Raw genomic sequence first — 115,343 nt, 5'->3', positions numbered from 1 at the left:
ACTGGCCATTCGGGTGGAGGCAAACCGGCAAGAGAAAGGATACAATAGCGCCCCTTTCGTACACTGTGATCAACGCTGCGAACAACAACAGGGCTTGCATGCAGGAATTTGACGCAATCCGTCCCTATTCGGATGAAGAAACCGCGCCAACCATCCAGAGGTTGGTTAACGACCGGGAATTCCTGGATATGGTTGGGCGGTTCAAGTCGCCAACCGTTGCAAAATGGGCGCCGGGCGTTCTGAGGATGTTCATTCGCCGCTGGCTGGTCAGCCATTTCGGGCATTACACCCGGGTAGATGATATGCAGGCCGGGGTTTCGAAATACGTCGGAGAACTGGTGGAAAATACCACCACCCGCGTCACCCACAGTGGCCTGGAAAATCTCAGCAAGAACAGCGCCCATCTGTTTATTTCCAATCACCGGGACATTGTTTTTGACCCGATGGTGGTCAACTACCTGCTGTTCCAGAACGGCTTCCACACAACCCGGATTGCCATTGGCGACAACCTGCTCTCCAATCGGGTGTTTGCGGAAATGATGCGGCTGAACAAGAGTTTTGTGGTGCGCCGTAACATGACCAGCCCAAGGGAAATGCGTGATGCCTACCTCACGCTTTCCGGCTTTATCAATCACAGCATTGATACCAATCACAGCATCTGGATTGCTCAGCGCGAAGGCCGCGCGAAAGACGGCATTGACGCTACCGACCCGGCGATCATCAAGATGTTCTACATGAGCCGGAAAAAATCGGGGCTGGCGTTCGATGAAGCCATGAACCGCCTTCACATCGTGCCGGTATCCATTGCCTACGAATACGACCCCTGCGATGCCGACAAGGCCAAAGAACTGGAAGTGCGGGGCCGGACCGGCGCCTATCAGAAGACGGAAGGCGAAGACACAGACCAGATCGTTAAAGGGCTGACGGGCTTTAAAGGCCACGTTCATGTCCATTTCGGGGCCCCGATTGCCGATTCACCGGACAACCCGAAAGCACTGGCCGCACGCATTGACCATGAAATGCACGCCAATTACCACCTGCACGCCTCCAATCTGGTGGCGTACCAGATGCGGGGAGTTCACCCGGATGCCCATGAGACTCCGGGCAGCGTGAGTGAGAGCGTGGTAACCGCCGAGACCTGGTCTCCGGCCGATATGGACGCTGCCACGGCAGAAATGGAGCGCCGGCTGGAGGCCTGTGACCCGGCGATCCGCCCTTATTTGCTGGATATGTATGCCAACCCGGTGGTCAACGCACTGGCCGCGAATAACCACGAGCAACCGCTGAACCCGACTACCGACTAAGTGTCATGCCCAGAGCATGGCCCCCATCTCCAGCGGGTGGGATAACGCCGTGTGGTGCGGATAGATGCGCAATCGCAGCGTTTGTAACCCCGGGTAGGGAGGCTGGACCCGGGTTTTGAACAGGGTTTTACCGTCTTTCTCTCCGCTGGCTTCCAGCACAAATGCGTCTGGCCCGGGGCCAGTGTGAGTGCCGGTGCATTCAGGCTCAACCAGGCATTCCACCCGTACATCATCGGGCGCCAGACCATTCAGAGCCACCGACACTTTCAGCTCCACGGATTCATCCCAGTGACAGCGATCTGACACGCAGCCGTCCACATGGATGGACACGCCGCTCCAGGCCTCTTGCACCCGGGCTTTCCACTCTGCCAGCTCCTGCGCCAGTGCGGCATTGTTGTCTCTCAACCGCGCGCCCTGCCGGGTGGCTGGCTGATAATAGTTGCGAACATAGTCCATCACCATGCGCTGGGCGTTGAACCTGGGCGTAATGGTTTTCATGGACGCTTTCGAGCGCGTTACCCAGCCCTGCGAGTAGCCCTGAGAGGCTCGGTTGTAATAGAGCGGAATGACTTCCTGCTCCAACAGGTCCAACAGGTCCCGGGCTTCCTCGCGGTTGCGAAACTCCACATCCAGTTCGATGTCCCGCGGCGTAATCGCCCAGCCATTGGTTTCGTCATAGCCTTCACCCCACCAGCCGTCCAGCACGCTCAGATTCAGGGCACCATTAACGGCCGCTTTTTCGCCAGAGGTGCCGCTGGCTTCCTTGGGGTATTCCGGCGTGTTGAGCCAGACATCAACACCGCTCAACAACCGGCGCGCCATGGCCTGATCATAATCCTCCAACAGGATAATGTGCCCCATCAGGTTGGTCTGCATGGAGAGGTCGTGTATGACCTTGATCAGTTGTTGCCCGGGTTTGTCCTGGGGATGGGCCTTGCCGGCAAATACCAGCACAACCGGCTGCTCCGGATTGGTGAGCAGCCGTTCCAGGCGTGCCAGATCGGAGAAAATCAGCGTAGCTCGCTTATAGGTAGCAAAACGGCGGGCGAAGCCGACCACCAGCGCGTCATTTTCCGGTGATACCAGCTTGCGGGCCATCCGCTCAGTGACTGAATGGCCCGTGCCATTGCGCTTGTGCTGGCGTTTCAGGCGACGCACGATGAACTCGGCCATCTGCTGTTTCAGGGCCTTGTGAACGCTCCAGTAATGGTAGTCCGGGATCTTGTCGATGAACTGCCAGAACGTCGGGTTTCGCAGTTCACTTTTCCAGGTCGGCGCCTGGATATCGAACAGACTTGCCCATTCCGGCGCCAGGAACGTTGGCACGTGAACACCATTGGTGATATAGCCAAGGGGATTCTCGGCCGCCGGTATCTGTGGCCAGATATCGCCTTCCATCCGAGCGGCTACACCGCCGTGAATCCGGCTTACGCCGTTATGAAACCGGGAGCCCCGAAGGCCGAGACTCGTCATATTGAAGCTTTGATCACCATTCTTGCTGCCCAACCCGAAAACGGCATCGAATTCCAGCCCGGAGCGGTCCAGGAAAGGCGACAGGAAGTGCTCCACCAGGTCGCGGGGGAAGATATCGTGGCCCGCCGGCACTGGAGTATGGGTGGTAAACAAGGTGCATCCGGCTACCGACTCAAGGGCGGCACCAAAAGACAGCCCTTCGGCCATGGCCATACGGCAACGTTCCAGTATCTGGAAGGCTGCGTGGCCCTCGTTAATATGCCACACCGTAGGCTGAACACCCAGGGCGGCCAGAACCCGGGTGCCCCCAATGCCAAGCAACATTTCCTGGCTGATGCGGGTGGCGGAGTCGCCGCCATAGAGCTGGAGTGTCAGCTCCCGGTCCTCATCGTTGTTTTCACCGGTGTTAGTGTCCAGCAGGTACAGGGAAATATGCCCGACCCGGGCCAGCCAAACCCGTGCATGCACTTCGCGCCCCGGGAAGGGCACAGAGACGGTCAGTGCATTGCCATCTACCTCTACCGGCGTGATTGGCAGCTCATCGCTGGAATGGCACTGATAACGGGCAATCTGGTGCCCCTGGGCATCAATGGTCTGAATGAAATAGCCCTGCTGATACAGTAGCCCAACGGCGACAAAGGGCAGCCCCAGGTCACTGGCCGCCTTGCAATGGTCACCAGCCAGTATGCCAAGGCCTCCGGAGTAGATCGGGAAACTCTCGTGAAACCCGAACTCGGCGCAAAAGTAGGCCACAAGGCTATCTTCAGGGTTCAGTGCCTCCAGCACTTCGGTGCCGGGTTCGGATTCAAGATAAGCGTCGTAAGCGGATAATACTCGCCGGTATTCGGCGAGAAAGGCGCGGTCTTCCGATGCCTGATCGAGCCGGGCCTGGGCCACCCGTCGCAGGAACAGTTTCGGGTTGTGCTCCACTTTTTGCCAGAGACGGAGATCAATCCGCGCGAACAGGCTGCGCACGCCATGATCCCAGCTGTAGAACAGGTCATTGGCCAGCGTATCAAGTCGTTCCAGTGCTTCTGGTAGTCTGGGGCGGGCTTCCAGCCGGAATTCAGTTGCGGTGTGCATGGTGATGACCTCCTTGGGCCAGGGGCACCGTGTCAGTCTTCATGTATCCGGCCATTGCCGGTGATCAGGTTCCGGTACAGGGCCGCGTATTCGCCGGCCCGGTTCTTCCAGGAATAGTCGCCTTTCATTCCGTTTTCCTGCAGCTTACGCCAGGTTTTCCGGTTCTCCCGGGCCTTCAGCGCACGGGTAATGGCATTAAGAAGCGCATCGGGTGTCGCCTCACGAAACACAAAACCATTGGCTTTCTCCAGCGGATCCTCATTCGGGTCGAACACCGTATCGTTCAGGCCACCGACGCCGTGCACCACTGGCACGGTGCCGTATCTCAGGCTGTACATCTGGTTCAGGCCGCAAGGTTCAAACCGGGAAGGCATCAGGAAGATATCGGCGCCGGCGGTTATCCGGTGTGCCAGGCCCTCGTTGTAACCCAGGGTGAGTGAACATTGCCCGGGCCATTCACAAACCATGGCTTTCAGGCTTTCCTGGTAGTGGTGTTCGCCGGAGCCGAGCAGGGCAAACTGACATCCGCGTTCCAGTAATGGCTTGATGACCCCGAGCAGCCAGTCCAGCCCTTTCTGTTCCACCAGGCGCCCGACGAACCCCAGCAATGGAGCCCCGCAAACCTCCAGCCCGAGCTCCTGCTGCAGCCTTGCCTGGCATTGTGATTTGTTGGCGGGGTAGTCCGCGCCGTAGTGAAACTCCAGGTGCGGGTCGTCTTCCGGGTTCCATTGGCGGGTATCAATGCCATTGAGAATGCCCTTCAGCCTGGCGGATTTGTGGCGCAACAAGCCGTCCAGGCCATTACCGAACCAGGGTGTCTGGATTTCATCGGCGTAGCTGGGGCTCACGGTGGTGATGGCATCGCTGAACACCAGTCCACCTTTGATAAAGGAAAGTTGGCCGTGGAATTCCAGGAACTCGTAGCGCCACAGGGAATCGGGCAGGCCCAGGGCCCGAAAGGTCTCATGGGAAAACAGCCCCTGGTAAGCAAGATTGTGGATGGTGAACACGGTTTTCGGGGCATCCTGACTGTCCGCCAGGAACACCGGAATCAGTGCGGATTGCCAGTCGTTGCAGTGAACGATGTCCGGGCGCCACGCCAGACCCAGTTGCCCAAGTGCCAACATAGCTCCAATTCGCCCGAACAAGTGAAACCGGTGAGCATTGTCCCACCAGTCTTCGCCATTTTCATTCTGATAGGGGCTGTCGCCAGCACGATCGAAAAGAGCCGGGCAATCCACCAACCACAGAGTTACCGCAGTACCCGGCAGACGGGTTTGCCACAGGGAGACATCATACTGACCATACCGGAACCGGGTTTTCCTGCGGGCGCCACCCTCTCGCGCTGCCTTCAGTGCAGCAGGATAGCCGGGCAGCAGCACCTGACAGTCGTAGCCCAGACGGCAGAGTGCTTCAGGAAGGCTGGCAGAAACATCCGCCAGCCCCCCGGTTTTCACGAGAGGAAAAACTTCACTGGTAGCAAACAGTACCCGGGTCATGGCGCGGGCCTCAGCATAACCAGGCCCAGGGGCGGGAGTGTTAACTCCACGGAGCACGGCCGAGCCATCCAGGGTGTGGGTTCAGCTTGCAAGGGTAGGGGGTTACCGAGGTTGCTGCCGCCATACCAGGTGGAGTCTGAATTAAATACTTCCTGCCAGTTGCCTCCGGCAGGCAGGCCAATACGGTAGTGATGCCTGGGCACGGGTGTAAAGTTGGCAACAACCACCAGCGGCCCATGCTCCGGTGAGCCGGCACTCCGTAGAAAGCTGATTACGGATTGGGTGGAATCGTGGCAGTCAATCCACTCGAATCCTTCACCGGTAAAGCTTTTTCGATGCAGGGCCGGGTATAGCCGATAGAGGCCGTTAAGGTCCTGGATCAGTTTTCGCAGCCCCTGGTGCTCCGGGTATTGCAATAGATACCAGTCCAGCTCACGGCGTTCGCTCCACTCCTGGCGCTGGCCGAATTCACCCCCCATGAACAGCAGTTTCGCGCCGGGGTAGGCGAACATGTAGCTGAACAGCAGGCGCAGCGAGGCCCTCTGCTGCCAGTCGTCTCCCGGCATTTTCTGAATCAGGCTGGATTTGCCGTGTACGACTTCGTCGTGGGATAGCGGCAGCACGAAATTTTCCGAAAAAGCGTAGAGCAATCCAAAGGTGAGCTTGTCGTGGTGATACTGGCGATACACCGGGTCCTGCTGCAGGTAATGCAGGGTGTCGTGCATCCATCCCATGTTCCATTTCAGGTTGAAGCCGAGACCGCCAATTTCCGGAGGTCGGGTCACCCTGGGCCAGGACGTGGACTCTTCCGCCATCATCAGTACACCGGGAAACCGGCTCTGGCATACCCGGTTCAGATCCTGGAGGAAACGGATCGCCTCCAGATTCTCATGGCCGCCATGTTCGTTCGGCAGCCATTCACCCTCATTGCGAGAGTAGTTCAGGTACAGCATGGAGGCGACGGCATCCACCCGTAGCCCGTCCATGTGAAAGGTATCCAGCCAGAAAAGCGCACTGCCTATGAGAAAGTTCCGGACTTCGTGGCGACCGTAGTTGTAGATGAGTGTGCCCCAATCCTGGTGCCGCCCGCGGCGGGGATCTTCATGTTCATAGAGTGCCGTGCCATCAAATTCGGCGAGGGCGAAGTCGTCGTCGGGGAAATGCCCCGGCACCCAATCGAGAATCACGCCGATGTTGTTCTGATGACACAGGTCGACCAGATATCGAAGATCATCCGGGCTGCCATAACGACTGGTGGGGGCGTAATAGCCGGTGGCCTGATAGCCCCAGGATTCATCCAGCGGGTGTTCGGTAATCGGGAGTAGCTCGATATGTGTAAAGCCGGTTTCCAGCACATAGGGCACCAACTGATCGGCCAGTTCCCGATAGGTCAGCCAGCGCCCGGAACCGTGATGACGCCAGGAACCGGGGTGTACCTCATAGACAGAAATAGGGCTCTGCTGCCAGTCGAACCGGTTTCTGTGTTCGAACCAGTCGCCGTCGCCCCAGGCGTAGTGCCCCCGCTCGGTTACTACTGCGGCATTGGAAGGCCGATGCTCAAAGGCCTGGCCGTAGGGATCGGTTTTGGTGATGTGGTGGCCGTTTCGGGTTGTGATGGCAAACTTGTAAAGATGCCCGGGCTTAACTCCCCCAATGAATACCGACCACACACCATAATCCTTGTTAACCGCCATGGGATGACGGCCGCTGTCCCAGTCGTTGAAGTCGCCGATCACACTCACGGCCTGGGCATTGGGTGCCCAAACGGCAAAACGGGCGCCTTCGATACCTCGGCGATTCCCAAGGTGGGCACCCAGAACATTATAGATATGCCAGTGCCTGCCTTCGGCAAACAGGTGCAGGTCGAACTCACTCAGGGCGGGGCTTTCCATAGACCACAGATTCCTGAATAAAAGTGGAAACCAGAGGTTAGACCATCAATCGTTTTTGCGTTTGTACAAAATATGACCTAAGACAATTGTACGTCATAATTCAATGATAGTGTTTTTCTGCAAGAGCAAACGTCAAATTTATGTCGGCGCGTATCCGGTTTAAACAGGGAAGCTGCTATGCAAACCGCCAAGCGTTTCGTCAGTCGTCTTACTCGTCAAACCCTGGCCCTGGTGCTGGCTGGCGGCAGGGGCTCACGGCTTCACGACCTCACAAAATGGCGAGCCAAGCCCGCCGTTCCCTTCGGGGGTAAATTCAGGATTATCGATTTCCCGTTGTCCAACTGCATCAACTCCGGCATTGGCCAGGTAGGCGTCATCACCCAGTACAAATCCCACTCACTGATACGTCACATTCAGCGCGGCTGGGGATTCCTGAGGGGGGAGCTGGATGAATTTGTGGAACTGTTGCCGGCCCAGCAGCGCATTGAGACCTCCTGGTACGAGGGCACAGCAGACGCCGTGCTGCAGAACCTGGATATTATTCGCAGCCACCAGCCTGAGTACGTGCTGATTCTGGCGGGTGACCATGTCTACAAAATGGATTACGGCACCATGCTGGCTGCCCATGTGGAGCAGGAGGCGGACATTACCGTGGGCTGTATTGAGGTACCCGTTGAAGAAGCCTCGGCGTTCGGGGTGATGTCGGTAGATGAGAATTTCCGCATTACCGAATTCGAGGAAAAGCCGAACCATCCCAAGGCCATACCTGGTAAACCTGGTACAGCATTGGTATCGATGGGTATTTACGTGTTCAGCACGAAAGTTCTGTTTGATGAGCTGCTGCGGGATCACAAGATGGATGGTAAATCCTCCCATGATTTCGGCAAGGATATTATTCCTTCGGTGATCAAGCGCCTTCGGGTGGCGGCTTTCCCGTTCCGGGACCCGGTCAACAACAAGGTGGCATACTGGCGCGATGTCGGAACCATCGATTCTCTGTGGCAGGCCAACCTGGAACTGATCGGCATCAGCCCGGAACTGAATCTGTACGATTCGGACTGGCCGATCTGGACCTACCAGGAACAGTTACCGCCGGCCAAGTTCGTGTTCGATGATGACAACCGTCGGGGCACGGCCGTCGATTCCATGGTGGCCGGCGGCTGCATCGTTTCTGGCGCTCACGTTCGCCACTCGCTGTTATTCTCCCAGGTTCGGGTTCATTCCTTCAGTGAGGTGGAGGACTCTGTCATCTTCCCGGACGTGGACATTGGACGCGATTGCCACATTCGCAAAGCGGTGATTGACCGCGGCTGCCGGATTCCGGAAGGCACCCGGGTTGGTTTTGATCGGACAGCAGACGAAAAACGCTTCCACGTGTCGTCTAAAGGTGTTGTGCTGATCACTCCCGAGATGCTCGGGCAGGATTATCCCCATGGCCTCTGACAGCCGCACACCGGTGGTACTTTGCTGGCATATGCACCAGCCGGATTATCAGGATCACAGCAATGGGCAGCTCCTGTTCCCCTGGGTCTATCTGCACTGCATCAAGGATTATGTGGACATGGCTGCGCACCTGGAAGCCCACCCGGATGCCCGTGCGGTGGTGAACTTCGCGCCGGTGCTGCTGGAACAGATTGAGACCTATCTGTACCACATTGAGCGATGGCGCCATGGAGGGCAAACCATCGGCGATCCTCTGCTCGCGGCTCTGGTTGATCCGGCGCTGCCGGAACCTGGCTCACCGGCATTTCTGGATTTAATGGAAAAGTGCCTGAGGGCAAACGCCGAGCGGATTATCAAGCGTTTTCCCGCCTATGCCCGGTTGGCGGAAGTGGCCGAACTATACCGAACCCGGCCCGACATTCAGCGCTATCTTTCTACCCAGTTTCTTGCCGATCTGCTGGTGTGGTACCACTTGGGCTGGATGGCGGAAACCGTTCGCCGCAAACATGGCGTGGTACAAAGCCTTCAGGAAAAGGCCCATCAGTACACACTGGACGATCGCAAGGCATTGCTGGACGTGATCGCAGAATTGATGGCCAGCATAGGTCCGCGCTACCGCCACCTGGCGCATACCGGCCAGGTGGAACTGGCCATGAGCCCCTGGGCCCATCCCATCGTGCCCCTGTTGCTGGATTTCAGTGCCGCCCGAGAAGCGATGCCAGACATCGCGCTTCCGGAGCATGACCACTATCCAGGGGGGAAAGAGCGGGCCATCTGGCATCTGGCCGAGGGTAGGCGAGCCTTCAAGCGCTTCTTTGGCACCGAACCAGCGGGTTGTTGGGCCTCTGAAGGTGGGTTGAGCCAGGCCACGCTGCTGTTGCTTGGCGAGCAAGGCTTTCGATGGACCGCTTCCGGTGATTCAGTCATCAATAACAGCATCAACAAGGCCAGGACGAACAAATCCTTGCCTGAAGATGCCAGCATCCATCATCCATACCGGTTTAATGATGCCAATGTAACCGCTTTTTTTCGTGACGATGGATTATCGGATCTGATTGGTTTTACCTATGCCGACTGGCACGCCAGGGACGCGGTTGGCGACCTGGTGCATCACATGGAAAACATCGCCAGAGAAGACAAGAAACCGGTGATCTCAGTGATTCTGGACGGCGAGAATGCCTGGGAGTACTACCCGGAGAACGGCTTCCATTTTCTTGACGAGCTGTACCGGGTGCTTGAGAAACACCCGAAACTGCGACTGACCACTTATTCGACCCTTCAGGAAGAGCATTACTCAGAGCCTGTGCAACTCCCGGAACTGGTGGCTGGAAGCTGGATTTATGGAACCTTTTCCACCTGGATAGGCGATCCCGACAAAAACCGGGCCTGGGACCTGCTGTGCGAGGCCAAGCAGCATTTTGACCGGGCGCTGGATAATGACTCCCTCAACACAGATCAGAAGCAGGCGGCCACACATCAGCTCGGATTGTGTGAAGGCTCGGACTGGTTCTGGTGGTTTGGCGATTACAACCCGGCAGCGGTGGTTCGGGATTTCGAGCAGCTGTATCGCCGGCACCTGGCCAACCTGTATGAGCGTATTGGCTACCCGGCGCCGTCCAGCCTGTTCCAGCCCCTGAGCCAGGGTGGAGGGGAGCCCGCCAAGGGCGGTGCCATGCGGCCGGGGCATGAGGCCGATTCATGACTGTAGAAATGCCATCCAATCCGGTTTTGGCAAGGCGGCGTGCCGGTGTGCTGTTGCACCCGACCGCATTACCTGGCGTTTCCGGCAAGTTGGGCGCGGCTGCCCGGCAGTTTGTGGATGTTCTGGCCGAGGCGGGCATCACGGTGTGGCAGACCCTGCCATTGGGGCCCACTCATGCAGACCTTTCGCCGTATCAGTCGCTCTCGGCCCATGCCGGAAACCCCGTTCTGATCGACCTGGTGGAACTGGTGGCCCCCGGTCTTCTCGACAGCCAGGAACTTACCGCCTTTACCCGTACCGAAGCCCTGGAACATGCCAGCCAGCGATTCCATACCGGTCGCTATCGTGAGTCAGAAACCCTCAACGCACAGGCCTACCAGAATTTTCTGGAGCATCATCAGTGGCTGGATGATTTTGCGCTTTTCATGACAGCCAGAGAGGCGTTTCCAGGCGTGAACTGGCTGGACTGGCCTGAAGACTTGCGCGATCACAAGCCGACTGCCCTGAAAGCCCTCAGAGAATCCCACCAAAGTACACTGGAACGGGTATGCCTGGAGCAGTACCTGTTTTTCGTACAATGGACAGCGTTGCGTCATTATGCGGCCGAGCGGGGCATCTGGCTGTTTGGGGACATTCCCATTTTCGTCGCTCACGACAGCGCCGATGTCTGGGCCGCACCCCACCTGTACAAGCTTGATGGTGAAGGTAAGCCCAGAGTGGTTGCCGGGGTGCCCCCGGACTATTTCTCCCCCGAGGGTCAGCACTGGGGAAACCCGCTATTCGACTGGCAGCGAATGGCGGAGGACCGATATCACTGGTGGGTGGAGCGCCTGGCCAGCCAGCAGGAACGGTTCGATCTCCTTAGAATTGACCATTTCCGGGGGCTGCAGGCTTACTGGGAGATTCCGGCGGAGAATCCGCGCCCGGTCGATGGCTACTGGGTGCCGGGCCCGGCCGATGATTTTCTGGAAACCTGCTTCCGGGAGTTACCCCGTTTGCCGCTGGTTGCCGAGAACCTGGGCATCATCGGGGAAGATGTGGAAGCCCTTCGACACCGTTTCCGGTTACCGGGTATGACCGTCATACAATTCGGTTTTGATGGCAGCGCCGCCAACCCCCATCTATTGCATAACCACAAGGAATGGGATCTGGTGTATACCGGCACCCACGACAATGACACCACACTGGGCTGGTACCAGAGCCTGGATGAGCGAACCCGGGAGCATGTTAACCGGTATCTGAGGATTAACGGCCCGGATATGCCATGGCCCGTGATACAGGCTGCGATGGGCTCGGTATCACGACTGGTGATCGTCCCGATACAGGATCTTCTTGCTCTCGGATCCGAGGCACGCTTCAACACGCCCGGCACGATCCAGGGTAACTGGAAATGGACCTTACCCGAGGATTATCGAGCGAGGATCGACCTGCCAGGGCTGAGAAATATTGTGAACCTATACGGTCGATAGCCGAGTGGTCACCCTCTTGATCAGAATCAAGATGGTTAATATTTGATCAGGTGTAAAGTGGAGGAGTTGCGGTATCCACTCGGCAAGCTGACAGGAGGAAACGGCATGGAACACCGGCTAAGCCAACGCGTAGAAGGCGGGTTGCCCATTCTGGTCTACAAACGTGGCATGCCAGTAGCGACTGGTATGATCCGGGACGCATCCAGGCGTGGTCTGTTTATTGCGACCGATTATTCGGATGTGAGGCTGAACCAGACGATCGAACTGTCCTTCCGGTTTCCGGAACGTTCGGAGCGGGGGCACTGCACGCTGAGCGCCCATGTGGTTAGGACTGATGATGGCGGTCTGGGGGTTGATTTTGACGGCGTTGAGAACGATGCGCTGACAATTTCTGAACTGATTGCCTGCCTGCAGGAACAGGCTTCTACAGACCTTCTTGCCGGGCGAGTTCGCAAGCAAATGCACTGACTTCAATAATGACAACAACTGATTCTGTAAGGGACGACTGACATGGCACGACTTGAAGGAAAAGTAGCTGCGGTAACCGGCGGCGCACTGGGCATTGGCAAAGCAACGGTTGAACGGATGGCAGAAGAGGGCGCTGCCGTTGGCATTCTTGACTGCCTGGATAGCGAAGGCGAGACCCTCGCCAAATCACTCAGCGACAAAGGCTACAAGGTTGGTTACTGGCACTGTGATGTGACCAATGAACAGCAGGTGAAAGCCGCTCTGGACGGAGTGGCCGGGCACTTCGGAGCGCTAAACGTCGTGGTTAGCAATGCCGGCATTTCCGGCGCCAACAAGCCGACCCACGAAGTGACCGAGGAAGAATGGGACAAGGTACAGGCGGTTAACGTAAAAGGGGTGTTTTTCTGCACCAAACACGCCATTCCTCACATGAAGAAGGCCGGCGGCGGCAGCATCATCAATCTGTCTTCCATTTACGGCCTGATCGGCGCGCCGGACGCACCTCCATACCATGCGTCCAAGGGTGCTGTCCGGTTGATGACCAAAACCGATGCGATGCTCTACGCCCCGGACAACATAAGGGTGAATTCCGTGCATCCGGGCTTTATCTGGACCCCGATGGTCGAAAACCACCTGAAAACCACCGGCCAGGATCTGGAAGCTGCCAAGCAGGCCACCGCCGCCTTACATCCTCTTGGCCATATGGGCGAGCCGGACGACATTGCCTGGGGCATTGTTTTCCTCGCCTCTGATGAGTCCAAATTCATGACCGGGAGCGAACTGGTTATCGACGGCGGCTATACCGCGCATTAACGGCTGAAGCCCCATGACTCTGGCCGCGTATACTATGAGGGCCTTGCCAGCACAGCTGTCAGGGCTGATGGCGATTGCACTGGATTTGCAGTGGAGCTGGCACCACGGATGTGATGAGTTGTGGCGGCAGCTCGATGAAGAGATCTGGGAGGCAACCCATAACGCCTGGCTGGTGCTGAACAGCGCTTCGGCAGAACGGCTGCAACAGCTGGCCGAAGACCCCGAATTCCTGGCCCAGTACCAGCAACAACTGAATCGCCATGAAGCCTTCAACCAGTGCCCGACCTGGTATTCTGAAAACTGCGGCAACCAGCTGGCCGGCGGTGTCGCCTGGTTCTGCATGGAGTACGGGGTGTCGGAATCCCTGCCGTTATACAGCGGCGGCCTGGGCGTTCTGGCCGGCGATTTCCTGAAGGCTTCCAGCGATCTGGGTGTGCCGGTCACAGCCGTGGGCTTGCTCTACCAGCAGGGCTATTTCCGGCAGGCCCTGAACGCTGAGGGGGAGCAGCTGGAGTTTCACCCCTATAACGATCCGACCATGCTCCCGGTTACTCCGTTACGGGACAGCAACGGAGAATGGGCAAGGGTAAACGTACCTTTTCCCGGCCGTACAGTTCGCCTGAGGGCCTGGAAAGGACAGGTGGGGCGCTGTGAATTGTTGCTGCTCGACAGCAATGACCCCCGGAATGAGCCCGGCGACCGGGGTATTACCAGCGAACTCTACAGTGGCGATCCGGAAAAACGCCTGCAACAGGAAATGGTGCTTGGAATTGGCGGCTGGCGCTTGTTGGCACAGTTGGGGCGCCAACCCGCTCTGTGCCACATTAACGAAGGCCACAGCGCATTGGCGCTGGTTGAGCGCGCGGTGCACTGGCAACAGCAGAATGAGACCAGTTTTGAAGTGGCGCGGCTGGCAACCAGAGCCACCAACCTTTTTACCACCCACACTTCGGTAGCTGCAGGTTTTGACCGGTTCCCGACGAAACTTGCCCGATTGTACCTGGAGCCCTGGTTGCAGGAGATCGGCCAGTCGCTGGAGACCATACTGACCGTTGCCAATGGCGGTTCAAGCGATTTGAACATGTCGGGGCTTGCGCTGGGTATGAGCGGTCGTTTTAACGGTGTCAGCCAGATTCACAAACAGGTCACTCAATCCATTTTCCAGCCGTGGTTCGGGCGCTGGCCGGCGGCCGATGTGCCAGCAGAATACGTTACCAATGGTGTGCATACCCCGAGCTGGGATTCTCCGGAGGCGGACGAATTATGGACGTCGGCCTGTGGCCAGGACCGCTGGCGACAGCCTATGAAGGACCTTCGCCCGCTGAAAGGGACTAGTGACCATGATCTCTGGCAGATGCGCAGAAACCAGCGACACCGATTGGTGTATTACCTGCGCGCGCGATTGCAGAGCCAGCATTGTGAGCACAACTACGGCAACAGCGAGGAAGCGGCGTGTGGTCTGCTTCTGGATACTGAGTCTCTGACGTTAGGCTTTGCCCGCCGCTTTACCAATTACAAGCGCCCGGACTTACTGCTGACAGATCCGGAACGACTGATCCGACTCCTCAGCAATCGGGACCGGCCCCTGCAGATTGTATTGGCGGGGAAGGCCCACCCCCACGACAACGAAGGCAAGGACATCATCAAACGCTGGAAGCAGTTCACCCGCCTGCCGGAAGTAGAGGGGCGCGTGGTATTCATTGAAGACTACGACATGGCGGTGGCCAGCGAACTGATTCAGGGCGTGGACGTTTGGCTTAATTGCCCGCGCCACCCCTGGGAAGCCTGTGGTACCAGCGGCATGAAGGTGCTGGTAAATGGTGGTCTGAACCTGTCGCAGTATGATGGCTGGTGGGCGGAAGCCTGGCAGCCGGAGCTGGGCTGGGCCATTCGGCCGGGAGCCACCTTCGAGGAGTTGAGCCAGACGGATAAACACGATGAGGCTGATGCCGAAGAACTCTATCAGTTGCTGGAGAATCAGGTTGTACCGGAATTCTACCTGCGTAATGAACAGGGTTTACCGGCCAACTGGCTGGCGAGAGTTCGGGCCAGCATGAACGAATTAACTGCACGATACTCGGCCAACCGCATGGTTCGGGAATATGTCACGGATTTCTATCTGCCCATGGTGGCCCAGGGCGCGGAGCGCACCGCTGTAGGTGCTGACGAACTTGTTTCTGTGAAAGAAACCATAGCCCGACACTGGCCACGCCTGAGGTTTGGCGCAATGGACGCCCGGGAGGAAGGCCAAAAACTGCGTTTCGATCTGGATGTGTATCTGGATGGCCTGAGCCCGGAACTGGTCGCCGTAGAGTTGGTGGCAGAATCCTCAAACTCCGGCCCACGCCTGGTGCAGTCTATGGCGTTCAGCGGGCCACTACAGGAAGCCGAACAGACGTACCGATATTACTGCACGGTGCCACCACGCCCGCTAGAGCATTTCACTCCACGCATCCGCATTCATGAACCCAGGCTAAACCTGCCCCTGGAAGACGCTCACATTCTCTGGCTGCGCTGATCAGCCGCGCCAGAAGCCCGGTGAGAGCACGATCACCACGCTCAGGATTTCCAGACGCCCCATCAGCATGCCCACTGACAGAATCCACTTGGCGGCGTCGGGCAGAGGCGAGAAGTTCCCGGCGGGGCCAATGATATCGCCAAGGCCGGGACCAACGTTGGTCAGTGAGGTGAGGGCGCCGGAAAGGGCAGTGACAAAGTCGAGCTGAAGGGATGCCAGCAACACGGTGATCACCAGCAGACACAACAGGAAGATGAAGGTATAGGCAATCATCGAGGAGATGATTTCATCACTGACGGCACGGCCGTTGTAGTTACGGGTAAATACGGCCCGTGGGTGCAACAGCCGCATTAACTGCTCTCGCAGAATGATCAGCGATAGCTGGAACCGGAAGATTTTCATGCCACCGGCGGTTGAGCCGGAGCAGCCGCCCACAAACATGAGGAAGAAAAACACCACAAAGGCCAGAGGTCCCCAGGCGGAGTAATCTTCAGACGCATAGCCCGTGGTCGTAACAACGGACGTTACATTAAAAAGCGTGGCTGCGTAATTGTGAATCGGATCGAAGGGTACCGGGGAGACCCACCAGCGATAGAGCGTGAGCATGGCCGGCACCGCGAACAGAATCCCCAGGAACAGACGAACCTGCTGGTCACGGAACAGAACCCCGTGCTGGCCGTGCATTTCCCGCACAAACAGGAAGAACGGCAAGCTTCCGATGATCATGAAAAAGGTGGCTTCCAGCAGGATAAGGTCGCTGAACTTACCCATGGACAGGTCTGAGGTTGAAAAGCCGCCTGTGGCAATGCTGGTCAGGCCATGGTTGAACGCGTCAAACAGAGACATACCAGACAGCCAATAGGTGACAACCGCAACCACGGAAAACACCAGATACACCAACAGCAGGCCCCGGCTGAGAGTCTTCATGCGTGGCAGAGCCTTTTCCGTCCACTCAGACGATTCGGTAGCGAACAGGCGCATCCCGCCCACTCGCAGGAAAGGCAGTACGGCAACGAACATGCCGATAATCCCGATACCGCCCAGCCACTGAAGGATCGAGCGCCAGAGCAGCAGATCCTTGTCCATCGTGTCCAGGCCGGTGAACACAGTAGCCCCCGTGGTGGTGATACCGGAAGTGCCCTCAAAAAACGCATCCGCCGCCGAGATGTCGTTATCGCTCAGGTAAAAGGGAAGGGCAGAGAGAAGGGCGATGACAAACCAGCTGGAGACGGTGAGCACGAACATATAGCGAGGTTTCAGTTCGCGGGGTTCACGGTAGGTCAGCAACAGCCCCAGAACACCAAGCACGCAAACAATAGCCGCCGATTCGGCAAACGCGATGGCATTGGGTGCACCGGAAGGGGTGGCAGCCAACAGCAGTACCGGTAACGTCATGAAAACACTCAGAAGTATAAACATGACGCTGACAATGAAGACGACAGGGGCTAGGTTTCTCAAGGCACGCTCAAGCCAGCTGACAAAAAGACGGCGTCAGCATACCCGCGGGCTTGCTCAACCGCAAGGAAACAGGCCCCGGACAGAAGTATTAACCCGGAATTAAATCGACGTAAAAAATGGGTAAATACGGAACGCACCTATGGCGGGAATCGTCGGACTGATGCACGTTTACTGTCAGGCCGTGAAGGCCTGTATGAACAGGGAGAAAGACTATGAAGACCACAAGAAAGGTTCTTGTTGCATCAACTGCCTTCGCCGGGCTGGCCCTGGCTGGGCTTGCTTCTGCCCAGGATATGTATAAATCCGGTGTTGGCGGGCTCTACGCCGGCCTGAATTACACCTTCATGGAAACCGATTTCGATGGCCTGGCAGAAGCCGACACCGGCACCTTGTCTGGCAAGGTCGGCGTTATGGCCACGGACTATTTCGGTGTTGAGGCCCGAGCGGGCTTTGGTGTGGATGACGATCGGATTGCCGGCGTTGACGTTAAAATCGACAACTTCTTCGGTGGTTACGGCACGGTGAACGTGGTGAACGAGAGCCCGGTAACACCCTACGCTGTTTTCGGTTTCACTCGTATTGAAGCTGAGGCAGGCTCAGTGGAAGACGATGATTCCGATTTTTCGTACGGTGCTGGCCTGAATGTGAAGTTCGCCAAGAACCTGTCAGGCAACCTCGAATACATGCGTTACTACGATGACGATGATATTACCGTAGACGGCATCGGCCTGGGCGTTCAGGTCAACTTCTGACGATGAGATAACCAATGCCTGCGGGGCGGGACCTCGCAGGCTTTCGACGTTAGCCGTTCATCACAGAGCCAAGCAGAATGACCCCGGCATAGCCCACTGTGTACGCGGCCAGAAGGTGTAACGCGTACTTCAGGTACGCCGCGAAAGTAAGCCCCTCAATTTTGCTCATGGCTACAATTCCCGCCGCAGAACCGATTACCAGCAACGAACCGCCGACGCCAACGGCATAGGTTAGCCCCATCCATTCCCCGGGGCTCATGTCGATACCGGACTTCAGCAGTGCGGCCGTTAAAGGCACGTTATCGATGACCGCGGAGAAAATGCCCATCAGATAGTTGGCGTACACCGGCGGCATGACATCATAGATTGCCACCAGTGAATCCAGAGCATGAATTTCCTTTAGCATACCCACCAGAAGCAGGATCCCCAGGAAGAACAGCAGGGTTTCAAACTCGATAACCCGGATGTATTCGAGAATCGGGTCCAGATCCGAGTCGTCGCTCATGAAGCGGGACACCAGGAACATGATGGAAAGACCAAAAAGGAAGGTCAGCACTGGCGGAATACTGAATAACGCGTTGCCAGTAATGGTGGCAATGATTGTAACCAGAAACAGGCCCGCGATTACCGCGTCTACGGTTCGGACTTCATTGGAACTGGCTTTCAGGGTAACGGTGCCGGACAGACCGCCAGAAAGAAGCACGGCCAGCAAAAACACCGTGATTGAAGCGGGAATGGCCAGTGTCAGCAGCGTCAGGATTTCCACTTTGTCTGCCAGGAAGATCATCAGCGTGGTGACATCGCCGGTGATCAGTGAAACGCCGCCGGAGTTCACTGCAAATACAACCAAAACAATAAATTGTAACCGTTTCTTCAGATCCAGGTTTAAAGAGAGAATCAGGGAGCAGGAAACCAGTGTTGCTGTGATGTTATCGGCCAGGGAAGAAAACACGAAGCAGAACAGACCGGTCAGAAACAGCAATCGCCGCTCGGTGACCTGACGAGGCATGATCAGGTAGATCATGTTTTCGATCATGCCTTTCTTGTTCAGGTAGGCCACAAATGTCATCGCCGCCACCAGAAACAGCCATAACCCGGCGATCTCGGCAATGCTTTCCGAAAGGCCAGAGGAAACTGCAGCGGTTTCGTCTACACCGGAACTGAACAGAAACAGGAGAACCCAGCTGAGCGTGCCAAAGAACAGTGTGGTTTTCGCCTTGTTGACGTGAATGACTTCTTCAAAGATGACGCCGAGCAGCGCCAAGATGGCAACAGCAATCAGAACAGCTTCAAGAATCGGCATTTTGGAATCCTGAACCCCGGGGAAGATTAGGCAGCGATTCTAAACCCATTAGCGGGAGCCTCCAAGATTAGTAAACTACGGAACACTGCCTATACTTGAATCTGACGCACATCAAAAGGGCATTCGCTCTTTCTGTTATTGATGGAACAGCCACAACGGGGAGAGAAAGTCATGAAACACAGTTTGAGAACGCTGGTCTGTGCCACCCTGATTTCGCTGCCACTCGCTACCTTTGCCCAGGGTGGATCCGGGCAGGGCAGTCAGGCAGGAATGATGAACCAGGAACGGATTCAGCAAATGCAGCAGAATATGGATCGAATGAACCAGACCATGCAGCAGATGCAGAATGCGACGACCAGAGAAGAACGCCAACGCCTGCGGCAGGAACATATGGAGCACATGCAGGAACACCTGCAGATTATGCGAGAGTCCGGAATGGGTCCAGGCATGATGGGCCAGGGCGCGGGAATGATGGGGCAAGGCATGGGAATGAACGGCCAGGGCCCCGGCATGGGCAACCGAAATCCTGGTCAGGGCCAGATGAAGAATCAGGGGCCTGGCAACAGCGGTCAGGGAATGCGGCAAGGCAACCCGGCCATGAGCGAAGATCAGCGGCTGCAGCGCATGGAACAACGCATGGACCAGATGCAGTTGATGATGGAACAGATGCTCCAGAATCAGCGCCAGGGAAACCAGTAACGCCGAAAATGAATTAAACCGTGCCTTAAGCGGCCGAAGCGAGATTACGTTTACTGGTGGCGCGCATCAAGAGCACAGAAGATGCTCGTCAGCAGCACAATGTCGGTGAGTGTCAGATACATGCCAGGCTCAGCTCCGCTTCAAAACCAGCCTGCCGTCCTGTTGCCGGCGATCTGAGATGCAAGGTCATGCCGGCACCTTTCGCAATCGCATCGGCAATCGCGAGGCCCAAACCAGATCCCGCGACGCCCGTATGGGCGCGTGCAAACCGGTTTCTTAAAAGAGCGAGCTGTTCAGGTGGCACCCTTTCACCACCATTGGAAATTCTTAGAACGCCATTATCGTTCAGGTTGATCTCCACCGGCTCGCTACGGGAGCCATGCTTAAGCGCATTCTCGATCAGGTTACGCACCAGGATGGCGAAGGCGTCGGGATCAAGAAAGGAGTTCACTTCGCGCTCCGGCAAGGATAAAACAAATCGCCCGGGTGCCTGGGCCTCAAAATCCCGGACTATCATCGCGAGGATGGGGGCAAGATCCTTCTGGCTTTGTGAAAGTGCACCGCCGCCTTCGGCTTTTGCCAATTCGAGCAGTTTTCCGGACAGCACAGACAGCCTGCGTAACGCTTCTTCAATTTCTGCAATATCGTTCTTCAGGTGATCATCGGGCACTCTGGTTTTAAGCCGCTGCACTTTGGCCAGCGCTGTTGCGAGAGGTGTCCGCAGTTCATGGGCACTGTTGGCCGTAAAGCTCCGTTCCGATTCAAGCGCACGGTGTAATCGCTCAAGCAGCCGGTTGACGGCAACAGCGATTGGTTCAAATTCATTGGGTAGCTGGCCCTCTGCAACAGGGGAAAGGTCTCCTGCACCTCGGGATTCAATGTCTTGCTGAAAATCGACCACCTTGCGAAGGGAAAGCCGGACAATCCACCAGACACTCAACAGGCTGACTGGAATCAGCACCAGTAAAGGCAACAGTAAGGCTAACCCCGCCTCCAGAGCGGATTCACGCCGGTGCGCCAGGGGTTCGGCCACTTCAAGATAGATGGTATTGCTGACTGCAGATACGCCATATAGCCGGTGGGTCAGCGTATCTGAAAACCCCTCCGCGGGGGTTCTGCTAAACACGCCAGGGTCGGCATCGTGGGACTGTAGAAGAATGTTTCCATGTTGATCCCGTACCAGATAAGTCAGATATTCGTCATGGTCTTTCAGGGCCGGGGCCTTTTGATTGCCCGCTCCATTCTCCCGGTTCAGGATGTCGGTGACCGCCAGGGGCAATATTCGCTGGGCGGTTTCTTCCAGGGCGCTGTCAAAAACCTCGTTCATTTTGTGCTGCGCCACCAGTCCCGAAGCGGTCACGCCTAGCAGCCAGAGCAGGGTGACGCCAAGCGTCAGGCCGATACCGAGTGTTTTTTGCAGACTTGTTCTAGTGGCCATGTGTTTCCAGGCGATAGCCCATTCCCCTGACAGTTACGATAGCGTTCCGCCCCAGCTTTTTACGCAGACGGCTGACATAAACTTCGATGGTGTTACTTTCGATTTCGGCCCCAAAGGCGTAAAGACGATCCTCCAGTTGCGATCGGGATAAAAGCATTCCGGGTCGCTGGATAAAGCCCTCGAACAAGGCCCACTCCCGTGACGTAAGTTCTACCGGTAGCCCGTTGCGACTGATGCGGTGAGCGCCAAGATCAATCACCAGTTCGCCCACTTGTACGGTCGGGCTTGGATTGCCCCGATATCGGCGAGCTACCGCGGCCACGCGGGCCGACAACTCCGAAAGATCAAAGGGTTTGACCAGGTAGTCGTCAGCACCGGCATTTAATCCTTCAATCCGGTCAGACACCTGATCCCTGGCCGTAAGAATGATCACCGGTGTTGTTATTCCGATAGCCCGGAGTGTTCGTAAAAAGCCCAAGCCATGGCCGTCGGGCAGCATAAGGTCCAGCAGAATCAGGTCGTAGGTTGTGGTCCTGACACTCGCCTCGGCAAAGCCGAGCGTTTGCACCCAGTCCACGGCGTGGCCGTCGTCGGCAATCTGATCCCGGACCGACTCGCCCAACCCCACGGTATCCTCCACCAAAAGTACCCGCATCGTTCACCTCTGACCCAGCCCTGGAACCAAGATACTACAGCTCAAACCTGACAACAGCCTGAATGGTCAATAACGCTTCGATCTCTCTGCAGCGGCCTTCAGCTGGCTGTCAGGTTTGGACGCTAGCCTTCGAGGAAATATTCCAGGTACCGATCGCAGGAGATGTGATGATGCGGATGATCTTTCCTTTCGTTGTGTTGGTTTCGGTCCTATGGGCCTGGAGCCTTTTTGCAGGTCCTGGGGCCGGTTCTCCCTGGGCAGTCTATGACCAGAGCCTGCTGCTCAGTGGGCTGTTATCCATTGCTTTGATGTCACTGACCATGATGCTGGCACTGCGCCCAGCCTGGTTGGAGAGACCGCTGGGCGGGTTGGATCAGATCTATCGCACCCACAAATGGGCAGGCATTCTGGCCGTGGTATTCGCGGCCGCTCATTGGCTGATTGAAATGGGTGACGATGTAATAGAGTCGATTTTCGGAAAGGCCGCCAAGCTGCACGATCAGGATTATTCCGGGTTCATCGAAACCATGCGCGATGCGGCGGAAGAGGTAGGGGAGTTCGCCGTCTATCTGCTGTTCGCCATGCTGCTGATCACCTTGTTGCGCAAGTTCCCCTACAGATACTGGCGCTATTTGCATCGCGGTATGCCGGTGCTTTATCTGTTGCTCGCTTTCCACGCGGCGTGGCTGACTCCGCTGCAATGGTGGCAGCAGCCAATCGGACTACTGATGGCCATTTTGCTCTTTGGCGGCAGCATCGCCAGCGGGCTGTCTCTGACCGGCAGAGTTGGCCGTCGTCGCCAGGTTTGCGGCACCGTCACCGCGATCAAAACACCGGGCCGGGACGTCACCGAAGTTACTTGCCACATGGAGCCTGCATGGCCCGGTCACCGTGCGGGGCAATTCGCCTTTGTGACCTTCGAGCGACGAGAGGGCGCGCACCCATTCACGATTGCCAGTGCCGATCGGGAAAATGGCACGGTTACGTTCATCATTAAATCGCTCGGCGACTTCACCCGCAATCTGAGCCAAAAACTCAGAGTGGGGCAAACCGTGAAGATAGAAGGCCCTTACGGCTGCTTTAACTTCGAGCGCCGCAACCGAAAATCCCACCAGATCTGGATAGCCGGTGGCATCGGGATCACGCCGTTCCTGGCCTGGCTCGAAGATCTTGCCAGCGCAACCGACGTCACCGTGCCTGAAGCCGATCTGCATTATTGCACGCGCAACGCCGACCAGGACCCCATGGTGGATCGACTTCGGGCTCTTTGCGATGGCTTTCCCGGGATTCACCTTGAGATTCATGACAGCAGCAAGGCGCAGGCGTTGTCTGCCGAGACGTTGACTACCAACGGACGCTCGGCAGCAGGCGCAGAGGTCTGGTTCTGCGGCCCCGTGGGATTGGGGCAAGCCATAGGAAAAGGCTTGCACGCGGCGCCCTTCCGCCGGACTCGCTTCCATAAAGAGGCTTTTCAGTTCCGCTGAAATAGCCTCGCTTATTCAGGTCGTTGTCAGGTTAGCGCCTTAAAGTGGATTTAACGCAACCAGCAGGAGAGACACCATGAAGACGAACCCCGTTATTTTAAGCCTGTCTTTTTTACTTCTCAGTGGCGCCGCACTTGCAGATGACGACTGCAATGATCCGGTGGCGAATTGGCAGCCCCGTGAAAACCTGCGTGAAAAACTGGAAGCAGAAGGCTGGACAGTTCACCGAATAAAGGTTGACGACGGTTGTTATGAAGTCAGGGGCCTCGACGCCAAGGGGGTCAGCGCAGAAGCCTCCTTCGCGCCCGCTTCACTGATCATGATGAAGTGGGAGCGTGAAGATAGTGACGATGAGGAGAGGGGCCACGGCAACAGGAAAAATGGACAGAGCAATCCCAAAAGTCAGGCGCCAAGCAACGGCATCGTCAAGGGTCGCCCCACCGTTTCCGTTGAGTAACTGATTGAATTTGGCCTATTCATTTAACGCTCATCAGGTTTTCGGAGACCATTTATGAAAACGTTTGTTCTCACTTTCAGCCTTTTTGCAGCCCTTGTTTTACCGGCATTCGCCAAGGCCCGCGACGTGACCTTCACTACGGAACTACAGAATTACGGTGGCGATGGAGCCTATCTGGCTCTGTATCTTACCGATGCTGCCGGAGAGTATCAGGGTACCCTTTGGGTTTCCGGGAAGAAATCTAAATACTACAAACACCTGGGAGGATGGGCCCGCGGCAGTCGGCTTGATCCGGCAGAGTACGATGGCTTGACCGGTGCCAGTGTCACCAGTGGCCGCACGTTGAAAATCACTCTTAACCTAGATGATTCGCTGATCGACAACGGTTATGAGGTTCGGGTCGACTCTGCCGTTGAGGATATGCGCGATATTCGAGCTGATGTCATAGCCCCCCTGACCACTGAAGGTTCCGGGAAGCCGGTTTCCGGGCGCGGTTACGTGCGCGCTCTTACCTACGAGCTTCAATAATCCACCGGGAGCATCGACTATGTTGCGCAAGTTCCACAGCTTACCGGGCCTGCTTGCTGGCTTGTTTCTGATGGCTCTCTCAGTCACGGGTGCTGTGTTGGCTTTGGCGCCGGTGCTGGAAAGAGCCTCAGCGGTCATTCCGGCTTCCGGTGAAATCAGTATCGCCGAACTGGCTGACCGGGTTGTTGCTCACTATCCCGGGACTGAGCAGATCGTGCGAGAGCCTTCCGGCAAGATCATCGTCTATTACAGCCATGACGGCCAGGCCGGTGCGGATCTGGTGAATCCGGTAACAGGTGAGGGCACGGCACCCTACGAACCTTCCGCATTTTTTGGCTGGGTCAAGAACCTGCACCGTGCGTTTATGCTTGATGATGCCGGTAGGGCGCTTGCCGGCGTATTAGCTGCTTTGATGGTACTTCTGTGCCTTTCGGGAATACTGTTGATAGCCCGGCGTACCGGGGGTTGGAAGAATATATTAAGACCGCTTTCCGGCTCAGGCGGGAAACGAATCCATGCCGAGCTGGCCCGGTTTGCCGTGCTCGGCCTACTGTTATCCGCACTGACCGGTAGCTATATGTCGGCACAGCGCTTTGGTTTGCTGCCGGAAGCGCCTGACACAGGGCCAGGGTTTCCGGCTGAGGTCTCGGGCGGGCAACCATCGCCTGTGGGCACCTTAAAAGCACTGGGCAATTTCGACCTTGGCGAACTCCGGGAACTGGTGTTTCCCTATCCCGGTGATCCGCAGGATGTCTATTCGCTGTCAACCGCCGGCGGCTCCGGATTCGTGGACCAGGCTACGGGCGAGTTGCTGCAGTTCCAGCCGCGCTCTGACAGCGGCGTATTGCAGGACTGGATTGTGCGTTTGCACACCGGTGAAGGCCTATGGTGGCTGGGCCTGATTCTTGGCGCTACGGCACTGACCGTGCCAGCTCTCTCGATAACAGGTGCAACCATCTGGTGGCAGCGTCGCCGGTCTTCAGGGCAGCTTCCTGCCAACGCCGATGCCGCTCAGGCGGATACAATTATTCTGGTCGGCTCCGAAGGTAATGCCACCTGGGGATTTGCCCGGGAACTCCATAGCAGCCTGAACAAGGCCGGTTTCCGCGTGCATTGCAGCGAGATGAATGCCCTGGCTAAGCAGTATCCGCAGGCTTCCAGGCTGTTCGTGTTGACTTCGACATACGGCGATGGTGATGCACCCGCATCGGCCCGGCAGTTTATGGCCAGGCTCAAAGACTTCCGGGCTGAGAAGAACCTGCGATACACGGTGCTGGGTTTTGGTGACCGGCAGTTTCCGAACTTCTGTCAGTTTGCCTTGTCGGTGGATGCTGCGCTCGCCGGTAAAGGCGTCAGCCGTTTGCACGCCATTGAACTGATTGATCGGTGTTCTGCCTCGCAATTCAGTGAGTGGGGAAACCGGGTTGGTGAGGTTATCGGTACTCCGCTTTTCTTGAACTACTGTGCATTGCAGCCAGCAACGGTCAAACTGGAACTGGTAGAAAGGGCGGATTACGGGATTGCGGTTCAGGCACCAACCAGTATCTTCCGGTTCAAACCGGCGGAGCAGGGCGGATGGCTAACGGCTTTTCCAAGAAGATTTAAAGCGCTGCCACCGTTCGAGGCGGGAGACCTTTTGGGGGTTATTCCCCCACACGGTCAACCCCCGCGGTTCTACTCGCTCGCCTCCTCGGCTAATGACGAAATTGTTGAGATATGCGTCCGTAAGCAGGCCGGCGGTCTTTGCTCCGGTTATTTGCATGACCTCAAGCCGGGTAATTGTATCGATGGCTTCATCCGCCCCAATCCAGGCTTTCGGCCAGCTACCGGTAACCGACCAGTTATTCTTGTCGGTGCAGGTGCCGGGATTGGTCCGTTAACCGGTTTCATCAGAAACAATACCAGATGCAACCCTATGTATCTGTACTGGGGCGGTCGCGATGCCGGGTCAGATTTTCTCTACCAACCTGAGCTTGGGCGCTATCTTGAGGATCATCGACTGAGCGGGCTGAACACAGCATTCTCAAGAACAGACGAGCGCGCCTACGTGCAGGATAAGCTCAAACAGGATGAATTAGCGGTGCGGCAGATGGTCAACACCGGTGCGCAGATATTGGTCTGTGGTGGCCGGGATATGGCAGCGGCCGTGCGGCAGGTTATAGAAGACATTCTCAAACCACTGCACATCGATATTGAAACTCTGAGAGGCCAGGGACGTTATCTTGAAGATGTATATTGACAGATAAAGTGACAAGGTCGAACTGAGCCTATAATCCCAAAGCACCAAATCGCGTCCTTAGCAGGAGGCTAAAACATGCCACCCACAGAAAATGAAAGACTGCTGAGCGAACATCAGCCTAATGCCGTTCGTGCACGGCTGTTGGTCCCGTTAAGGCGTCGACGCTACCAGACGCTGTACTTGGCGGCATTGATGGCTGCGTCACAACATTTGCAGTTGTATCGGGGGCCTTCGGTGCTGGCTTCCAGTGGTGAATACCTAATTTAACATAATATACATTATGCGCAGTTTGACATCAGTTCAACTAACGTTATTACGGATTTTATCTTTGGGCTCTCTCCTCGCATCCGAGCGGCTTACCAGGAACTTATCCGACGAGCAAAACCGGCCATGCACGCGCTCACTCCCGAACAGTTCACCCACCTGTTAGGTGTTATCCAATAGCATCGATACCCGGGAAAGAACACGGCGCCGGTTCGGATCAGCTTCAAGCTTGGACTGCGAGTACAGGAAATTGCGCTTCTCCAGATCAAAGACGTGGCCGAACTCGGCCCTGAAGGTTCTGGTCAGCGCTCTTTTAAACCTTTTAAACTTAAGGAAATCCTGGCGTTGCCTGCGGCTTACACTAAAGGTGCTGATGCGTTGAAGCGATCCAAATCCACGTACCAGCGGCGTCAAATCAGTTTTAGTGTTCACGATTTTCACCAGCTTGTTCAGCGGATTGAAACCATGGCCAAGGCCAGCGCCGAGATCAAACCGGAAGATTTTTATCCTGAGGTCAAAAAGCATCGTGGTAAATCGCGGGATCTTCCAATGAAGGAAGCCTCTATTCCCCCAATACTCTCCAGGAACACTTTGCCCACCTGCAGAGGCATTGGGCAGGCATTGAGAGAGCCAGCTCCCACAGTGGGCGGAGGATTTTAATGACCAATATCATTCATGAACAAAAGAAGTCAGTTAAAGTCGCGCAAAAAATCGCTGGGCAGGCCTCACCATCAACCACGCTCATTTACGAAGAACCTCCCGAGGAGTCACTGAAGGAACCGCTGCAAGATGCCGGGTACAAATATGTTGGTTAGTACGGCAACCGAACCAACTTTAAAGAGTAGTTGTTATTATTGTTCAACCACCTCAAATGCACCCTGGTTTGCGTACCTGATGGGTTATATTTTTCAGCCCATTTGTTATGTGTCTTGTTGATAGCGCCGGACACCGACAGCCGCCCTGCTCCCTCCAGATCAGGACTCATATTCCGAATCTGGCCAACCAAACGTAGATTTCATGGCTATTGGGGATGCATTGATGCCTGGATGCAAAGTTGGGTTTGGTCGCAAAGCGAACATTCGGGTTTGGGGTTAACTCCCGGCTCACGCGCTGAAGTTCCCCGATACACATGACACACACCAGCCTCTTTAGGAATTGTCCGCTGTAACGGGGTAGAACCCATCCTTGTACGAAGGCCTCTAGTTTAGATAATCCCTACTAAAATCCGACTGAACAAATGGTAACGGCGGTCATTTGGTCGCGTCTCTCAAAATGATATCCAAACATTCTAGAGTGCTATCGATTTCTTCTTTAGTCCTGAATCCGTGAGTTCAACCGGCTGAAACTGTATCCAAAGCCTGCAATAACAAAGCCTTGGGCGATATAATAGCACCTGACATCCATTCGCCCAGTCAGTGCATTTAGTTCATGCGTACTTTCACTCTCCAGCAATCCCGAACCGAAGTCTATACACCCCACGGCGGACTGGCCCCGGTGGGCCACTGCCTGAACCGGCACACGTCGCTGATCAAAACCGCTCGCACAGTCGTCAAGCGGCACGGTATTCCGAACATTGAGCTGATCCGCACCTACCTGGGCCTGATCACGCTGGGCAAGAGCGATTTCGAGGCGGCCGAGCCGGTACGAACAGATCCGTTCTTCAAATCGGCGATGGGCATCAAGCAGTCGCCATCTTCAGCCCGTTTGCGCCAGCGATTTGATGAAGATGCCCAAGCCCTGACGCCATTGCTGGAGGATGCCAGCGTTGAATTTCTTCAGTCCGTCGACGCGCCGGTGTCACCACTGGCGATGGGCCATGTTGCCCTGGATATGGATGTCTTTCCCATGGACAACAGCCAGACCCATAAAGAGGGTGTCAGCTACACCTACAAGGGTTACGACGGCTATGCACCCATTGCCGCGTATCTGGGCCAGGAAGGCTGGTGCCTGGGTTGCGAGCTACGCCCTGGCAGCCAGCACGCCAATAACGGTTTTCTGGATACCCTCAAACGGGTTTTGCCCCGGGCCCGGTCACTGACGGACAAGCCCATCCTGCTGCGTCTGGACAGTGCACACGATGCCCGTGACAATCGCGACTTCCTGCGCGAGCAGGACCAGATCGACTTCCTGATCAAGTGGAACCCTCGCAAGCAGGATCCCTTGGCTCGGGCAAACAAGGCCCAGGCCAAGGAAGTCTGGTCGCTGGACCGCGACGGCAAGATGGAAGCGGTTCTGTCAGAAGACCTTCCCGATGAACCCGGCCTGCGTCGCATCGTCAAGGTCACCGTTCGCACCAGCGATGCCTCCGGTCAGCTGTACCTGGAGCCAGAAGTTAGCATCGAAGGCTGGATTACTTCCTTACCAGTCGACGAGGTCAGTGACCAACAAGTCATGGCGCTGTACAGCGACCATGCCACCAGTGAACAATTTCACAGCGAGTTCAAGACCGACCTGGACCTGGAGCGCCTGCCCTCCGGCAAGTTCGACACCAACAACCTGGTCATGGCCTTCGCCACCATGGGTTACAACGTGCTGCGCTGGATGGGCCTGAGACTGACCGCCCCAGATGCGCCAGTGCGCCATCCGGCCAAGCGCCGCCGCCTGAGAACGGTGATGCAGGAACTGATGACCATGGCCTGCCGCCTGGTGCACAGCGGCCGGCAGTGGATTCTGCGCTTTGGTCGGCACTGTCCGGGCTTTGCCGTTTACCGCGACCTCTATGGAAGCCTTGCCGCCTCCGGTTAAGCAAGTCCGACAACAGCCGCTACCTTAAAGCCACCCGGAAAACCAGCCCGGGGGGCAACCCGCTATTGCCTGACGACCAGAAGTTGATCAAAACGCGCCCAAATTTGGCCGCTGATCGACGTCAGACTGCACGTTCCGGCATTATCAACCTGCTTTTGACCAAGTGATGGCTCCTGTTAGCGCCGATGGCGCTTTGCGGAGTATACTGGCCTGCAAAGTCACTGATTCAGGTTTAAGTTATAATTAGGACCTATGAATCGATAAACATTCATTACCATGGCATTTGCTCTCATGTATCTCTGCGGCTCTGACTAGGTATTCGATATAGCATTGCGTAAAGCGCTGGAACAAATATCAACGTGGCGACAGTGCCAAGCGAGACCCCACCAATCAGAACGTATGCAAGAGGCCCCCAAAAGCTATCCACTGTAAGTGGAATAAAAGCCAATACCGCAGCCAGTGCAGTCAGAACGACTGGCCGGGACCTTTGAACCCCAGCCTCAATGACAGCGTTTCGAATCTGCATGCCAGAGCTGACATTGTCAGAGACCTGCTGGGTCAGAATTAGCGTGTTGCGCATTAGAATGCCGGCAAGACCTATAATCCCAAGCGTGGCCACGAACCCAAATGGTTGGCTAAACATCAACATCGCAGCTACAGCGCCAATCAAACCTAACGGTGCGGTGAGTAATACAACGAATGTTCCTCTGAAAGAACGCATCTGCAGCATCACGAATATCAGCATCAAGACAATCATTAGAGGTTGCAGAACCTGAATCGATTCCTCGCCTTTTGCAGATTGCTCAACGGCACCGCCAATTTGGAGAGAATAACCTGCAGGAAGCCGCTCGCGGAGATCCGACAAATTCGCCCAAACGTCGGCAGTGACATCTTTCGCTTGTGCTCCACGGACATCGGCGTTGACGGAAATGAACAACTCTCTGTTATATCGCCTTATGACCGGTTCCTCATAGACGACATCGACTTCGCCGATCTGGTTAAAAGAAATTCGACGCCCATCTTTGCTCACAATCTCCAGATCCTGGATTTGCTCAGCATCCTCAGCTTGAGCTCGACCTATTGCTGGGACCAAACGGATACCGTCTCGCAACGTTGTTAATGTCAATCCAGATAGTTGGAACTGAAGCTGATAAGAAACGTCTTCTGGCGTCAATCCAAACAGTCGGAGTTGGTCGGTGTCGAAGACCAGGTTCAGAGCGGGAGTCCGCTCATCCCAGTCAAGATGGCTGTTTTCGGTATTGGGATGCTCAGAAATAACGTCCCGAACTCTTCTCGCAAGTGTGCGCAACTCATTAGCTTCGGGGCCCAAGACTCGGATATTGACTGGCCAATCAACGGGCGGGCCGTAGAGAAGTGTCTCAACCCTTATCCTCGCTTCAGGAAAGAGGCCATCGGCAACGCTGCTGCGAAGCAACGCAATTAAACTGTCTCGGGCCTTCACATCCTCCGCAACCATAACTAACTTCGCAAATGCGCTGCTTGGTTGCTCGGGATTGGCTGAGATAAAGAACCTAGGAGCGCCAGCGCCAACGAAAGTGGACATCGATCTGATGCCACTTGCACCTTCCACCAGATCTTCAACCTTTTTGGCTGTTTGGTTAGTTACATCAATAGAGGTCCCCTGAGGGTGATAAATGCTAACGAGCACCTCAGGGCGATCAGATCTTGGAAAAAACTGTTTTTGAACCGGACCTATTAAGCCAATAACTGAGACGATAAGCAGGAAAAAAGTCGTGAGTACCACCGATTTTCGGTGGGCCAGAGATCCAGTTATGACCTTTCTAAGAACTCGATAGGGTCGGGAAGAATAAGCATCACTTTCGTTATTGTGAGTCTTTGGCATGCTATCTGGAAGAAACTTCACGCCGAGATAGGGCGTGAAATAAACCGCAACCAGCCAAGAAAGTATAAGTGCTATTGCTAGCACCCAAAAAATGTTACCCGCATACTCTCCGACACTTGACTGAGCAAATCCTATAGGAACAAAGCCAGCAACTGTAACCAGAGTACCGAAAAGCATTGGAGCTGCGGTCACGTTCCAAGCATGAGCAGCAGCTCGCACCTTATCCCAACCTTCCTCCAATTTCACGATCATCATCTCTATAGCAATGATCGCGTCATCGACCAGAAGCCCTAGGGCAATGATCAAGGCACCAAGAGTGATTCTGTCGAGGTTGATACCCAGCGTCAGCATGACAACAAAGGAGAGCCCAAGAGTTATCGGAATCGCGATCCCTACAACAACTCCCGCTCGAAGCCCGACGGCAAACATAGTTACTGCCATCACCACAAGAACGGCAATGAGAAACTTGACTTGGAAGAGATTGACAGCGTCCGAAATCGCTTCTTCTTGGTTCGTCAGCACGTCAAGCTCCATACCAAGAGGCAAGTTAGCCCTTTCTCTTTCCCAGAATTCCCTCAAACGTTTACCGAACTCCAATCCATTCTCGCCACCTTGCATAACCACCCCGATAAGCAGCGCATCCTCCCCAAAAGAGCGAACGAGGTAGTTTGGGGGATCTTCATATCCTCTATAGACGTTGGCGATGTCATCAAGTTGAACCAGTTGATTTCCAATTTTGATTGGTACCTCTCGCATTGCCTGGAGATTTGAGAGATCACTATTCAATCGGAGATATACTTTGGGTCCATCCGTAACAATGTGACCTGAGGGTAAAAGCCGGTTGAAGCCATTAATCGCCTCGACTACGTCAGGCAGGGATAACCCGAGCCCTTGTAGCTTGCTCATGTCAAAATCAACGAAAACTCTTTCCGGACGCTCTCCAAGAATTTCCGCCTTTTTGACCCCTGGGACGCGCTGTACCCGATCTCTGATCTCTTCAACGTCTCTGACGAGTTCTCTTAACGGCATCCCTGAGGCAGTCAGTGCTGCGAGAGTGAAATAAACATCGCCAAAGTCCTCGTTTACGATGGGGCCGATTACGCCTTCCGGCAGTGAGCCAGCTTCATCCTGCATTCGGCGCCTTACTTGATAGAAGCGGTCGGGAACGTTTTCGGCCTCGGTAAAGTCTTGAAACTCGATTTGAAGGTCGGCTCGACCTTGCCGGACTGTCGTCTCGATTCTATAGAGGTCTTTAACTTCCTGTATTCGCTTTTCTAAGCGGTCTACAACACTATCCTGGAGTTCTTCAGCAGTTGCTCCTGGCCATAAGACCGAAACCACCATGACCCGAACAGTGAAGTCAGGATCTTCAGCGCGTCCAAGGGAATTAAAAGCATATAGGCCCGCGACAAGAGATATAATGATCAGAAACAAGGTAACCGAGCGCTCTCGAACGGCTATTTTGGAGAGGTTAGGGAAAGACATCAGATTTCCCTCTCGCTGAGGGGGCGGACTGCCATTCCAGGCTTGAGAAGGTGTGTTCCCAGAGAAATAACCTCCAGGCCGTCTCTTAGCTCTGGACTAGAGACCCAAGCATACTCCGTTTCTATTTTGTGAATGGAAATGCTGGTTGACAGCGCTTCTCCATTATCAATGGTCCAAATTAGGGGAGTTTCGCCTCTCTCATCAATGGATGAAATTTTGGTTTTGTAGAGAGGTATGTCGGGCTGACTGTCACGAAATTTTGTTTTAACAAGTTGACCATACCTGAGGCCGGGGTACTTTTGGTCAATCGCATATCGTGTCTTCCAAGTACGACTAAGAGGATCCGCAGCTCCCGCAACTTCTCTTCGCTTCAACGCAATCGCAACACCATCGACGATAAGCTCACCAGACTCTGGCGGATATCGGTCAGAGGGAAAATCAACTTCAACTTCAGGCTGTGCATCCGTGGCAAATTTCGCAACAGTTTGACCAGCGCTTACAACTTCTCCTGGCTCCCCGAAGGCATCCAGAATGAAGCCGTCGCTGTCAGACTTGAGCACACCGTAGTCCAGGGCATTCAGAGCTTGGCTCAGCTCGGCCTCGGCAGCATCGCGCTGGTTCTCTGCCTCTTTTAGAGCCAGCAATGTCCGTTGATATTCCCGACGACTTTTATAGCCTTGTTCAATCAGCTGACTGTCTTGTGAAAATTCGTTTTCAGCAAGCTCTAAGGTTGCTTCTGCTGCCTTCAACCTTGCCCGGGAAGTAACCACAGATTGACGAAGGTCTCGAAGGTCAAGCGCGAAAAGAACATCACCTTTCCTGATTGACTGACCTGCATCGACCAATCGCCGATCGATTTTGCCGCCAACCTGAAATGCTAGCTCCACTTCGTGACGGGCTTTTACTGTTCCCGTCAAACTGAAGAATGAATCAGAGGCCTCCACTAACGTGGTGGTTTGTACCCAACGATGTGCACTCGATTCCCCTTCCGCTGGGCCTCCTGAATTCTGGCTGCAGCCGGAAAAGAGACTCACGATTGCGAGGCTGAAAAAAACCTTTTTCATCGACACTTCCTCGGTAACATGTTGTTTTTATGCTATTTTTATCGGTGGGGACGAAGTCCAAAGCAACACAGCGGTTGTTGAGAACACAGGGAGGCTGCGCTAACACTAAAACTTTCTCTCATATTGACAGTATGCTGTCAATCTGATGCAAATCTTCTATCTTTACGAAATCAAATTGAATTGGACTTGAACTCATGGACAAACATTCCGAGCTCAGCGAAGCCGCCACAGACCTCATTCTTGAAGTATTTCGGTTTAACGGAGCTCTACTGAATTCCGGCGACAACTTAGTAGGCGACTTGGGATTAACCAGTGCTCGCTGGCAGGTACTTGGCGCGATAGTGTTGGAAGAGCGTGACCTGACGGTTGCCCAAATCGCCCGCAGGATGGGGTTGGCTCGACAATCAGTACGAAGAGTCGTGAATGATTTAGTCGATTCTGACCTTTTAAAGTATTCGGAAAACCCCGATCACAAGAGAGCGAAGTTGGTTGGCCTGACACATAAAGGTGCTGAGACATACCGACTCGCCGACCAGCGTCAAATACGGTGGGCCAAAGCTTTAACGGACGGTATTACGATTAAGGACCTGAAGACATCGCTTTCAATAATTCGGTGTCTTGAGGAGAGATGCGCAGAAGAAGTTGGACAAAATGATCAGGAGTGGAATCTATGAAGAACCTCCACGGTGCTGCTCCTCCAGGACATTGCGGTGATTCCCATGCTGACCATCATCCCGCTGCTGGCCGTGTCCGGCATCATCCCCAGTGGCAGCGAGGAAGCCGGCGCTACGGGGAGTTGTTCGTGAAGCTGGAAGAGTCACCGGGGCACGCCACGCGGGAGGACGCACGGCGAACTGAGGACGAAGCCCCGGCGTGGACAGCGCCAACGGACAATCACTGATCACGAAAACAAAAAGGCCGGCTTGATGAATGCTTCCGAAAAGAATGTGGTTCTACGTCTTAATGAGCATAAGAAGAACCCATCAAATCCCTGGCGGCTATCTGTCAAATTGCATGGGGGTAGCCATGTTCCATCACAGCATTTTATCGGACCGGCGCGCATCTCTTAGCGCCAGAAAAATCGGCACACCAATCTGCGAGAACAGCGCCATGGCCCAAAGGCCGTTGCTGACAATCGACGGTACGAAGGGATGAACGGCTAGCACAACCAGCGCCATGACAATGCCGAACAGCCTCAGACCGGCGCTATGGTATTTGTCGGTGGCATCAGCCACGGTTCGACGCAGCGCCCATAGCGAAGCTAAAAACACCGCAAGGCCGACTGAGCCAAGCGCGGCGTAGCCGGGCGGATAAGGCTCCCACAGACCGACGTAGACTTCTCCGGCCAGCGCAACGCCAATCGTCACCGCACTCCACAAAATCACGATATGAGCAAACCAGTATCTCAGCAGCACAGCACTGGTGCGGCTTTTCGGTTTTTCATTGCCGGCGCAGTCGAAATAAGTCCAGGCCAGCGCGAAGAGGGACAAGCCGCCCATGATCACATTGAACAGCGTACCCGCACTGACTTTGTAGACGCCCTTGTCGGCCAGCGTGACCACCAGCTTAAAGAAGCCTTCACCCAGCAAGATCAACATCAGAAGGCCGAAGCGCTCCGAGATGTGTCCGAGTTGAGGCACAAAGCGTTCGAAGCGGAGCGTGCCCAAGCGCGGCAGCATGTACTGCAGCTGGATTGCTGCCACGCCGGCGGCAAAGACCCAGTAGGCGACCGGTGTGGGCAAAAAAGCCGACAGTGCGAACACCCCGGCCAACACAAAAAAATTCCGCCCCTGTTCCTGCGCCAGCCTATTGCCCGCGTTGTCGGTACAGCGCGCCCGCCAGTAAAGATAGGCCGTCAGCGCCCGATTCAACGCATAGCCCAGCGCGAAATACGTCCAGCCTTCACCGCCCACGTCCGGAATCGCCGCCGCGATGGTCATCATTGTGACAATCTTAAGTGCCATCACCACGCGATGCGGCATGTCCGTGGAGATATACAGTGAGTTATAGACCGAGCTGTCTGCCCAGGCATAGAAAATCGCCAGGAACAGTCCCGTAAACACCCAGAATCCTTGCCACCCCAGATGATGGGACAGGTAATTCCCCAGAATGAAAATTGTCACTACATGGACCAGATCGAAGAAAAGTTCCACCCAGTGCACGCGGTCGTGGGTTTCATCGACATCCATGTAATGGCGCGGTCGCCGCCAGAGAAGATCGCTAATTACCATACACTACCCCTTTTCTTATTGTTCTGGCGGTGAATTATGCGCCGGCCAGGTCTATCGTGCTACTCGCCGGGCCGCCACCGTGGCGGCAAATATTAGCGCAGTCACAGCCACCATTAGATTCCCGGCCGCACTGTCCTCACTGCTCAGTACCGCCTGCATACCCGCGCCGAGTGATGCGCAGTTTACCGGTGAGTAGAGAAACCCCGCTCTTGATCGCCTCTTCCAGTAGCGCTGCCAACCTCGTCTCGTCAACGATCTCGTAGCAAGTCCGGCTGGCGCCAAATCGACTTAACCTGACCAGGCTCCAACTCCACTTCTGACGGGGCTACACTGGACTTACCCCGATACCCCAGACTCGAGTGCACTCGCTCGCGGTTGTAGAACATCATGTAGTGGATAATTTCTGAGGCCGCTTGGACATCCGAATCGAATAAACGCTTGTGCACCAGCTCGGCTTTGAGCGTGTGGAAGTAGGATTCCATGGCAGCATTGTCCTGAGGGCTCCCCTTCCGACTCATGCTTCGAATCATGCCCGCTCTCTCCAGTAACTCGCGGTAATCATGCGCGGCATACTCAATACCCTGATCCGAGTGGAACAGACAGCCAGTGCGGGTCTTAAGGTAGGTAAAGTCCCCCGCCCACTGTTGGCCGCGGCCTGTGGGTGCGCCTTAGGCGCGTCGGTAGCCCTGATGGAGTTCGGCAATCGCCGCTTTCAGAACTTCATCCTGTTGCTGATGATGGCTCGCTGGTCGGGTCAGCCATGCGTAAAAGCCGCTGCGCGACACCTCGAAGACAATACACAGTCGTTTGACGCTGAATCGATCTCGGTTTTTCTCGATAAATGCAAAAATCAGTGACGGTTTTTCTCGAAGAACCGGCGCGCCTTTTTTAGCAGATCAAGCTCCTCCTGCCGGGCATTCAACTGCTTTTCCAGGTCCTTGATACGCTTCTTTGCCTTAGCCAGCTCGTCTTACGTAGCGGCTTCGGAGTCCCGCGGCAGGTTCACTCGCTTTGGAGAGGGCTTCTGTTTTTTTATGTGCTCGTTTTCAACCAGCGTCCCGTTGCGATGCTCCATACACCATCGGTACAGCATCACCGGGTGTATCCACAGCCCTTCCGCAATATCTTTGGTTTTAACGCTAGGGTGATTAGCCGGTCTAACGGCTCGAAGCTTGAACGCCAGGGTGTAATGATCGTAGCTTCTTTTATGGGTCTGGCCCATGGCAGGCCCCTCTAGTGTCCGGTTTATGACCGTCCACTAAAGAGGTGCAAGACCGTCGGTTGGAGCGCCTTGTTGGGCTTCACTACCCGGGTAGCTTTGCGGCCAGATGTAGTGGTCAACTAATCCCGGACAGTATTTTAAGGTTTTCCTCAGCGGCAACGGGTGAAATGCCGTCGTTGAACGCATGAGGTCGTTGCCGGTTGTAGTAGTCCATCAGATAGCCACCCACATCTTTTTTGGCCTCGTGGAGGTTCCGATATCCTAGGGCCGGTATCCATTCAGATTTCAGGCTCCGGAACAGCCTCTCCATCGGTGCGTTGTCCCAGCAGTTACCACGTCGGCTCATGCTTTGTGTCATTCGATAGCGCCAGAGCCTCTGACGGAACTTACGGCTGGCATACTGGCTTCCCTGATCCGAGTGGAACATAACTTTCTCCGGTCGACCACGCTGTTCCCAGGCGTGGTCCAGAGCTTTGACAACCAGATCGGCATCCGGACTGGATGACATCGCCCAACCAACAACGCGCCGGGCATACAGATCCAGCACCACAGCCAAATAGCTCCATCGTTGGCCGCTCCAGACGTAGGTAATGTCACCGCACCAAGCCTGATTGGGCCGGTCTACCGTAAACTCACGAGCCAGATGGTTCGGAATATCTGGTCGCTCAACGGTAGCCTGCTTGTAAGCGTGAGGGCCTGGTTGCTTACAGATCAGCCCCAACTCACTCATCAGTCGTCGGACCTTAAAGCGACCAATCACCACGCCGTCATCGTTGAGCATGCCTTTGATTGTCCGGCTGCCGGCAGAACTGCGGCTCTTGGTAAACAAGCGGTTCACCTGAGCCTTCAGGGCCAGACGCTCAACATCCACGTGTTTCCGTCGTTGGCGATACTCGTAATAGCTGGAACGGCTGATATCGAACGCATTGCAGACCATTTCAACAGGCACTTGCTCACTCAACTGGTCTATCAGCGCGTACGATTCATGTCGTCCGACATCAAGAGAGCGGTAGCCTTTTTTAGTATGTCTTTCTCCTGCTCAAGGCGCTTGCAGCGGGCTTCCAATTCCTGAATTCGGCGCTGCTCCGGGGTTAAAGCTTTACCCTTTGGGGTGACACCCTCACGCTCTTCGGTCAGCTGTTTGACCCAACGGCGAACAGCACTCTCGCCCACGCCCAGGGACGTACTGGCCTGAGGAATGGTGTAACCTTGGTCCAGCACCAGGCTGGCTGCTTCCTGTTTGAACTCAGGAGAAAAAGAACGTCGCTTTCTGGTCATCAGACACCTCGTTTATGGTGGTGATCTTACCACCTACGTTGGTGTCCGGAATCATTGAACCACTACAGACTGACCTTATGCATGAATCTGTAACGCCAAAGATCGGCTCAGAATCTGGTTGAATGTGCCAAGTGGCAAGCCCCCGATATCCTAGACACCTGATAGCTTTGTGAAATACCGCTTTTCGAAGTCCACGGGGGATAGCCCACCGTTATTTCCGTGCCGGCGAACCGGGTTATAAAACATCTCAATGTAATCGAAGATATCCTGCCGGGCTGTTTCCCGATCCTTGTATATTTTCCGTTTCACTCGTTCACTCTTGAGCAATGAGAAGAAGCTTTCGGCAACCGCATTGTCGTGACAGTTTCCGCGACGGCTCATGCTGGGTTTCAATCGGTGGTCCTTCAGGAAGTCTCTCCATTCACGGCTGGTGTACTGCGAGCCTTGGTCTGAGTGAATCAGAACCTCCTGTTTCGGTCTCCGCCTCCAGGAAGCCATCAGCAAGGCGTCCATAACCAGGTCCGTCGACATCCGTGGCTTCATGGACCAGCCCACAATTTGCCGAGAGAACAAGTCCAGAACGGTGGCGAGATACAAGAAGCCCTCGTGAGTTCGAATGTAGGTAATATCAGTCACCCATCGCTCGTTCGGCTTCTGAGCCTCAAAATCGCGATCCAGATGATTGGGCGCGACATGAGCAGGTTCTCCGCCGTAATAGCCTTTGTGGCGCTTGTAGCCGCGCTGAGCACGGATACCTTCCGTCTTCATCAATCGGTACACCCGATTTTTGCTGCACCTCTCACCGAGGTCCTTGAGATCCAGGGTGATATTTCGGTAGCCGTACACGCCACCACTTTCGAGCCAGGCCTGCTTGATCAATCCCACCAAGCGACGGTTGGCCTTAGTGCGAGAGCTTTCCGGTTCATGCAGCCAGGCATAAAAACCGCTGAAGTGGACTCCCAGCACTCGGCACATCACACGGACTTGAAATTCACTCTTGTGAGCCCTGATGAAGCGATACTTTACTTGGACTCTTTGGCAAAGAACGCTGCGGCCTTTTTTAGTATGTCACGCTCCTCACTGACCCGGCGCAACTCCGCTCTCAGTTTGCGCAGCTCATCCTGCTGCTCACTGATCTGTTGATGTTGACTGCCCGCATCACCGTAAAGCTTGATCCATTTGTGCAGACTGGCCGAGGTAATCCCTAGCCTCCGACACACATCGGTCACTTTGTAGCCCCGCTCAGTGACCTGTTTGACCGCCTCGATTTTAAATTCTTCGGAGTAACGCTTTCCGCTCATTGCCAACACCTGTAGATTTGCGTTTAGTGTAACGCTATCAGGCGTCTACTGTATCGGGGGCTTGCCAAAGACGCTGGAGGGCAACCGGCGAGCATGAAACATGTAAAAACTATTATTAATGATTTATTTCGCATGACTCTCATTACAGTTAACAGCTAATTCAACGACAAATGACGTCTATCACCCTGCGCCTATCCCACCCAGAGAAAGCCGCTAAAAACCAAACTAACCATTTATTTTCAATGGCCGAAACGATTACCTTAAGCGGGGATAGGCGCACTTTGTCGCTTTTTTCTAAGGCTTTCGGGACACCTACCTCCCAAGCATAATAACTACTATTCCATAGTTTTCATGGGGTTGTAAGAGAAGCAGCGAGGAATTGAGGGAGTTTTGCGACATTTGTCGCTTATCTCGGTCGAGAGAGCAGAAAAGGCCGTTTCGAGTGAAAATGTTTGGGGTTGTTGAATGTTCGCTTCTGTTTAATAGCGCCCCCTGCTACTCATGCCTGTTACGCGTTCCCAATCATGCGGTTCCAGCGATATTCATCCGAACGCCAAGTCGGACGACGAATTTAGCACCTTGTGTGATCGTCCAGCATACCCAGGGGTTCCGGTTCCGAAATAGAACCTGTGAGTAGTGCAGCCCCTACTTTGTTTGCCCTGGGCCCGCTAAACTCACCAGAATGGGCTAGCCCTCGCTGCCAGGAAACACACAAGGAATCAGGAGCTTTCCAGACCCCATGACCAACCATTTTGAGAGCCCCTTCAAAGGCGAGTTTCTCGCAAACCAGGTGACCAACCCAAACATCAGGGTCGGGCGATACAGTTACTATTCCGGTTATTACCATGGCCATTCATTCGGCGATTGCGCCCGGTATCTCATGCCTGATCGTGATGACGTTGATCGGCTCGTTATCGGCAGTTTCTGTTCCATCGGCTCCGGTCCATCGTTCATCAGTGCGGACAACCAGTGCCACCGGCACGACTGGGTTTCCGCGTTTCTGTTCTTTTATATGGCAGGAGTCCGTCCGTTCATGAATCCCCTTCTAGCGCTGCTATTTCTGCTCTGGAGCGGCTTTGCTCTGGCAGATCCTGCCTCCCTGCCAGACGAGCTTGCCGACGAGGCCAGCATGCTAGGAAGCATACTCAGTGATGGGCGGGCGGTTTTCTATTCCGAAAGTGCCTCTTACCTCTCCCTCTCATCGCTGAATGGCCCCGGGTACAGCAACGGTGTTGCTGTGCTCATGACTCTGGGGGGCTGGGGAGGCGGAGCAACCAACAATCAGTACCTTGCCTTGTACGCCATCAACGACAGTATCGCTGGTATGTCGCCGCTCAAAACCTACCGCTTGCTTTCTGTTCGTCACGTTGGGGGCAAGGGTGACCGCCTGTTCACTGGCGTTCGCGAAACCGGAACAGGCCTCGTCCTGTCCGGGTTTGGCTATGCGGCTGAAGACCCACTCTGCTGCCCGGCCAAACCACTGGAGGTCACCTTCACCTTCGGGGCGCGCGGTGAGCTTGTCCCGGCAGCCTCTCCAACACTCGGTAAAGAGAGTGCCCGATAACCGGGCCTCTCAGCTCCAGCCAAACTCAAAAAATTCTTACCAATCAGACACCTCTCTCCGGTATTCTACCCCGGCGCATCAGGGTTGGTTCCTGGTGGTCATATGACTGACAAGGCCTTCCGTCAGTCTCATCGCCTTATAATGAAGATCCATAAAGGGAGTTTTGTGTGAAGTATTCATTGTCCTTGCTGTCTGCCACCGTTGTGGCTCTGGGGCTGGCGGGGTGTTCCACCCCAAAAGTGGTTGATAATACGCCGCTGGTAGATACAAGCGTTGTCAAAGCCAAGTACATCATTGGTGGTTACATCCTTCCGGATTCCCACGGAGAGCAGGTTACTTATACCCTGGCCGACCGTCGCACCATCGAAAATACCGTCGAGTTTGATTCCTGGATGTCCCGGCAGATCTTTGGAGAAACCCACGAAGCGGATATCGCTCGCCTGGACAAAAACCTTCAGTGGCAGGTCGACCACACCCGAAAGAACTATGTCGAATGCCCCCTCAAGGGCTGCAGCGACCTCAGCATCTGGGAACAGCTGGAAGACGGCGAAGCCAGTGAAGAAGAGGAAGTGTACGATCCCTCGGGCGGCGATGCCTGCCAGATGACCACGTCTGAGTTCAGCTTTTCGGTGACGCCGAAGGATAAAGGCCGGGTCGTCAACGGCTTTTCAGCCGACCAGTTTGTTGCCCAGTGGAAGATGGTGTCACAGGATGAACTGGGGCGTGAAGATAAGCATGTCATGACCATGGATTTCTGGATGACCGAGACCGATCCCGCGATGCAAGACGTGTGGGGCATCAATGGCCAGTTTCAGGACAACTACCTGAAGGCCGTAGCCGACGCCAACAATCCCTTGTCGAAGTTCTTCACCGACAACGTGTATAAAGTCGTTGCCATGATTTCAGGTGACATTGAAAAGCAGGAACTGGACTCTGACTCCGAGGTTCTCAAAGGGCTGAGCCAGCTGGAAGGTTACCCGGTATCCATTAAGCTGGAATGGTTCGCCGACAACCAGGCCTGTCAGCAACAGAAACAGGCCACGTCTGGCACTGGCGGGTTTGACGTGAGCGATCCGGTCGGCTCCCTTGGCAAACTGGCCGGGAATATGCTGCAAAACGCGGCTGAAGACAAAGCCAAAGACTACATGGGATACGGCAAAGATAAGCCGGTTTTCACCTATATCTACGATGTCACCAGCGCACAGGTTCAGCCTGAGCGGGCAAGCCGCTTTGAGGTACCCGCCAACTACAAGCTGGAGAACCGCCGTTAAGGCCACCCTCCCTGCGCACCCTGAAATCAAGAGCTGCCTTCGGGCAGCTTTTTGATCTATCTGCAAAGAGACCCTCTATCCTGCTAGGCTCCAATAAGCATCAAAAACGTTGAGGGCTGACTTGTGCGACTGAGAATCCTTTCCGACCTCCACCTTGAGCATTTCTATGAAGGGCGAGGGCTACCGGATGTGCCGGCCGATGTGGTCATCCTTGCCGGAGACATCCACTCCGGCAGTCAGGGGTTGGCCTGGGCGGCCGCACAATTCCGCGATGTGCCGGTTATTTATGTGCCGGGCAATCATGAGTACTACGGCCACTCCATGCCCCAGCTACGAAAAGCGCTTCAGGCTGAAGCTCGGCAGCTTGGAATCTACCTGCTAGACAATACCCATGTGGATATCGACGGTATCCGTTTTCTTGGCACCACCCTCTGGACCGACTTTGCGTTGTATTCAGCATCGGCCGAGCACGATCCCGCCGCAACCCACGAGAAAGCCCTTTCGTTTATGCCGGATTTCAGAATCATTGAACAACCAGAAGGTGCCCTTTTTACTCCGGAAGCCAGCCAGCAGCTGCACCACGAAGCCGTGCGCTGGCTCGAAGCAGAACTGGCCGCCCCTTTCAGCGGCCCCAAAGTGATCGTCAGTCACCATGCCCCGTTGGCCGATTGTATCCCTTCCCGGTATACCGGCGACGCCCTATCGCCCGCCTTTGCGTCGGACCTGTCGCGACTGATGGGCAAAGCTGCGCTGTGGGCTCACGGACATGTACATGAAGCGGTGGACATCAAATGCAGCGGCACCCGCATCGTCGCAAATCCGGGCGGCTACCCCGACGAGTTTGAATCACCCAGCTTCAGACCAGATCTCACAATTGAGGTTCCGGGAACAAGCTGATTATTTACGGAGGGGCTGAACTACAAGTTCTGATTAACCGCTGGTGTTAAACGACTGCTCTGGAGATGCCCATCTTGCGACCAACAACGACTGACAGGAGTGCCTCCCCTCGCCTCGATGGCCTGGATCTTGCGCGCTTTGTCGCGTTTTTTGGGATGGTGATCGTTAATTTCAAAATTGCTATGGGTGCCGAAAGCGACACTGGCGTGCTCAGTTTTCTGACTCGCGCTCTCGAAGGGCGCGCTGCAGCAACTTTTGTCGTTTTAGCGGGCATCGGCCTGGGGTTGGCAGCATTACGCAGCGATCTGGGACAAACGGTATCTGTGACAATCAAGCGAGCGATATTCCTGTTCGTTATCGGGCTGTTGAATTCTCTTGTTTTCGATGCGGACATCCTTCACTACTACGCCTTTTACTTTCTCTTCGGTGTGTTGCTGCTATCGCTCAGCAATCGCTGGCTGGTCACCAGTATTGTGCTATTGAGTACTCTGTTCGTGGTCATGGTGTTGTCGCTCGATTACGACAAAGGCTGGAACTGGGACGACTATACCTATTCCGACTTCTGGTCGCCGGCGGGATTTATCCGTAACTTGTTTTTCAACGGCTGGCACCCGGTGATTCCGTGGCTAGGTTTTCTGCTACTCGGTATTGTACTCAGCAGGCTCAAACTTGCGGAACGCGGTGTCCAGCATCGTCTGATCCTGTTCGGGGTCGCAGCCTTCGTTGTCGCTGAAGCATTGAGCCTGGCGTTAACAGGCGCTCTCAACGCAATTGATCCAGAGCTTGGTATACTCGCCACCACCGAGCCCGTACCGCCAATGCCGCTCTATCTGCTGGTAGGTTCAGGAGCCGCGAGTGCAGTGATTGGTCTTTGTCTTCGGTTTTCAGGCCAGTTGGAAAAACTCGGTTTGCTGCATGTCGTGACGCCGGCGGGGCGCCAGACTTTATCGCTCTATATCGCCCACATTTTGGTGGGGATGGGAACGCTGGAGGGACTCGGTATGCTAGGTGGTCAAAGCCTTGTAACCGCGCTTTTCGCGTCCGCATTGTTCTGTGTGATCGCAACAATCTATGCCTTGATATGGCATCGATTCTTCAAGCGCGGGCCAATCGAAGCGCTCATGCGAAGGGTTGCCGGGTAAATGGATCACTGCCAAAGGACTCCTTGAGTCGGCCCTGATTCCCTCAATGAAAAACCATCCCTAATCCAGACCCCGAGACAGAAACCAGGACTGAAGAAACTCAATGCAGCTAAGCAGTTTGGCTGCGTATACTGCCGGCTCGGATAAAGCGCGTACAACGTGAGGTCCGGGCGGTTCACCTTCGGCAGAACTTCCAGCAACCTGCCCTGCTCTATACCTTCTCTTGCCGCTCTTCAGGTGAATGAAACCAACACCAGCAGGCTGAAAAACACACTGATCACAATCGTCAATCCGGAAACACCATCCGTGTCGGCGCCACCCGATAGCCACCGCCTTAACGCTTTCAGAAAACGCTTTGGCGTGTAGATGTTTTTGCGATAATTGCTCTCGTAATAGTGCTGAAGAAACAGAGGCATGGATCCCCTATCGAACCGATGCCAGAGCTTAAGAACGCCAACGATATCCTTGCGACAGGCCCAGGCTCGAACAGACGGTGGAAGCCAGTTCAAAGGTATAGCGGAACCAAAATCAATGATCGCAGGGTCGCCGTGCTCCGAAACCAGAATGTTTCCGGAATTGCCGAGGTCCATGTGCGCCACACCATGTTGATGAAGCGTTTTTACATCATTGAAAAGCCGCGAGAAAAAGCCACTAGGGACACCGCCGCCTTCCGCAACATTCTTGATAGCCCGCCCCTCTATAAGGCGATAATGGACGGTAGGCGAGACGTCTGATGGCCGAGAGACTTGATCCGGCGTGAAATCGAGGTGCTCAACTCTTCTCAACATCCTGAATTCGTGGGATGCGAGAAATCTGAAGTAATTCCCGAGAAGGCCCCGGGAGAATCTGAAAGCCTTGTAAATGTGCCTCTTGCCGCTGTTATCGACGTTTACAGAGACGATTGGCTTGTACCATTTCTGGTTATCGGAATCATCGAGTGCTGCCGAATTCCAGCGTGAGTCAACAGATGGGCAGTTTGTTTGGCCGCTCATTCCCCCTCCAAATTGCAGGATATGCAGGTTGTTGGGCAAGCCGACCGCATAAACTGCGGTTTAACCAACCCTTTGCCAATGCCGCGACTTGCGACACCTGCACAGGATTATTGGAGGTTTTCGGGAGGCTGAATAATTCTGTTGCGGTATCTTTATCATCACGAAAAGTGATGACTCAGCTTCTACACGTTTCAGGCAATCGCTTTTACGGTCGAATGGCCACATGGCGAGCTGGTCATAATGTCATGCCAGCGTTCGCGAAGGAGCCGTTCAACGTGGTTCCGCAGCCAGACAATTCCGGGATCGCGGTCGTGGCGGGTGTGCCAAATGAGGTAAAGACTGGTCGGATCTACTTCAAAAGGTAATTGCCCCATCCATAGGCCGTCCACGAAGCCGCAGTCCTGGCTGATCAACTCCGGAACTGCAGTAATGAGGTTCGACTCCCTGAGAATCTGGGGAACAATCGAAAAATGGTTAACTGTGGCAGCAATGCGCCTGCTGAGCCCCTTCTGGTCAAGGTAACTGTCCACGAAACCATGGGCATCCCCTGACATTGTCACAAGCAGGTGTCGGGCCTCAAGGAATTCCTCCATGGTGATCTGCCGGCCGGCAAGCGGATGGTCGGCACGCATTGCCAGAACGTATCCACCTTCAAACAACCAGGTGCTTCGCAAGCTGTGATCGTGCTGGGTAAGCATACCTACCGCCAGATCCACATGGGCTTCGCGCAGATCCTCGTACGTACCTTCCGGCGTGTACGGCACAGCGTGGACGTCCACTCCCGGCGCGTCACGCTCCAGCAATTCAATCAACTGGCGCCAGATCATTTCAACAGTTACATCCGTTACGGCGATGCGAAACTTTCGCTTTGATGTGGCCGGATCGAATTGAGTCGCGCTCACCGCATTGGTTAGCGCATACATGTGATCGCCAACCTGGTGCCACAGACTGAGCGCATAGGATGTCGGTTCGATGTTTCGGCCTTTTCGCACGAACAGCGGGTCGTTCCAGATCTGGCGCATCCTTGAGATCGCATTGGATACGGCAGGCTGGGTCATGGCAAGCCGGTCTGCAGCGCGGGTCACCGAGCGCTCAGTCATAATGGCGTCAAATATGTACAACAGCTGGAGTTCTTGTGTCTTCATTTAACGTTCCTGATCCTGAGCACCGGTCAATTCTGGCTGGCAAATGACTCGACCGCAATTGCGGCATTCCGTCAAAGGCGATGTTCAACACTTAAACGAAGAAGCCCCCGTTCAGGAGGCTTTTATGTGCATCAAAGGTGGCCTTTTACAAATGCCCGCAGCTCACTGAGACTGCCAGCCCCTGTTTTCTGGGCAACAACACCGCCGCCCTGGAACAGGGACAGTGTCGGAATGCCCCGGATACGCATTTTGGCAGTAATGTCCGGGCTGTCATCCACGTTCACTTTGGCAATCGTCAGTTCTTCACCAAACTCGTCTGCGATTTCCTCAAGCATTGGTGCAACCGTCTTGCAGGGGCCACACCAGGGCGCCCAAAAGTCCACGAGCACAGGCCGATCGCTCTTCACAACCTCCTGCTCAAAATTCACATCGGTTACTTCTATTATGCTGGTCATCGGCAAATCTCCTCCATTTGAACCTGACTCAAACATTGAAGCTTTCTGCCCGTGAAAACCAATTCCAGGACTGTATAAGTTCCATTTCCTGCAATGATCATTTCCGGCCTACCCCTCCCAGCCGCTTGTTACATAACGGCCCAACCGGCACCAGACACTGGGAATTCACAACCAACTCCGAAAAGTGTGTCGATAAATCTGGTTAATTTTCCGGTTGGCGCTCAGGGCTGATCAATCGCAGGTACTCAAAACATTATCCATGCTTATGGATAAGTGGTTATACGTTCACCCCACGACCTGAAATATTCAACACTCATCACCAAGCATGATGTATTGCATACCGTTTGGGAATTATTTGTTTCGACTTTACAGCTCCATACTTCGCTCCATCTGATATCGAGTCCATTGGCGACACACCGGTATGAGCATTAACCCATCGAACTTTGGAGAACGTGTTATGCGTAAATTTGTACTCATCACTCTGGCTTCAGTCTTTGCAGCCGCAGCTCTGCCCGCCAACGCAACCCTGGCAGACCGCAAATCCGATGAGGCCCGCTCGGAGCAGGCTCAGCCCGCCCCCTATAGCGGACAGATCGTGATTCGCGGTGAAATTCAGGATCGCGACGCGGAGAGCCATGCAGCCAAACCGGCCCCATACAGTGGTCAGATTGTTATCCGCGGCCAGGTTCAGCCCGAAAGCCACGGTTGAGCTTTAGCTGCTTCATTTGCGTCTTGGCACCAGGGACGGTGCGTTTTTGGTTTCGAAGCAACGTATAAGCCTCCCGAGCGATCTCCTCAACATCAAGACTCAAAGCGAGGTCGCTTGAGCCCAGGGTCGCCATCGGAACGAACGCCGCATCCAGTGCATCGTCGGCGGCTATCGGCTCACCCTCCTCCCAATGACAGAGAACGGCGATCAGGACGAAGTGGGAACGAAGATGCCCTTCATCCCCGACGTCGTAGGCATCCACGGCATTGAATACCCTGCCGGCGGTCGCCCGAATGCCGGTCTCCTCGAACAGTTCCCTGACAGCGGCGGCTTCGATCGTCTCTCCCAGTTCCATTTTTCCACCCGGAAACCCCCAGCGACCCGCGTCCGGCGGGTTAGCACGGCGCACCAGCAACACTTCATCGCTCCTGAAAAGCACCGCAATCGTCGCCACCACCGGGTGCATATATCTGTTACTCCGAAGCTCACTTTCGGTTGCCGCAGCCATAAAATGCTCATCTCGTCGTTGTTCGTCAGGTATGCGGGGCAAATGTCAGCGCGGTACCTGTGAGCAGCTTGCACTTCGCTGATCAGAATTTTCGTGGGGTGCGCACTCAGTTTTCATGCAACAAACGCGCGGCTGGCGGACCCGACAGCGCAACAAAACCCGGCGAAACACACGCCAGGCACCGCCAAACAGTTCGGCGATAAATTTGGCACGTAGCCGGGCATTGTCACGTTCGATTTGACGGATTTTCGGATCCGGGTTATGGAAGGCCATTGCATCTTCTCCCTGCTCTCTGAAAGCTTAGCAAAATCGAGGCAATGGTGGCGACAGCCACTAAAGAGACTGATGCAAAAGGTCGAGCTGGGAATCGCCCACCAGTGTTCGTTCGCGCTCAAAGATCAGCCAGGTTCGGACTCGGCTCTCTATCTGATTTCTGTTGCGACAAATCCAGGTGTAGCGGCCGGCAGGATCAGAGACACATTCCATCTGTGCGCCGTGTTTGCGGGCAATCGCCATATGTCGCTTAAATGTCCGGTCAGGCATGTTGGCATAACGTCTTCGGATCTCATCTGAAGTCAGATCAGCGTTATCCAGCACGGTGGTAATGAGCTCAAGGGTGGTCTTGAAATCGCGGTACATAGACTCTCTGGAGGCGTCATGCCAACAAGTGGCACGAGTTTCTGCCGGTGCCAGTTTCTGGCGTAGCCGCGGGCGAGCGGTAAATTCGCAGCCTGGGCACACCAAAGCGGGCGCCAATTATAGCGATGCCAGCTGTTGGCACAAGTGACACGCCATGCCGGTAACTGGCACACCCTCTCAGGCATGCCAGCATTTGGCATGCAGTGACGACAAGAGAGATGATGCTCGCCGCGGCCAGGCATTACCTGGGCCCGAGGAAGGTTGATCGGGAGGTGACAGGCGCTCCCTTGCCGTCCATTGAGCTGACTTCAAACTGAATATTCACATTGGCACTGGAGAGATATTCGGGCGGATAGGTAACGGATACGGGAATCTCGGCTTTTTCCCCAGGTTCCAGTGCCAGACTGCCTGGCCCCTGATATTCGCCATGCTCAAGTCCTACTGCGTCAAGTATAAAAAACCTCGCCTCGCTGTCCTTGTTCCTTACTTTCAACAGATAGCTGTTTTCAATCTGACCGTCTGCAGTAAACCGGTACATCCCTCGATCCCGCTCTACATCAAGGGTCACCAGCGGCCGGGACGCGACACCCCAGGAGAACAAGGCGATCGTCGAAACCAGCAGGAGGAAATAGCCGATCAGGCGAGGTCGCAGCACACGGGTAAGGCCACCGGCCAGTTCCCGCTCGCTCGCATAGCGAACCAGTCCCCGGTCGTACCCCATCTTGTCCATGATGGAATCGCAGGCATCAATGCAGGCCGCGCAACCAATGCATTCCATTTGCAGTCCGTCACGAATGTCGATACCTGTCGGGCAGACCTGAACGCACAACTGGCAATCAATGCAGTCTCCCAGGCCGTCGTCCGGCGCGCGCTGCTCACCCTTTCGACGAGACCCCCGAGGCTCTCCCCTCGCCGCGTCATAGCTCACTACCATCGAATCGGCATCGACCATGGAGGATTGAAAGCGGCCATAAGGGCACATGTGAAAGCAGACCTTTTCCCTGAGCCAGCCGGCATTCAAATAGGTGGCTGAGGTAAAAAAGAAGACCCAGAACGCGGCCCAGCCGGACGCCTTCAAGCTCACCAGGTCTCCGACCAAGGCCCGGATCGGCGTGAAATACCCAACAAACGTAATCGCGGTAATCAGGCTAATAATAAGCCAGAGGCCATGCTTGCAGGCTCTTCGGGCTGCTTTATTTACGCTTAGCCCGGCCCTGTCCAGCTTGATTCTTCGAGAGCGATCGCCCTCGGCTAAACGCTCCGCCCACAGGAATACCCAGGTCCAGACACTTTGTGGGCAGGCATAGCCACACCACACACGGCCGGCCCACATCGTGATAAAGAACAGTCCGAATGCGCATATCAGAAGAATTGCCGATAACAGAATGAGATCTTCTGGCCAGAACGTGGCTGAAAAGATATGGAACTCTTTCTCCGCCAGATCCCAAAGCACGGCCTGCCGGTCATTCCAGTTCAGCCAGACGACCCCAAAATACAGGGCGAACAGTACGGCTCCCCCGCAGAGCCTCAAGCGTCGATAAAGGCCCGTAAAGGATCGTGGCTGTATTTTCTGGCGTCCTCTGGCGCCAGGCGCCTGGTCGAGCTGTTTTACGGAAATGAGCTGGGTCACGGCTGCACCCCTTACCTGTCATCGGATGTGATCGAGTGGCGGCAGGATAGAGGTATCGGTGTATTAGGGGCAGGACCACATTTTTAGAAATTGATAGGGACAGATGAGGGGTTGTGTCAGGCCATCAGACTGGGGAGCCGCATTAATGCCTCAGCTCTGGCTCTCGTCCAGGGGTGCGCAAAACTGAGCCGCAAACAGTTTGAGAATTTCCCGGACATCGAAAAGAGCTCACCGGGAGTGATCACGATACCCTCGTCCAAGGCGCGGTTGTATAGCTTTATGGTGTCAACCTGCTCTGGCAATTCAAGCCACAGAGCCAACCCTCCTGCCGGAGAAGTCGCCCGAATCGGGACAGACCATGTACCCAGCAAATCGAGCAACTGGTCTCGCTGTTGCTGCAGTTGCTGGCGGTATCGCCGCAGGTAGGCCGCATACCCGCCATCCGCGAAAAAATCTGCAACACCGCGCTGAATGAACCGGCTACTGGCAAGCTGTGATGTAAGCTTCAGCCGAACGATGTCGTCGTGCCATCGCCCTCCGGATATCCAGCCCAAACGCAGGTCCCGGGAAAGCACTTTGGAAAGTGAGCTACAGTGGATGACCCTGTTCGAGTGGTCGACGGCTTTCAGTGTATCCGGCACGACCAGCCAGCCAGACTCGCCGTATATGTCGTCTTCTATGATGGCCAGATCATGGCGTTCTGCGAGCTCTATCAGATGTGCTCGGGCATGCAGTGGCATTGAAGCGCCAGTGGGGGTAGCAAACGACGGAGAGACCACGCAGGCTTTGATGTCCCAACGCTGCAATATTTGCTCAAAAGCACCGACATCCAGTCCCGTTTCTGCCGATGCCGGAATTTCTACTACTTGAAGCCCCAGTTGTTCCAGCAATTGAAGAACGCCATAGAAACCAGGTGCTTCAACCGCAACGACATCCCCCTGTTGGCATACCGCCATCAGTGCAAGAAACAGTGACTGCTGGCAACCAGACGTGATGCAAAGCTCATCTATTTCTGCCTGCCAACCACGTTTTGCCGCCCGCAGTGCTATCTGTTGCCGTAACGAAGGGTCTCCTGCCGGCTCGTCATAGTATTGAAAGTCTCCGCGCTGGCGCCTCAATGCCCGGGAAATAGAACGATTCAGCTGCACGATGCCAGCAGGTACGTCGTTTTTGTCGGAGCCCGGTAGCAGATCGAAAGCCGCACTTCGGCTCATAATGTCCTGAAAAACCTGACTGACGGATACGGGCTGAGGCGCTTCCAGCGTTACAGGATGACTTGGGCTCTCAAATCGGTTTGGCGCCACAGACACAAAAAAGCCACTGCGTTCACGAGCCTCGACCAACCCCTGCGCTTCAAGACGCTGCAGTGCGTGCTGAACGGTAATTTTGGCAAGGCTATGGTTCTGGCACAGCTTTCTTATTGAAGGTATCCGTTCGCCAGGCCGCCACCGCCCCGACAGTATGCCTTCGCGCAGAGATGCCTCGAGAACTTGGTATCTTGGTTTGCCTGATGTCATTACATGTGCAGCCCGGCGATATGCCGATCCCCGGTTAGAACCATCGCCCAACACGTGAGGTGTACTGGGTGTAATCGTCCCCGAATAATGCCCGCATATGACGTTCCTCGGGTTTAATCTGGAAGCGATTCATGTACAGCATGAACAGCGGGAGTAACAACGCGGCAAATACGCTGCCCAGATACAGGCTCCACGCAATAAGCATCAGCAGAAATCCGAGGTACATGGGATTGCGGGTGTAACGGTAAATCCCGTCAACCACCAGGCTGGCAGACTGATGAGGCGTACGAGGGTCCACGGTGGTGCCTGCTGCACGAAATGCCAGAACGCCGGCCAGGGCAATACCTGCGCCAGCCAGGACCATGAGGGTACAAAGAATCAGCCTGCCCGGAACCGTAAAGTAGCCAGACGGCAACAGCCTCGAAATAGCCCACATGGCCGCCCCGAAAAGGATAACCAGAACAACGGGTGGAACCTTGAGTTCAAGTGCTTTCACTATTTGTGTTCGTCCCTGAGAACGCCTGGCTACGCTGGTATCTCTGACTGGATGCCCAAGGCTGAGTTTACGGCGTCCCGAATCTCGCGATACCGCTCCGGATTGCTGATCAGTGTATCCAGATTGTCCTCAGGGAACATCTCTTTCAGCTTGGATCTGGCGGATTCTCCGGCAAATACCGTCGGGAACAATTGCTCAAGGGCGCGCAGCATCACCTCAGGTGACACCGAGGCGCCAGGCGACGCCCCAAGTATTGTGCCGTAGGTTTTATCCTTCGAAACGATAATCTCTGTGCCCATCTGCAGATCCCCGTCCTTGATAATCTGAACCCGCTGGCCCGCCTCAATAGGCGTCCAGTCAAACCTGGAGCTCAGGCCCGGAGCGAATTTCTCCAGCGACTCCAGCATGCTTTTCTCGCCTTTGAAGGTCTCAGAAACCAGGTATTTCACCAGAGGGAAATGCTCTATAGCGACGCTCAACAACCCGGGGATATCGTGCAGGCGCATGGCCTTCAGATAATCAATGAATCCGCGCCCTTTTTCCAGAACGGGCTTGAATGAGGCAAATGGGCCGAACAGCAAATAATGCCTGCCATCAGCCACCCGCAGGTCCAGATGCGGCACCGACATTGGAGGTGCGCCAACTTCCGCCTTACCGTAGGTTTTTGCGCGATATTGGCGGGCCTGCTCTTCGGTAATTTCCGCCTGCAGAAAACGTCCGCCCACTGGAAAACCGGTGAACCTCCGGGCAAACGGTAAATGACTTTTCTTGAGAATGGGGAAGGCACCCCCGCCCGCGCCAACAAACAGTATGTCGGCCCGATGCTGAACGGCAACGCCCCGGGTTTGCGTTTCTACCAACCAGCTCCCCGCCGGGTTTCGGTGCACCCGCTTTACATGGACGCCATACTCGACTTTGACGCCCAACTGCTTCGTCGCGTATTCCGCCATCTGTTCAGTCAGGGCACCGAAATTCACATCGGTTCCCGTTTCCACGACGGTTGCTGCCATTTTTTCATCCCGGGGCCGGCCGTCCATGGTGTAGGGGATCCAGCTCTTGATCTCGTCAAACTCTTCAGAAAAACGCATGCGCTCAAAAAAGTGGTGGGCGGACATTTCCTTGAAGCGTAGCTTGAGTTCCTCGATGGACGGCTCGGAAACCAGGGTGCAGTGGCGGGTCTGGTTGATGAAGCTAGTGGGTTCTTTTATCGCACCTTTTCGAACAAGGTAGGCCCAGAACTGTTTGGCAACGTTGAACTGGGCATGGATTTTCAAGGCTTTCTCCACCGAGATTACCTCGCCATCCACCGGCGTATAGTTCAGCTCGCAGTTGGCCTCGTGGCCCGTGCCGGCATTGTTGAAGGACCAGGAGTTGCCCGCACCCGGGCTGTCCAGTCGCTCCAGAATGGTGATATCCAGCTCGGGCGCCAGTTCCTTCGCCAGGGTGGCAAAAGTGGTTCCCATTATTCCTGCGCCGATCACGATCACATTCATATGCCTGCCCACCAGAGTCCGTTTAATGAAGCCATTCAATAGAGTACCTGTATTGACGTTAGCATGCTTGCGGCCAACACGGGAAATTCATCAGTGTGGCACGGTTAAATAAAAATCCGCATTCTGGGTCTACCCGATGGATACAGTTTACGTTAAGGTAAAGGCAAGCCTGGAATGATCCACACCAGATTTCCCCAGGTTGTCTACAATGACATTAACGACACGCCCACAAGGCGTGTTTTGTTTCCTCAGGCCAACACCCCAGGAAGAGGACTATGACAACAACAAAAGCGAAAGTTGTGTATTCCCCCTCGTTCACCGATGGTGCGGAATTCCGTATTCCCACGTTCAAGCTCCTGAAGCAGGACGGCAAGCTCTATAAGAGCGCCAAAGCGCCGGATCTTGAAAAAGAGAAAGCCCTTCGCATCTACCGGGCCATGGTCACCACCCGGATTCTCGATGAGCGTATGCTTGCTGCCCAGCGCCAGGGGCGTCTGAGCTTCTACATGCAGTGTACCGGTGAAGAAGCCGCCGTGATCGGCAGCGCCGCCGCGCTGGATGATAACGACATGATCATGGCGCAGTACCGGGAGCAAGGCGCCCTCGCCTACCGCGGTTTTTCCATCGACGAATTCATGAACCAGCTTTTTGGCAATGAGCTTGATTACGGTAAGGGCCGGCAAATGCCCGTGCACTACGGCTCGAAAAAGCTGAATTACATGACCATCTCTTCGCCCCTGGCCACCCAGATTCCCCAGGCCACCGGCTATGCCTATGGCCAGAAGCTGGCGGGAGACGGCCACTGCACCATCACCTATTTTGGCGAAGGCGCCGCGTCCGAGGGTGACTTTCACGCGGCCCTGAACATGGCTGCAGTCCATCGCGTACCCGTCATCTTCCTGTGCCGGAACAACGGTTATGCCATTTCCACCCCCGCAGCCGAACAGTTCGCAGCCGACGGCGTAGCACCCAGAGCCTATGGCTACAAGATGGACGTTATCCGGGTAGACGGTAACGACGTACTGGCCATGTATGAAGCCACCAGAGCCGCCCGGGAGTTGGCCGTCAAACACAATCGACCGGTATTGATCGAGGCCATGAGCTACCGCCTTGCGGCCCACTCCTCCTCCGACGACCCGTCAGGTTATCGCAGCAAAGACGAGGAAGCGGTATGGCGCGAGAAAGACCCGATCCTGCGCATGCGCCTGTGGCTGGAAAGCAAGAAATGGTGGAGTGAGGACGACGAAAAACAGTTCCAGGAAAACATGCGCCGGGAAGTGCTGGAAACCATGAAGCGGGCGCAGAAGCGTCCGCCACCAGCCCTCGAAACTCTGGTTACCGATGTCTACGACGAAGTACCTCCCATGCTGGCCGAGCAGTTTGAGAAACTGAAGGCTCACATACGTCGATATCCGGATGAGTACCCAAAGAGCGCCGAACACGTTAAGGGAGGAGCGTGAGATGACCAAGATGAATATGCTCCAGGCCATCAACAATGCCCTGGATACCGCCATGGCGGCCGATGACAAAGTGTTGTGTTTCGGCGAGGACGTGGGCGTTTTTGGCGGCGTGTTCCGCGCTACCAGTAATCTTCAACAGAAATACGGCAAGTCCCGCTGTTTCAACACACCGCTGGTGGAACAGGGCATCATCGGTTTTGCCAACGGTCTGGCCGCCCAGGGCTCTGTGCCGGTGGCGGAAATCCAGTTTGCCGACTACATCTTCCCGGCCTTCGATCAGATCGTGAACGAATCGGCAAAATACCGCTATCGCTCCGGCAACCTCTTTAACGTCGGTGGCCTGACCATTCGTGCACCCTACGGTGGTGGCATTGCCGGCGGCCTTTACCACTCACAATCCCCGGAAGCCTATTTCGCACACACCCCGGGGCTCAAGATTGTGGTGCCGCGCAATCCGCACCAGGCCAAGGGCCTTCTGCTGGCAGCCATCCACGATCCGAACCCAGTACTGTTCTTTGAGCCCAAGCGCCTGTACCGGGCGTCTGTAGGCGAAGTGCCAGATGAAGATTACCGCCTGCCTCTGGGTGAAGCCGAGATCACCAAAGAAGGCACTGACGTGACCATTCTTGGCTGGGGCGCCCAGATGGACGTTATTGATCAGGCGGTTGAGCGCGCTGAAAAGGAAGGCATTTCCTGTGAGGTGATTGACCTTCGTTCCATCCTGCCCTGGGATGTGGAAACCGTGGCCAATTCCGTGCTCAAAACCGGGCGCCTGGTGATTACCCACGAAGCTCCTCTCACTGGCGGCTTTGCCGGCGAAATTGCAGCGACCATTCAGGAGCGCTGCTTCCTGTACCTGGAATCTCCCATTGCGCGGGTAACCGGGATGGACACCCCCTTCCCGCTGGTGCTTGAGAAGGAGCACTTGCCGAATCACCTGAAGGTCTACGAGGCCATCAGGGAAAGCGTGGAATTCTAGGCGGATATCAGGACAGGAGAACAAGCATGAGTGATTTTATTCTGCCCGATATCGGCGAAGGTATCGTGGAATGTGAACTGGTCAAATGGCTGGTAGCCGAAGGCGACGTCATCGAGGAGGACCAGCCGGTGGCTGAAGTAATGACCGATAAGGCACTGGTTGAAATACCAGCACCCTACAAGGGAAGGGTTACCCGTCTCTATTACCGGGAAGGCGATATTGCGAAGGTGCATGCCCCACTGTTCGAGCTGGTGGATGAGAGTGGCGAGGCCGGGGCGCCGGCACCAGCAAGCGCTGAAGAGTCGTCGCAGGTAAATGATGCCCCGGAAGCTGTAGCCAAAACGGAACCCGCACAAGGCGGGGACGATAATGCGACTGAAGACTTTATTTTGCCCGACATCGGCGAAGGGATTGTCGAATGCGAGGTCGTTGAATGGCGCGTCGCCGAGGGCGACGAGATCGAAGAAGATCAGCCGGTGGTGGACGTGATGACCGATAAGGCCATGGTTGAAATCACCGCCCCCAAGGCCGGCCGAATCACCAAGCTCTACCACGAGCAGCAATCCATGGCGCGGGTGCATTCACCGCTGTTTGCCTTCATCCCGCGGGATCGTGAAGAGGCTCCTCAGCCAAAGAGTGAATCCAGGCCTTCGGCGGACGCCGCACCCACAAAAGCGACACCGGTGGCAACCGGCAACCGGGCCCGGGTTCCGGCCAGCCCGGCGGTCCGTCGGTTGGTGCGCGAGCACGAGCTGAACCTGGGCGACATTGCCGGTTCCGGCAAGGATGGCCGGGTGCTTAAGGCAGATGTTCTGGCGCATTTGGAGCAGCCCAAATCAGAGCCCAGCGCCGCCGAACGTCAGGCTGAACCCAGCACGGCGCCTCGCCGCCAGGCAGAAGGCGGCCAGCAAGTCCGTGTGGAACCGATCAAGGGCATGAAAGCGGCCATGGCTCGGACTATGGTTCAGTCGGCAACCACCATCCCTCACTTTATCTACAGTGAGGATATTGATGTAACCGACTTGCTCAGGCTGCGGGAACAGCTGAAGCCGGAGGCCGAAGCCAAAGGCAACCGGCTAACGCTCATGCCATTCTTCATGAAGGCCATGGCCCTGGCTGTTCAGGAATACCCGGTATTGAACAGTCAGTTAAACGAGGACGTGACCGAAATCCACTACCTGCCCCACTGCAACATTGGCATGGCGGTAGATGGCAAAGCTGGCCTGGTGGTGCCCAACGTCAAGCATGTTGAACAGCTCACCCTGCTGGGTATCGCCGAGGAAATCGCCCGGTTGACTGAGGCCGCCCGTTCCGGACGTGTCAGCCAGGATGATCTCAAAGGCGGCACCATCACCATTTCCAATATCGGCGCATTGGGCGGCACCTACGCAGCGCCCATCATCAACGCACCGGAAGTGGCGATTGTGGCACTGGGCCGCACCCAGAAACTACCGCGTTTCGACGCCAATGGTCAGGTGGTTGAGCGGGCGATCATGACGATCAGCTGGGCCGGCGATCACCGCATTATTGATGGCGGCACCATCGCGCGGTTCTGCAATCTATGGAAGAGCTATCTGGAGTCGCCCCAGACCATGCTGTTGCATATGGGCTGACGGGCTGTGATGGAGCAGGAAAAGCATCTTCAGCAATTCTATATACCGGAAGAGCAGTCGATCTACCTGCTCAGCCACGATGATGCCAAGAAGCTCAAGGACTGGGTGGCGCTTTGCGTTGCCCAGCTCCGCCAACTGGGTTACCGGGATGTTGAACTGATTGGCAAGGGCGCCTATGGGTTTGTGTTTGCCGGCCGTTTTCCCGGCCTGGACACACCAGGCCCGGAGCATGTGTTCAAATTCACTCGCATCAACCTGCCCCAGCACCTACAGGATCGCCTGGAAGACGAAGCCTTCATTCTGGAGCAGGTGCATCACCCCAGAGTGCCGCGACTGATCGCCTTCCAGCGCGCCAACAACCAACCTATCCTGGTCATGGAGCGAGCTGCGGGGCTCAATCTGGAAGAAGTCTCCCTGCAGGAAGGCCGCCTGAAGCCCCGACTTGTTATTCGAATTGCGGACCAACTGGCGGATATTCTGCGCTGCCTGCGCCGGGAAAACGGGCCCGCCGGCCGCCCCATTGTTCACGGCGACATCAAACCGTCCAACCTGGTGTTTGACGCCCGCACTGAAAATATTGCGCTGATTGACTGGGGGTCTTCGGTGTTCGCCCAGCTGGATGCCAATCAACAGTTCGTCACGGCGAATGTGATGGAACTGATGTCGGATAACCTTCAGCAGACCAATGCCAGACTGGGTGATGTCTATTTTATCGGCGAGGAGCAGCTGAACGGCGGGCTATCCTCGCCCCGTTTTGATGAACAGGGCGCCGCCGGAACCCTGTACGCCCTCGCCTCTGCACAATCCTGTCGATTCGGCCACCGGGCTATTCCGGCTACGTCTCTGGGGCTTCCCATGGAATTTGCCCGTATGCTCGATGGCATGCTGTCGCCCGACCCGGAGACTCGCCGCAAGGCTGGTGATTACTACTTGCGGGAAATGCCCCGAATGGCACGCACGGTCATGATTGACCTGCCAGAGCGGCCGACCACTCCGCAGGTACCGGTGTGGGTGCGGGCGTCCGGGCAGGAAATTGATACCGTGGTCTACAGTTCCCGGAAATCGTTTTTGCGGGAGGAAGGCGCGCCGGAGACCCTGAGTGATGTCAACGACGTCCAGCTCGACCGCTACTACAAGAACTTCATGCAGGGCATGGGAGAAACCGAGAAAGCGTTTCTGGCGGCGGTTAGTCGGCTCGGACGCTACCCCGTAGAAGGTGGCCTGGCGGTACGCTGGGAAACCGACGGCATCTATATCGATACCTCTCTGAACCTGCATGATCCGACGTTGAAATCGGCCTTTGTCCAGGCCGTCAATAACATGGTGTACCTGGCCCAGGCCATCTACCGCAAAGGAATATTCAAAAGCTGCCTGTTCAACGCCCGTAACACCCTGCACATTGATCGTGAAGACCCAGGCCAGCCGTTTCTGGTCTCCCCCGGCATGAATCTACACTACGAAGTGAGCGCAGCACCGGAAGTGGAAGATGAAAGCCGCGTGCATTCCTATTTTGAGGATGGGCCCGACCCGGAAGAATTCCTGGTATTGCCCGAGACGATTATCCGGGCACTGGAACGTCTGAACGACATTCACCACACCGGTATGATCATCTTCGAAGCCCTGCCCCGGCACCTGAAGATCCACAGTCATTACCGGCTGCTGGATCCTGAGCGGGAACCGGAATTCCGGGAACTGCTGGGCGAGATCCTGTCTGCGGTAGAGCAGATTACCGGGCTTGGCGTGTCCGGATATATGAAGATGCCCTACAAGGACACCCGGTTTTTCCCACACATCGAGCGGCTACCCGACCGGTACTACCCCCGAAACCCGAGAACCGAGAGCGTTAGCTGACCGCCCGGGATAACTGGCGCCGGGCACGAACCACATCTGCCATAATCGACAGGGCAATCTCGGCCGGTGTTTTGCTGCCGATATCCAGTCCTACCGGCATATGAATACGCTGAATCTCGGCCTCAGTGAGCCCACCACTGCGCCTCAACCGTTCCGCCCGGGCTTTTGAGGTGCGCATTGAGCCCATGACACCAATATAGCCCGCTGGCGTTTTGACCGCGGCCATCATCGCCAGGTCATCAATCCTTGGATCGTGCGTGGTGGCCACTACGGCCGTCGAGGGCGTACAGACACCGTCTTTGCCGAGGTATACGGAGGGCAGCTGAGCAATAAACTCGACACCTTCGGGCAAATCGAGTGTGCCTGCAATGTCTTCCCGTGGGTCGCAAAGTACCACCTCATAACCCAGACCCAGAGCAAACCGGGCGCAGGCGTCCGCTACTGTTGAATATCCGGCCAGGATCAATTGTGCGACGGGTGCGACGACAATCTTTATGGTCTCGCTTCCCTGCTCCCAAACGACTCGGCTGCCGTGATCATCGACAGGGTTGAGGCTGGCGCTACCACGAGCCAGGTCTACTTCCCGCTCCAGGGCTTCACCATTTGAAAGCCCATTCAACAGTGTCCGCAGCTGATCGACAAAAGGTGACTCCGGAGATCGCTTTTCCACCAGTACTTCCAATGCACCCCCACAGGGCAGCTTTACGCTTGGATTCCTGTTTTCCTCGCTGGCGCCACCATATCTAATGACAACGGATGACAAGGTATATTCCCCCTGCATCAGTCGATCCAGGAAATCCTCTTCAACACAGCCGCCGGACAATGAGCCCACATGCGCTCCGTCGCCTTTCGCTACCATCATCGCTCCAGGTTCCCGGGGGGAAGAGCCGAACGTGGATAACACGGTGCACAGCCAGATCGTGTGCCCCTGCTCCAGCCAGTCAATGGCCTGCTGTATAACGCGATAATCGAGATTTTGCATGCTTGGCCTGCCAAAACTACCGGGGCGCTCTGCCCGTTCTGTGTCTGATGGGTTGTGACAATACCAGCAACCCCCGCAACATCCTACGGGCACCTTGCGCCAACTTGTTAACCACTTCATAGGCGCAACTATTAATCCCTGATACCGTGAAGACACTCGGTAACAATATGTAAACAATAATACCAAAGAGCCTCTGGAGGGATTCGCCATGAAACGCTCACCGTTGCAGGGACGCCGCAAAACCGCCGCGCAAAGCCTGGCTGTTGTCTCAAGCCTTGCCATCTGTGGCTGGGCCCAGGCAGCCTCTCCCACCCATACCGTCTTTGCTGCGGAAAATGCGCTTTATGGGTCCGGTTACGATATCGGCACGGCCGACGGCTGGATAGACTCCAAGCTGCGAACTGCCATTCGTCAGTATCAGTCCGATCGCCCCGAGCTCTCAGCAAGCGGAAATCTGGATTCAGCCACGCTCAAATCCCTTGGTGTGGAGGCGGCTCCGACCCTGACGATCCAGAGCAATTCTGTCGCTTCCCGGTCTGCCGCTCGCGATCAGCTCGGGCTTGCCGCAAACTCTCGGCCTCCCGCCCGCTCCGTGGCCGCTGTCGCACCTGAGCCCAAGCCGGAACCGGCCCCCGAAATTCAGGAGCCGGAACCAGAAACCGTCGAGCCGGAGGTCGTGGATACTACGGAACCGCGAGAAAATCAGGTGGCGGCCGTGGAGCTGGCAGAACAATCGCTCCCTGCAGAAAACCCTGAACCAAATCCGGATGAAAACACCCCAGAACAGAATGTTATGGAGCTTTCTTCATCCGTTTCCGAAAGTAATCAACCGCCCGTCACCAAAACTCAGGAGCCGGCAGAGGAGGTCGAAGTAACCACTGGCGATAACGACGAGCTGATCGCCCAACTGCCCACCGAGCCCACCGCAGCGGGCCCGGACGAGCCGCTCGTTGTTGAAGAAGAACCGGAACCCGTGATTGTTGATGCGCCAGTGGCAAACACCAGCAAGCCGGTTGCTAACCAGGAAGCAAAGGCCGAACCGCGCCCACAGAGCAGCGGCGGCTTCTTCTCCTGGCTGTTTGATTTCTTCTTCGGCTGGATAGCCTGATATTGAAGGCGGCAGGCTCAGTCCTGCCGCTTCATGCGCTCCACATCGGCTTTCGCATCTCTCAGGAAGGATTCAACCGTCTCGCCGGGCAGCAGCAACTGTTGTTCAATCATTGAATCCCGCCAGTCTGATTCTTCAAAGATGCAGCGATACTCGTTGGGAAATTCTACATACAGGCGCTTGAAGTACTCCCGCGCGAGCACCTTGTTGGGTTCCTTGCGGCGCGACTGCAACACCGCCATGTTGTACAGGGCACCGGCCCGGATATGATCCGGCTGACTTTCATCCTGATAGATCTTGTCCAGTCGGCCCAGCACTTCGTTCAAACCGGTTAACCGGTATTCCTTGAGAATCTCTGCCGCAGACTCCATTACCCGGTCTTCCCCGTGCCTGCACGGAGAGTTGGCGTGGTCTTCGACGTACTGATCCACCGCCCGCTCCACTTCATGGCGGTGCTTGTGGTCCTGTTTCTGCTCATACACAAAACCGGTGCCAACGCCGGTGGCAATGGTACCCGGCATACAACCGCTGACCAGGCCCGCGCCCAGCGCGATTGCGCCCGCCAGCCACACAGCTTTGAGAGATTGCGTGTTTGTCATCTGGTCATCCCTGATGGTGTGGAATACGTAGGTTACAATTGAAATGTACTGAGTAACACAAGGTAACTGTCCTGCTGCGACAGAACCGTGATCCTTGTTCTAAAACTGAAAAGGAGTGAACGAATGGCCACTACCAAAGCATACGCCGCCACTGCCCCGGATTCCGGCCTGGCCCCCTACGCCATTGATCGCCGGGAGCTCCGTGCAGACGATGTAGCGATCGAGATCGACTACTGCGGTGTCTGCCACAGTGACCTCCACACCGTTGAAAATGATTGGGGGGGATCAAAATATCCGGTCATTCCGGGCCACGAAATTGTTGGCCGGGTCACCGCCGTTGGGCCAGAGGTCAGTCACTTCAAAGCCGGCGACCTGGTGGGCGTGGGCTGCATGGTAGACAGCTGTCGCAGTTGCTCCGCCTGCGACTCCGGACTGGAGCAGTACTGCATTGAAGGCTCCACCATGACCTACGGCAGCCTGGATCGCCACGATGGCTCGGTCACCCACGGTGGCTATTCCGAGCGCATTGTTGTCAGCGAACGCTTTGTGGTCCGGGTTCCGGAAAAACTGGACCCCGCCAGTGCGGCTCCCATTCTGTGCGCGGGCATCACCACCTATTCTCCACTCAAGCACTTCAAGGTCGGCAAAGGCCACAAGGTCGGCGTGCTCGGTATGGGTGGCCTCGGCCACATGGGCGTAAAATTTGCCAAAGCGCTGGGCGCCGAAGTCACAATTTTCACTCGCTCAGAAGCGAAGGTGGCGGAAGCGAAGAAGCAGGGCGCGGACCACGTCATCATCTCCACCGACAAGGAGCAGATGAAAGCCGCCGCCGATTCTTTCGATTTTCTGCTCGACACCATTCCGGTGGCCCACGATCTCAATCCGTACCTGAAATGCCTCAAGTACGACGGCACGCATATCCTTGTGGGTTTGCTCACACCAATTGAGCCCGCCCTTCAGGCCGGCCTGCTGGTGACCAAACGCCGTGTGGTGGCTGGCTCTCTCATTGGTGGTATGCCGGAAACCCAGGAAGTTCTGGATTTCTGTGCGGAGCATGACATCACTTGTGATATCGAGATGCTGGATATCCGCAACATCAACGAAGCCTACGTTCGCATGAAGAAAGGCGATGTGAAGTATCGCTTCGTCATTGATATGAAAACGCTGAAAGAAGGCTGATCTCCCTCCCCTTGCCCGGGTGACCAATGTGTCGCCCGGGCAGTCTTTGACAATCCGCTAATAACCAATCCGGTTGCAAAGGTTTAGCATGGGTCTATCGTTACCCTATAAACCCCTGGAAATTGTCCATGACCTTTGCACGCATTGCCGGAACCGGTTCCTATCTGCCGGACAACATCGTTACCAATCGCGACCTGGAACAGAAGGTGGAAACCTCTGACCAGTGGATTCGCGAACGCACCGGTATCGAGCAACGGCATATTGCCCTGCCCGGACAAAGCACGGTGGATCTTGCTGAGCAAGCGGCCCTGAACGCCATTGAAGCCGCCGGCATTGAAACTACCGATATTGATCTGATTGTTTTTGCCACCACCACGCCAGACAAGGTATTCCCCAGTTGCGCCTGTATCCTGCAGGCCCGGCTCGGCATTCAGGGCTGCCCTGCCTTTGATATCCAGGCGGTATGCAGCGGTTTCGTCTATGCCCTGGCCACTGCCGAGAAGTTCATTCGTACCGGTTCAAGTAAAAAGGCGCTGGTGATCGGCGCGGAGGTGTTCTCCCGCATCCTTAACTGGGAAGACCGCACCACCTGCGTGCTTTTTGGCGACGGCGCCGGTGCGGTTGTGCTCGAGGCCAGTGAGGAGACCGGCATTCTGTCTACTCATCTCCACGCCGATGGCCGGTATGAAGAGTTGCTGCACGTACCCTGCGGTATCGCTAACGATTTTGATGCGGTAAAAGCCGGCCAGGCGTTTGTGGAAATGAAAGGCAACGAAGTCTTCAAGGTGGCGGTGAACACGCTCGGCCGGATTGTCGATGAAACCCTGGAAGCCAACCAGATGCAGAAATCCGAGATCGACTGGCTGGTTCCGCACCAGGCCAACTTACGGATTATCGCTGCCACGGCCCGCAAGCTGGACATGCCGATGGATCAGGTGGTGGTGACTGTCAATCGTCATGGCAATACGTCGGCGGCATCCATCCCGTTGGCGCTGGATGAAGCCGTCCGCGATGGTCGAATCCAGCGTGGACAGGTAGTTCTGCTGGAAGCCTTTGGCGGCGGCTTCACCTGGGGATCGGCACTGCTACGCTACTAATTACCGACCCCTATATGCCAAACAAGCCTTTTAATATTTATTTTTAATATTTTTCGTTCTTAAAACCTTTTGTTAGATTGCTCCTCAGATTAGAACCATCATTCTGAGGAGCTCGTTATGAAGCAACTGTTCAAGGGAATCGCGCTCGGCGCCGCCCTGCTCTCCGCCCAACCGGTACTGGCTGCAGACCGGGAGCTGCTCAACACCTCTTACGACATCGCTCGCGAACTGTTCGCTGCCTACAACGAAGAGTTCAAAAAGCACTGGCAGGAAAAAACCGGCGAAACGGTCGAAATCAAACAGTCCCATGCAGGTTCATCCAAGCAGGCACAGGCCATTATCCAGGGCCTGAAAGCCGATGTTGCAACGTTCAACCAGGTTACCGACATCGACATCCTGCACCAGCGCGGTCGCCTGATTCCTGAAGACTGGGCCGATCGCCTGCCGAACAACAGTTCGCCCTACTACTCAACCATGGCGTTTCTGGTGCGTGAGGGTAATCCCAAGAATATCCAGAACTGGGACGACCTGATCCGCGAAGACGTTCAACTGGTGATGCCGAACCCGAAAACCTCCGGAAACGGCCGTTACACCTACCTGGCCGCTCTGGGCTACGCCCAGGATCAGTTTGGCGACGATCAGGAAAAGATTGATCAGTTCATGGCGGACCTGCTCGGTCAGGTACGCGTTTTTGACAGCGGCGGTCGTGGTGCCACCACCACATTCGTTGAGCGCGGCATCGGCGATGTCCTGCTGACCTTCGAGTCGGAGGTTCTGAACATTGCAGACCGTTTCGAGAACGGTGAATACGTGGCTGTTACGCCGAAGGTAAGCTTCCTGGCCGAATTCCCGGTGACCTGGATTGACGACTACGTTGAACAGAATGGCACCGCCGAGCTGGCCAAGGAGTACCTGGAGCACCTCTATACCGAAGACTCCCAGCGCCTGCTGGCAGGCTTCAACTACCGTGTTCACAACGACGCCGTGAAAGCCGAGAATGCCGATCGCTTCCCGGAACTGAAACTGTTGTCCATCGAAGAGATTGCCGGTGGCTGGGAAAACGCCATGAGTACCCATTTCAGCAGTGGCGGCAAGCTGGACCAGTTGCAGCGGCGCCGGTAAGAGGAAGCTATGCCCACCTCCGCTCAAGCAGGCGTCGCCCCCGTGCGGCGCCTTGGTCGTCGTAACAAACGGGTATTGCCGGGGTTCGGTCTGAGCCTCGGCATTTCTCTGTTTTTCGTCAGCCTGGTGTTACTGCTGCCGATGACCGGGCTGGTTGTCGAAACCTCTGGTATGACCTGGGACCAGTTCTGGTTCACCATCACCGATCCGCGCGTGGTGGAGTCCTACAAGGTTACGTTATGGACGGCCCTGGCAGCTTCACTGTTCAATGGCCTGTTCGGGTTGCTGTTGGCCTGGGTGCTGGTGCGCTATGAGTTTCCGGGCAAGCGTATTGTCGACGCCGTGGTCGACCTGCCCTTTGCCTTGCCGACTGCTGTTGCCGGCATCACCCTGGCAACGTTGTTTTCCCAGAATGGCTGGTACGGCCAATGGCTGGCCAAAATCGGTGTAGAGGTTGCGTTTACGCCGCTGGGCATCGTGGTGGCCATGGCTTTCACCAGTATCCCGTTTGTGGTGCGTACAGTGCAGCCGGTGCTTGAAGAGCTGTCGCCAGCCGATGAAGAAGCCGCCGTTAGTTTGGGAGCGTCTGACGGGCGCGTGTTCCGCAAGGTTATATTCCCATCACTCTGGCCCGCCCTGGTAACCGGAATCGCGTTGTCCTTCACGCGGAGCCTGGGAGAGTTCGGTGCGATTATCTTTATCGCCGGCAACACGCCCTATGTCAGCGAAGTCACCAGCCTGATGATCTTCATCCGTCTGCAGGAGTATGACTACGCGGCCGCCAGTGCTATCGCATCGCTGGTGTTGCTGGCGTCGTTGATTCTACTGTTCTCCATCAACCTCTGGCAGGGTCGATACCTGCGCAGGCTGGAGGGTCGATAGATGGCCGCGCAAAGCCGCCGTATTGGTGACCAACCCTGGGTGCGCCGCAGCCTGATCGGGCTGGCCCTCTCGATCACCCTGATCATGCTGGTGATTCCGGTCGTGGTGATCTTTACACAGGCACTGAGCACAGGCTGGAGCGCTTTTGCCGGCAATGTCCTGGATGAATACACCCTGGATGCCATCGGCCTGACTCTGTTTGTGGCCGCACTCACGGTGCCGCTCAACCTGGTTTTCGGGACTGCCCTCGCCTGGTCGGTTACTCGGTTCCGTTTTCCCGGGCGCAAGCTGTTGATCACCCTGATCGATATTCCATTTGCGGTATCACCGGTTGTTGCCGGTCTGCTGTACCTGCTGCTCTATGGCCGGAACGGCTGGCTGGGCAGTTGGCTAAGCAACTACGACGTTCAGCTGATGTTCTCTTGGCCCGGCATCGTGATGGTCACGGTATTCGTAACCTGTCCGTTTGTGGCCAGAGAGCTGATCCCCTTGATGCAGCAACAAGGCAGCGAGGAGGAAGAAGCCGGCGTGGTACTGGGCGCTTCCGGCTGGCGGATTTTTCGCAAGATCACGCTGCCTAATATCAAGTGGGCATTGATCTACGGGGTGGTGCTGACCAACGCCCGGGCCGTGGGTGAATTCGGCGCGGTCTCGGTGGTATCCGGTAATGTTCGCGGAGAAACCAATACCTTACCGCTGCATGTTGAACTGCTTTATCAGGATTACAACATTGTCGGGGCTTTTGCCAGCGCCTCGCTGCTGGCCGGTATCGCCATCCTGACACTGATTGCAAAAGCATTTGTCGAATGGCGTCAGTCCCGAGCTGAACACGCGACGCCCGAAGAAGGAGGTGCGTGACATGAGTATCACCATTGACCAGATCGACAAGCACTTCGGCGGCTTTCAGGCGCTGAAGAATGTCTCTCTGGATATCCCCGAAGGCCAGCTCACCGCTCTTCTCGGCCCTTCTGGCTCCGGCAAAACCACCCTACTCCGGATTATTGCCGGCCTGGAGTCTTCGGATTCCGGCCGGATCCTGTTCGGTGGTGACGATGTCAGCCAGTTACACGTTCGCGACCGCAACATCGGGTTTGTGTTTCAACATTACGCCCTGTTCCGGCACCTGACCGTTGCCGAGAACATAGCGTTCGGTCTGGAGTCGCTCCCAAAAAAGCAGCGCCCCTCAAAGCAGGAGATCCGCCAACGGGTGGCCAAGCTGCTGGAGATGATTCAGTTGCCGGAACTGGCCAAACGCTATCCGGCACAGCTATCTGGTGGGCAGAAACAGCGTGTTGCTCTGGCTCGCGCGCTGGCAACTCAGCCTCGTATTCTGCTGCTGGATGAGCCCTTCGGCGCCCTGGATGCCAAAGTACGAAAGGATTTGCGCCGCTGGCTGCGAGCGTTGCATGACGAGTACCACTTCACCAGCATTTTCGTGACCCACGATCAGGAAGAAGCGCTGGAGCTGTCAGACCAGGTGGTGGTTATGAGCCAGGGTCAGGTGGAACAGGTGAATTCACCGACCGGACTGTATGCCCGGCCAGAGAGCCGGTTCGTTTTCGACTTCCTGGGCCACGTCAACGTGTTGTCGGGCTTGGTGAAAGGTCAGAAACTGGTTCAGGGCGATGCCTGGGTATCCTTGCCGGGGATTCGCCAGGATCAGGAAGCCCAGCTCTACCTGCGCCCCCACGAAGTGCAGCTGTCCCGATCCCCCGCGGCCAAGGCCCGCCTGCCCCTGCGCATTGAAGCCATCAGCCTGATCGGCTCGGAAGTGCGTATTGAACTTGCCCCGGAAGGCTGGCAGAGCGATGAAATCTGGGAAATCGGCATGAGTCATGCGGAGTTTGCGCGCCAGAACCCCACCCGTGGTGAACTCTGGTACGCGGTACCAGACGTTGGCCACCTCTTTGTCGCCGACAGCGTTCAACCGAGAACAATCGACTGGCAATACACCGAGGCAGCCAACGCCAGCAATATGTGATCGGCGGTCAGGTGGTTACCCACCTGCCGTCGTCGTAACGCAGCGTCTGGTCGCCCTCCACTCGGTGCAGCCAGAGCCAGCGGTTTTCCACCAGAGCCCGGACATCCGCGTTACCCCGGATGACCGCTTCAATGCGTTCCGCTGGTGCATCGATCACCACCGCAAGGCGCATTGGCTCATGGCGCCAGTGCTCACCGTCGAATACTGACTGCAACGGAAGTCCGATCTTGAGATCGACGCCATTCCCCTCGATGACACCCAGGTTGCCGCCAACCACCGAATGCAGCAGTTTGTTGCCGGCACCGAAGATATCCGGCCTGGCAACCGAACCGAAGTACTGCAGATTAATCCAGTTTGCCACCACCATGGGCGCAGACATCAGCAGGGTCAGAACCTCTCCGGACGGGTCCTGCGAAGGATCATAGTCGTGCAGGAAGCAGCGCCCCCCGAGATCCAGTGAGCGAGTAAGTGAACGGGGGCCGATCACCATCCCGGCATTGTTGGCCAGGCCCCACTCAGGCCGAACTTCCGCCCAGTTGCAAGTCCGGCGTTTGAGTTCGGCAAGCAGGTCGTCATCGCTCTTGCCATTAAGCCCAAGACTGGTGGCTCTTTCTCTGCGACAGGCCTGGCCAGCAGCCTCAAGCTTCTCAACCAGCGTATTCAGTACCCGATGATGGCTGTCGGGTATCTGGTCCCGCCCGAAAATGGTTATTCTGTCTGTGATCGTGCAATGCTCAGCCGCCAGAGCAATGGTGCTCTCGGGCATAACAATGCCGCGCTCTGCCAGGCCCGCCCTCACCTGCCGGTCATTCAGCAGCTCGGCAGCCACTCTGGCGTTTACTCCTCCGTTTTTGCCGCCACAGGCTCCGCAGGCCAGACCAGCTTCGTTGGGGTTGTTGTCCGTATGGGCACCATGGCCCACCAGCAACAACACGCTGGCGAAGCCTTTGGTCAGGGACATCGCCCGCAAAAGCCCCTCCGCCAGATTTACCCGCTCAGGGTCTGACAAAGGATAGCCGTCCACGCAGTGGTGGAGCCTGCCGGACTCCACCGCCTCTGCTTTTGCAGAGTTTCTGTTCAGGCTGTCGCGAACAAGCTTCCAGGCCCAAGCAAGGCCAGTGGTTTCCACCAGTGTGAATGTAGACAGGCTGGAGTATTTGGCCCGGCGTACGGACTCCCGAACCTGTTCGCGGCTGTCCAGTTTCCGGTCCAGCTCCCGGTCTTCTGACGGACTGCCCAGGGTTTCCGAGTACCGATACACCGGCGCCAGCAGACCTGGCAGCCGGGCGTCGTCATCGGTTGGACCATGCCTGTGGTGAACAATGGGCATGCCGAAAAAACCCGCCACTCCCAGCGTTCTGATTTCAGGGTATACCTTCTCCAGCTGTCGACGAATGACTTCGGACCTTACGTCTATGCAGAAGGCGGCCTGCACTTCAGCCACAGTATCAGGTTCCGCAAGCGGGCTCCGCTCACCGGAGCGGATATCGTCGATGAAACGGGACTGCCAGGCCAGCTCATAGGCCCGGTGCCATATCCAGAGTGCCTGTTCATTACCGGAGGCCGGCGCCAGATCGAACGCATTGACGTAACGATTCTGCCAGCTCTCACGCTCTGCCTCAGTCATATTGATCAGCGCATGGGCCTCATGAATGAGCCAGATGGTCGCCAATTGCGCGCAGAAGTGTTCGGTACCGCTTTCATGAGGATCGCCCAGTGCTGCTCGCCAGTCCACACCTCTGCACCAGGATGCCCAGCCCAGCAACTGTCCGAGCAAATGGTGGATCACCAGGGGCAGTTGGCGGCTGCTGTAAGGCAGCTCACGAGCTACCCTTGTAGCGGCTTCCTGCCAGTCAGGCTTCAGCAACATTTCCATGCTGGCTTTCCGGACCAGTGAGCGTCCGGACTGACTAAGCCAGAACTGATACAGATCCTGTTTTGTACCAGAAACCCGCCAGCGATTCTGGCGCAGGTCGAAGTAGCGCGCACAGGCGCGTCCGATCTCTTCCCGGACCTCCTCGAGGGACGGTTCCTGTCGACCACGGCGGGTGTAACCAAGAGCCGACACAAACCCGGGCTGATTTGATGCAGCCCCAGAAAGCTGGGCCAGGAGCGCCTGGCTATCATCTTTCAAGCCCGCTTCGCGGGCAGCTTCCTCAAGATGCGGAAGCTGAATACGGCCGCCATCCCAGGCTTTCCGGTAGAAAGCCGGAGGCATCAACAACCCTGCTCCGAACAGACTGTCCAGTTCTCGGGAAACCTTCTCGACAGGTCCAGTCCTGCTGCCCCACCAGGGGTTAACCGCAATCCAGCGATCTAACGGCCAGATGGGCGCGATTCGTTCGCAGGCTTCATTAACAAGCTCCGGAATGACCTGTTCACAGGAAACAGAATTCGTAACAGGTGCGTTCATGATCTTTCTCCAGTCAGAGCCCTGTGCCGCAGTCGGATGTCGGCCGGTTTACCGTGGGCATTGAGCCAGGTTTGTGCCCAGCGGCGGGTGAGCTTTTCGAAAGGCTTGTCGAGATAGAGTCCTTGGCTGAAGTGCCAGTGGAGCTTCTGCGCCAGCACGCCCTGCGGGCGGGCGAATAGCACCAGCGACAACATAAACAGCACGGCCAGAACTACCCAGGCGAACCACTCAGCACCAACCGGCAAGGCTGTGTGTGCGGTCTGAGGCAAAGCGTTGCTCAGCAGCCAGTTAAGCACCCCGTACAGGGGGACCAGGGCAACGGCCAGCAGCAACACGACGACACGGGCGCCTTTTTGGCTTGCTCCCGGTGTACCCAGAACGGCAGCGCCAACCGCGAACACCAGCAATGCCGCCAGTACCGGCTTGTGGGCCACCAGTTGTGGGGCCTGCCACAGCAGGGCGCCGGCCAGGCCAGAGGCCAGCAGTGCGAGACCGGCTTGCGACTTGCTGATTTGCTCTGAAAATGCAATCCGGGAGACTTTGACGGTACGGCCAACGGCCAGGAACGAGTGCGCCTTGTACAGGGAGTGAGCCAGCAGGTGCAGTAGTGCCAGCGTGTAGGCGCCCAGCGCAATCTCGAACAGCATGAAGCCCATCTGGGCGTTGGTGGACCAGACCAGGCCATGTTTCGCTGAATTCTGGGTCATCATGGTGAACACCGCGACGATGGCGGTTGCCCCGCCAACAACCAGCAGGATCATGTGCCCTGCCGTGAAGCCTTCAAACACCGGGAACAGTCGCAGCCAAAGGAAGCCGCCCAGGTTGACTACGCCCGCATGCAGAAGTGCTGACACAGGGGTGGGAGCTTCCATCACCCGGATCAGCCAACCGTGGAAAGGCAGCTGGGCACATTTGAGCGCAGCTGCCACCGCCAGCAAAACAGAAGCGATGGTAAGCGACTGGGATTCACGGCCCAGGTGTTCGCCCAAAGCATAGATTTCAGGGATGCGGAAGCTGCCGTAGTGATTCCAGATTAACAGTACGGCTGCCAGAATGGCGGCATCACCAAGCCGGCTGGCAATAAATTTCTGAGCTGCCGCGAGGCGAGCCTGTGGCCGTTCCGCGTACAGCGTCAGCAGCTGGTGCAATGACAGGCTTACGCCTACCCAGGCACCAGCCAGCACCAGCAAGTGATCGGTAAACACCAGCACCAGTACACTGACTACTGTAGTGAGGAACCAGGGCAAAAACGCATTATAAGCCGGGTCGCCACGCAGGTAGTCCCGGGTATAACGAAGAATGACCCAGGCAATGAAACAGACCATCAGAGCCATCCATACCGCCAATCCATCCGGGTACAGCCCCAGTCGAATACCGAGCTCCGGCAGACCGGTATCAAACACCAGCCGGTCAAACAACAGGACTGCACCAATGGTGGCAGTTGCCAGCAGCAACAGCCTGAAACCGCTTTCCGCCAGGCGCCAGCAATGAGCCAGTTTGAGAGGGTTTTTCGTCCAGTTGGCGAATCCAGCCAGCGCCAGCAGGGCAACAGGCAGGGCCAGCCAGGCCATCAACAGCACGAGCGAAGCAGTCGTGGTAAGTGTTGTCATGTTGGGCTCCTTCAGTTTCACGCCTACTTTGCCGTTAATGCACTCATATATAAAATGGTTTATAAAGATTAAATCGTTCACTTTTAAAGAACAGACAAGAGACCACCATGCGTCTGAACTACCATCACCTTTACTATTTCTGGACTGTGGCTCGAACCGGACACCTCACCCGGGCGGCCGAATCACTTCATATCTCTCAGTCCGCATTGTCCGGCCAGATACGAAAGCTGGAGGAAAGCCTTGGCTACGATCTTTTTGTCCGGGAGGGGCGTCGACTGCGACTATCGGAGGCCGGGCGGGTCGCCTTTACCTACGCTGAAGAGATTTTCCGCCAGGGGGAGGAACTGGAGGCGCTGTTTCGTACCGGGCGTCAGGCCAACCGGGAAACTCTGAAAGTCGGTGCGGTCGCAACCCTCTCCAGAAACTTTCAGGAAGGCTTCCTGCGGCCCCTGCTGGGACGAAAAGATCTGGAGCTCAAGCTGCAAAGCGGGAGCCTTGACGACCTTCTTCGCCGTTTGTCAGCGCACCGACTCGATCTGATTCTGTCGAATCAGCCAGTACAAGGTGACGAAGAAACGCCCTGGCGCTCACGCCGTATAGCCCGCCAGTCGGTCAGCGTAATCGGGCCGCCGGGCAGCCAGAATGCCCCTGGATTTCCCGATATTCTGCGCGACCGACCTCTGATTCTGCCCGGGCCTGACAACAACATACGGCAGGCCTTCGATCAGCTCTGTGAGCACCACCACATTCACCCTGTAATCATCGCTGAAGTAGACGACATGGCCATGATGCGTTTGCTGACCCGGGACAGCGGGCACTACGCCATACTGCCGCCGGTGGTGGTCCGGGATGAGCTGAGAAACGGCGAGTTGAAGGACTACGGTGCCCTGCCCGGCGTATTCGAAGAGTTTTACGCCATTCGTATCCGGCGCCAGTTTGAGTCGCCGGTATTGCGGGAGTTGATGGCTCAGAAAGCCGAGGAGTTACTGACCTTTTCGGACAATCAATCTGGTTGATTCGGCCTATGTATTACACAAACAGGCCGTTATAGTCGTTGGTGTACAACAATAACAAGGATTATCCATGGCCCACGCTCGTACCCGAAAACCTTCTGTTCTGATTATCGGTACCGGATTCGGCGGAATCGGTATGGCCATCAAACTCAAACAGGCAGGATTTACGCACCTGACTCTGCTGGAAAAAGCCGGCGGTGTGGGCGGAACCTGGCGCGACAACACATACCCCGGTGCGGCCTGCGATGTTCAGTCCCACCTCTACTCCTACTCGTTCGAGCCCAAACACGACTGGAGCCGGAAATTCGGAGCTCAGCCTGAAATCCTCGAATACATGAAATCCTGTGTTCGCAAATACCAACTGGAGCCTCACGTCCAGTTCAATCAGGCGGTAACGTCCGCAACATTTGACGACCACAGCAACCGTTGGCATATCTTGACTGAAACCGGCGACACATTCAGCGCCGACGTGTTAATCACCGCCACTGGCCAGTTGAACCGGCCAGCCATGCCGAACATTCCGGGGCTCGAGAGCTTCCGCGGCGCCTGCTTTCATTCCGCCCGATGGCAGCACCACACCGAGCTTCGCAACAAGCGCGTTGCGGTAATAGGAACCGGCGCCAGCGCGATTCAGTTTGTGCCCGAAATTACGCCACTGGTCGGGCAACTGGACCTTTACCAGCGCTCAGCCGCCTGGGTATTGCCCAAGCCGGACCGGCCGTTTCACCAATTTGAGCAAACACTGTTTAAAAAGCTGCCACTGTGGGATCGCCTCTACCGGGGCCTCATCTACTGGAAGAACGAATCCCGGGCTCTGGCATTTACCCGTTTCTCGTGGATTCTGGATCTGTTCGCCCATCAGGCCCGAAAAGAAGCCCGCCGCTGGGTAACAGACCCGGATAAATTCCACCATTTGATCCCCGATTACCGCATTGGCTGCAAGCGAATCCTGATCTCCAACGACTGGTACCGAGCGGTCAATCAGCCCCACGTCAACCTGCTCACAGGCGGCATAGCCCGAATAGACGAGACCGGGATTGTGTCTGAAAAAGGCGAGCACCGGCCTGCCGACATCATCATCTTCGGAACTGGCTTCCGGGCCAGCGAGTTTCTCTCGCCCATCCACATTGCCGGCCGTGAGGGCCTGACGCTGAATGACGCATGGTCCAACGGCAGCAAAGCTTTCAAAGGCATCTCAGTCAGTGGATTCCCCAATCTCTTCATGCTCTATGGCCCGAATACCAACCTGGCACACAATTCGATTCTGTTCATGCTCGAATCTCAGTACCGGTACGTGTTAAGTGCCCTGGACGCCCTCTCCCGCTATCCCGGCGCGGCCATGGATGTACGGGAGGATCGCCAGAGCCGATACTGCCAGGTGGTCCAGCGCGGTCTGGAAGGCAGTGTATGGGACGCTGGCTGCAGCTCCTGGTACCTGGACGAGCATGGGCGAAACACCGTGAACTGGCCCGGCTTCACCTTCAGTTACCGGTTTGCGACCCGGTCAGTGGATACCGCGGACTACCAGTTTCTTGACCCGGTGAACGCCTGAGCCCGGCAGCGCGGAACCGCCCCGCCGAGGTATCTCATGAGTTTTAAGCAAGGGTTGAATCGGGCGCCCAAACATAGGATGATTGGGTCACCATATAGAGGGATGATCCATTATGCTGACACCAATCCGCAAAGGCTCGCTGGTCGAAACCGCTATTGAAAGTCTTCGGCAAACCATTGAGAGCGGAGAATGGCCGGTAGGTACTCGCTTACCCGTCGAGGCAGAGCTCTCGGAGGCTTTGGGCATCAGTCGTAATACTATTCGGGAAGCCGTAAGGGTTCTGGTGCACGTTGGCATGCTGGAGACCCGGCAGGGCGACGGCACTTACGTGCGTGCCAATCGGGATGCCGGAGAAACACTCCGGCGCATTGCCCGAAGCCAGCTGGCCGAACAGATTGAAGTGCGGATTATGCTGGAGACAGAAGCGGCCCGTCTGGCGGCAAGGCGCCGCACCGATGCGGATCTCAAAGCCATGACCGAGGCACTGGATGCGCGAGCGGCAGCCGGGGAAGCCGTTGAAGAGCGTATTCGGCACGATGAGTGGTTCCATCACTCGCTGGTACGCGCCTCCCACAACTCTGCCCTGATCGAACTCTACGATTACTTCTCTCACGCGGTCAGCCAGACCATCGAGCGCACCGAAATGGATTCAGACCTTCCGGAACCCAGCCAGGAAGCCCACGAACTGCTGTTGGCAGCCATTCGCCGGAAAGATGCCGATAAAGCGGAGGCACTGTCGAGGGCGCTTCTGACACCAAGCCTCAATGCCCTTAGTGGTAAGGAGTAAGCTGTGAAATTCCGGATAGACACCTTTACCCTGCTGTTACTTGGCGCCATTGTTCTCGCCTCGTTCCTGCCGGTAACGGGACAGGCGGCAGAAGCGCTCGGCACCGCAGGCACCATCGCGGTGGCCTTACTGTTTTTCTTTCATGGCGCAGCTCTGTCCAGACAGCAGATCATCGACGGTGCCACCCATTGGCGGCTGCACATCCTGATTACCGCCCTCACCTTCGTGTTTTTCCCCCTTGCCGTACTGCCGGTCAATGAACTGAGCACTATTGCGCCCGAGTGGATGCCCAAAGACCTGGGGCTGGGTTTTCTGTATCTGGGCGTGCTTCCATCCGCTGTATCTTCTTCGATTGCCTACACCGCCATGGCCCGGGGCAACGTACCGGCTGCCATCTGCAGTGCGGCCGCATCCAATGTGTTCGGCATGATGCTGACACCGTTTCTGTTGCTGCTCCTGGTATCCACCTCGGGCGCCGGAGAGTTCTCGGTTGCCGAGGCACTGAAAGACATCGTGCTTCAGCTACTGCTGCCATTTGCGGTTGGCCATGCCCTGCGCCCCTGGCTCGGCGGCTACCTGTCACGCAATGAGTCACTGATGGCGCGCTATGACCAGTGTGTGATCTGGATCATCGTATACTCCGCCTTCTCTCACTCCGTGGTCAGCGGGTTGTGGCAGAACCTTCCGGTACAGGCCATCGTCCTGGCGATCCTGATCTGCTTCGGCTTGTTGGGGCTGTTTATGCTGATCGCTCGATTGATGGTGCGAAAGCTGGGGTTCAGTCTGGAGGATGAAGCCGCGGTGGTTTTCTGTGGTTCGAAGAAGAGCCTGGCATCTGGCTTGCCGATGGCCAAAGTGCTGTTCTCTGGCCATCCGGGGTTTGGCATGATCGTGTTGCCGATTATGTGCTACAACCAGATCCAGGTGATTGTCGGGGCCATTCTTGCGCAGAAGTATCGTGAGAAAATTCAACAGGCAAAATCAGCCCCCGCCCATGCCTCCGAAAATGGTTGCCAGAATCGCTAATCCCACAATCCAGCCAATAACCGCCGGCCAGAAATTCACCATCTGTGGAGGCTGGTCGGCGGAATCGCTTTCCCCCTCCCCCATGCCTCGGCCAGATAGCATATCCGACTCCGGGTAAGTCCGTGGATCCGGTTCTTCAACAACATCTTTCAGGCTGAACCACTCGAACCAGTCCCCCAGAAAGCGCGCGACCGGAGCAGGAAGCGCGCCATTTTCTGCCAGCGGGCGAACCTGGGGCTCCAACTGGCGACCAATCTCCCGGCGAACATCAACACGATCTGCCGGGGGTTCACACAGGATGGCCTTCCAGATAGCAACGTCCTGCTGGCGGTAATTATCGTTCATCAACGCCCTGATCTGGATAATGACTTCCCGGGTAACCTGGGCCTCTTCGGACGTAAACGCCCGGGAATCAGCGTCTTCATAGCGGAGTTGTCCGGAATCATTGTCTGTCGGGCTTGATGACGGGACTCCGTCCGGCGCACTGGCACTCAATTGGGGCTCGGCGCCACCGGTTGCTTCACGGTAGGCCTGCTCCAGTGCCCGGGCCTCGTCGCCGGAGGCAAACTTCAACTGACGCTCGTAGGCCTGGCGTATCTGATCCTGATCGCCGGTAGGCTCGATTCCGAGAAGATCCCAACAGTTCATACAACAGCAACTCCGATGATGGAAAATCTGTATTCTTTATGGAGACAAATCGGGCTCTCTCACTTAGGATTAGTTGAGAACCATAACAATATTTTCATCTCGGCAAATTATAGAACGACACACATGGCCATTACGAATTACCGGTTTGCAAAGCAACGCTCTCTTCATCGCTTGCAAGGACGCATATGGCTGTCGGTTTCCCTCTCTGCAGCGCTGAGCGGGACGGCATTACCCGGCACCGCACAAACTCTCGATTCCGGTTTCGAGGACAGTATTCCCGGCTTGAACGCCACGATACCGGAAGTGCTGACCACCACCAGACTGCGGCAGCCCAAAACCCGAGTGCCCGGCAGTACGACGGTGATTGGGGGAGACCTGATCCGGGACCTGGGTATCAGAAGCCTGTATGAAGTCTTCCGCCTGGTGCCAGGCATGGTGGTGAACTTTGTTGGCAGCCATCAGCCCGTGGTTACCTACCACGGCACAGTCCACTACGAACAGCGGAGAATGCAGGTTCTGGTAGACGGCCGGACGGCTCACCGGGCAACCCTGTCCGACATGGACTGGGAAACCATGCCTGTGCCCCTCGAGCTGATCGAGCGCATTGAGGTAGCCAGAGGACCGAATTCGGCCGCCTATGGTATCAACGCATTTCTGGGCACTATCAATATCATTACTCGGGATCCTGCGGACAGCGCCAACCTGGAAACGACGGTCACCAGTGGCTCCAGGGGCTACCTGCGCACGTTTGCCTCCACCGGCAATGCGGATTCGAGCTACGACTGGCGCCTGAGTTTCGAGAAACGCAAGTTCGACGGATTTGATTATCAGATCGATGACGATGAACGTTTCCCGTTCAATGATGGCCACGACATCAACTCTTTTATCTACGATTCTCGACTGACATTTACGCCGGGGACTAACCTGGAACTTCAGGGCGGCGTGGTCGATGGCACCAAATACCAGGACAAGGACAAAAGCGGCGAACTCAATCCGCTGGACCATCCGGACATCGACGTGCGGGACTACTATCTGCAAAGCAAGCTCAACCATAGTTTCTCAAGCGAGCATTTCATCCACTTGCAGGCCAGCGTTGAGAACTTTGACCGGCGCCAGGAATATGCCATCAGTTTCCCGGACAGCACGGTGGAATGCCTCCGAAACAACACTCCATTGTATGAGTACACGTACACGGCCGGCGGGCGGGAACGGCGCTGTTTCATATCCCAGGGCGGTCCCGACGCTTTTGCAGTAGTGGATGCAGATTCCGAAGATACCCGGATTGAACTGGAAGCTCAGGATACGCTGATTGTCAGCGACAGCCTGAAACTGGTTTCCGGCGCGGGTTTCCGTAAAGATATCTTCCGTTCAGAAACCTACTTCAACGGGCGCGGAAACAACTATCAGTCCCGCTTGTTCGGCAACCTGGAATTCAGTCCCTGGCAATGGGTCACCTTTAATGCCGGCGGCAACTGGGAGCGAACCAGCACCACAGGCGACAGCTATTTCTCGCCCCGCGCAGCCGCAAACTTCGTGGTGAACAATAACCACGCCCTGAGGTTTGTGTTCTCCCAGGCTGTCAGAACTCCTGATGGCTTTGAACAAAGCCCTGATTGGGGATACACCCTGCGTAATGTCAGACCGGCAATCTATTCTGACCTTGAAGGTCGCCGCGTCACGATTGAGGACGCCGCCCAGGAAACAGGTATCCTCACACTGAGTAACGATCTTGAGGAGGAGACCATTACCTCTCACGAAATCAGCTACTTCGGGCAGTTTCCTCTGGATCAAGCGTTGTTCTCGCTTGAAGTCAGAGGCTTTCGCGATGAGCTCAGAGACATGATCAGTGGCGTTATCCAGCTCAAGGAGTGGACGCTGGAAAACAACGTGGCCGTTGACCAGAAGGGCTTTGAGGTTGAAGCCAGCCTCGATTTCCCCGGCACCCTGCTTCGAGCAAGCTACGGTTATCTTGATCAGGAGACCTGGTATACCGGCGCGCCGATTCTGGAATCTGACGGCACGGTAAACGAAAACGAGCAGCGCTACATGACCGAACTGCTGGAGCGGATGTCTGTCCGGCACTCGGGTAGCCTGGCGATTATTCAGGATCTTCCCGCAGGCTTTAAGTGGTCTGGTGCATTTTACTGGGCCGACGAATTCAACACCCGGTTTGAACGCTTTGATACCCGGTTGGTGAAACAGATATTCCAGCCCCGTTATACGGCTGAAATCGCGCTATCCATGCAACATTACCTGAACCGGGAACCTGAGCTAAGCTCAGACAACAACATCGAAGATCATAATCAGTTTTTTGTTGAAGCCGGTATTCGCTTTTGACGGTGTGCAGGGCAGGAAACTAAACAGTCAATGGAATGGACCAGCTGTCAGACGATGCTCAACCCAAACGGTAACGTTACAACGGGCCGTACATCCAGACTTGCCAGAGTCACCTCTTTGCTGGTCTGGCTGATGGCTTTGTTGTTCGTTGATTCTGGTCTCGCCCTGGGCCAGGAATCGGGGACCAGATCAGCCTATATCGCCGGATCTGGCAACGCCGCTCTGGATGACCATGTTGCTCGCCTGCTGACCAAACAGCTTAGCGACCAGGTCACACTGGAGCCACTGACTGAAAGCCAGCTCACTGTTCTCGAGAATGAACCTGTGATCGCAATAGGGCCTGCCGCATTCTCACGGGTGCGCCAGGCCAACAGGGATCTTCCGGTTTTGGCATTACTGGTTGATAAGGATTTCATCGAGGGTTATACCACACGCTTTTCCGGCCAGTTGTCTGCCGTCTATTACGATGCACCCTTATTACGGCAAGCCTTGACGGGCAAGGTCATCCTGCCCCAGGCAACCCGCGTCGCCTTGCTTGCCACAACCGAAAGCGTAGAACTTTACGAACCCCTCATCGATCAACTGGCACCCTACGGCCTGGAAGCCAAGGTCTTTATTGCCGATACCGAGGATCAACTTATCCCAAGCCTCATTCGAGCCCTCAGCTTCGGTGATTTTCTGCTTGCCGGGCAGGATGATGCCATTTACAACCCACGCAATATCAAACACATTCTGCTGACCGCCTATCGCAGGAACAAGATCCTGATCGGCCCGAGCCAGGCCTACGTCAAGGCCGGCGCCCTCGCCTCCAGTTATGCGCCATTCACTGAGATGGCTGAGCTTGCAGCCAGTCACCTGATAACCTATTTCGACTCAGGCGCCTTCCCGGCGCCAACCTACCCTGACGAATACCGGGTTGAAGTAAACCAGCAGGTTGCGCGATCCCTGAACATCCCGCTGCCAGAACGGGAGTGGATTGCCCAGGCGGTACAAAACATGATTAGCGAGAACAACCAGGAGGCAGGCCAATGAGCAGCACAGCCAATACTCCCGGCATGTCACTCTCGCGGCGTCTTCTCCTGCTTGGCGCCCTGCCCGCGGTTGTGATTTTTGTGGCATTGATGGTTTTCTTTACCTCAGCCCGTCTCGAAGATGCCCGTCTGGACCTGGCCCAGAGCAGTCAGATGCTTGCTGACAGCCTCGCCCCAGCACTTGAGTATGCCGTGGTCTCCGGTAACTCAACGGCTCTGGAGCAGGTCCTCGGGCAGTCCCTGAAACGCAGCAAAGCAGACTGGATTCGCGTGACCGACGTTGTTGGTGAAGAGCTCGGTTTTGTCAGCCGAGGTGTTGAATCGGAACACACAGAAACCGGGATCTTCGACATCTATGAGGCCGAGATTCTTCAGGAACCGCTGGAGATCGGTTCCGGAGGAGCGGGTGACTGGTTTACCGGCGGCTGGAACTTCAATTCCGGATCGCTTCGGGTAGGACTGGTGCAAGTCGGGGTGAACCCCGACGTTCTGGAAACCCGAAGGCAGGATATTCTCTGGAGCTCACTGACCGTGGGCTTTGCCTTGCTGGTGTTCAGCCTGCTGCTGGCAAACCATTTCCTGAACAATATCCTTCAGCCCATGCGACAACTATCCAGCCGCGTTGGCAAGCTGATTGTTGGTGACTACACCACGCAACCGGTCTCGAGCAAGGGCAGTGCCCGGGAAATTGCGGAGATACAGCAACAATTGAACGAACTCGCAGTTCACCTGGAACAACTTCGATCTGCCCGGGACCAGACACTGGCGATTTCTGAAAGTGCCCGGGAGAAAGCGGAACACGCCAGCCAGGCCAAGTCAGAGTTTCTTGCCACCATGAGCCACGAACTTCGGACTCCCCTGAACGGCGTGCTCGGCATGGTTGACCTGATTCACGAAGAGCCGCTGACCAAACGTCAGAGCGACTACCTGACCACGGCCCGGCAATCCACGGAAGACCTGCTGACCGTGATCTCCGATATCCTGGACTACGCCAGAATGGACAATGGCAATCTGGTATTGGACCAACAGGCCTTCGATCTTCAGAGCCTGTTTACCAACTGCGTCGCCTCCTACCGTCACGCCGCAGAAAAGCAGGGGCTGAGCCTGGATCTCCAGTTCCTCGGTGAATGGCCACGGCATCCTGCCGTGCTTGGGGATGCGCCGCGTGTAAGGCAGATTCTTGCGGGGCTGATCGACAACTCACTGAAGTTCACCAGCGAAGGATTCGTCGGCATCCGGGTGAACTGGCTTGAGCTGGAAAACCACTGCGTACTCGTCCAATGCTCGGTTAAGGATTCAGGCTCTGGTATTCCTGCGGAACGACTGCAAAGTGTCTTCAACAGCTTTGAGCAGCTGGACACCGGCGATAACCGGGCTCACGGTGGCACAGGGCTTGGGCTGTCGCTGGTCCAGCGCCTGGTCGAATTGATGGGCGGGCATGTGCAGGTGGAGTCCGATATCGGCCAGGGTTCCTCATTCCGGTTCGAGCTTCCTTTCGAGCTAGCCTATCAGAATCCTCCAACCGATGAGCCACGGGAACAGGTCACCGGTACCGCCCGGGCCCTGGTGGTCGAGGATAATCTGGTGAATCAGAAAGTAACGGAAGCGCTGTTGCGGAAGTTCGGGTTCCAGACCGAATGCGTGACCAATGGCACCGATGCTGTTAGACGGATCAAAAATGACCACGAAGGTTATGATGTCATTCTGATGGACTGCCAGATGCCAGTGATGGATGGCTATGATGCCACCCGCATGATCCGCGACTGGGAACAGGGAAATGGTCAGAGCGGCGTACCGATTATCGCACTGACCGCAGATGTGTCTGAGGATACTGAGAAAGCCTGCAAAGAAGCAGGTATGAACGACTATCTGACCAAGCCCGTGCGCAGGGATACGTTGCGGGAGGTACTCTCTCGCTGGATTCGCGTGTAACAACGAGCGCCGGAGTTGGCAGGCTTTGCACTCCGGCGCTACCCACCCTGTCAGGCCACCGGCTCTCGCATGGTGACAAACTCTTCAGCGGATGTCGGGTGAATGCCCATCGTAGCGTCAAACTGGGCCTTGGTGGCACCGGCTTTAATAGCCACCGCCAGTCCCTGGATGATTTCACCGGCATCCGGCCCAACCATATGGGCGCCCAATACCTTGTCTGAACTATCATCCACAATCAGCTTCATCAGACAGCGCTCATCACGGCCGCTCAGGGTGTACTTCATGGGGCGAAACTCGGAACGGTAAATCCGCAGCGAATGCCCCGCGTCCCGCGCTTCTTTCTCGGTCAACCCGACCGTTCCGATATTAGGCTGACAGAAGACAGCGGTCGGTATTGCGCTGTAGTCCATATCACCCTGGCCATCACCAAACAGCCGCCGGGACAGCACCATGGCCTGCGCCAGCGCAACCGGCGTTAGCTGCGGCGTTCCGATGACATCACCAAGGGCGGAGATGGACGGTACCGCCGTCTGGAAATGATCGTTCACCTCAACATGACCCGAAGCATTGAGTTCCACTCCCAGATCGGTCAGCCCGAGTCCGTCTACGAGCGCGCGGCGACCTGTCGCAGCCATAACCAGCCCGGTCTCCATGCTGCTGCCATCGCTCAGATTCACCTGGTAGTGAGCATTCAACTGCTCGACAGATTCAATCGTGACATTGAACCGGAGATCCACGCCTTTCTTGCGCATCTCCTGTTCCGTGAACTTGCGGATATCCTCGTCAAACCCTCGCAGGAACAGCTCGCCCCGGTACAGCAGCGTGGTCTCCACACCAAGACCCGCGAGAATGCCGGCGAACTCGACGGCAATGTAACCACCGCCCCAGACCACGGCGTGGCGCGGTAACTGTGGCAGGTAAAACATCTCATTGGAGGTGAGCAGAAATTCCTTGCCGGGAACATCCGGAACCACTGGCCAGCTGCCCGTGGCAACTGTGATGTGCGCTGCCGAAAAAGCTCTATCACCAACGATCACCGTGTGAGGGTCGCGGAGACTGGCCGTACCCTCAATGATGGTGACGCCGGCATTCTCGAGCAATCGGCCATAAATGCCATTCAAGCGCTCTATCTCGGCATTCTTGTTGGCGACCAGCGTTGGCCAGTCAAACGAGACATCGTCTGTTGGCACAGACCAGCCATATCCGTGTGCATCTTCGAGCTCTTCCCTGACGTGCGCTCCATAGACAAAGAGTTTTTTCGGAACACAACCCACGTTAACGCAGGTTCCTCCCAGGTAACGGGATTCCACCACCGCCACCCGGGCACCGCGCTGGGCCGACATGCGGGCGAGCCGGACACCGCCGGAACCGGCCCCGATAACGATCAGATCAAAATCATGGCTCTCAGACACTGTTTCTCCTGTTTACTTCAAGATTGCTGTTGCCGGGGCTCACTCGACTGATCTTCGTCTGCGAGCACTTCCCGGAACAACACGTGGTCTTCAAAATCACCAAGCCGGATCTTGCCCAGGCTTCGGAACCCCTCGGATTCATAAAACGGCAGGTAACGGCTGTTCCCGGTATCGAGCACCAATCCACTGCCCCGGGGGTTTTCCTCACACAGGCGCTCCACTGCCTGCAGCAACATCCGACCATACCCCTTGTGCTGGTATTTTGGGTTGACTCCCATCAACGGCAACTGATGCGCCTGCCTCTGCGGCAAAAGGTCGCGAATCCTGCGATGATACTCCAGATACCGGCGCGTAGATGAAAAGCCCGCCGTCAGAACCATACGCACCCGCCAGCCAAGCTGGTCTGCCAGATTCAGCCTGAGTTCCGGCTCACCCACAAACGCAACAGCAACCAGTGTTTCGTCCACCATCACACCGATGGCATCCTGATTCAGCTCCAGATAAAGGTCGATCAATTCCCGGATGGTCGCCCTCACCCTCTGGCTGTAACCGGGTTTCCGGTGATCGAACAGGTACTGGAATGTCGGCTCCTCCCGATAGGCATGAAAAAGCACCGACTGGGCCTCGTTTCGTGCCGTCTCGTCCAGGCGAACCAGAACAGCTTCAGCATTATTGTTGTTGTCTGCCATCGTGTTGCTCCCTCGCTAGTGTGGGGTCACGCTTGCCGGTCAGATCGCCAGCGTAAGCCTCACGGATACCTGCCCGGGCCCATTGCCCCGATCAAGTGCGGCCTGGTCAATCACCACGCCATGATTACTGTGCAAACGCTCAAGCCAGGCTGCCACATCAGCGTAGGCGGCGTTTTCAAGCCAGACCCGGATGGCACCCTCACCGCTGGGCTCGAAGCGTTGCAAAGAAAGCCCCGCCTCTCCGGCTGAACGAGTCACCAGGGCCATCAATGCCCGCCCGTCTTCAGGCTTGTCAGCCCCTGCCGCAGTTGTCGCTGCGCCACCAGCCGAGCCCAGGCGCTGAATGGTCGTCTCGTTGGCCCGCATCCAGGCCAGGAGTTCTGCGGCATTCTCACGACTCGAGGCAGCCCGGTCATGAAACTGAATCACCGGCTGCCAGATCAGCAGATAAATCAATGCCAGCAACAGGGCTATACCCAGAGCAGTCAATGCCTGACGGTCGCGGGTGGGTAACTGATCATAGCGAGCAATCAGTTTGCCCACGGCCGGTTGATCCTTGATGCGTGACCACATGGGCTTATCCTCCTGAAACCGTGAGGCGGCCTCGGGCGCCGCTGGATTCGTTGACCACGGAACCGATCTGGGCCTGCAGCCCTTCGCTGGCGAGTCCGTTACGCAGACGGCTTAACCGATCATAACTGTCGGCCCGGATATCCACCACGAGTTCGCCCCGGCTCCGGCTGTAGTTAATCGAGTTAAAGGTAACAGCTCCGGGATTCTGCAGCCGGCCGTACTGATCGCCGGTGTATTTCATCAGGGTGATAAAATCCACGTCAGGGCCCTGGGAGCCAGCAACCCGTAACTGGCCTTCGATAACACGTCGTACGTTTCCGGCATGGGTTCGGCGGTCCGAGGGAAAGGCATTCCGGTAAACCGCCATAGCCTGGCTTTCGAGCTGCTCCGCCTGCTGCTGCTGGTAGATTCCCATACCCATCTCCAGCCCCATCTGGATCACGAACCAGAGTGATGCCACGGCGATAAGCGGCTTCCAGGGTTTCAGGGGGCTGCTGCCCTCCGCCTTGAACGCGAACGCCCCCTGGCACAGATTAATGGGCTGGCTCAGGTGATGGTGGTACGACCAGGCCAGGAACTCGGTTACCGAAAATTCCAACGGCTTCTTTTCGATACGAAGAAGCCCGGTGGTTCCCGAAAGCTCACTCACCAGGGCCTGGCTCGCGTCCAGATCTGCCTCGGTGCCATATAGCTGCACCGGAATTTCGGCCACCACTTCGTCAGACGAAGGCGCAGCAAGTGTCACTGCAAGCAGCGGAAGATTATCTGCCTGCATGCGCAGCCACTCTCCCCGCTGGCTCTGCAGAAGTGCCGACTCTGCATCCAGGCAGATGACCCATCCGGATTCCGCCGCTGGCAACAGTGAAGCGTCTGGATAGACGGCCTCCAGACGGGCGTGGTACCAGCCAGAAAACAGTTGGCGCCAGCGAGCCATCTGCTCGCGATCGATGGCAGCAACCCGGTAGCCCTCAGGCGTGTGCGGCCCCAGCGCGAGATGAACCGAGTCAATGTCCTGGGCTATCTGCTCCTCAACGGCATACGGCAAGGCCTGCTGAATAAAACGGGTCTGTTTCGCCGGTATATCCGCCAGACAGAAAACCGCCTCATCACCGGGAATCAGTCCGATCAGCAGCACTTTCTCCAGCGCATTCTGTGCCAGCGTTTGCTCGATATGCTCCCGTGTATCAGCCGTGCCTCTGGCCTGAGCATCGCCACTGGCATCCTGGAGCACCCAGCTGAACAGCTGGGCATCGGGGCTCTGGTCCGGGTCCGCATACGGAGGCACCGGCCGGACAAAAAGGCGGTAAGACATGGTTATCCTTCTGAGAAAGTGTAAGGTTCCTTGGTAATGCGATTCTTCTGCCCGGTATCCCTGTGAACCGTCCGGACTTCGCCCTCCGGGTTTCTATACACGGTGCTGACCATATTGACGACACGATTATCGTAGGTAATCCGTGAGACAACTTCAAAAAAACGGGTCTGAAGCGTTAACCCGTTGGCTTTCAGCCCCATCCCCGAGAACTCCGGCAGTGCCAGGAAATCCTGAAGGTTTTCGAAACGTTCTTCTTCGCGCTTGGCAATAATCGATTCCGCCTGAGCCTCATTCATATCCTCGTGCAGACTCATCAGAACCTGGGCCGTCGCGGTATTCACGTTAATGCCGACGCCGGAGACTGGCAGCGCCACCAGATGAGGCCGCAGCGCAGCATAGATTTCCTCGGTCATGCCCTCAATCAGACGCAACTCGGTAATGGAAACAAAGGGCTGGTTGCCAGTGCGATACGGAGGGTCTGCCATCAGATACTGGCCGTCTTCGGCACCATAAGCGCTGATGGCCTGGTCGTCGGCGTCCATCCAGTCAATGAGCGGGTCTACGGTGAGGCCAGTGATACCCAGAGCACGAAATAACCGGGTGAGCCGGTCTTTGGTGATGGGGTCCACTTCTCCGCTCGCGGTAACCAGATCGTTCAGGTTGATTCTGCCTCCAAGATCATCGATCTGGACCTCGGCAACACCACTGTCGTCCAGAGGCAGAATGGCAGCGTGCATGGCCCAGAACTCATCCGGGCTGTCGACCATCACACTGTTTTCCTTATCCTCTTCGTAGTCCCGAACCAGAATACGCTTGGCAAATTCCTCGGCACCCAGAGCAATACTCTGGCCTTGTTGCTGGGCCAGGTAATGGCCAGCCTTGAACACCCGCAGGCTTTGCTGGCGGGTCATGCCCGATGCCATCAATACCACCAGAGCCATCGCCAACAGCACCATGATCAGTGCGACGCCCTGCTGCCTGCTCCCGGCAAACTTAATCATTGCCGGTCACCCCGCCCGCGGCCTGGCCAGATCCGTCTTCAGCCGCGTCATCTTCCGACTCGGCCTGAGTCTCCTGTTGCTGATTGATCACCGCCTGAGCCTGCGACGGTTCAAAATCCGGCAAACTGAACGTGCGGACCAACTCACCAAAGCGTTCATGTTCCAGTGTAATCTCAATCCCGCGAGGCAAAGAGATGTCGGGTCGGGTTCCCGGGGTCATCTGCGCCAGAGCATCATCTTCCGGCCATTGCTCCTGCCAGTTACCGTTCTCATCCAGAAACCGGATTTCAAACTCCAGAACCTCGTCCAGCATCAGAATGTCCAGGCTTTCGTCTTCCTGCCCCTGATCCACCACAGGCCAATACCGACGGCGCAGTTCAGTTCCGGTATATTCCCAGCCGACGCGCTGCAGACCGCTACGCCGGAGACCAAGCGGATTGCGCCAACCCTGGCGGGTCAGCATCAACGCAAACGCATCATCCCTTGAGGTTAAGGACGGTGAATAATCACCATAAACATCCCGGGCGGGCCGGTTGATGATCTGGGTGATGTCACGTTCCAGCAGCAACATGGTTTTCTGCAAGCCGTCGAACGCCTGGGCAACCTCATCCACCCGGTCCCGGGAGTTCATTACACTGCTCACCACCTGCCAAACACCCAGCCCGATCACGGCTGTGATAGTGACGGCAATCAGTACCTCCATCAGCGTAAAACCGGACTCCCCGGCTAACCTGACCTGGCGCGCGGGCATGCCCATCAGGTTTCTCCCAGGAAGGCAGCCACGGTATGAACAGCAAACGGTTCCGACTGCGCCCCGGAGTATTTGGCTACGGTTACCTCAATCCGCCGCATCGTGGGCTCTGCCGTAGCCTCAACAACGGTGGTGACCCGCCAGCGGAAATTTCCGAAGTCGGTATCTTCCGAATTCTCCGAAATCCCTGGCAGCTCATCCTGAAGCCGTAGTTCGTTAATCCGGTTTTCCGCCACCCAGCCTGCCAGCGTCTTGTCACGTATGCGCTCAAAACTGGTGATGTAATTCCCGCCCACTTCGGCGGCGGCCGTTGCAATCAGACCGAACACAAGCAATGCGACGAGGACTTCAATCAGGGTGAAACCACGCTGAGGCCGACTCATGACTCATCCCCGGAACCAGGTTTGCGCCATTCCAACGGCGAGACGCCATCTGAAGCAACTACGTGCATCAGGTCAGTGTCCCGGCCCAGGGTGAATTCGATTTCAAACGGTGTGGTTTCACCACTGGAGAAGAACACCACGTCTGGCCTGAGCCGATCCTCGGCCGAGGCCAGTCGCGGAGCGTCACTTTCAATATACTGGGTAACGGTCAACCATTCCGGGAGGGTTCGCTTGTGGAATATGCGCTCACCTGAGGATTTCCACTCGCCTGTCTTATCCTGAAACGCCACGAACCGATAACCGTCTTCTTCCAGCAGCAAGCCCATTTCCAGGTTATTGAGAACCGCCTGTTCCTGTGCCGTTTGCATCAGGAGGTAGAGCTCCCGAACCTGGCTTTCCAGCTCGCGCTGCTGGGAGCTGCCGGCCATATTGAACACCGCCAGTGCCGCCAGCAGTCCGACGATGATCAGGACTACCAGAATCTCGATCAGCGTAAAGCCGTTTTGGTCAGCCCTGCGGCCCACAATCAATCAGTTCCCGCTGTCCCAGACACTGATATCAGCGGCATCGCCATCCCCGCCTTCCTGGCCGTCAGAACCATAGGAATACAGATCGTACGGCCCGTCTACACCAGGGCTGACATACTGGTAGTTGTTACCCCAGGGGTCTTCGGGAACATTTTTTAGGTAGCCGTCCGGGTTCCAGTTCTTCGGCTCAGGGCTGCCGCTGGGCTTGTTGACCAGTGCTTCAAGGCCCTGCTGGGTAGAGGGATAATGGCTGTTGTCCAGGCGATACAGGTCCAGTGCGTTGGCGATGTTACTGATCTGGGTTTCGGCCACCGTTACTTTGGCCTGATCACTGCGCCCCATGATGTTGGGCGCCACAATTGCCACCAACAGGCCGAGAATGACCATCACTACCATGATTTCGATCAGGGTGAAGCCCTTGGTCCGGGCCAGCGCTTTCGGTTGGTTCATGCTCATAGTTTCACTCATCTTGGGTCCGTTGTTTCTCGTCGCTTTCAGAAAAGTTTTCTGGCTTCCTTGCTGGCCCGACGGCGGGCCATCATCCCACCAGGTTGCTCATGTTCAGAATCGGCAGCATGATCGCCAGAACAATAATCAGCACCACAGCCCCCATGAACAGCAGCATCATGGGTTCAAACAATCCCACAATAGCGGCGATCTTGGATTGCAGGGTGTTTTCCTGCATGCGGGCCGTGCGTTCAAGCATACTGTCCAGCTCGCCACTGGCCTCGCCACTGGCAATCATATGCAGCATCATTGGCGGGAAGTAACCGGTCTGGTCCAGTGAACGGTGCAACGATCCCCCTTCACTGACCTTCCGGGCAGCCTCCCGCAGTTCCTGCCGGAGGTAATCGTTGGAAAGCACCTCCCCTGCAATGCGCATGGCTTCAACCAGTGGTACACCACTGGTGGTCAGAATGCTCAGGGTACTGGCGTAGCGAGCCGTATTCACGCCTCGTACCATGCCTGCAAACAGCGGCAGGTGAAGTAGCCGCTTGTGAAACTTCAGACGCACCGCCGGCTTGGTCAACGCGAAACGGAACCCGATGATCGCCACCACCAGCAAGATTAGAAGGTAGACTCCGAAACTACCGAGAAATTCCGACACCGAGAGCATAGCTACCGTCAGCGCGGGCAGCTCCTGCCCCTGCTTAAGAAAGACTTCGATAATGTCGGGCACCACATAGGTGAGCAGGAACACCACAATGGCAATAGCTACGACACTCAGGATAATCGGGTAAATGGCAGCCAGCTGAATCTTCTGGCGGGCTTCCTGGCGGCTTTCCGTGTAGTCCGCCAGCCGGTTCAGCACCAGGTCAAGATGCCCGGCATGTTCACCGGCAGCGACCGTGGAGCGGTAGAGCCGGGGAAAGGCCTTGGGGAATTCACCGAAGCTGTCCGCCAGTGTGTAGCCTTCCATCACCTTGGCCCGGATCGCAATCAGCATGCTGCGAATCCGCGGCTTGGTGGATTGCTGGGCGGCCGCACTCAGTGCCTGCTCGACCGGAATCCCGGACTGGATTAGCGTGGCCAGCTGTCGGGTGACCAGCGCGAGATCAGCTGCGCTCAGAGAACCGCGGCTACTTAGTGGGTTGCTACGGGCCTGTTTTTCTACGGCCGCTTCCACCGCCAGCGGGGTCAGCCCCTTTTCCCGGAGTTGCTGGCGCACCGCCCTGGGCGCGTCGGCTTCCAGCACGCCCTGTTTCTGCTTGCCTCTGGCATCCAGTGCTTTGTATTCGTAGGCCGGCATGGATTACTGGCTCCGGTGGGTCACACGCAGTACTTCTTCCACCGTGGTTACGCCATCCAGAATCTTCTGAACGCCATCGGCATGAATACTCGGGCTGTGCAGGCGGGCCTCCCGTTCCAGATCCAGCTCCCCTGCGCGTTTATGAATAAGGGTGCTGATTTCTTCCGTGATCTCGACCACCTCGTAGATACCAATCCGGCCCCGATAGCCCAACTGGTTACAATGCTCACAGCCTTTGGCGCGGAAGATGGTGGGCGGGTTGGCCGGGTCCTGCTGGAGGAACTCACAATGCTCTTCGGTAGGAATATAGGGCTCGCGGCAGTGGGTACAGAGTACCCGCACCAGCCGTTGCGCAACGATACCGACAAGACTGGAGGAGATCAGGAAAGGCTCGATACCCATGTCCATCAAACGGGTAATGGCACCCACGGCGGTATTTGTGTGCAGGGTAGACAACACCAGGTGCCCGGTCAGACTCGCCTGAACGGCAATCTCCGCGGTTTCCAGATCCCGGATTTCCCCGATCATCACCACATCCGGATCCTGGCGCAGAATGGCTCGCAGGCCCCGAGCAAAGGTCATATCCACTTTCGGGTTCACCTGGGTCTGCCCAATCCCCGGCAGGTTGTACTCGATCGGATCCTCGACCGTCAGTATGTTGCGGCTGCGATCATTGATTTCCTGCAGAGAGGCGTAAAGCGTGGTGGATTTACCGGAACCTGTGGGACCGGTCACCAGCAGAATACCGTACGGACGATAGATCAGCTTGCGCAGGGTTTTCAGATCCTGCCCGGCCATGCCGAGTGACTCCAGCCGAATGGTGCCCGCCTGTTTGTCGAGCAGGCGCAGTACCACCCGTTCACCACTGGACGAAGGCATGGTCGACACCCGGATATCAACTTCCCGGCCGGCCACCCTCAAAGCAATGCGGCCGTCCTGGGGTACCCGCTTTTCGGCAATATCGAGTTTTGCCATAACCTTGATCCGCGAGACCAATAATGGTGCCAGCGCCCGCTTGGGCTGGACCACTTCCCGCAACACGCCGTCAATCCGGAACCGGACAATCAGCTGTTTCTCATAGGTTTCGATGTGAACGTCCGAGGCGTTGGTTTTGACCGCCTCGGTAAGAATGGCGTTAATGAGGCGGATAATGGGAGCGTCATCTTCCTGCTCCAGCAGATCCTCCGTTTCCGGAACTGAGTCCGCCAAGGAGGCCAGATCCATGTCGTCACCGATCCCCTCCACCATTTGCATGGCTTCCGCCGAATCGTTCTGATAGGCGGCATTCAGGGCCTGATCGAAGCGGTCCGGCTCAACGGTAGAGAACTTCGCCCGCCCACCGCTCACGCGGTTTGCCTCGGCCAGTGCGGTGTGGGAAGCCCCCGGGCGCACTAGAATGACCGGCTCGCCCTCTTCGTTGCGGGTAAGGATGACTCCGTTACGCTTGGCGAAGGTAAAGGGAAGTCGGCCCAGCGGCGCATCCTGCGGCTGAATGTCGGTTTGGGTGGTCAAGCTCGTCCTCGTTAAATCCGTCTGGTCACTGATTGTTCTTATGGGGCCACCCATTACGACGGCCCTCCACGTTGTCAGCGTAAGCAAAAAGGCTACCACAGGAATGGGAACCACTGAACAACTCTATACACTATACTGCCACTAATTCATTGCAGTCTGATAACCTGTGAGCTTTTTACGATTTCCCAATGCATTCAGGAACGACAATGCTTGCAATTGATCGAAGGACTCCGCTGCTTCTGGCCATAGCAGCAGCAACGGCCATGCTGGCGCTGACCGGCTGGCAAGGCTATCAGTTCTGGCAGAATGAAACCCAACGTACCCCGCCCCAACCGACCCGGGAAGCTTCAACAGGTGCAGATCAGGCCAGAACCGTGCCTGATGTTCAGTTGTCGGATCTGGAAGTGTTCGGCTCGGCGACTGCCACCCCGCAAAGTGAAGACACCAACACAGAAAATCTGCCGGAAACCAATCTGCGCCTCTCCCTGCGTGGTGTCCTGGCAGCAGACGGCGACTTCCCCGGCAGCGCCCTGATCGAAGATGACAAAGGCAAAACCGAGGCCTTTCTGGTAGGTGATGAACTGCCCGGAAATGCCAGGCTTCGTACTGTGTTTGCCAATCGGGTCATCATTGAGCGATCCGGCAAACTGGAAAACCTCTACTTCCCGGAGACCGAAGATCGCTCCGGGGTCGATTTCGCAAGCAATGACGAGCCTGCTTACGAAGCTCCCCCACAGCAAGAGGTTCAGGTGCAGAGAGCACGCCCCCAGACCAGCGCCTCGTCGGCCGACCAGCAACAGCGGCGAGAGGAAATTCGTCAACGGCTGGAACAGTTACGCCAGCGGCTTCAGAACAACAACTGAGGCCCGCCATGGAAGCGGCAAGCAGACTCACACGTTGCCAGTCCCTGTTGCTTCCCCTCATCCTTACCGTGTCTGTTGTCAGCGCTCTTGAACTAAGCAGCCGCCTGATGACCTATGTGTTGGAAGAGTTCGGCGAAGCCGCGCACCAGCGACTTGAGAACTGGCAACGCCTGCACGCGCTGGCTGCCAACGCTCCGACAGATCGCCAGCTTCGGCTGGTTAATTCCTTCTTCAACCGGGTGACGTTTGTCAGCGACATCCGCCACTGGGGCCAGGAAGACTACTGGGCCACGCCGGTGGAGTTGCTCACCACCAACGGCGGTGACTGTGAAGACTTCTCCATCGCCAAGTACCTCACCTTGAGGGCCATGGGCGTCCCGGATGACCAACTCCGGATTATCTACGTCAAGGCACTGGAGTTGAACCAGGCCCATATGGTCCTGGCCTGGTATAAAACGCCGGGCTCCGACCCGTTGATTCTCGACAACCTGATCAATGACATCAAACCGGCATCCCAGAGAAACGATCTGGAACCGGTATACAGCTTCAACGGTGAAGGCCTGTGGCTGAACCGCACATCCGGCGACAATGCCAGAATTGGCGATGCCCGGAAGCTGGAGCATTGGCGGGATCTTAACGACAGGCTGACCGAAGCCCTCCGCCCTTAAAAAGAAGGCGCTATGAGTACCGATTGTCGGTAAATGACAGCGAGCTTGTCGCTCTCTGACACTGGTAACGGCCGGCCAGCCGTTAGAATGCCCGCAATTCGATAAACGATGGAGCAGCACAGAATGCGACGCTGGAATGGATGGGGTGACGAACAGTTCTCACTGGAATTACCGGAGCAAGGTCAGGCCTTTCTCACAGATCGTGTGGGAGGCGGCTCCCCGCTGGCGGATATCACCCTGCATGCAGCCTGTGAGCAGGTTCCGGAATCCCGGTTGCCCTCAGACCCACAGGTTGATGACCTGATCGACCGAAGCCCGGAAACCCGGGTCCGACACGCCCGGGGCCAAAGCCTGCCAGACTGGCTGGCCATGCGCAGCGGTGATATTGGCGAGTTCCCGGACGGCGTGGCCTTCCCGAACACCAGTACCGATGTACGCGCCCTGCTCCATTACGCCAACGACAAGGATATCCAACTGATCCCCTACGGGGGTGGCACCAGCGTAGCTGGGCACATCAACCCGGTAGACCAGGGCAAACCGGTTCTGACCGTCAGCCTTGCGAACCTTAACCGCCTGATGGATCTGGATCGGGAGAGCCAGATCGCCACCTTCGGAGCAGGCACCCCCGGCCCGCTGGTGGAATCCCAGTTAAGAGCCCATGGCTATACCCTGGGACACTTCCCTCAGTCGTTCGAGCTCTCCACGATTGGCGGCTGGGTGGCATCCCGCTCCAGTGGCCAGCAGTCACTGCGGTACGGCCGCATAGAACAGCTGTTTGCCGGCGGCCGGATTGAAACCCTGCAAGGCACCCTGACAATCCCCACCATTCCGGCCTCCAGCGCCGGCCCGGATGTCAGGGAAATGATCCTCGGTTCCGAGGGCCGGCTGGGCCTGATTACCGAGGTCAAAGCCCGGATCAGCCGTCTGCCTGAACAGGAAAGCTTTCATGTGGTGTTCTTCCCGGACTGGGACAAGGCCCGAACCGCCGCTCGCAAGCTGGTTCAGAACCGGGTTCAGCTTTCCATGCTACGACTGAGCAACGCCATTGAAACCGAAACCCAGCTGGCACTGGCCGGGCATCCGAAACTGATCGGGCTACTGGAACGTTTTCTGGCTTTCCGCGGTGCGGAAGACGGCAAATGCATGATGACCTTTGGCGTAACCGGCAGCAAAGCCCAGTGCCGGGGAGCACTTGCGGAGGCCCGCAAACTCTGCAGTGACTACAAAGGGGTCTATACCGGCACAAAACTTGGCGCCAAGTGGGCGGAGAAACGCTTCACCATGCCCTACCTGCGCGAAGCCCTGTGGCAAATGGGCTACGCCGTGGACACCCTGGAAACCGCCACCGACTGGGACAACGTTGATACCCTGATGAACCGGATTGAAACCAATCTCAGGGAAAGTCTGGCAGACAGGAACGAGCGAACCCACGTATTTACCCACCTGTCCCACTTTTACGGCCAGGGTTGTTCCATCTATACAACCTATGTTTTCCGGGTTGCGGATAGCTATGACGAGACCCTGAGCCGCTGGCAACATCTGAAGAACACCACCTCAGACCTTATCGTGCGGCACCGGGGCACCATCAGCCATCAGCATGGCGTAGGCAAGGACCATGCCCCCTTCCTCCCTGTCGAAAAGGGAGAGCTGGGTATGCGTGCAATTCGTTCGCTGACCCAGAGCTTTGATCCGGACCAGCGCCTGAACCCCAAAACTCTGCTGGATTGAAGTGATCATGGATCGACAACAGATACTGGAAAACCTGAAGGGCGAAACGCCGACCTTCGATGTGGTAGTGGTCGGCGGCGGCATTACCGGCGCCGGCGTTGCCCGCGAAGCCGCGGGCAGCGGCTTGAAGACGTTGCTGGTGGAGCAGAAAGATTTCGCCTGGGGCACCTCCAGCCGCTCTTCCAAGATGGTCCATGGCGGACTTCGCTATCTGGCCAGCGGACACATCGGGTTAACCCGCGATGCCGTCCGGGAACGCGAACGCATGTTGCAGGAAGCGCCTGGACTGGTCGATCCACTGCCTTTCCTGATGCCCCACTACAAAGGCAGCTTCCCGGGCCCCGGGCTGTTACAGATGCTGCTGGCCATTTACGACCGCCTGGCCGGCACCCGCAGCCATCAGAAATATACGCCAGCGGAAACCCTGAACTGGGCCCCGGGGCTCGATACTGCCAACCTGCGCGCCACTAGTCGTTTTACCGATGCGGTGACAGACGATGCCCGCCTGGTCCAAAGGCTGATTGCCGAAGCCTCCCACGACGGCGCCATGTGCCTGAACTACGTCGCCGCGACCGCCGTCGACCGGGATGATAACGGAACTGTCTGCGGATTAAGACTGACTGCCGAAGAAAATGCAAAGCAGAGCGCCATCACGGTCAATACCCGATGCGTTATTAACGCTACCGGCGCCTGGGCCGATCGGTTGCAGAAACAATCAGCGACGGATCACCCGCTCACTATCCGACCGCTGAGAGGCAGTCACCTGGTCATTCCGTGGCACAAGCTGCCGGTGACCTGCGCGGTTTCTCTGATGCACCCGGATGACCGAAGGCCTGTATTTGCCTTCCCCTGGGCAGGTGCCACGGTTCTGGGAACTACCGATCTCGAACACGCCAAAGATCTGAACGAGGAGCCGGCCATCACCGGCGGGGAAGTAAATTATCTGCTGCAAATTGCCACCCGTTTATTCCCCGGTGCGACCATTGAACGGGCCGACGTGCTGTCCACCTGGGCGGGCGTTCGACCTGTGGTCACCGACGGCGGAGGTAAAGCTCCGTCCCGGGAGAATCGGGAACACGCCATCCGGCACGACAATGGCCTGATCAGCATCGCCGGCGGGAAGCTCACCACCTTCCGCCAGATGGCACGACAGGCGTTGGCCATGGCCCTGGGTGATCAGCATGAAGATCGGCTTCGTAGCGACGAGCAACGGGTATTCACAGCCACGCCAAAAGACCGTAAACCCGATGATATTCCGGCGCTGACCTGGCATCGACTGGGCGGCTATTACGGCCCGCACCGCCGGTCAATCGTGACCAGCGGTGACGCCACCGAAATCCCGGACACCGGTGTGCTCTGGGCCGAACTGGAATGGGCCTGTCGCCATGAACAGGTTCAGCATCTGGATGATCTGATGCTGCGACGTACCCGCCTGGGGCTGGTCCTGCCTGACGGGGCGGCCAGTTTGCTTCCTGAAATCCGTAACCGATGCCAGAGCCTGCTAGGCTGGGATGATGCCCGCTGGCATCAGGAGCAAGAGCGATATCTGGCAACCTACCGTAAGGCCTATCAATTGCCGATGGGCGAGGATGCCCTGGATGCGTGAGACCCCACTGATACTGGCGATCGACAACGGCACGCAGAGCATCCGCGCCCTGCTGTTTGACACCCGGGGTAACTTGTTGGGCAAGGGCAAGCAGGAAATCGAGCCTTACTTTTCCGAGCAACCGGGCTGGGCAGAACAGCACCCGGAGTACTTCTGGGACAACCTTGGCATTGCTTGCCAGCAACTCTGGCAAACCACCAGCGCCCGCCCGCAGCAGGTGGTGGGCGTGACCGTTACCACGCAACGCGGCACGGTGGTCAACCTCGATCGTGAGGGCAAGCCCCTGCGGCCCGCCATCATTTGGCTGGATCAGCGCCATGCGCAGGTGGATGGGCCAGTGAAAGGCCCCTGGGGCTGGCTGTTCAAGCTTGCCCGCCTGGAAGACACCATCAGCCGATTCCGGGAAAAAACCCAGGCGAACTGGATTGCGCAGAATCAGCCGGATATCTGGGCGAAAACCCACAAGTACCTGCTGCTATCAGGCTACCTGAATTACCGACTGACCGGTGAATACCGGGATTCCACTGGCAGTCAGGTGGGCTACCTGCCCTTTGACTATAAACGTCAGTGCTGGGCCGGCCACCGGGATTTCAAATGGCAAGTGATGCCGGTGACCCCGGGAATGCTGCCTGAACTGATACCACCTGGTGAACAGATCGGAACCCTGCTGCCTGAGGCGGCGGCGCACCTTGGCCTGCCGGGTGGACTGCCCGTCATCGCCGCGGCATCGGACAAAGCCTGCGAAATTCTCGGCTCCGGCGGTCTGTCTCCGGAGACCGGCTGCATGAGCTATGGCACCACGGCCACCATCAACACCACCAATGCCCGCTATGTGGAACCCACCCGGTTCATGCCGCCGTATCCGTCTGCCCTGCCCGGCCACTATTCCACCGAAGTCATGATCTATCGGGGTTTCTGGATGGTGAGCTGGTTCAAACGGGAATTCGGGCTGCGGGAGCAGAAGCTGGCAGAACAGAAAGGTATTGAACCCGAAGCCCTGTTTGACGAACTGGTGAACGCCGTACCGCCAGGTTCCATGGGTTTGATGCTGCAGCCCTACTGGAGCCCCGGCGTGCGACAGCCAGGCCCGGAGGCCAAGGGTTCCATTATCGGCTTTGGCGACGTGCACACACGAGCTCACGTCTATCGGGCCATACTGGAAGGGCTGGCCTACGCCTTGAAGGAAGGCAAGGAACGCATCGAGAAACGCAGCGGCCAGGCTATCAAGCGGCTGCGAGTAGCAGGCGGCGGCTCCCAGAGTGATGCTGCCATGCAGTTGACGGCGGATATATTTGGCCTGCCGGCGGAACGCCCGCACACCTATGAAACCTCCGGACTGGGAGCGGCTATTGATGCCGCCGTGGGGCTGGGATTACACCCGGATTTCGACACGGCGGTACGGGCTATGACCAGAACCGGCCGGGTATTCGAGCCCAACCCGGAAGCATCTGCGCTTTATCAACGTCTCTACCGGGAGGTTTATCAGGATATGTATCCCCGCCTGCAACCACTGTACAAAAAGATCCGGGAGATTACTGGCTACCCGCGCTAACCCCGATGGTGACATTTTATTCAATAGAACCTATACTGATGAAATTTCATCACGGGAGGTCAGGGCATGTCAGAAGCGGTTCGCGTAGCACCGGAATCCAGCGATAAAGCTCTGCTGTCCAAGGCTCTGCTGAACGCGGCGAAAGCCTTTGGTCTGCCACAAGCGGAAATCGCAGCCGTGGTTGGCCGAAACCGCACAGGTCTGACCCGCGACGGCATCGATCCGGCCAGCAAGTCCGGTGAACTGGCACTGTTGTTTATCCGGCTATACCGTAGCGTCTATGCACTGACCGGCGGTGAACGGGAGGCCATGACCCATTGGCTGAACACGCCCAACCACTATTTTGATGATACACCCAGAGAGATGATCCAGACCACGGAAGGCCTGGTTCGGGTGGTTCACTACCTGGATGCCATGCGGGGGCGGATTTGAATTATCGGGAACGGATTGCCCAGTCCATCGCACCGCTGCAAGGCAGCCTGTTCCGGGTGGTGGAAAGTCAGGAAGACATCGCGACGGCCCGCATCGTAGACAGTATGCAGGAACAGAATCGACTGGAGGAACTGCTGGAAAGCAACAAACCACCGGTGCCCGGCACGGCACGAAAACGCCATTACCTGCTGACCACCCCGTTCCGCTACCCACCCCTGAAATACGGCTCACGTTTTGGCCGCAATTTCGAACCCAGTCTGTTTTACGGAGCCATGGCCATTCCCGCTGCCCTGGCGGAAACCGCGTTTTACCGGTTTGTGTTCATGAGCCACCTGAAAACCCCGTTCAAGCGCCCGTTAACCACCTTGCACACGGTGTTCAGCGCCCGATTCCGCACGGAACGAGGTGTTCGGCTGCAGTCTGAACACTGGCAGGATCTTCATTATACGCTGACAGATCCAGTCAGCTACCGGGAAAGCCAGGCTGTGGGTACCGACATGCGTAGCCTGCAAGTGGGCGCCTTCCAGTTTCTCTCAGCCCGCGCCCTGCAAGCCGGCCTTTACGCTCTTCCGTATCATCCAGACAACGGCGTTGAGGGCGTCAATGTGGCCTTGTTTAATGCCAGCGTGTTCCGGGACGCCGCACCCAGAAGTTATCAAAAACTGATTGCCGTGACGTCGCCCAGCCAGGTGTCCATGAGCCTGTCGGAACCGGATGGCAGTAAACAGGTTTACGAATTCAGCCTGGACCAGTTTCTGATAGAGGGCGAACTGCCTCAGCCGGCGCCGTAGCTTCTGCCGTTTCTCTCTCCTGAAGATCGGCCTGCCAGCCGCCTCCCAGCGCCTTGTACAGATCCACCGCTGCAATCAGCCGATTCAACCGCACCTGACTGAGTTGCTGCCGGGCATCAAATACGGTTCGCTGGCTTTCCAGCAAGGTGAGCAGGTCATCTGCCCCTTCCCGGTAACGCACTTCGGTCAACCGTAAGGTCTCTTCCGCCTGAGTCAAAATACTCTGTAACCGCTGCTCCTGACCCAGGTACAGCGCTTCTCTGTCGAGTGCATCCCCGACTTCCTGGAATGCCGAGAGCAGGCTGGCACGGTAATTCTCCAACAAAGCCACCCGCCGGGATTCCGAAATGGCCACATTGTTGCGACGCTGGCCTCCATCAAACAGAGTCTGGCTGAGGGCAAGCAGGCCATTGGCGGTTTGCAGTGGGTCTGCCAGGCTTAAAAAGCTGTTGGTAGAGAAGCGAACCGCGCCGCTGAGCGACACCGATGGCATCAAGGCCGCCCTGGCCTGCTCGACGTCCGCACTGGCGGCCATCAGCCGAGCCTCCTCAGCCGCCAGGTCCGGTCTTCGGGTAACCAGGCTGGCCGGCGTTTCCGGGTTGATCTCCGGCACTTGAACCGCAAGTAGCCCAGCCTCCGGAATCTCTTCCGTAAACGGATAATCCCCGGTCAGTAGCCGCAAAGCCGCTAACCGTTGCCGGGCCTGATACTCCAGTGGAGGCACCGCATTCTTCAGGTTCAGTACGGAGGTTTGCTGGCGGGACAATTCCGAGCGATCGGCCACACCGTTACGATACCGGGCCTCGACGAGGGCCAGTGTTTTTTCACCCAGTTCCAGATTCCGACGCGCAATATCCACGCGCTGCTGCAACTCCTGCCATTCGAACCAGGTACTGGCTACCGAGGCCACCAGCGTCATTCGGGCGGCGTCATAGTCATACTCCGAGGCCTGGAAACCAGCGAGAGCCCCGGCTTCCGCGGCGGATAGGCGACCCCAGAGATCCAGCTCGTAGTCAACCGACAGCCCGAGGCTACTCGAACCACTGGTGACACGATCTTGACCGGAGGCCTCGCTTGCCTGCTTACCCGTGCTCCCCGACGCACCAAGGGTCGGCAGCAAGGCAGCTCCGGCGTTGCGCAACTGCAAATCTGCCTGAATCACTGCCTGAGCGGTGGCAGCCAGATCCGGATTATTCGAAAGTGCCCGGTCTATTAAACGGTTGAGTTCTTCATCATCGAAGGTATACCACCAACGCGCACCAACCGCTTCGCCGGCGCCAGCCCCGATGTGCCACTGGGCCGGCGGATTCACCGGCCGCTCGATGGGTTGTGGCTGAAAGCCGGCACAGCCGGTCAACAACACCGACACCAGTGCAATATGGCGAACGCTCATAACATTACTCCGAGGCCAGTGCATGAACAGGGTCCAGATGGGCGGCCTTACGGGCGGGCAGAAATCCGAACAGCAGGCCCGTGGCAAAAGCGCAACCAAAGGCCAGAGCCATGGGTAGCAGCGTCATGTGAATAGGTGTTCCCAGTGAGCCAATAATCCGGGTTGCCGCAATGCCGATGACAACACCAATCAACCCGCCAATGGCCGATACCAGCCAGGCCTCGGTCAGAAACTGCTGCAGGATATTCCATGCCCGGGCACCGGTGGCCATGCGAATACCGATCTCGCGGGTACGTTCGGTGACGCTCACCAGCATGATATTCATAACCCCGATACCACCCACAAGCAGGGAAATTGCTGCAATAGAGCCCAGCAGCCAGGTGAGTGTATTCTGGGTTTCCGAAATGGTTTCAATCAATGAAGCCATGTTGCGGATAGTAAAGTCCTCAATACCATGGCGGGCCATCAGAGTGTCGTGGATGAGGGCTTCGATCTCATCCATACGATCGATATCGGCGACAGCCACGGTGATGTTGCGCAGGTGTGTTTGCCCGAAGATGCGCAGGCTGCCCGTGGTGTAGGGAACAAACACCACATCGTCCTGGTCCTGCCCCATGGGAGAGGCGCCTTTTTCATCCATCACACCAATCACCTGAAACAGCACGTTGTTAACCATCAGGTGTTTGCCGAGAGGGCTTTCGTCGGGAAACAGGGCGTTGGCGGTGGTTTTGCCGAGTACCGCCACAGCTGCATAGCTGGCTTCATCCTCGGCGCTGAAGAAGGTGCCTTCAACGATAGGCCACTGGCGGGCAACCGGGAAGCGGAAGGAGGTGGCATTGATCTCGGCCGAGTGATCCCGGTTGGAATAGCGCAGCGTCTGGCCGCCAGTCAGTTCAGGTATTGCTGCAAGAATACCCTCTATCTCATTGATTGCTTTGAAGTCAGATGGTACCAGCGTGGTCACGCTCCAGCGCCCACCCCGCTGATCGGGCCCACCGGGGCGCACCAGCAGCAGATCACTGCCCATGGTGCTGATTCTGTCGACCACATCCTTTCGGGCCCCCTCCCCGATCGCCAGCATGGTGATCACTGAGGCAACCCCGATTACGATGCCAAGCAGGGTCAACGCCGTCCGAAACAGGTTACTGTGCAGGGAACGCACCGCGCTTTTCAGGGCTTCCTGCCAGTCGCCAAGGCGGGAACGGCGACGGCCATTCTGGTCGGTTGCTGGCATCGGGACCGAGGGCACTTCTGCGCCGGTGTCCTCAACAATCTCACCATCGGCAATGCGAATCTGCCGTCGAGCCACGGTTGCCACATCGGGGTCGTGGGTGATCAGGATAATGGTGTGGCCCTGCTCAGAAAGATCGGTTAACAGCCGGATCACTTCCTGGCTGCTTTTGCTGTCCAGAGCACCGGTCGGTTCGTCTGCGAAGATCAACTGGCCGCCATTCATCAGGGCCCGAGCAATAGACACTCGCTGTTGCTGACCACCCGATAACTGTGCCGGCCTGTGCGACAGCCGCTCGCCCAGCCCAAGCCCGGTGAGTAACCGTTCTGCCCTTGCGTGCCGCTCGGCCGGCGCCATTCCGGCGTAAATGGCGGGGATCTCCACATTCTCACGGGCAGTCATCCCGGGCAGCAGGTTGTAACTCTGGAATACAAAACCAAAGGCGTCACGCCGAAGCAGTGCCAGTTCGTCCCGGTCCAGGGCGGATACGTCCCTGCCATCGAATCGGTACTGGCCAGCGCTGGGCTGATCCAGACAGCCGAGGATGTTCATCAGGGTAGACTTGCCGGAGCCCGATGGCCCCATAATAGCCACAAACTCACCGGGCCAGATCTTCAGATCAATGCCTTTGAGTACAGGAACCGCCAGTTCACCCTCACCAAAGGATCGGGTAATGCCATGAAGCTCAATCAACGGCCGCGGACTCATCTCAGCATACCCCGAAAGGCAGATCTGCCATCACCCTGAGCGGCCCGTGGATCCCGGTTTGCGAGCACGACCTGGTCACCCTCGCTCACCCCGGACCGCACCTCCACGTATACCCGGTTGCTGATGCCGGTTTCGATGTCCCGAATCTGTGGCTGCCCTTTTGCATCCAGGACCTTGACCTGGTTTCTCGCCACCGCACTGACCGGCACCCGCAATACATTCAGCGCCTCATCCTGGATAAAGAATACCTGGGCGGTCATCTGGGGCAACAACCGCCCCTCCTGGTTATCGACCGTAAACAGGGCGTTGTAGAGCACCACGTTGTTGGTTACTTCGGGAGTTGGCTCAATGTACTGCAACTCTCCATAGAGCTTATGCTCGGCATCGCCGAGTGTGGTGAAGTACACCCGCATGCCTGGTTGCAGCTTGCCGACGTCGGCCTCGGACACCTGGGCACGCACCCGCATGGTGCTCAGGTTGGCAATGCGCATAAGCAACGGCGCGGTCTGGCTCGCGTTCAGGGTTTGTCCCTGGCGGGCCTCAATAGAGACCACGGTCCCGTCCATGGGCGCATAGATTCGCGCATAACCCAGGTTGGCTTCCTCGGCCCGCAGTGTAGAGGAGGTCTGTTCAATCTGGGCTTCAAGCATGGCCAACTGCGCCCGGGCGGACGCTAAAGATGCTTCGGCGGTCTGCAGGGATTCCCGTGTGGTCGCGTCTTCGCGCCATAGGTTCTGCTGGCGCTGGAACTGGATCTCCGCCAGCCGCAGCTGGGCCTTGCGATCGGCTAACTGGGCCTGCTGGTTCTTCAGCTGGGCGCGGGTGGCATCCACTTTCGCCACATACACGGTAGGGTCGATTTCCGCCAGCAGATCGCCAGTGCTAACGGGTTGGCCCACTCTTACGTGAATCAGCTCCAGCTGACCGGAAACCTGTGCACCCACATCCACATAATTACTCGGTTCAAGCACGCCGGTGGCCGAAACCAGATTCTGGATGTCCCCTCGGCTCACCGCCACGGTATTCAACGCCGGCTCATTGCCGTTACCGTTGCGGGCATACCAATAGGCAGCGAAAGCCAAAGCGCACAGTACAACCAGAAATCCAACCCACTTCAGCCAGCGATGCCCGGCACGGGTAGCAGAGGCCATTCAGATATCTCCACGAGTTCAAATCAGACCGAACCATAGAGAACTGATACCGGAAAAAGAAGCCGGGGATCAGGGTTTTGCGAAACCTTTACACGAACGATCTCAGGCGCAAAGAGGATATAGGGTTACAGCCCTCCTGCAGCGAGCTGAATAGCAATCGCAGCCATCATCAGGCCGATAACACCGTCAATCACACGCCACGCCGCAGGCCTGGCCAACCAGGGCGCCAGCCGGGAACCGGCCCAGGCCAGCGCGCCGAACCAAAGTACCGACGCGCTGCTGGCTCCCGCCACGAACGTGGCCGGATCCGATTGCTGGGCTCCCACTGCTGGAATTAGCAGTAACGTATCCAGGTAAACCTGGGGATTCAGCAAGGTGACAGCCAAGGTTGTCAGGATCACGCCTTTGACGGTGCTGCGCCGAGCTTCCCCTGCCGCCAGTGACGCCCTCCCCTTCAGAACCCGATAGAACGCCTGTCCTGCCAGCAAACCGAGGAACCCAACGCCCAGCCATCTGAGCACGTCCAGCGCCTCGGGCATGGCCATCAGTGCCGCACTCACACCAAACATGCCCAGAGTGAACAGCAGGATATCCGAGGTCATACACAAACCGGCCGACCACCAATGGTGTTCGCGACGAATGGCCTGACTGAGAACGTAGGCATTCTGGGCACCAATAGCCACGATGATGCCGCCACACACAACCAGGCCTGTCAGATAACTCTCAAACACCACTGCACTCCTTATGATTAATGGCGAAAGCCTACCCCGTTACCGCTATACTTGAAATTCATCCTGTTAATACCTGATAAGTTTTTCTTATGCTTGACTACAAATTGCTGGAAGCCCTTGCGGCCGTGGTCGACGCCGGCGGTTTTGACAAAGCCGGCGACATGCTGGGCATCAGCCAGTCCGCCATTTCTCAGCGAATTCGTACACTTGAAGTCAGGCTTGGCCAGCCTGTGCTGGTGCGAAGCCAAAACCCAAGAGCAACGCCCGCAGGCCAGAGATTACTCAATCATGTTCATCAGGTGCGCCTGCTGGAACGCGACCTGACCAGTTCCATTCCCTCCCTGGCCGAACCAGCCACTCGATTTCGCGTCGCGCTCAATGCGGACAGCCTCGCAACCTGGTGGGCCTCTGCCGTCGGCGACTTCTGTACCGAAGAGGGAATACTTCTGGACATGGTGGTAGAAGACCAGGACGTCGGATTGCGGCGCATGCGCGAGGGCGATGTAGCCGCCTGCCTTTGCAGCAGCCCTCAGCCGGTTGCCGGCGCCCGGTGCATACCGCTGGGAGTGATGACGTATCAGCCATTGGCCACACCGGACTATAGCCGCCGCTTTTTTCCGGACGGGCTGAACAACGGGAGCCTGCAATCCGCGCCCGCCATTGTGTTTGGGCCCAACGATCAACTCCAGCATCGGTTCCTGGCCCAGGTGGGCTATCAGGGCAAATTTCCGCACCACCTGTGCCCTTCATCCGAAGGCTTCGTAAAGCTTGCGCTGGCCGGCATGGGCTATGGAATGATTCCTGAAATTCAGGCCCGGGAGCATATCCAGGCAAATCGACTGGTTAATATCGCCCCGGGCAGCAGCCTGGAAGTACCGCTTTACTGGCACTTCTGGCGACACGGTGGGGAGTTGATGTCCCGGTTAACGCGCAAACTGCAGGATTCGGGCGAGTTGGTTTGAGTGGTTTCCGGTGATCAGGGTATCTGCCTAGAAAAAATAGCTATGCAAACCATCGAGACAGGAGTACAGTGGCGGTCGTTGGAAAGATTTAGCAAAGCATTCATCAATAAGACGCATCCCTGTTGTTATAAGTAGTGTTCGTCCTGTTTTTGATCACGCCAGTTTTTATGTTTCCGCACACCGCTGACCTGCCCTCACAACGAGACCAGGCAGCACATTAAATGATTGAATTCAGGATAGTAAAATATGTCTACTGTTACCGGTACTGTTAAGTTCTTCAACGAATCCAAAGGCTTCGGCTTTATCACTCGTGAAGGCGGCCCGGACGTTTTCGTTCACTACAGCGCCATTCAGGGCGGCGGCTTCAAGACTCTGGCAGAAGGCCAGCAGGTTGAATTCACCGTGACTCAGGGCCAGAAAGGTCCTCAGGCGGAAAACGTAGTTGGTCTGTAATTAACAGCCCAGTACGATCAAAAAGGCAGCTTCGGCTGCCTTTTTTGTTGCCTGAATTTCCCTGTTCGTCCGTATTCATCCTTATTAGTACCATGGTCGGGCTCACCTTGAGCCACGCTAAGGCCTATAATGCCTGCTCGGGTGAATTCACTCCCCAGGCCCTCGAGGCTCAGCAAACCAGAAAAGGCCCACCATGTTTTCTGAACAGTTCTATTCCGTCCAGGACGGACGTATTGTGATTTCCGCACCCCAGGCCAGCTACTTTGCCAAAGAGATCGCCGGGGACTTCAATCCGATCCACGATCCGGACGCCCGTCGTTTTTGCGTGCCCGGCGACCTGCTGTTCACCATTGTGGTGTCCCGTTTCGGGCTCTCAGAAAATATGACCTTCAAGTTCCGTAACCTGCTTGGTGCCGAGGTTCCGCTTGAGTTCCGCGAAAGCGAAAATGGCGAAGCCATCAACGTTGTCGACGAAGCCGGTAAGGTCTACCTGGAAGTTACCCGTAAAGGCGCGGTAACCCGGGATGAAAAAGTGATCGAAGAGTTCAGTCGGTGCTATGTTGCGGCGTCCGGGAAAAACTTTCCGCACACGCTCAAGCCCTTGATGGAATCACACGGGGTGATGTTCAATCCCGACCGGCCAATGGTGATGTATGAGAGCATGAGCCTGGCTCTCACACAGTTGGAGAACCCTCACCCAGACCTCGAACTGAACAACGCGGATCTGGAAGTTGCGGGTAAACGCGGCAACGTAACGCTTGAATACAACCTGCAGTCTTCAGGCAAAACCGTAGGCGAGGTTGCCAAGCGGCTGGTACTGGGCGGCCTTCGGGAGTACTGCCCTGAGGCCATGGCCGGCATCATCGAGGAATTTTACCGGCTCAAGGCGAGAGGCACCCGCTGGGGGATGGAAAGCGCTGATCAGCCGGCAGGATTATAACGCTCAAACGTTTGCTGGCAGACATCCACGGTTACCGATAACGTTTTCAGCGCCGCAGCCCGTGCCCTACCTTCCGCACTCGCCCGGTAGAGGTGTGGAGTCATTGCCAATAAATCGGCAATGGGCTCGGCGCCTTCGAGATGCACTGTAAAGCGTAAGTCCTGAGTGCCGATTCGCCGAAATCCTTCTGGTACCAGAGCCACTTTACGGGAGTCTGCGCGAACTTCCGGATAGACAATCTCCCGCAACTCCCTCAGATGATCCTGGCCGGCGTCTACCTGTACCAGTCGCCCGCCTGGCCGTAAAACCCGCGCGAACTCCGGATACACCGGGAACCCGAAAAGGCAAAGCACACGGTCGACTGAAGCTGGTAACACCGGCAGATTGGCATTGCTGCCAACCACCCAACCTGCGCGTTTTTCCATGCGCGCCGCCGCCAGCACCGCCCACTTGGAAATGTCCAGTCCGAGCAACGATAGTGAGATTTCGCCCTCCTGGGACGCTAGTTGGCGCAGATAATAGCCCTCACCACAGCCGGCATCCAGACAACTGAGTTCGCTGCCCCTGGCAGCGTCGTTCAGGATTGCAGCCGACACGGCATCCGCAATCGGGCGATAGTACCCCGCCTCAAGAAAGCGCTGGCGCGCGGCCACCATGACTTTGCTGTCACCGGGTTCTTTCGAGCGCTTTTTCTGAACTGGCAGCAAATTTACGTAGCCCTGGCGGGCAATATCGAAGCTATGGCCCTGCGGACAGCGCCAGACTTTGTCTTCCCGCTGCAGCGGGTTGCCGTCGAGTGGACAGGCGAGAGAGTCAAAGGAAGTGATGTTCACTGAGCGTCCAAACGTTGGAAATGCCGGGCTATTCTAACAAGGAATACCCCATCAGGCTCGCAAACGGAGGAATGGCTTCCTATTCTTGTTGTGAACGACTGAAAAGCGCATAGATGCGTTCTCACCCACCGGGAGGAGTCTCGTCCGTCATGGATAAGAAGAAGGACAGATCGTCGTCACCGTCACAATCGGAGCAAAGTGAACAGAAGTTCCATGAGTTGATTGAGAGCCTGCCGATGGTTGCCGTTCAGGGCTACGACCGGAATCGGAGGGTCATCTACTGGAATGAAGCCAGCACAAGACTATACGGATACTCCAGAAATGAGGCTAAGGGAAAACGGCTGGAGGACCTGATTATTCCGGAAGCCATGCGCGAAGCCGTCATTGAGGCCCACACCAACTGGCTCGATCACAACATCAGCATTCCCGCAGAAGAACTGGCACTGAAACACAAGGATGGCCACTTGGTTCCCGTTTACTCCAGCCATGTCATGATCAAACAGGATACCGGCGAGTGCGAAATGTTCTGTATCGACATCAGCCTGGAAGAACAAACGCAAACCAAGGCAGAACTGGTTCGCCGCGCCAGCTTTGATGATCTTACCGGGTTACCCAACCGACGCCTGATGGAATCTGAGCTTGAAAGCCGGCTGGCCGAAGCAGATCGCTGCAATCGCGAAGTTGCAGTGATCTTCATGGACCTGGACAACTTCAAACTGATTAACGATACCCTCGGCCACTATCAGGGCGACTCCCTCCTCAAATCGGTTGCCGACACCTTAAAGCAGGAATTGCGACACAGCGATCTGCTCTGCCGTTTCGGAGGAGACGAGTTCGTTCTGTTACTGTTCGATTTCCATGGCCCTGAAGGCATTCATGAATTACTTCAACGGCTGGTCAAGGCACTCGAAAGCAAGGTGCAGCTTCACGGTGATTGCTATCAGGTATCGGCAAGCTTTGGCGTCAGCCTGTACCCACACAATGGCGGCACCGCAACGGAACTTATGGGCAACGCAGACGCGGCCATGTACCGGGCAAAGGAGATCGGAAAGAATACGGTCTGCTTCTACACCTCTGATATCAACGACCGGCTCGTCAAATACCAACAGATTACCGCCCTGCTCCGACAAGCCCTGACGAATGGCGGATTGGAACTTTACTACCAGCCACAGATAGATCTGAGAACTGGCGGGACCACCTCCTGCGAGGCGCTGTTGCGGTGTTTCGACAAGGCATCAAACCTTGTCTCCCCTGCGACATTTATCCCGGTCGCTGAAAAATCCGGACTTATAAACCGTATCGGTGACTGGGTCATCGATGCCGCATGCAAACAGCTCAAAGCCTGGCAGGGAACTGAGCTCGCGGGCGTACGCATTGACGTCAATTTGTCCGGTCGCCAACTGACCAATCCACACCTGGCTGACCAGATCCTGGAAACCATCAAACACTATGGTTTGAAACCTGAGCAACTTGGGGTAGAACTCACGGAAAACGAGGTGTTTGGGAGCGAAGAAGACCAAACCAGGCAACTGGAGCGCCTCAAGGCTGCCGGGCTCCATATATCCATTGACGACTTCGGCACCGGATACTCTTCCCTGGTTTATCTTCGGAAGCTCCCGGTATGCAGCATCAAGATCGATCGAAGCTTTCTTCACTATGCCATGGAAAACGAAAGCGACATGGCCATCATGAAAGCCATGGTTACGGTCGGCCAGAGTCTCGGGTTGAGCATTCTCGTAGAAGGTGTAGAGACCGAGCAACAGGCAAAGCTGATACGGGATCTCGGATGCGATTTCGCCCAAGGCTTTCTTTACGCCAAACCAATGCCGGCGAAAGCGGCAGAGGCATTTATGAAGCCCCTGGCTTCACGCAGTTAATGAGCAACAAACATGGCCTGGCGTCCTTGCGATCAGCCCTTTTGAAGGGATAGGTCTAACACCACCGGAGTATTCTCAGGCATATAACGTTCGTTGCAGGTACTGGCATTAATGAGACGGGTTTCGCCCTGCAGGTACTCACCATAGCCCTCATGAATATGCCCGAAGACATGAGCCTTCAGTATCAGCCGAGGACTACTGCCCAAGATCACAAGACTTTGATATAAGGGAGTAAAAATGGAGGCGCGGGTCGGAATCGAACCGGCGTACACGGAGTTGCAGTCCGCTGCATAACCACTCTGCCACCGCGCCGGGGAAGCCTGGATTCTGGCTTTTGCTCTCAGGAGGCATTGAGAGACTTGGAGAAATTGGAGCGGGAAACGAGATTCGAACTCGCGACCCCAACCTTGGCAAGGTTGTGCTCTACCAACTGAGCTATTCCCGCTCTAATGTTTCAGAGGCATTGCCTCGTCAACGGCTGCGTATTCTACGGATTCCGCCTTCGCCGTCAACACCTTTTTTTCAACTTTCTGTTTTTACTGAAAATCTGCACAAAGTTTAGCCAGTAACGATTCAGGATCGATCCCCAGCCACCGCTGTGGCATTACGCGCGCCGGCCAGCTGCCCGGCAGAATCGCAGTTCAGGTAACTGGAGGACTGGAGCCACTCCTGATCGGGGTAGTATTTAAACACCAGCTGTCCGCCCTTGAGCTCGTCTACCACGGTTTTGATGATTTGATTGTCTACCGCCGGACAGCCATGACTACGGCCGATTCTGCCGTACTTTGTTACCCAGCTGTCCTGAACGTAGTCTGCACCATGGATAACAATTGCCCGCTGACGAGCCAGGTCGTTGAAACCCGGTTCCAATCCATCAAGGCGCAACGAATAGCCATGGGAACCCCGATAGGATTCGGCGGCTTTGAACAGGCCGATACTGGACTGGTGACTGCCCTCGATATTGGAAAATGCGGTTGCCTCAGCATTACCGGAGTTTTTACCGTGAGCCACGAGGTCACGAAGGATTAATTCTCCTTCGTTCAGATCGAACAGCCACAGTCTTTCTTTCGAGGACGGCAAAGAGAAGTCGATCACAGCCAGCCGCTCCGGCATTGCTGTGCCATTGCTGATGGCACAACGGGTTGCCTTGAGTGCAGCTTCGAGAACCTGCGGGCTGAGCTTGGGAGCCGCGGAGGCCAACCGTCCAAACATATCATCATTCGCGGTTTGGGCGTGGCCTGCGGCCGATAACCCAAGGGTAAAAAGCGCGCCTGCAACCAGGGCAGAAATCTTTCGTCGTTTGTGATGCTTGGGCATCAAACTTACCTCTCAACCAGATAGAAGCTGCATAAATCCGCAGATCAAAAAATGCCCCATTCTATCAATAAAAAATGAGACACCCGTCATCGCCGTACAAAAAATAAACAAGCAGTAATCAAACATACGAATTCCGGGGTGTGGCTCCGGCGTGATAGCATTGACTCAACTCAACGGGGTGCCTGGAAGGGCTGAGACCATACCCGCGGAACCTGACTCGGTTAATACCGGCGTAGGGATTGAGTCACCACCTTTCGTGGTGTTCGCGGCATGGCACCCCCGCTACTGAACAAGGTGCCAATGTATGATTTCACGCTTGATGCCCGCGTTGTTCGCCGTGTCGCTGCCGCTGATGGTTGCCGCCGATGAACCGACCGTCCTGAATGTGTATACCCATCCCTCCTTTGCCGCCGAATGGGGCCCGGGGCCCGCGGTTAAAGAGGCGTTTGAAGCCCAATGCGGGTGCTCCCTGAACTACACCGTATTGGACAGCGGCGGAGACATTCTGCAAAGGCTCCGGCTGGAAGGAAGCTCCACCCCGGCAGACGTGGTTCTGGGGCTGGATACCGGCACCATGGAGACCGCTCGGCAAACCGGCCTTCTGGCCCGCCACGGCCAATCACTGGAACGCCTGGCATTGCCTGTTAACTGGGACGACGACACTTTCGTGCCCTACGACTGGGGCTATTTTGCCTTTGTCTACGATACCGAGCAGTTGTCGGAGCCGCCCTCAAGCCTTGAAGAACTGGTCAACGCGCCAGACCATCTCAAGATCATTATTCAGGATCCGCGTACCAGCACACCGGGACTCGGCCTGTTGCTCTGGTTGCATGCCGTCTATGGTGATGAAGCGCCAGCAAAGTGGCAGCAGCTCAGCGACAAGATTCTCGCAACCACCCAAAGCTGGAGTGACGGTTATTTCTCGCTATTCATGAATGGCGAAGCGCCTATGATCCTCTCTTACAGCACTTCGCCTGCGTATCACATGGCTATCGACAAAACTGACCGTTATCAGGCGGCCCGTTTCAATGAAGGACATTACCTGCAGGTGGAAGTCGCCGCCCTGGTGGAAAGCTCCGATAACAAGACACTTGCCAGAGAGTTTCTGGACTTCATGCTGACCGCGGACTTCCAGCGTCATATTCCACTGAAGAATGTGATGTATCCGGCCGTTGATCTTGGGGATGAATTGCCAGAGGTTTTCGACAAGCTGATTACACCATCCGAAGCCCTGTATATAAACCCCGCGAAAGTTGCCACCATTCGCCGACAGTTGGTGAACGACTGGCTTGATGCACTGACCGACTGAAGTGATGCCAACACACGCGAGAGCCGCCCCCTTCAGCCATTCTGGCTGGCAAATCTGGCCTGGCCTGTTACTCGGCACCGGGCTATTGCTGCTCGTGGCACTTGGCTTGTTGAGCATACTACAGGAGGCCGGAGAGCTGGATCCGGGGCGCACGCTAGCAAGCTCCTATTTCCAGAGCGTGGTCCGATTTACCCTTTGGCAGGCCTTTTTATCCGTCCTGTTAAGCCTGGCGCTGGCGGTCCCGGTGGCGACCGCCCTCGCCCGCTACAGAGGCTTCCCTGGTCGCACATTGATTCTGTGGCTGATGGAGTTGAGTCTGGTTTTACCCACTATCGTGGCAGTCTCAGGCATCATAGCGGTGTTTGGCCGGCAGGGCTGGTTCACCGGTCTGCTCAATATCTGGTTTCCTGGAAATGGATGGAATCTTTATGGGCTGAACGGCATTCTGCTCGCCCACGTGTTCTTCAATGCGCCACTGGCGGCTCGAATCCTGTTGCAGGCTCTGGATTCCATACCCGCGCCACGAATGAGAACCGCCTCTCAGCTTGGGCTCGGCGGCTGGTGGCTGTGGCGTGCGGTACACTGGCCCGCCATCAAACCGGTACTGCCCGGCGTGGCGGCACTGGTGTTCACGCTGTGCTTCACCAGTTTTGCCATCATCATGACGCTGGGCGGAGGGCCAGGAACAACCACCCTGGAAGTCGCCATCTACCAGGCACTGCGCTTTGAATTCGATTTCGCCCGTGCCGCACTGTTTGCCATTCTGCAGCTGTTGATCTGTGGCAGCCTCTGGTGGCTGGTTTTCCGGAAACGCCTGGACACCGCGGTACTGCCAAACCGACGGCTATCGCGTCAGGTCCCTCTGTTCGCATGGCGCTGGCAAGGGTTTTCAGCAAGTCTGCTCCTGGCGATTTTCACGGCCTTTCTGGTCGCGCCACTACTGGCTATTATTCTGCGCGGTTTACCGGCCTTGTGGCCAACGGCGGATGCTACTTCTATTTATAAACAGCTATTGCCGGCCACCGCTCGCAGCCTGTTAATCGCCATTCCAGCCGGGCTCGGTTCGGTGGTCGTTGCCTTGCTAACTCTGGCAGCCG

The 115,343-nt window shown here is 56.5% G+C and carries 97 protein-coding genes, 2 tRNA genes, 2 pseudogenes and 1 riboswitch (1 of these 102 cut by a window edge); of the genes and pseudogenes, 53 read left to right on the top strand and 48 right to left on the bottom strand.

Annotation, left to right across the window (positions count from 1 at the left end):
- Window positions 1-98: 98 nt before the first annotated feature.
- Entirely contained in the window at window positions 99-1,304 is a 1,206-nt protein-coding gene (locus ACAM27_RS11330; protein WP_023010268.1) for a 1-acyl-sn-glycerol-3-phosphate acyltransferase, read from the top strand.
- Between the two features lie 3 nt (window positions 1,305-1,307).
- Here the strand turns inward: ACAM27_RS11330 and glgP (ACAM27_RS11325) are convergent, their stop codons facing one another.
- Genes glgP (ACAM27_RS11325) through glgB form a run of 3 tightly spaced genes read right to left on the bottom strand, consistent with a single transcriptional unit; the run spans window position 1,308 to window position 7,251 of the window.
- Complete coding sequence (gene glgP, locus ACAM27_RS11325) at window positions 1,308-3,860, bottom strand: alpha-glucan family phosphorylase (protein ID WP_369611976.1); 2,553 nt, start codon at window positions 3,858-3,860, stop codon at window positions 1,308-1,310.
- Window positions 3,861-3,892: 32 nt separating this feature from the next.
- On the bottom strand, window positions 3,893-5,359 hold the full coding sequence (gene glgA, locus ACAM27_RS11320; RefSeq protein ID WP_369611975.1) for a glycogen synthase GlgA: 1,467 nt from the start codon (window positions 5,357-5,359) through the stop codon (window positions 3,893-3,895).
- Window positions 5,356-7,251, bottom strand: coding sequence for a 1,4-alpha-glucan branching protein GlgB (gene glgB, locus ACAM27_RS11315; RefSeq protein ID WP_369611974.1), 1,896 nt, complete (start codon window positions 7,249-7,251; stop codon window positions 5,356-5,358). Before glgB ends, glgA begins: the two co-directional genes overlap by 4 nt.
- A gap of 177 nt (window positions 7,252-7,428) precedes the next feature.
- Here glgB and glgC point away from each other — a divergent pair, with 177 nt between their 5' ends.
- From glgC to glgP (ACAM27_RS11285), 6 genes are all read left to right on the top strand, one after another.
- Entirely contained in the window at window positions 7,429-8,694 is a 1,266-nt protein-coding gene (glgC, locus tag ACAM27_RS11310; RefSeq protein ID WP_369611973.1) for a glucose-1-phosphate adenylyltransferase, read from the top strand.
- Window positions 8,684-10,396 (top strand): glycoside hydrolase, encoded by a 1,713-nt coding sequence (locus ACAM27_RS11305; RefSeq protein WP_369611972.1) that lies wholly within the window; start codon window positions 8,684-8,686, stop codon window positions 10,394-10,396. Before glgC ends, ACAM27_RS11305 begins: the two co-directional genes overlap by 11 nt.
- A complete protein-coding gene (gene malQ, locus ACAM27_RS11300; protein ID WP_369611971.1) occupies window positions 10,393-11,865 on the top strand; it encodes a 4-alpha-glucanotransferase in 1,473 nt (490 codons plus the stop codon). Before ACAM27_RS11305 ends, malQ begins: the two co-directional genes overlap by 4 nt.
- 105 nt (window positions 11,866-11,970) lie before the next feature.
- Entirely contained in the window at window positions 11,971-12,333 is a 363-nt protein-coding gene (locus ACAM27_RS11295) for a PilZ domain-containing protein (protein ID WP_014421476.1), read from the top strand.
- A gap of 42 nt (window positions 12,334-12,375) precedes the next feature.
- Entirely contained in the window at window positions 12,376-13,146 is a 771-nt protein-coding gene (locus tag ACAM27_RS11290) for an SDR family NAD(P)-dependent oxidoreductase (RefSeq protein ID WP_226610921.1), read from the top strand.
- A gap of 34 nt (window positions 13,147-13,180) precedes the next feature.
- Window positions 13,181-15,664, top strand: a complete 2,484-nt coding sequence (glgP, locus tag ACAM27_RS11285; RefSeq protein WP_369612879.1) for an alpha-glucan family phosphorylase — start codon at window positions 13,181-13,183, stop codon at window positions 15,662-15,664.
- On the opposite strand, the gene ACAM27_RS11280 is transcribed toward glgP (ACAM27_RS11285), so the two are convergent.
- Complete coding sequence (locus ACAM27_RS11280; protein WP_011784915.1) at window positions 15,665-17,083, bottom strand: TrkH family potassium uptake protein; 1,419 nt, start codon at window positions 17,081-17,083, stop codon at window positions 15,665-15,667. It lies immediately after the preceding gene.
- Window positions 17,084-17,334: 251 nt separating this feature from the next.
- On the opposite strand from ACAM27_RS11280, the gene ACAM27_RS11275 reads away from it, so the two are divergent.
- Window positions 17,335-17,874 carry a porin family protein gene (locus ACAM27_RS11275; RefSeq protein WP_011784914.1) on the top strand — a complete coding sequence of 180 codons (540 nt, stop codon included), beginning with the start codon at window positions 17,335-17,337 and terminating at the stop codon, window positions 17,872-17,874.
- A gap of 49 nt (window positions 17,875-17,923) precedes the next feature.
- Here ACAM27_RS11275 and nhaD read toward each other — a convergent pair whose 3' ends face one another.
- Window positions 17,924-19,177: a sodium:proton antiporter NhaD gene (gene nhaD / locus ACAM27_RS11270; RefSeq protein WP_011784913.1), complete on the bottom strand. Its 1,254-nt coding sequence runs from the start codon at window positions 19,175-19,177 to the stop codon at window positions 17,924-17,926.
- Between the two features lie 171 nt (window positions 19,178-19,348).
- Here nhaD and ACAM27_RS11265 point away from each other — a divergent pair, with 171 nt between their 5' ends.
- The gene (locus ACAM27_RS11265) at window positions 19,349-19,876 is read left to right on the top strand and encodes a hypothetical protein (protein WP_113880062.1); all 528 of its coding nucleotides are present in this window, start codon (window positions 19,349-19,351) and stop codon (window positions 19,874-19,876) included.
- Between the two features lie 112 nt (window positions 19,877-19,988).
- On the opposite strand, the gene ACAM27_RS11260 is transcribed toward ACAM27_RS11265, so the two are convergent.
- Together ACAM27_RS11260 and ACAM27_RS11255 are read right to left on the bottom strand one after the other, a co-directional pair.
- Window positions 19,989-21,314 (bottom strand): ATP-binding protein, encoded by a 1,326-nt coding sequence (locus tag ACAM27_RS11260; RefSeq protein WP_369611970.1) that lies wholly within the window; start codon window positions 21,312-21,314, stop codon window positions 19,989-19,991.
- Complete coding sequence (locus ACAM27_RS11255) at window positions 21,304-21,969, bottom strand: response regulator (protein ID WP_369611969.1); 666 nt, start codon at window positions 21,967-21,969, stop codon at window positions 21,304-21,306. The genes ACAM27_RS11260 and ACAM27_RS11255 overlap by 11 nt, the downstream gene beginning before the upstream one ends.
- Window positions 21,970-22,136: 167 nt before the next feature.
- Here ACAM27_RS11255 and ACAM27_RS11250 point away from each other — a divergent pair, with 167 nt between their 5' ends.
- The 7 genes from ACAM27_RS11250 (at window position 22,137) to ACAM27_RS11220 (ending at window position 29,686) form a co-directional block, all read left to right on the top strand.
- Window positions 22,137-23,453, top strand: a complete 1,317-nt coding sequence (locus ACAM27_RS11250; RefSeq protein WP_369611968.1) for a ferric reductase-like transmembrane domain-containing protein — start codon at window positions 22,137-22,139, stop codon at window positions 23,451-23,453.
- A gap of 76 nt (window positions 23,454-23,529) precedes the next feature.
- Window positions 23,530-23,910: a PepSY domain-containing protein gene (locus tag ACAM27_RS11245; protein ID WP_369611967.1), complete on the top strand. Its 381-nt coding sequence runs from the start codon at window positions 23,530-23,532 to the stop codon at window positions 23,908-23,910.
- 54 nt (window positions 23,911-23,964) lie between these two features.
- The gene (locus ACAM27_RS11240; RefSeq protein ID WP_369611966.1) at window positions 23,965-24,438 is read left to right on the top strand and encodes a DUF2271 domain-containing protein; all 474 of its coding nucleotides are present in this window, start codon (window positions 23,965-23,967) and stop codon (window positions 24,436-24,438) included.
- A gap of 19 nt (window positions 24,439-24,457) precedes the next feature.
- Window positions 24,458-26,677, top strand: coding sequence for a PepSY domain-containing protein (locus ACAM27_RS11235; protein WP_369611965.1), 2,220 nt, complete (start codon window positions 24,458-24,460; stop codon window positions 26,675-26,677).
- A 537-nt stretch (window positions 26,678-27,214) separates the two neighbouring features.
- Window positions 27,215-27,601 carry a hypothetical protein gene (locus tag ACAM27_RS11230; RefSeq protein ID WP_369611964.1) on the top strand — a complete coding sequence of 129 codons (387 nt, stop codon included), beginning with the start codon at window positions 27,215-27,217 and terminating at the stop codon, window positions 27,599-27,601.
- The gene (locus ACAM27_RS11225) at window positions 27,601-27,756 is read left to right on the top strand and encodes a hypothetical protein (RefSeq protein ID WP_369611963.1); all 156 of its coding nucleotides are present in this window, start codon (window positions 27,601-27,603) and stop codon (window positions 27,754-27,756) included. The genes ACAM27_RS11230 and ACAM27_RS11225 overlap by 1 nt, the downstream gene beginning before the upstream one ends.
- A 613-nt stretch (window positions 27,757-28,369) precedes the next feature.
- The gene (locus ACAM27_RS11220; RefSeq protein WP_369611962.1) at window positions 28,370-29,686 is read left to right on the top strand and encodes an IS1380 family transposase; all 1,317 of its coding nucleotides are present in this window, start codon (window positions 28,370-28,372) and stop codon (window positions 29,684-29,686) included.
- A gap of 289 nt (window positions 29,687-29,975) precedes the next feature.
- On the opposite strand, the gene ACAM27_RS11215 is transcribed toward ACAM27_RS11220, so the two are convergent.
- Both ACAM27_RS11215 and ACAM27_RS11210 read right to left on the bottom strand, forming a co-directional pair.
- Window positions 29,976-33,035, bottom strand: coding sequence for an efflux RND transporter permease subunit (locus tag ACAM27_RS11215; protein WP_369611961.1), 3,060 nt, complete (start codon window positions 33,033-33,035; stop codon window positions 29,976-29,978).
- On the bottom strand, window positions 33,035-34,099 hold the full coding sequence (locus tag ACAM27_RS11210; RefSeq protein WP_369611960.1) for an efflux RND transporter periplasmic adaptor subunit: 1,065 nt from the start codon (window positions 34,097-34,099) through the stop codon (window positions 33,035-33,037). The genes ACAM27_RS11215 and ACAM27_RS11210 overlap by 1 nt, the downstream gene beginning before the upstream one ends.
- Before the next feature lie 194 nt (window positions 34,100-34,293).
- Between ACAM27_RS11210 and ACAM27_RS11205 the strand changes: the two genes are divergently transcribed.
- Window positions 34,294-34,773: a MarR family winged helix-turn-helix transcriptional regulator gene (locus tag ACAM27_RS11205; protein WP_369611959.1), complete on the top strand. Its 480-nt coding sequence runs from the start codon at window positions 34,294-34,296 to the stop codon at window positions 34,771-34,773.
- A gap of 360 nt (window positions 34,774-35,133) precedes the next feature.
- Here the strand turns inward: ACAM27_RS11205 and ACAM27_RS11200 are convergent, their stop codons facing one another.
- The 5 genes from ACAM27_RS11200 to ACAM27_RS11180 form a co-directional block, all read right to left on the bottom strand.
- A complete protein-coding gene (locus ACAM27_RS11200) occupies window positions 35,134-36,330 on the bottom strand; it encodes a low temperature requirement protein A (RefSeq protein ID WP_369611958.1) in 1,197 nt (398 codons plus the stop codon).
- A 248-nt stretch (window positions 36,331-36,578) separates the two neighbouring features.
- Window positions 36,579-36,860: an integrase core domain-containing protein gene (locus ACAM27_RS11195; RefSeq protein ID WP_369611957.1), complete on the bottom strand. Its 282-nt coding sequence runs from the start codon at window positions 36,858-36,860 to the stop codon at window positions 36,579-36,581.
- A 440-nt stretch (window positions 36,861-37,300) separates the two neighbouring features.
- Entirely contained in the window at window positions 37,301-37,552 is a 252-nt protein-coding gene (locus ACAM27_RS11190) for a transposase (protein WP_369611956.1), read from the bottom strand.
- 115 nt (window positions 37,553-37,667) lie between these two features.
- A protein-coding gene (locus ACAM27_RS11185) for an IS3 family transposase (protein ID WP_226598067.1) occupies window positions 37,668-38,830 on the bottom strand; the annotation gives its coding sequence in 2 pieces (ribosomal slippage) (window positions 37,668-38,575 and window positions 38,575-38,830; 1,164 coding nt in all).
- Between the two features lie 150 nt (window positions 38,831-38,980).
- Window positions 38,981-40,131, bottom strand: a protein-coding gene (locus tag ACAM27_RS11180) for an IS3 family transposase (protein ID WP_374730284.1) whose coding sequence is annotated in 2 segments (ribosomal slippage) — window positions 38,981-39,894 and window positions 39,894-40,131 — 1,152 coding nt in all. Because the reading frame shifts where the segments join, the coding sequence is not laid out codon by codon here.
- A gap of 739 nt (window positions 40,132-40,870) precedes the next feature.
- Between ACAM27_RS11180 and ACAM27_RS11175 the strand changes: the two are divergent.
- The 4 genes and pseudogenes from ACAM27_RS11175 to ACAM27_RS11160 form a co-directional block, all read left to right on the top strand.
- Window positions 40,871-41,146, top strand: a pseudogene (locus ACAM27_RS11175) (type B chloramphenicol O-acetyltransferase); the annotation flags it as partial.
- A gap of 716 nt (window positions 41,147-41,862) precedes the next feature.
- Complete coding sequence (locus ACAM27_RS11170; RefSeq protein WP_369611955.1) at window positions 41,863-42,966, top strand: hypothetical protein; 1,104 nt, start codon at window positions 41,863-41,865, stop codon at window positions 42,964-42,966.
- 123 nt (window positions 42,967-43,089) lie between these two features.
- A complete protein-coding gene (locus ACAM27_RS11165) occupies window positions 43,090-43,863 on the top strand; it encodes a metallophosphoesterase (protein ID WP_369611954.1) in 774 nt (257 codons plus the stop codon).
- A 74-nt stretch (window positions 43,864-43,937) separates the two neighbouring features.
- A complete protein-coding gene (locus ACAM27_RS11160) occupies window positions 43,938-45,005 on the top strand; it encodes a DUF418 domain-containing protein (protein ID WP_369611953.1) in 1,068 nt (355 codons plus the stop codon).
- Between the two features lie 233 nt (window positions 45,006-45,238).
- Here the strand turns inward: ACAM27_RS11160 and ACAM27_RS11155 are convergent, their stop codons facing one another.
- The 3 genes from ACAM27_RS11155 to trxA all read right to left on the bottom strand — a co-directional run bounded on the left by ACAM27_RS11155 (window position 45,239) and on the right by trxA (window position 47,597).
- A complete protein-coding gene (locus ACAM27_RS11155; RefSeq protein ID WP_369611952.1) occupies window positions 45,239-45,997 on the bottom strand; it encodes a hypothetical protein in 759 nt (252 codons plus the stop codon).
- Between the two features lie 191 nt (window positions 45,998-46,188).
- Window positions 46,189-47,142 (bottom strand): LysR family transcriptional regulator, encoded by a 954-nt coding sequence (locus ACAM27_RS11150; protein ID WP_023008319.1) that lies wholly within the window; start codon window positions 47,140-47,142, stop codon window positions 46,189-46,191.
- A gap of 131 nt (window positions 47,143-47,273) precedes the next feature.
- The gene (gene trxA / locus ACAM27_RS11145) at window positions 47,274-47,597 is read right to left on the bottom strand and encodes a thioredoxin (protein WP_113879791.1); all 324 of its coding nucleotides are present in this window, start codon (window positions 47,595-47,597) and stop codon (window positions 47,274-47,276) included.
- Window positions 47,598-48,054: 457 nt separating this feature from the next.
- Here trxA and ACAM27_RS11140 point away from each other — a divergent pair, with 457 nt between their 5' ends.
- Complete coding sequence (locus ACAM27_RS11140; protein WP_113879790.1) at window positions 48,055-48,306, top strand: hypothetical protein; 252 nt, start codon at window positions 48,055-48,057, stop codon at window positions 48,304-48,306.
- On the opposite strand, the gene ACAM27_RS11135 is transcribed toward ACAM27_RS11140, so the two are convergent.
- The 7 genes and pseudogenes from ACAM27_RS11135 to ACAM27_RS11105 form a co-directional block, all read right to left on the bottom strand.
- A complete protein-coding gene (locus tag ACAM27_RS11135; RefSeq protein ID WP_369611951.1) occupies window positions 48,269-48,814 on the bottom strand; it encodes an NUDIX hydrolase in 546 nt (181 codons plus the stop codon). The two genes, ACAM27_RS11140 and ACAM27_RS11135, sit on opposite strands and share 38 nt — an antisense overlap.
- Window positions 48,815-49,147: 333 nt before the next feature.
- Entirely contained in the window at window positions 49,148-49,453 is a 306-nt protein-coding gene (locus ACAM27_RS11130) for a hypothetical protein (RefSeq protein WP_014421613.1), read from the bottom strand.
- Window positions 49,454-49,694: 241 nt separating this feature from the next.
- Window positions 49,695-51,083: a cytochrome c oxidase accessory protein CcoG gene (gene ccoG / locus ACAM27_RS11125; protein WP_374730286.1), complete on the bottom strand. Its 1,389-nt coding sequence runs from the start codon at window positions 51,081-51,083 to the stop codon at window positions 49,695-49,697.
- A 116-nt stretch (window positions 51,084-51,199) separates the two neighbouring features.
- Window positions 51,200-52,297, bottom strand: coding sequence for a PLP-dependent aminotransferase family protein (locus ACAM27_RS11120; protein WP_369612877.1), 1,098 nt, complete (start codon window positions 52,295-52,297; stop codon window positions 51,200-51,202).
- Window positions 52,298-52,402: 105 nt separating this feature from the next.
- A pseudogene (locus ACAM27_RS11115) lies at window positions 52,403-52,600 on the bottom strand (GntR family transcriptional regulator); the annotation flags it as partial.
- A gap of 34 nt (window positions 52,601-52,634) precedes the next feature.
- Window positions 52,635-53,096 carry an isoprenylcysteine carboxylmethyltransferase family protein gene (locus ACAM27_RS11110; protein ID WP_369611950.1) on the bottom strand — a complete coding sequence of 154 codons (462 nt, stop codon included), beginning with the start codon at window positions 53,094-53,096 and terminating at the stop codon, window positions 52,635-52,637.
- Window positions 53,097-53,125: 29 nt separating this feature from the next.
- Entirely contained in the window at window positions 53,126-54,589 is a 1,464-nt protein-coding gene (locus ACAM27_RS11105) for a malate:quinone oxidoreductase (protein WP_369611949.1), read from the bottom strand.
- Between the two features lie 275 nt (window positions 54,590-54,864).
- Between ACAM27_RS11105 and ACAM27_RS11100 the strand changes: the two genes are divergently transcribed.
- From ACAM27_RS11100 to ACAM27_RS11085, 4 genes are read left to right on the top strand one after another with little or no spacing between them, the layout of a single operon-like run.
- Window positions 54,865-56,049, top strand: coding sequence for a thiamine pyrophosphate-dependent dehydrogenase E1 component subunit alpha (locus ACAM27_RS11100; protein ID WP_369611948.1), 1,185 nt, complete (start codon window positions 54,865-54,867; stop codon window positions 56,047-56,049).
- 1 nt (window position 56,050) lies between these two features.
- Window positions 56,051-57,028 (top strand): alpha-ketoacid dehydrogenase subunit beta, encoded by a 978-nt coding sequence (locus ACAM27_RS11095; RefSeq protein WP_022992373.1) that lies wholly within the window; start codon window positions 56,051-56,053, stop codon window positions 57,026-57,028.
- Between the two features lie 26 nt (window positions 57,029-57,054).
- The gene (locus tag ACAM27_RS11090) at window positions 57,055-58,641 is read left to right on the top strand and encodes a dihydrolipoyllysine-residue acetyltransferase (RefSeq protein ID WP_369611947.1); all 1,587 of its coding nucleotides are present in this window, start codon (window positions 57,055-57,057) and stop codon (window positions 58,639-58,641) included.
- 9 nt (window positions 58,642-58,650) lie between these two features.
- Window positions 58,651-60,492, top strand: a complete 1,842-nt coding sequence (locus tag ACAM27_RS11085) for a protein kinase (protein WP_121206422.1) — start codon at window positions 58,651-58,653, stop codon at window positions 60,490-60,492.
- Here ACAM27_RS11085 and ACAM27_RS11080 read toward each other — a convergent pair.
- Window positions 60,485-61,474 (bottom strand): XdhC family protein, encoded by a 990-nt coding sequence (locus ACAM27_RS11080; protein ID WP_369611946.1) that lies wholly within the window; start codon window positions 61,472-61,474, stop codon window positions 60,485-60,487. The two genes, ACAM27_RS11085 and ACAM27_RS11080, sit on opposite strands and share 8 nt — an antisense overlap.
- A gap of 208 nt (window positions 61,475-61,682) precedes the next feature.
- Here ACAM27_RS11080 and ACAM27_RS11075 point away from each other — a divergent pair, with 208 nt between their 5' ends.
- A complete protein-coding gene (locus ACAM27_RS11075) occupies window positions 61,683-62,582 on the top strand; it encodes a peptidoglycan-binding domain-containing protein (protein WP_369611945.1) in 900 nt (299 codons plus the stop codon).
- A gap of 17 nt (window positions 62,583-62,599) precedes the next feature.
- Here ACAM27_RS11075 and ACAM27_RS11070 read toward each other — a convergent pair whose 3' ends face one another.
- Complete coding sequence (locus ACAM27_RS11070) at window positions 62,600-63,181, bottom strand: hypothetical protein (protein ID WP_014421625.1); 582 nt, start codon at window positions 63,179-63,181, stop codon at window positions 62,600-62,602.
- 123 nt (window positions 63,182-63,304) lie between these two features.
- On the opposite strand from ACAM27_RS11070, the gene ACAM27_RS11065 reads away from it, so the two are divergent.
- The 6 genes from ACAM27_RS11065 to ACAM27_RS11040 all read left to right on the top strand — a co-directional run bounded on the left by ACAM27_RS11065 (window position 63,305) and on the right by ACAM27_RS11040 (window position 69,442).
- A complete protein-coding gene (locus tag ACAM27_RS11065) occupies window positions 63,305-64,360 on the top strand; it encodes an NAD(P)-dependent alcohol dehydrogenase (RefSeq protein WP_023010237.1) in 1,056 nt (351 codons plus the stop codon).
- Window positions 64,361-64,488: 128 nt separating this feature from the next.
- The gene (locus ACAM27_RS11060; RefSeq protein ID WP_153740124.1) at window positions 64,489-65,457 is read left to right on the top strand and encodes a beta-ketoacyl-ACP synthase III; all 969 of its coding nucleotides are present in this window, start codon (window positions 64,489-64,491) and stop codon (window positions 65,455-65,457) included.
- Window positions 65,458-65,574: 117 nt separating this feature from the next.
- On the top strand, window positions 65,575-66,579 hold the full coding sequence (cysP, locus tag ACAM27_RS11055) for a thiosulfate ABC transporter substrate-binding protein CysP (protein ID WP_224848220.1): 1,005 nt from the start codon (window positions 65,575-65,577) through the stop codon (window positions 66,577-66,579).
- A gap of 9 nt (window positions 66,580-66,588) precedes the next feature.
- Window positions 66,589-67,461 carry a sulfate/thiosulfate ABC transporter permease CysT gene (gene cysT / locus ACAM27_RS11050; protein ID WP_011784864.1) on the top strand — a complete coding sequence of 291 codons (873 nt, stop codon included), beginning with the start codon at window positions 66,589-66,591 and terminating at the stop codon, window positions 67,459-67,461.
- Window positions 67,462-68,319 carry a sulfate ABC transporter permease subunit CysW gene (gene cysW, locus ACAM27_RS11045; RefSeq protein ID WP_369611944.1) on the top strand — a complete coding sequence of 286 codons (858 nt, stop codon included), beginning with the start codon at window positions 67,462-67,464 and terminating at the stop codon, window positions 68,317-68,319.
- A gap of 1 nt (window position 68,320) precedes the next feature.
- Window positions 68,321-69,442 (top strand): sulfate/molybdate ABC transporter ATP-binding protein, encoded by a 1,122-nt coding sequence (locus ACAM27_RS11040; RefSeq protein WP_369611943.1) that lies wholly within the window; start codon window positions 68,321-68,323, stop codon window positions 69,440-69,442.
- Between the two features lie 7 nt (window positions 69,443-69,449).
- Here ACAM27_RS11040 and ACAM27_RS11035 read toward each other — a convergent pair whose 3' ends face one another.
- Window positions 69,450-71,855 (bottom strand): YbcC family protein, encoded by a 2,406-nt coding sequence (locus ACAM27_RS11035; RefSeq protein WP_369611942.1) that lies wholly within the window; start codon window positions 71,853-71,855, stop codon window positions 69,450-69,452.
- Window positions 71,852-73,465, bottom strand: a complete 1,614-nt coding sequence (locus tag ACAM27_RS11030; protein ID WP_222197785.1) for an NADH-quinone oxidoreductase subunit L — start codon at window positions 73,463-73,465, stop codon at window positions 71,852-71,854. The genes ACAM27_RS11035 and ACAM27_RS11030 overlap by 4 nt, the downstream gene beginning before the upstream one ends.
- A 107-nt stretch (window positions 73,466-73,572) precedes the next feature.
- Here ACAM27_RS11030 and ACAM27_RS11025 point away from each other — a divergent pair, with 107 nt between their 5' ends.
- The 4 genes from ACAM27_RS11025 to ACAM27_RS11010 all read left to right on the top strand — a co-directional run bounded on the left by ACAM27_RS11025 (window position 73,573) and on the right by ACAM27_RS11010 (window position 77,843).
- Window positions 73,573-74,481, top strand: coding sequence for a LysR family transcriptional regulator (locus ACAM27_RS11025; RefSeq protein ID WP_222197786.1), 909 nt, complete (start codon window positions 73,573-73,575; stop codon window positions 74,479-74,481).
- A 67-nt stretch (window positions 74,482-74,548) separates the two neighbouring features.
- Window positions 74,549-76,030, top strand: coding sequence for a flavin-containing monooxygenase (locus ACAM27_RS11020; protein ID WP_369611941.1), 1,482 nt, complete (start codon window positions 74,549-74,551; stop codon window positions 76,028-76,030).
- A gap of 112 nt (window positions 76,031-76,142) precedes the next feature.
- Window positions 76,143-76,817: a FadR/GntR family transcriptional regulator gene (locus ACAM27_RS11015; protein WP_369611940.1), complete on the top strand. Its 675-nt coding sequence runs from the start codon at window positions 76,143-76,145 to the stop codon at window positions 76,815-76,817.
- A 3-nt stretch (window positions 76,818-76,820) separates the two neighbouring features.
- On the top strand, window positions 76,821-77,843 hold the full coding sequence (locus ACAM27_RS11010) for a bile acid:sodium symporter family protein (RefSeq protein ID WP_023010230.1): 1,023 nt from the start codon (window positions 76,821-76,823) through the stop codon (window positions 77,841-77,843).
- Here ACAM27_RS11010 and ACAM27_RS11005 read toward each other — a convergent pair.
- Window positions 77,799-78,491, bottom strand: coding sequence for a J domain-containing protein (locus tag ACAM27_RS11005; protein ID WP_369611939.1), 693 nt, complete (start codon window positions 78,489-78,491; stop codon window positions 77,799-77,801). The genes ACAM27_RS11010 and ACAM27_RS11005 overlap by 45 nt on opposite strands.
- Window positions 78,492-78,614: 123 nt before the next feature.
- Between ACAM27_RS11005 and ACAM27_RS11000 the strand changes: the two genes are divergently transcribed.
- Genes ACAM27_RS11000 through ACAM27_RS10990 form a run of 3 tightly spaced genes read left to right on the top strand, consistent with a single transcriptional unit; the run spans window position 78,615 to window position 83,791 of the window.
- Window positions 78,615-80,828 (top strand): TonB-dependent receptor plug domain-containing protein, encoded by a 2,214-nt coding sequence (locus ACAM27_RS11000; protein WP_369611938.1) that lies wholly within the window; start codon window positions 78,615-78,617, stop codon window positions 80,826-80,828.
- A gap of 30 nt (window positions 80,829-80,858) precedes the next feature.
- A complete protein-coding gene (locus ACAM27_RS10995) occupies window positions 80,859-81,860 on the top strand; it encodes an ABC transporter substrate-binding protein (RefSeq protein WP_369611937.1) in 1,002 nt (333 codons plus the stop codon).
- Entirely contained in the window at window positions 81,857-83,791 is a 1,935-nt protein-coding gene (locus tag ACAM27_RS10990; RefSeq protein WP_369611936.1) for an ATP-binding protein, read from the top strand. Before ACAM27_RS10995 ends, ACAM27_RS10990 begins: the two co-directional genes overlap by 4 nt.
- Before the next feature lie 50 nt (window positions 83,792-83,841).
- On the opposite strand, the gene gorA is transcribed toward ACAM27_RS10990, so the two are convergent.
- From gorA to gspE, 11 genes are all read right to left on the bottom strand, one after another.
- Window positions 83,842-85,203 carry a glutathione-disulfide reductase gene (gorA, locus tag ACAM27_RS10985; RefSeq protein ID WP_023010225.1) on the bottom strand — a complete coding sequence of 454 codons (1,362 nt, stop codon included), beginning with the start codon at window positions 85,201-85,203 and terminating at the stop codon, window positions 83,842-83,844.
- 17 nt (window positions 85,204-85,220) lie between these two features.
- Window positions 85,221-85,892: a GNAT family N-acetyltransferase gene (locus tag ACAM27_RS10980; protein WP_022992395.1), complete on the bottom strand. Its 672-nt coding sequence runs from the start codon at window positions 85,890-85,892 to the stop codon at window positions 85,221-85,223.
- A 39-nt stretch (window positions 85,893-85,931) separates the two neighbouring features.
- Window positions 85,932-86,465 carry a type II secretion system protein GspM gene (gspM, locus tag ACAM27_RS10975; protein WP_369611935.1) on the bottom strand — a complete coding sequence of 178 codons (534 nt, stop codon included), beginning with the start codon at window positions 86,463-86,465 and terminating at the stop codon, window positions 85,932-85,934.
- Window positions 86,466-86,469: 4 nt separating this feature from the next.
- Window positions 86,470-87,777, bottom strand: coding sequence for a type II secretion system protein GspL (gspL, locus tag ACAM27_RS10970; protein ID WP_369611934.1), 1,308 nt, complete (start codon window positions 87,775-87,777; stop codon window positions 86,470-86,472).
- Window positions 87,778-87,779: 2 nt separating this feature from the next.
- On the bottom strand, window positions 87,780-88,778 hold the full coding sequence (gene gspK / locus ACAM27_RS10965; RefSeq protein ID WP_014421644.1) for a type II secretion system minor pseudopilin GspK: 999 nt from the start codon (window positions 88,776-88,778) through the stop codon (window positions 87,780-87,782).
- Window positions 88,771-89,535: a type II secretion system minor pseudopilin GspJ gene (gene gspJ / locus ACAM27_RS10960; protein WP_369611933.1), complete on the bottom strand. Its 765-nt coding sequence runs from the start codon at window positions 89,533-89,535 to the stop codon at window positions 88,771-88,773. The genes gspK and gspJ overlap by 8 nt, the downstream gene beginning before the upstream one ends.
- Complete coding sequence (gene gspI, locus ACAM27_RS10955; protein ID WP_369611932.1) at window positions 89,535-89,912, bottom strand: type II secretion system minor pseudopilin GspI; 378 nt, start codon at window positions 89,910-89,912, stop codon at window positions 89,535-89,537. The genes gspJ and gspI overlap by 1 nt, the downstream gene beginning before the upstream one ends.
- A complete protein-coding gene (gspH, locus tag ACAM27_RS10950) occupies window positions 89,909-90,436 on the bottom strand; it encodes a type II secretion system minor pseudopilin GspH (protein ID WP_014421646.1) in 528 nt (175 codons plus the stop codon). Before gspH ends, gspI begins: the two co-directional genes overlap by 4 nt.
- Window positions 90,437-90,442: 6 nt before the next feature.
- Window positions 90,443-90,889 (bottom strand): type II secretion system major pseudopilin GspG, encoded by a 447-nt coding sequence (gspG, locus tag ACAM27_RS10945; protein WP_031210904.1) that lies wholly within the window; start codon window positions 90,887-90,889, stop codon window positions 90,443-90,445.
- A gap of 88 nt (window positions 90,890-90,977) precedes the next feature.
- On the bottom strand, window positions 90,978-92,189 hold the full coding sequence (gene gspF / locus ACAM27_RS10940; protein WP_369611931.1) for a type II secretion system inner membrane protein GspF: 1,212 nt from the start codon (window positions 92,187-92,189) through the stop codon (window positions 90,978-90,980).
- A 3-nt stretch (window positions 92,190-92,192) separates the two neighbouring features.
- Window positions 92,193-93,701: a type II secretion system ATPase GspE gene (gspE, locus tag ACAM27_RS10935; protein WP_014421649.1), complete on the bottom strand. Its 1,509-nt coding sequence runs from the start codon at window positions 93,699-93,701 to the stop codon at window positions 92,193-92,195.
- 206 nt (window positions 93,702-93,907) lie between these two features.
- Here gspE and ACAM27_RS10930 point away from each other — a divergent pair, with 206 nt between their 5' ends.
- The 7 genes from ACAM27_RS10930 to ACAM27_RS10900 all read left to right on the top strand — a co-directional run bounded on the left by ACAM27_RS10930 (window position 93,908) and on the right by ACAM27_RS10900 (window position 101,341).
- The gene (locus ACAM27_RS10930) at window positions 93,908-94,564 is read left to right on the top strand and encodes a type II secretion system protein N (protein ID WP_011784840.1); all 657 of its coding nucleotides are present in this window, start codon (window positions 93,908-93,910) and stop codon (window positions 94,562-94,564) included.
- A gap of 8 nt (window positions 94,565-94,572) precedes the next feature.
- Window positions 94,573-95,232: a transglutaminase-like cysteine peptidase gene (locus ACAM27_RS10925; protein ID WP_183578147.1), complete on the top strand. Its 660-nt coding sequence runs from the start codon at window positions 94,573-94,575 to the stop codon at window positions 95,230-95,232.
- Between the two features lie 123 nt (window positions 95,233-95,355).
- Window positions 95,356-96,960 (top strand): FAD-binding oxidoreductase, encoded by a 1,605-nt coding sequence (locus tag ACAM27_RS10920; protein WP_369611930.1) that lies wholly within the window; start codon window positions 95,356-95,358, stop codon window positions 96,958-96,960.
- A 7-nt stretch (window positions 96,961-96,967) separates the two neighbouring features.
- Window positions 96,968-98,566, top strand: coding sequence for a glycerol-3-phosphate dehydrogenase/oxidase (locus ACAM27_RS10915; RefSeq protein ID WP_369611929.1), 1,599 nt, complete (start codon window positions 96,968-96,970; stop codon window positions 98,564-98,566).
- Window positions 98,559-100,118 carry an FGGY-family carbohydrate kinase gene (locus ACAM27_RS10910; protein WP_369611928.1) on the top strand — a complete coding sequence of 520 codons (1,560 nt, stop codon included), beginning with the start codon at window positions 98,559-98,561 and terminating at the stop codon, window positions 100,116-100,118. Before ACAM27_RS10915 ends, ACAM27_RS10910 begins: the two co-directional genes overlap by 8 nt.
- Before the next feature lie 66 nt (window positions 100,119-100,184).
- The gene (locus tag ACAM27_RS10905; RefSeq protein ID WP_369611927.1) at window positions 100,185-100,550 is read left to right on the top strand and encodes an antitoxin Xre/MbcA/ParS toxin-binding domain-containing protein; all 366 of its coding nucleotides are present in this window, start codon (window positions 100,185-100,187) and stop codon (window positions 100,548-100,550) included.
- Window positions 100,547-101,341: an RES family NAD+ phosphorylase gene (locus tag ACAM27_RS10900; RefSeq protein WP_369611926.1), complete on the top strand. Its 795-nt coding sequence runs from the start codon at window positions 100,547-100,549 to the stop codon at window positions 101,339-101,341. The genes ACAM27_RS10905 and ACAM27_RS10900 overlap by 4 nt, the downstream gene beginning before the upstream one ends.
- Here the strand turns inward: ACAM27_RS10900 and ACAM27_RS10895 are convergent.
- The 4 genes from ACAM27_RS10895 to ACAM27_RS10880 all read right to left on the bottom strand — a co-directional run bounded on the left by ACAM27_RS10895 (window position 101,289) and on the right by ACAM27_RS10880 (window position 106,555).
- Window positions 101,289-102,734 carry an efflux transporter outer membrane subunit gene (locus tag ACAM27_RS10895; protein ID WP_369611925.1) on the bottom strand — a complete coding sequence of 482 codons (1,446 nt, stop codon included), beginning with the start codon at window positions 102,732-102,734 and terminating at the stop codon, window positions 101,289-101,291. The two genes, ACAM27_RS10900 and ACAM27_RS10895, sit on opposite strands and share 53 nt — an antisense overlap.
- 4 nt (window positions 102,735-102,738) lie before the next feature.
- Complete coding sequence (locus ACAM27_RS10890) at window positions 102,739-104,673, bottom strand: MacB family efflux pump subunit (protein WP_369611924.1); 1,935 nt, start codon at window positions 104,671-104,673, stop codon at window positions 102,739-102,741.
- Window positions 104,670-105,824, bottom strand: coding sequence for an efflux RND transporter periplasmic adaptor subunit (locus tag ACAM27_RS10885; RefSeq protein ID WP_369611923.1), 1,155 nt, complete (start codon window positions 105,822-105,824; stop codon window positions 104,670-104,672). The genes ACAM27_RS10890 and ACAM27_RS10885 overlap by 4 nt, the downstream gene beginning before the upstream one ends.
- 125 nt (window positions 105,825-105,949) lie before the next feature.
- Complete coding sequence (locus ACAM27_RS10880) at window positions 105,950-106,555, bottom strand: LysE/ArgO family amino acid transporter (protein WP_023008268.1); 606 nt, start codon at window positions 106,553-106,555, stop codon at window positions 105,950-105,952.
- Window positions 106,556-106,644: 89 nt separating this feature from the next.
- Between ACAM27_RS10880 and ACAM27_RS10875 the strand changes: the two genes are divergently transcribed.
- The 3 genes from ACAM27_RS10875 (at window position 106,645) to ACAM27_RS10865 (ending at window position 108,910) form a co-directional block, all read left to right on the top strand.
- Window positions 106,645-107,517 (top strand): LysR family transcriptional regulator ArgP, encoded by an 873-nt coding sequence (locus ACAM27_RS10875; protein ID WP_369611922.1) that lies wholly within the window; start codon window positions 106,645-106,647, stop codon window positions 107,515-107,517.
- Between the two features lie 246 nt (window positions 107,518-107,763).
- A complete protein-coding gene (locus ACAM27_RS10870) occupies window positions 107,764-107,970 on the top strand; it encodes a cold-shock protein (RefSeq protein WP_011784828.1) in 207 nt (68 codons plus the stop codon).
- Between the two features lie 193 nt (window positions 107,971-108,163).
- Window positions 108,164-108,910, top strand: a complete 747-nt coding sequence (locus tag ACAM27_RS10865; protein ID WP_014421662.1) for a DUF3581 family protein — start codon at window positions 108,164-108,166, stop codon at window positions 108,908-108,910.
- Here the strand turns inward: ACAM27_RS10865 and ACAM27_RS10860 are convergent.
- Window positions 108,892-109,743: a putative RNA methyltransferase gene (locus ACAM27_RS10860; RefSeq protein WP_113879757.1), complete on the bottom strand. Its 852-nt coding sequence runs from the start codon at window positions 109,741-109,743 to the stop codon at window positions 108,892-108,894. The genes ACAM27_RS10865 and ACAM27_RS10860 overlap by 19 nt on opposite strands.
- A gap of 149 nt (window positions 109,744-109,892) precedes the next feature.
- Between ACAM27_RS10860 and ACAM27_RS10855 the strand changes: the two genes are divergently transcribed.
- Entirely contained in the window at window positions 109,893-111,620 is a 1,728-nt protein-coding gene (locus ACAM27_RS10855) for a putative bifunctional diguanylate cyclase/phosphodiesterase (protein ID WP_369611921.1), read from the top strand.
- A gap of 238 nt (window positions 111,621-111,858) precedes the next feature.
- Here the strand turns inward: ACAM27_RS10855 and ACAM27_RS10850 are convergent.
- From ACAM27_RS10850 to ACAM27_RS10840, 3 genes are all read right to left on the bottom strand, one after another.
- Window positions 111,859-111,932 (bottom strand) — tRNA-Cys (locus ACAM27_RS10850).
- Window positions 111,933-111,989: 57 nt separating this feature from the next.
- Window positions 111,990-112,065: transfer RNA gene (locus tag ACAM27_RS10845), tRNA-Gly, on the bottom strand.
- Between the two features lie 128 nt (window positions 112,066-112,193).
- Complete coding sequence (locus ACAM27_RS10840; protein WP_369611920.1) at window positions 112,194-112,937, bottom strand: murein L,D-transpeptidase catalytic domain family protein; 744 nt, start codon at window positions 112,935-112,937, stop codon at window positions 112,194-112,196.
- 164 nt (window positions 112,938-113,101) lie between these two features.
- Window positions 113,102-113,193: riboswitch (TPP riboswitch) on the top strand.
- A 48-nt stretch (window positions 113,194-113,241) separates the two neighbouring features.
- On the opposite strand from ACAM27_RS10840, the gene thiB reads away from it, so the two are divergent.
- A complete protein-coding gene (gene thiB / locus ACAM27_RS10835) occupies window positions 113,242-114,246 on the top strand; it encodes a thiamine ABC transporter substrate binding subunit (RefSeq protein WP_369611919.1) in 1,005 nt (334 codons plus the stop codon).
- 4 nt (window positions 114,247-114,250) lie between these two features.
- Window positions 114,251-115,343, top strand: partial view of an ABC transporter permease subunit gene (locus ACAM27_RS10830; protein WP_369611918.1) — the 5' portion only. It continues 575 nt past the right edge of the window; 1,093 of the gene's 1,668 nt are visible here — the first part of the coding sequence; its start codon is at window positions 114,251-114,253; the stop codon falls past the right edge of the window.

This window comes from Marinobacter sp. RI1 (genome assembly GCF_041155085.1).
GTDB classification, from domain to species: domain Bacteria; phylum Pseudomonadota; class Gammaproteobacteria; order Pseudomonadales; family Oleiphilaceae; genus Marinobacter; species Marinobacter nauticus.
Note: the sequence above shows the minus strand (reverse complement) of the source record. Positions and strands in the feature narration are given on the sequence as shown.

Coding starts and splice junctions, on each gene's coding strand:
- gspI (WP_369611932.1), bottom strand. CDS start 89,912: ATGAGTCGGCCTCAGCGTGGTTTCACCCTGATTGAAGTCCTCGTCGCA.
- gspF (WP_369611931.1), bottom strand. CDS start 92,189: ATGCCGGCCTACGAATACAAAGCACTGGATGCCAGAGGCAAGCAGAAA.
- ACAM27_RS11245 (WP_369611967.1), top strand. CDS start 23,530: ATGAAGACGAACCCCGTTATTTTAAGCCTGTCTTTTTTACTTCTCAGT.
- glgB (WP_369611974.1), bottom strand. CDS start 7,251: ATGGAAAGCCCCGCCCTGAGTGAGTTCGACCTGCACCTGTTTGCCGAA.
- ACAM27_RS11035 (WP_369611942.1), bottom strand. CDS start 71,855: ATGAACGCACCTGTTACGAATTCTGTTTCCTGTGAACAGGTCATTCCG.
- gspK (WP_014421644.1), bottom strand. CDS start 88,778: ATGATTAAGTTTGCCGGGAGCAGGCAGCAGGGCGTCGCACTGATCATG.
- ACAM27_RS10875 (WP_369611922.1), top strand. CDS start 106,645: ATGCTTGACTACAAATTGCTGGAAGCCCTTGCGGCCGTGGTCGACGCC.
- ACAM27_RS11040 (WP_369611943.1), top strand. CDS start 68,321: ATGAGTATCACCATTGACCAGATCGACAAGCACTTCGGCGGCTTTCAG.
- ACAM27_RS11005 (WP_369611939.1), bottom strand. CDS start 78,491: ATGAACTGTTGGGATCTTCTCGGAATCGAGCCTACCGGCGATCAGGAT.
- glgP (WP_369611976.1), bottom strand. CDS start 3,860: ATGCACACCGCAACTGAATTCCGGCTGGAAGCCCGCCCCAGACTACCA.
- gspL (WP_369611934.1), bottom strand. CDS start 87,777: ATGTCTTACCGCCTTTTTGTCCGGCCGGTGCCTCCGTATGCGGACCCG.
- ACAM27_RS11220 (WP_369611962.1), top strand. CDS start 28,370: ATGCGTACTTTCACTCTCCAGCAATCCCGAACCGAAGTCTATACACCC.
- glgC (WP_369611973.1), top strand. CDS start 7,429: ATGCAAACCGCCAAGCGTTTCGTCAGTCGTCTTACTCGTCAAACCCTG.
- ACAM27_RS11305 (WP_369611972.1), top strand. CDS start 8,684: ATGGCCTCTGACAGCCGCACACCGGTGGTACTTTGCTGGCATATGCAC.
- ACAM27_RS11020 (WP_369611941.1), top strand. CDS start 74,549: ATGGCCCACGCTCGTACCCGAAAACCTTCTGTTCTGATTATCGGTACC.
- ACAM27_RS11025 (WP_222197786.1), top strand. CDS start 73,573: ATGCGTCTGAACTACCATCACCTTTACTATTTCTGGACTGTGGCTCGA.
- glgA (WP_369611975.1), bottom strand. CDS start 5,359: ATGACCCGGGTACTGTTTGCTACCAGTGAAGTTTTTCCTCTCGTGAAA.
- gspM (WP_369611935.1), bottom strand. CDS start 86,465: ATGTGGTCACGCATCAAGGATCAACCGGCCGTGGGCAAACTGATTGCT.
- ACAM27_RS10905 (WP_369611927.1), top strand. CDS start 100,185: ATGTCAGAAGCGGTTCGCGTAGCACCGGAATCCAGCGATAAAGCTCTG.
- ACAM27_RS11205 (WP_369611959.1), top strand. CDS start 34,294: ATGGACAAACATTCCGAGCTCAGCGAAGCCGCCACAGACCTCATTCTT.
- trxA (WP_113879791.1), bottom strand. CDS start 47,597: ATGACCAGCATAATAGAAGTAACCGATGTGAATTTTGAGCAGGAGGTT.
- ACAM27_RS11140 (WP_113879790.1), top strand. CDS start 48,055: ATGCGTAAATTTGTACTCATCACTCTGGCTTCAGTCTTTGCAGCCGCA.
- gspG (WP_031210904.1), bottom strand. CDS start 90,889: ATGAACCAACCGAAAGCGCTGGCCCGGACCAAGGGCTTCACCCTGATC.
- ACAM27_RS11290 (WP_226610921.1), top strand. CDS start 12,376: ATGGCACGACTTGAAGGAAAAGTAGCTGCGGTAACCGGCGGCGCACTG.
- ACAM27_RS11100 (WP_369611948.1), top strand. CDS start 54,865: ATGACAACAACAAAAGCGAAAGTTGTGTATTCCCCCTCGTTCACCGAT.
- ACAM27_RS10865 (WP_014421662.1), top strand. CDS start 108,164: ATGTTTTCTGAACAGTTCTATTCCGTCCAGGACGGACGTATTGTGATT.
- nhaD (WP_011784913.1), bottom strand. CDS start 19,177: ATGCCGATTCTTGAAGCTGTTCTGATTGCTGTTGCCATCTTGGCGCTG.
- ACAM27_RS10840 (WP_369611920.1), bottom strand. CDS start 112,937: ATGCCCAAGCATCACAAACGACGAAAGATTTCTGCCCTGGTTGCAGGC.
- ACAM27_RS10910 (WP_369611928.1), top strand. CDS start 98,559: ATGCGTGAGACCCCACTGATACTGGCGATCGACAACGGCACGCAGAGC.
- ACAM27_RS11120 (WP_369612877.1), bottom strand. CDS start 52,297: ATGAGCCGAAGTGCGGCTTTCGATCTGCTACCGGGCTCCGACAAAAAC.
- ACAM27_RS11080 (WP_369611946.1), bottom strand. CDS start 61,474: ATGCAAAATCTCGATTATCGCGTTATACAGCAGGCCATTGACTGGCTG.
- ACAM27_RS10930 (WP_011784840.1), top strand. CDS start 93,908: ATGCTTGCAATTGATCGAAGGACTCCGCTGCTTCTGGCCATAGCAGCA.
- ACAM27_RS11240 (WP_369611966.1), top strand. CDS start 23,965: ATGAAAACGTTTGTTCTCACTTTCAGCCTTTTTGCAGCCCTTGTTTTA.
- ACAM27_RS11225 (WP_369611963.1), top strand. CDS start 27,601: ATGACCAATATCATTCATGAACAAAAGAAGTCAGTTAAAGTCGCGCAA.
- ACAM27_RS11330 (WP_023010268.1), top strand. CDS start 99: ATGCAGGAATTTGACGCAATCCGTCCCTATTCGGATGAAGAAACCGCG.
- ACAM27_RS11280 (WP_011784915.1), bottom strand. CDS start 17,083: ATGTTTATACTTCTGAGTGTTTTCATGACGTTACCGGTACTGCTGTTG.
- cysP (WP_224848220.1), top strand. CDS start 65,575: ATGAAGCAACTGTTCAAGGGAATCGCGCTCGGCGCCGCCCTGCTCTCC.
- ACAM27_RS10855 (WP_369611921.1), top strand. CDS start 109,893: ATGGATAAGAAGAAGGACAGATCGTCGTCACCGTCACAATCGGAGCAA.
- ACAM27_RS10990 (WP_369611936.1), top strand. CDS start 81,857: ATGAGCAGCACAGCCAATACTCCCGGCATGTCACTCTCGCGGCGTCTT.
- ACAM27_RS11130 (WP_014421613.1), bottom strand. CDS start 49,453: ATGTACCGCGATTTCAAGACCACCCTTGAGCTCATTACCACCGTGCTG.
- gspJ (WP_369611933.1), bottom strand. CDS start 89,535: ATGGGCATGCCCGCGCGCCAGGTCAGGTTAGCCGGGGAGTCCGGTTTT.
- malQ (WP_369611971.1), top strand. CDS start 10,393: ATGACTGTAGAAATGCCATCCAATCCGGTTTTGGCAAGGCGGCGTGCC.
- ACAM27_RS10885 (WP_369611923.1), bottom strand. CDS start 105,824: ATGGCCTCTGCTACCCGTGCCGGGCATCGCTGGCTGAAGTGGGTTGGA.
- ACAM27_RS10890 (WP_369611924.1), bottom strand. CDS start 104,673: ATGAGTCCGCGGCCGTTGATTGAGCTTCATGGCATTACCCGATCCTTT.
- ACAM27_RS11215 (WP_369611961.1), bottom strand. CDS start 33,035: ATGTCTTTCCCTAACCTCTCCAAAATAGCCGTTCGAGAGCGCTCGGTT.
- ACAM27_RS11135 (WP_369611951.1), bottom strand. CDS start 48,814: ATGGCTGCGGCAACCGAAAGTGAGCTTCGGAGTAACAGATATATGCAC.
- ACAM27_RS11095 (WP_022992373.1), top strand. CDS start 56,051: ATGACCAAGATGAATATGCTCCAGGCCATCAACAATGCCCTGGATACC.
- ACAM27_RS11000 (WP_369611938.1), top strand. CDS start 78,615: ATGGCCATTACGAATTACCGGTTTGCAAAGCAACGCTCTCTTCATCGC.
- ACAM27_RS11075 (WP_369611945.1), top strand. CDS start 61,683: ATGAAACGCTCACCGTTGCAGGGACGCCGCAAAACCGCCGCGCAAAGC.
- ACAM27_RS10925 (WP_183578147.1), top strand. CDS start 94,573: ATGGAAGCGGCAAGCAGACTCACACGTTGCCAGTCCCTGTTGCTTCCC.
- ACAM27_RS10980 (WP_022992395.1), bottom strand. CDS start 85,892: ATGGCAGACAACAACAATAATGCTGAAGCTGTTCTGGTTCGCCTGGAC.
- ACAM27_RS11195 (WP_369611957.1), bottom strand. CDS start 36,860: ATGATTCGAAGCATGAGTCGGAAGGGGAGCCCTCAGGACAATGCTGCC.
- ACAM27_RS10920 (WP_369611930.1), top strand. CDS start 95,356: ATGCGACGCTGGAATGGATGGGGTGACGAACAGTTCTCACTGGAATTA.
- ACAM27_RS11275 (WP_011784914.1), top strand. CDS start 17,335: ATGAAGACCACAAGAAAGGTTCTTGTTGCATCAACTGCCTTCGCCGGG.
- ACAM27_RS11190 (WP_369611956.1), bottom strand. CDS start 37,552: ATGGGCCAGACCCATAAAAGAAGCTACGATCATTACACCCTGGCGTTC.
- ACAM27_RS11065 (WP_023010237.1), top strand. CDS start 63,305: ATGGCCACTACCAAAGCATACGCCGCCACTGCCCCGGATTCCGGCCTG.
- ACAM27_RS10995 (WP_369611937.1), top strand. CDS start 80,859: ATGGAATGGACCAGCTGTCAGACGATGCTCAACCCAAACGGTAACGTT.
- ACAM27_RS11105 (WP_369611949.1), bottom strand. CDS start 54,589: ATGAATGTGATCGTGATCGGCGCAGGAATAATGGGAACCACTTTTGCC.
- ACAM27_RS11210 (WP_369611960.1), bottom strand. CDS start 34,099: ATGAAAAAGGTTTTTTTCAGCCTCGCAATCGTGAGTCTCTTTTCCGGC.
- ACAM27_RS11235 (WP_369611965.1), top strand. CDS start 24,458: ATGTTGCGCAAGTTCCACAGCTTACCGGGCCTGCTTGCTGGCTTGTTT.
- ACAM27_RS11150 (WP_023008319.1), bottom strand. CDS start 47,142: ATGAAGACACAAGAACTCCAGCTGTTGTACATATTTGACGCCATTATG.
- ACAM27_RS10915 (WP_369611929.1), top strand. CDS start 96,968: ATGGATCGACAACAGATACTGGAAAACCTGAAGGGCGAAACGCCGACC.
- ACAM27_RS11070 (WP_014421625.1), bottom strand. CDS start 63,181: ATGACAAACACGCAATCTCTCAAAGCTGTGTGGCTGGCGGGCGCAATC.
- ACAM27_RS10870 (WP_011784828.1), top strand. CDS start 107,764: ATGTCTACTGTTACCGGTACTGTTAAGTTCTTCAACGAATCCAAAGGC.
- ACAM27_RS11260 (WP_369611970.1), bottom strand. CDS start 21,314: ATGGCCACTAGAACAAGTCTGCAAAAAACACTCGGTATCGGCCTGACG.
- ACAM27_RS11085 (WP_121206422.1), top strand. CDS start 58,651: ATGGAGCAGGAAAAGCATCTTCAGCAATTCTATATACCGGAAGAGCAG.
- ACAM27_RS11255 (WP_369611969.1), bottom strand. CDS start 21,969: ATGCGGGTACTTTTGGTGGAGGATACCGTGGGGTTGGGCGAGTCGGTC.
- ACAM27_RS11250 (WP_369611968.1), top strand. CDS start 22,137: ATGATGCGGATGATCTTTCCTTTCGTTGTGTTGGTTTCGGTCCTATGG.
- ACAM27_RS10895 (WP_369611925.1), bottom strand. CDS start 102,734: ATGAGCGTTCGCCATATTGCACTGGTGTCGGTGTTGTTGACCGGCTGT.
- ACAM27_RS11015 (WP_369611940.1), top strand. CDS start 76,143: ATGCTGACACCAATCCGCAAAGGCTCGCTGGTCGAAACCGCTATTGAA.
- ACAM27_RS11030 (WP_222197785.1), bottom strand. CDS start 73,465: ATGACAACACTTACCACGACTGCTTCGCTCGTGCTGTTGATGGCCTGG.
- ACAM27_RS11295 (WP_014421476.1), top strand. CDS start 11,971: ATGGAACACCGGCTAAGCCAACGCGTAGAAGGCGGGTTGCCCATTCTG.
- ACAM27_RS11155 (WP_369611952.1), bottom strand. CDS start 45,997: ATGAGCGGCCAAACAAACTGCCCATCTGTTGACTCACGCTGGAATTCG.
- thiB (WP_369611919.1), top strand. CDS start 113,242: ATGATTTCACGCTTGATGCCCGCGTTGTTCGCCGTGTCGCTGCCGCTG.
- cysT (WP_011784864.1), top strand. CDS start 66,589: ATGCCCACCTCCGCTCAAGCAGGCGTCGCCCCCGTGCGGCGCCTTGGT.
- glgP (WP_369612879.1), top strand. CDS start 13,181: ATGAGGGCCTTGCCAGCACAGCTGTCAGGGCTGATGGCGATTGCACTG.
- ACAM27_RS11200 (WP_369611958.1), bottom strand. CDS start 36,330: ATGGTAATTAGCGATCTTCTCTGGCGGCGACCGCGCCATTACATGGAT.
- ACAM27_RS11265 (WP_113880062.1), top strand. CDS start 19,349: ATGAAACACAGTTTGAGAACGCTGGTCTGTGCCACCCTGATTTCGCTG.
- ACAM27_RS11060 (WP_153740124.1), top strand. CDS start 64,489: ATGACCTTTGCACGCATTGCCGGAACCGGTTCCTATCTGCCGGACAAC.
- ACAM27_RS11090 (WP_369611947.1), top strand. CDS start 57,055: ATGAGTGATTTTATTCTGCCCGATATCGGCGAAGGTATCGTGGAATGT.
- cysW (WP_369611944.1), top strand. CDS start 67,462: ATGGCCGCGCAAAGCCGCCGTATTGGTGACCAACCCTGGGTGCGCCGC.